The sequence below is a fragment of the Paenibacillus sp. J22P277 genome (genome assembly GCF_059383675.1).
In genome coordinates, this window is sequence record NZ_JBXENS010000005.1 from 288009 (window position 1) to 403351 (window position 115343).

General features: G+C 59.0%; 91 protein-coding genes and 1 pseudogene (1 of these 92 only partly in view). 81 read left to right on the plus strand and 11 right to left on the minus strand.

Features of this window, described 5'->3' with window-relative positions; genetic code table 11:
• Positions 1-179 precede the first annotated feature (179 nt).
• The 16 genes from AC50YL_RS18440 to AC50YL_RS18515 all read left to right on the plus strand — a co-directional run bounded on the left by AC50YL_RS18440 (position 180) and on the right by AC50YL_RS18515 (position 20476).
• Positions 180-908, plus strand: a complete 729-nt coding sequence (locus tag AC50YL_RS18440; protein ID WP_494833736.1) for an amino acid ABC transporter ATP-binding protein — start codon at positions 180-182, stop codon at positions 906-908.
• A gap of 76 nt (positions 909-984) precedes the next feature.
• On the plus strand, positions 985-1866 hold the full coding sequence (locus AC50YL_RS18445; protein WP_494833738.1) for a transporter substrate-binding domain-containing protein: 882 nt from the start codon (positions 985-987) through the stop codon (positions 1864-1866).
• A 72-nt stretch (positions 1867-1938) separates the two neighbouring features.
• A complete protein-coding gene (locus tag AC50YL_RS18450; RefSeq protein ID WP_494833739.1) occupies positions 1939-2592 on the plus strand; it encodes an amino acid ABC transporter permease in 654 nt (217 codons plus the stop codon).
• Positions 2593-2654: 62 nt separating this feature from the next.
• The gene (locus AC50YL_RS18455) at positions 2655-3305 is read left to right on the plus strand and encodes an amino acid ABC transporter permease (protein ID WP_494833740.1); all 651 of its coding nucleotides are present in this window, start codon (positions 2655-2657) and stop codon (positions 3303-3305) included.
• Positions 3306-3386: 81 nt separating this feature from the next.
• On the plus strand, positions 3387-4673 hold the full coding sequence (locus AC50YL_RS18460) for an ATP-binding protein (RefSeq protein ID WP_494833742.1): 1287 nt from the start codon (positions 3387-3389) through the stop codon (positions 4671-4673).
• Positions 4674-4678: 5 nt separating this feature from the next.
• Complete coding sequence (locus AC50YL_RS18465) at positions 4679-5578, plus strand: response regulator (protein WP_494833743.1); 900 nt, start codon at positions 4679-4681, stop codon at positions 5576-5578.
• 391 nt (positions 5579-5969) lie between these two features.
• Positions 5970-8174, plus strand: coding sequence for a golvesin C-terminal-like domain-containing protein (locus tag AC50YL_RS18470; RefSeq protein ID WP_494833745.1), 2205 nt, complete (start codon positions 5970-5972; stop codon positions 8172-8174).
• Between the two features lie 491 nt (positions 8175-8665).
• The gene (locus tag AC50YL_RS18475) at positions 8666-9049 is read left to right on the plus strand and encodes a YciI family protein (protein ID WP_494833746.1); all 384 of its coding nucleotides are present in this window, start codon (positions 8666-8668) and stop codon (positions 9047-9049) included.
• 85 nt (positions 9050-9134) lie between these two features.
• Positions 9135-10520 (plus strand): helix-turn-helix domain-containing protein, encoded by a 1386-nt coding sequence (locus AC50YL_RS18480; protein ID WP_494833747.1) that lies wholly within the window; start codon positions 9135-9137, stop codon positions 10518-10520.
• Between the two features lie 170 nt (positions 10521-10690).
• The gene (locus AC50YL_RS18485) at positions 10691-12265 is read left to right on the plus strand and encodes a helix-turn-helix domain-containing protein (protein ID WP_494833748.1); all 1575 of its coding nucleotides are present in this window, start codon (positions 10691-10693) and stop codon (positions 12263-12265) included.
• A complete protein-coding gene (locus AC50YL_RS18490) occupies positions 12252-14048 on the plus strand; it encodes a cache domain-containing sensor histidine kinase (protein ID WP_494833749.1) in 1797 nt (598 codons plus the stop codon). Before AC50YL_RS18485 ends, AC50YL_RS18490 begins: the two co-directional genes overlap by 14 nt.
• Positions 14030-15625: a response regulator transcription factor gene (locus AC50YL_RS18495; RefSeq protein ID WP_494833750.1), complete on the plus strand. Its 1596-nt coding sequence runs from the start codon at positions 14030-14032 to the stop codon at positions 15623-15625. The genes AC50YL_RS18490 and AC50YL_RS18495 overlap by 19 nt, the downstream gene beginning before the upstream one ends.
• A gap of 101 nt (positions 15626-15726) precedes the next feature.
• On the plus strand, positions 15727-17463 hold the full coding sequence (locus AC50YL_RS18500; protein WP_494833751.1) for an ABC transporter substrate-binding protein: 1737 nt from the start codon (positions 15727-15729) through the stop codon (positions 17461-17463).
• Between the two features lie 106 nt (positions 17464-17569).
• A complete protein-coding gene (locus AC50YL_RS18505) occupies positions 17570-18544 on the plus strand; it encodes an ABC transporter permease (protein ID WP_494833752.1) in 975 nt (324 codons plus the stop codon).
• A gap of 13 nt (positions 18545-18557) precedes the next feature.
• The gene (locus AC50YL_RS18510; RefSeq protein WP_494833753.1) at positions 18558-19460 is read left to right on the plus strand and encodes a carbohydrate ABC transporter permease; all 903 of its coding nucleotides are present in this window, start codon (positions 18558-18560) and stop codon (positions 19458-19460) included.
• A gap of 101 nt (positions 19461-19561) precedes the next feature.
• A complete protein-coding gene (locus AC50YL_RS18515; RefSeq protein ID WP_494833754.1) occupies positions 19562-20476 on the plus strand; it encodes a phytanoyl-CoA dioxygenase family protein in 915 nt (304 codons plus the stop codon).
• 19 nt (positions 20477-20495) lie between these two features.
• Here AC50YL_RS18515 and AC50YL_RS18520 read toward each other — a convergent pair whose 3' ends face one another.
• Both AC50YL_RS18520 and AC50YL_RS18525 read right to left on the minus strand, forming a co-directional pair.
• A complete protein-coding gene (locus tag AC50YL_RS18520) occupies positions 20496-20786 on the minus strand; it encodes a hypothetical protein (protein ID WP_494833755.1) in 291 nt (96 codons plus the stop codon).
• Between the two features lie 226 nt (positions 20787-21012).
• Complete coding sequence (locus AC50YL_RS18525) at positions 21013-21153, minus strand: paeninodin family lasso peptide (RefSeq protein ID WP_494833756.1); 141 nt, start codon at positions 21151-21153, stop codon at positions 21013-21015.
• A gap of 259 nt (positions 21154-21412) precedes the next feature.
• On the opposite strand from AC50YL_RS18525, the gene pcp reads away from it, so the two are divergent.
• On the plus strand, positions 21413-22060 hold the full coding sequence (pcp, locus tag AC50YL_RS18530; protein ID WP_494833758.1) for a pyroglutamyl-peptidase I: 648 nt from the start codon (positions 21413-21415) through the stop codon (positions 22058-22060).
• A gap of 106 nt (positions 22061-22166) precedes the next feature.
• On the opposite strand, the gene AC50YL_RS18535 is transcribed toward pcp, so the two are convergent.
• Positions 22167-23363, minus strand: a complete 1197-nt coding sequence (locus tag AC50YL_RS18535; protein ID WP_494833759.1) for an MFS transporter — start codon at positions 23361-23363, stop codon at positions 22167-22169.
• A 156-nt stretch (positions 23364-23519) separates the two neighbouring features.
• Here AC50YL_RS18535 and AC50YL_RS18540 point away from each other — a divergent pair, with 156 nt between their 5' ends.
• Positions 23520-24092 carry a TetR/AcrR family transcriptional regulator gene (locus AC50YL_RS18540; RefSeq protein ID WP_494833760.1) on the plus strand — a complete coding sequence of 191 codons (573 nt, stop codon included), beginning with the start codon at positions 23520-23522 and terminating at the stop codon, positions 24090-24092.
• A 157-nt stretch (positions 24093-24249) separates the two neighbouring features.
• Here the strand turns inward: AC50YL_RS18540 and AC50YL_RS18545 are convergent, their stop codons facing one another.
• Positions 24250-24846 (minus strand): TetR/AcrR family transcriptional regulator, encoded by a 597-nt coding sequence (locus tag AC50YL_RS18545; protein WP_494833762.1) that lies wholly within the window; start codon positions 24844-24846, stop codon positions 24250-24252.
• A gap of 215 nt (positions 24847-25061) precedes the next feature.
• Here AC50YL_RS18545 and AC50YL_RS18550 point away from each other — a divergent pair, with 215 nt between their 5' ends.
• The gene (locus tag AC50YL_RS18550) at positions 25062-25781 is read left to right on the plus strand and encodes a DsbA family oxidoreductase (RefSeq protein WP_494833763.1); all 720 of its coding nucleotides are present in this window, start codon (positions 25062-25064) and stop codon (positions 25779-25781) included.
• 86 nt (positions 25782-25867) lie between these two features.
• Positions 25868-26989: an NADH-dependent flavin oxidoreductase gene (locus AC50YL_RS18555; RefSeq protein ID WP_494833765.1), complete on the plus strand. Its 1122-nt coding sequence runs from the start codon at positions 25868-25870 to the stop codon at positions 26987-26989.
• A 1050-nt stretch (positions 26990-28039) separates the two neighbouring features.
• Here AC50YL_RS18555 and AC50YL_RS18560 read toward each other — a convergent pair.
• The gene (locus tag AC50YL_RS18560; protein ID WP_494833767.1) at positions 28040-28765 is read right to left on the minus strand and encodes a GntR family transcriptional regulator; all 726 of its coding nucleotides are present in this window, start codon (positions 28763-28765) and stop codon (positions 28040-28042) included.
• 300 nt (positions 28766-29065) lie between these two features.
• Here AC50YL_RS18560 and AC50YL_RS18565 point away from each other — a divergent pair, with 300 nt between their 5' ends.
• From AC50YL_RS18565 to AC50YL_RS18620, 12 genes and pseudogenes are all read left to right on the plus strand, one after another.
• Entirely contained in the window at positions 29066-30382 is a 1317-nt protein-coding gene (locus AC50YL_RS18565; protein WP_494833768.1) for a 6-phospho-beta-glucosidase, read from the plus strand.
• Positions 30383-30819: 437 nt separating this feature from the next.
• Positions 30820-31695 carry a carbohydrate ABC transporter permease gene (locus tag AC50YL_RS18570; protein ID WP_494833769.1) on the plus strand — a complete coding sequence of 292 codons (876 nt, stop codon included), beginning with the start codon at positions 30820-30822 and terminating at the stop codon, positions 31693-31695.
• A 2-nt stretch (positions 31696-31697) separates the two neighbouring features.
• Positions 31698-32561, plus strand: coding sequence for a carbohydrate ABC transporter permease (locus AC50YL_RS18575; RefSeq protein WP_494833770.1), 864 nt, complete (start codon positions 31698-31700; stop codon positions 32559-32561).
• 94 nt (positions 32562-32655) lie between these two features.
• Positions 32656-34074: an ABC transporter substrate-binding protein gene (locus tag AC50YL_RS18580; protein WP_494833772.1), complete on the plus strand. Its 1419-nt coding sequence runs from the start codon at positions 32656-32658 to the stop codon at positions 34072-34074.
• A 121-nt stretch (positions 34075-34195) separates the two neighbouring features.
• Positions 34196-34996, plus strand: a complete 801-nt coding sequence (locus AC50YL_RS18585; RefSeq protein ID WP_494833774.1) for a sugar phosphate isomerase/epimerase family protein — start codon at positions 34196-34198, stop codon at positions 34994-34996.
• 12 nt (positions 34997-35008) lie between these two features.
• On the plus strand, positions 35009-36139 hold the full coding sequence (locus tag AC50YL_RS18590; protein WP_494833775.1) for a Gfo/Idh/MocA family protein: 1131 nt from the start codon (positions 35009-35011) through the stop codon (positions 36137-36139).
• Between the two features lie 3 nt (positions 36140-36142).
• Complete coding sequence (locus AC50YL_RS18595) at positions 36143-37750, plus strand: gamma-glutamyltransferase family protein (protein WP_494833776.1); 1608 nt, start codon at positions 36143-36145, stop codon at positions 37748-37750.
• A gap of 117 nt (positions 37751-37867) precedes the next feature.
• A complete protein-coding gene (locus AC50YL_RS18600) occupies positions 37868-38848 on the plus strand; it encodes an N-acetylglucosamine kinase (protein ID WP_494833777.1) in 981 nt (326 codons plus the stop codon).
• A 273-nt stretch (positions 38849-39121) separates the two neighbouring features.
• Positions 39122-40354, plus strand: a complete 1233-nt coding sequence (locus tag AC50YL_RS18605) for an MFS transporter (RefSeq protein ID WP_494833778.1) — start codon at positions 39122-39124, stop codon at positions 40352-40354.
• Positions 40355-40949: 595 nt separating this feature from the next.
• Positions 40950-41633: a Type 1 glutamine amidotransferase-like domain-containing protein gene (locus AC50YL_RS18610; protein ID WP_494833779.1), complete on the plus strand. Its 684-nt coding sequence runs from the start codon at positions 40950-40952 to the stop codon at positions 41631-41633.
• 129 nt (positions 41634-41762) lie between these two features.
• A pseudogene (locus AC50YL_RS18615) lies at positions 41763-41976 on the plus strand (peptidase M20); the annotation flags it as partial.
• 25 nt (positions 41977-42001) lie between these two features.
• The gene (locus AC50YL_RS18620) at positions 42002-43027 is read left to right on the plus strand and encodes a Gfo/Idh/MocA family protein (protein WP_494833781.1); all 1026 of its coding nucleotides are present in this window, start codon (positions 42002-42004) and stop codon (positions 43025-43027) included.
• Between the two features lie 165 nt (positions 43028-43192).
• Here the strand turns inward: AC50YL_RS18620 and AC50YL_RS18625 are convergent, their stop codons facing one another.
• Positions 43193-43750, minus strand: a complete 558-nt coding sequence (locus AC50YL_RS18625; RefSeq protein ID WP_494833782.1) for a TetR/AcrR family transcriptional regulator — start codon at positions 43748-43750, stop codon at positions 43193-43195.
• Between the two features lie 426 nt (positions 43751-44176).
• Here AC50YL_RS18625 and AC50YL_RS18630 point away from each other — a divergent pair, with 426 nt between their 5' ends.
• Both AC50YL_RS18630 and AC50YL_RS18635 read left to right on the plus strand, forming a co-directional pair.
• On the plus strand, positions 44177-45184 hold the full coding sequence (locus AC50YL_RS18630; RefSeq protein ID WP_494834446.1) for an oxidoreductase: 1008 nt from the start codon (positions 44177-44179) through the stop codon (positions 45182-45184).
• A gap of 64 nt (positions 45185-45248) precedes the next feature.
• A complete protein-coding gene (locus AC50YL_RS18635; RefSeq protein WP_494833783.1) occupies positions 45249-45722 on the plus strand; it encodes a cupin domain-containing protein in 474 nt (157 codons plus the stop codon).
• Between the two features lie 196 nt (positions 45723-45918).
• On the opposite strand, the gene AC50YL_RS18640 is transcribed toward AC50YL_RS18635, so the two are convergent.
• Positions 45919-46479, minus strand: coding sequence for a GbsR/MarR family transcriptional regulator (locus tag AC50YL_RS18640; RefSeq protein ID WP_494833784.1), 561 nt, complete (start codon positions 46477-46479; stop codon positions 45919-45921).
• Between the two features lie 184 nt (positions 46480-46663).
• Between AC50YL_RS18640 and AC50YL_RS18645 the strand changes: the two genes are divergently transcribed.
• From AC50YL_RS18645 to AC50YL_RS18675, 7 genes are all read left to right on the plus strand, one after another.
• On the plus strand, positions 46664-47542 hold the full coding sequence (locus tag AC50YL_RS18645) for a carbohydrate ABC transporter permease (protein ID WP_494833785.1): 879 nt from the start codon (positions 46664-46666) through the stop codon (positions 47540-47542).
• Between the two features lie 33 nt (positions 47543-47575).
• Positions 47576-48418 carry a carbohydrate ABC transporter permease gene (locus AC50YL_RS18650; RefSeq protein ID WP_494833786.1) on the plus strand — a complete coding sequence of 281 codons (843 nt, stop codon included), beginning with the start codon at positions 47576-47578 and terminating at the stop codon, positions 48416-48418.
• Between the two features lie 38 nt (positions 48419-48456).
• Positions 48457-49857 (plus strand): ABC transporter substrate-binding protein, encoded by a 1401-nt coding sequence (locus AC50YL_RS18655; RefSeq protein ID WP_494833787.1) that lies wholly within the window; start codon positions 48457-48459, stop codon positions 49855-49857.
• Positions 49858-49872: 15 nt separating this feature from the next.
• The gene (locus AC50YL_RS18660) at positions 49873-50655 is read left to right on the plus strand and encodes an HAD family hydrolase (protein WP_494833788.1); all 783 of its coding nucleotides are present in this window, start codon (positions 49873-49875) and stop codon (positions 50653-50655) included.
• A gap of 14 nt (positions 50656-50669) precedes the next feature.
• A complete protein-coding gene (locus AC50YL_RS18665; protein WP_201755652.1) occupies positions 50670-50993 on the plus strand; it encodes a DMT family transporter in 324 nt (107 codons plus the stop codon).
• Between the two features lie 19 nt (positions 50994-51012).
• Positions 51013-51909 carry a metallophosphoesterase family protein gene (locus AC50YL_RS18670; RefSeq protein ID WP_494833790.1) on the plus strand — a complete coding sequence of 299 codons (897 nt, stop codon included), beginning with the start codon at positions 51013-51015 and terminating at the stop codon, positions 51907-51909.
• Between the two features lie 335 nt (positions 51910-52244).
• Entirely contained in the window at positions 52245-53762 is a 1518-nt protein-coding gene (locus AC50YL_RS18675) for a malate:quinone oxidoreductase (protein WP_494833791.1), read from the plus strand.
• A gap of 81 nt (positions 53763-53843) precedes the next feature.
• Here AC50YL_RS18675 and AC50YL_RS18680 read toward each other — a convergent pair whose 3' ends face one another.
• Complete coding sequence (locus AC50YL_RS18680) at positions 53844-54749, minus strand: AraC family transcriptional regulator (protein WP_494833793.1); 906 nt, start codon at positions 54747-54749, stop codon at positions 53844-53846.
• Positions 54750-54941: 192 nt separating this feature from the next.
• Here AC50YL_RS18680 and AC50YL_RS18685 point away from each other — a divergent pair, with 192 nt between their 5' ends.
• Entirely contained in the window at positions 54942-55907 is a 966-nt protein-coding gene (locus tag AC50YL_RS18685; protein WP_494833795.1) for a quinone oxidoreductase family protein, read from the plus strand.
• Between the two features lie 299 nt (positions 55908-56206).
• On the opposite strand, the gene AC50YL_RS18690 is transcribed toward AC50YL_RS18685, so the two are convergent.
• Complete coding sequence (locus AC50YL_RS18690; RefSeq protein ID WP_494833796.1) at positions 56207-56857, minus strand: nitroreductase family protein; 651 nt, start codon at positions 56855-56857, stop codon at positions 56207-56209.
• 176 nt (positions 56858-57033) lie between these two features.
• Between AC50YL_RS18690 and AC50YL_RS18695 the strand changes: the two genes are divergently transcribed.
• From AC50YL_RS18695 to AC50YL_RS18705, 3 genes are all read left to right on the plus strand, one after another.
• The gene (locus AC50YL_RS18695) at positions 57034-57399 is read left to right on the plus strand and encodes a winged helix-turn-helix transcriptional regulator (RefSeq protein WP_494833798.1); all 366 of its coding nucleotides are present in this window, start codon (positions 57034-57036) and stop codon (positions 57397-57399) included.
• A gap of 207 nt (positions 57400-57606) precedes the next feature.
• Positions 57607-58146, plus strand: a complete 540-nt coding sequence (locus tag AC50YL_RS18700) for a sigma-70 family RNA polymerase sigma factor (RefSeq protein ID WP_494833799.1) — start codon at positions 57607-57609, stop codon at positions 58144-58146.
• A 4-nt stretch (positions 58147-58150) separates the two neighbouring features.
• The gene (locus AC50YL_RS18705; RefSeq protein WP_494833801.1) at positions 58151-58828 is read left to right on the plus strand and encodes a DUF4367 domain-containing protein; all 678 of its coding nucleotides are present in this window, start codon (positions 58151-58153) and stop codon (positions 58826-58828) included.
• Between the two features lie 66 nt (positions 58829-58894).
• Here the strand turns inward: AC50YL_RS18705 and AC50YL_RS18710 are convergent, their stop codons facing one another.
• Positions 58895-59773 (minus strand): hypothetical protein, encoded by an 879-nt coding sequence (locus tag AC50YL_RS18710; RefSeq protein WP_494833803.1) that lies wholly within the window; start codon positions 59771-59773, stop codon positions 58895-58897.
• A gap of 137 nt (positions 59774-59910) precedes the next feature.
• Here AC50YL_RS18710 and AC50YL_RS18715 point away from each other — a divergent pair, with 137 nt between their 5' ends.
• The 16 genes from AC50YL_RS18715 (at position 59911) to AC50YL_RS18790 (ending at position 86478) form a co-directional block, all read left to right on the plus strand.
• Positions 59911-60849 (plus strand): NADP-dependent oxidoreductase, encoded by a 939-nt coding sequence (locus AC50YL_RS18715; RefSeq protein WP_494833805.1) that lies wholly within the window; start codon positions 59911-59913, stop codon positions 60847-60849.
• Between the two features lie 125 nt (positions 60850-60974).
• The gene (locus tag AC50YL_RS18720) at positions 60975-61928 is read left to right on the plus strand and encodes a D-2-hydroxyacid dehydrogenase family protein (protein ID WP_494833806.1); all 954 of its coding nucleotides are present in this window, start codon (positions 60975-60977) and stop codon (positions 61926-61928) included.
• A gap of 232 nt (positions 61929-62160) precedes the next feature.
• Positions 62161-63159 carry a phosphotransferase enzyme family protein gene (locus tag AC50YL_RS18725; protein ID WP_494833807.1) on the plus strand — a complete coding sequence of 333 codons (999 nt, stop codon included), beginning with the start codon at positions 62161-62163 and terminating at the stop codon, positions 63157-63159.
• A gap of 51 nt (positions 63160-63210) precedes the next feature.
• On the plus strand, positions 63211-64671 hold the full coding sequence (locus tag AC50YL_RS18730) for an amidase family protein (protein WP_494833808.1): 1461 nt from the start codon (positions 63211-63213) through the stop codon (positions 64669-64671).
• Between the two features lie 308 nt (positions 64672-64979).
• On the plus strand, positions 64980-65654 hold the full coding sequence (locus AC50YL_RS18735; protein ID WP_494833809.1) for a succinate dehydrogenase cytochrome b558 subunit: 675 nt from the start codon (positions 64980-64982) through the stop codon (positions 65652-65654).
• Between the two features lie 391 nt (positions 65655-66045).
• Positions 66046-73266 (plus strand): sugar-binding protein, encoded by a 7221-nt coding sequence (locus AC50YL_RS18740; RefSeq protein WP_494833810.1) that lies wholly within the window; start codon positions 66046-66048, stop codon positions 73264-73266.
• 211 nt (positions 73267-73477) lie between these two features.
• Positions 73478-74509: an S-layer homology domain-containing protein gene (locus AC50YL_RS18745; protein ID WP_494833811.1), complete on the plus strand. Its 1032-nt coding sequence runs from the start codon at positions 73478-73480 to the stop codon at positions 74507-74509.
• 300 nt (positions 74510-74809) lie between these two features.
• Positions 74810-75556, plus strand: a complete 747-nt coding sequence (locus AC50YL_RS18750; protein ID WP_494833812.1) for a spermidine synthase — start codon at positions 74810-74812, stop codon at positions 75554-75556.
• A 248-nt stretch (positions 75557-75804) separates the two neighbouring features.
• Positions 75805-77466 (plus strand): type 2 periplasmic-binding domain-containing protein, encoded by a 1662-nt coding sequence (locus AC50YL_RS18755; protein WP_494833814.1) that lies wholly within the window; start codon positions 75805-75807, stop codon positions 77464-77466.
• Between the two features lie 62 nt (positions 77467-77528).
• Complete coding sequence (locus AC50YL_RS18760) at positions 77529-78452, plus strand: ABC transporter permease (protein ID WP_494833815.1); 924 nt, start codon at positions 77529-77531, stop codon at positions 78450-78452.
• A gap of 11 nt (positions 78453-78463) precedes the next feature.
• Entirely contained in the window at positions 78464-79345 is an 882-nt protein-coding gene (locus tag AC50YL_RS18765) for a carbohydrate ABC transporter permease (protein ID WP_494833817.1), read from the plus strand.
• A gap of 51 nt (positions 79346-79396) precedes the next feature.
• Complete coding sequence (locus AC50YL_RS18770; protein ID WP_494833819.1) at positions 79397-80521, plus strand: glycoside hydrolase family 88 protein; 1125 nt, start codon at positions 79397-79399, stop codon at positions 80519-80521.
• Between the two features lie 420 nt (positions 80522-80941).
• The gene (locus tag AC50YL_RS18775) at positions 80942-83284 is read left to right on the plus strand and encodes a helix-turn-helix domain-containing protein (RefSeq protein WP_494833820.1); all 2343 of its coding nucleotides are present in this window, start codon (positions 80942-80944) and stop codon (positions 83282-83284) included.
• Positions 83285-83298: 14 nt separating this feature from the next.
• Positions 83299-84927, plus strand: coding sequence for an extracellular solute-binding protein (locus AC50YL_RS18780; RefSeq protein ID WP_494833821.1), 1629 nt, complete (start codon positions 83299-83301; stop codon positions 84925-84927).
• A gap of 185 nt (positions 84928-85112) precedes the next feature.
• The gene (locus AC50YL_RS18785; protein ID WP_494833823.1) at positions 85113-85529 is read left to right on the plus strand and encodes an Rrf2 family transcriptional regulator; all 417 of its coding nucleotides are present in this window, start codon (positions 85113-85115) and stop codon (positions 85527-85529) included.
• Positions 85530-85620: 91 nt separating this feature from the next.
• Positions 85621-86478 (plus strand): SDR family oxidoreductase, encoded by an 858-nt coding sequence (locus AC50YL_RS18790; protein WP_494833825.1) that lies wholly within the window; start codon positions 85621-85623, stop codon positions 86476-86478.
• A gap of 172 nt (positions 86479-86650) precedes the next feature.
• Here the strand turns inward: AC50YL_RS18790 and AC50YL_RS18795 are convergent, their stop codons facing one another.
• Positions 86651-88669: a S9 family peptidase gene (locus AC50YL_RS18795; RefSeq protein ID WP_494833827.1), complete on the minus strand. Its 2019-nt coding sequence runs from the start codon at positions 88667-88669 to the stop codon at positions 86651-86653.
• Positions 88670-89086: 417 nt separating this feature from the next.
• On the opposite strand from AC50YL_RS18795, the gene AC50YL_RS18800 reads away from it, so the two are divergent.
• The 20 genes from AC50YL_RS18800 to cyoD all read left to right on the plus strand — a co-directional run.
• Complete coding sequence (locus tag AC50YL_RS18800) at positions 89087-90931, plus strand: sensor histidine kinase (RefSeq protein WP_494833829.1); 1845 nt, start codon at positions 89087-89089, stop codon at positions 90929-90931.
• The gene (locus AC50YL_RS18805) at positions 90928-92463 is read left to right on the plus strand and encodes a response regulator transcription factor (RefSeq protein ID WP_494833830.1); all 1536 of its coding nucleotides are present in this window, start codon (positions 90928-90930) and stop codon (positions 92461-92463) included. Before AC50YL_RS18800 ends, AC50YL_RS18805 begins: the two co-directional genes overlap by 4 nt.
• Before the next feature lie 156 nt (positions 92464-92619).
• Positions 92620-93573: an ABC transporter permease gene (locus tag AC50YL_RS18810; RefSeq protein ID WP_494833831.1), complete on the plus strand. Its 954-nt coding sequence runs from the start codon at positions 92620-92622 to the stop codon at positions 93571-93573.
• A gap of 12 nt (positions 93574-93585) precedes the next feature.
• Positions 93586-94461 carry a carbohydrate ABC transporter permease gene (locus AC50YL_RS18815; protein WP_494833833.1) on the plus strand — a complete coding sequence of 292 codons (876 nt, stop codon included), beginning with the start codon at positions 93586-93588 and terminating at the stop codon, positions 94459-94461.
• Between the two features lie 46 nt (positions 94462-94507).
• Positions 94508-96175 carry a type 2 periplasmic-binding domain-containing protein gene (locus tag AC50YL_RS18820; protein ID WP_494833835.1) on the plus strand — a complete coding sequence of 556 codons (1668 nt, stop codon included), beginning with the start codon at positions 94508-94510 and terminating at the stop codon, positions 96173-96175.
• Positions 96176-96312: 137 nt separating this feature from the next.
• A complete protein-coding gene (locus AC50YL_RS18825) occupies positions 96313-99288 on the plus strand; it encodes a sugar-binding protein (protein WP_494833837.1) in 2976 nt (991 codons plus the stop codon).
• A 238-nt stretch (positions 99289-99526) separates the two neighbouring features.
• Complete coding sequence (locus tag AC50YL_RS18830; protein WP_494833839.1) at positions 99527-100126, plus strand: histidine phosphatase family protein; 600 nt, start codon at positions 99527-99529, stop codon at positions 100124-100126.
• A 204-nt stretch (positions 100127-100330) separates the two neighbouring features.
• Positions 100331-101233: a hypothetical protein gene (locus AC50YL_RS18835; RefSeq protein WP_494833841.1), complete on the plus strand. Its 903-nt coding sequence runs from the start codon at positions 100331-100333 to the stop codon at positions 101231-101233.
• 56 nt (positions 101234-101289) lie between these two features.
• A complete protein-coding gene (locus tag AC50YL_RS18840) occupies positions 101290-102057 on the plus strand; it encodes an ABC transporter ATP-binding protein (protein ID WP_494833843.1) in 768 nt (255 codons plus the stop codon).
• The gene (locus AC50YL_RS18845) at positions 102029-102781 is read left to right on the plus strand and encodes a DUF2705 family protein (protein WP_494833845.1); all 753 of its coding nucleotides are present in this window, start codon (positions 102029-102031) and stop codon (positions 102779-102781) included. The genes AC50YL_RS18840 and AC50YL_RS18845 overlap by 29 nt, the downstream gene beginning before the upstream one ends.
• Before the next feature lie 11 nt (positions 102782-102792).
• A complete protein-coding gene (locus AC50YL_RS18850) occupies positions 102793-104292 on the plus strand; it encodes a sensor histidine kinase (protein ID WP_494833847.1) in 1500 nt (499 codons plus the stop codon).
• Positions 104270-104956, plus strand: coding sequence for a response regulator transcription factor (locus tag AC50YL_RS18855; RefSeq protein ID WP_494833848.1), 687 nt, complete (start codon positions 104270-104272; stop codon positions 104954-104956). The genes AC50YL_RS18850 and AC50YL_RS18855 overlap by 23 nt, the downstream gene beginning before the upstream one ends.
• A 280-nt stretch (positions 104957-105236) precedes the next feature.
• Complete coding sequence (locus AC50YL_RS18860) at positions 105237-107309, plus strand: serine hydrolase domain-containing protein (protein ID WP_494833849.1); 2073 nt, start codon at positions 105237-105239, stop codon at positions 107307-107309.
• A gap of 187 nt (positions 107310-107496) precedes the next feature.
• Positions 107497-108312: a DUF2935 domain-containing protein gene (locus AC50YL_RS18865; protein WP_494833850.1), complete on the plus strand. Its 816-nt coding sequence runs from the start codon at positions 107497-107499 to the stop codon at positions 108310-108312.
• Positions 108313-108685: 373 nt separating this feature from the next.
• On the plus strand, positions 108686-109795 hold the full coding sequence (locus AC50YL_RS18870) for a betaine/proline/choline family ABC transporter ATP-binding protein (RefSeq protein WP_494833852.1): 1110 nt from the start codon (positions 108686-108688) through the stop codon (positions 109793-109795).
• Between the two features lie 13 nt (positions 109796-109808).
• On the plus strand, positions 109809-111368 hold the full coding sequence (locus AC50YL_RS18875; RefSeq protein ID WP_494833854.1) for a glycine betaine ABC transporter substrate-binding protein: 1560 nt from the start codon (positions 109809-109811) through the stop codon (positions 111366-111368).
• 343 nt (positions 111369-111711) lie between these two features.
• Positions 111712-112662, plus strand: coding sequence for a ubiquinol oxidase subunit II (gene cyoA / locus AC50YL_RS18880; RefSeq protein WP_494833855.1), 951 nt, complete (start codon positions 111712-111714; stop codon positions 112660-112662).
• A gap of 26 nt (positions 112663-112688) precedes the next feature.
• Positions 112689-114674: a cbb3-type cytochrome c oxidase subunit I gene (locus AC50YL_RS18885; RefSeq protein WP_494833856.1), complete on the plus strand. Its 1986-nt coding sequence runs from the start codon at positions 112689-112691 to the stop codon at positions 114672-114674.
• On the plus strand, positions 114671-115267 hold the full coding sequence (gene cyoC / locus AC50YL_RS18890; RefSeq protein ID WP_494833858.1) for a cytochrome o ubiquinol oxidase subunit III: 597 nt from the start codon (positions 114671-114673) through the stop codon (positions 115265-115267). Before AC50YL_RS18885 ends, cyoC begins: the two co-directional genes overlap by 4 nt.
• A gap of 1 nt (position 115268) precedes the next feature.
• On the plus strand, positions 115269-115343 hold the 5' end (the start) of the coding sequence (cyoD, locus tag AC50YL_RS18895; RefSeq protein WP_494833860.1) for a cytochrome o ubiquinol oxidase subunit IV. The gene runs 252 nt beyond the window's last position; only the first 75 of its 327 coding nucleotides appear in the window; it begins with the start codon at positions 115269-115271; its stop codon lies beyond the right edge, outside the window.

The following is a 115343-nucleotide window of genomic DNA, read 5'->3' on the forward strand; positions in this document are numbered from 1 at the left end:
GATCAAGAAGCCCGCAGCGATGCGGGCTTCTTTGCGTGCTGGACATGAAAAAAATTCCATGCGAACTGTAGGATTCGATAGGATCGCGTAGGTTTTCGTTATGATTATCTACACATCATGTGATTTTACATAACATAACCTGTCCCGATTGTGAGCGAGATGCGGAAAGGAGGATGCCGATGATCGAATTTCGGCAAGTGGAGAAGCATTACGGCGATTTTCATGTGCTCAAGACGATCGATCTGCAAGTCGCGCAGGGAGAAGTCGTCGTCGTGGTCGGTCCGTCGGGCTCGGGGAAAAGTACCCTGCTCCGGTGCATCAATCGGCTCGAGACGATTACGAGCGGCAGCCTGACCGTGGACGACGTGAAGGTCAACGACAAGCAGACCGACATCAACAAGCTGCGGCGGGACATCGGAATGGTATTTCAGCATTTCAATCTCTATCCCCATATGAAGGTCATCGACAACATCACGCTGGCTCCGATGAAGGTGCTCGGCATCCCGAAGCCGGAAGCGGCGGCGACGGCCATGTTTTATCTGGAGAAAGTCGGCATCGGGGACAAGGCGGACCGGTATCCGTCGCAATTGTCGGGCGGCCAGCAGCAGCGCGTGGCGATCGCGAGGGGGCTGGCCATGAAGCCGAAGATCATGCTCTTCGACGAGCCGACGTCCGCCCTCGACCCGGAAATGGTCGGGGAAGTGCTGGACGTCATGCAGACGTTGGCACGGGAAGGCATGACGATGATCGTCGTCACGCACGAGATGGGCTTCGCGCGGGAAGCGGGCGACCGGGTCGTGTTCATGGACGAAGGCCGAATCGTGGAAATCGCCCCGCCGGAGGAATTCTTCGCGCAGCCGCGCGAGGACAGGGCGCGCCTGTTTCTGAAACGGGTGCTTCGCCATTAGCGACCTTTGTTCACGGTTTACCAGCAAGCGCTCGAGAATTGGATCCGACCATATTCACGGAGAGGGGTTTTGCGTCATGAAGAAACGAAATTGGATAACGGCGCTCGTGATGATGACGATGTTCGCCACGGTGGTATTGACGGGATGCGGCAGCAACGAGGGAGGGAACGGCAACAGCGCCGGCGGTGCGAACGGCGGAGTGAACGGCGCCGCGAACGGCGGGGAAACGTCCGAATCGTCGCCGGCGCTGGACGCGATCAAGAGCCGGGGAAAGCTCGTCGTCGGCGTCAAGTACGATACGAAGCTGTTCGGCCTGAAGGATCCCGCGAGCGGAAACGTCGAAGGGTTCGACGTCGACATCGCGAAAGCGCTCGCGAAGGAAATTCTCGGGGACGAGACCAAGCTCGAGCTCAAGGAAGTCACCTCGAAAACCCGCATTCCCATGCTGAACAACAACGATATCGACATGATCGTCGCCACGATGACGATTACGGAAGAGCGCAAGAAAGAGGTCGATTTCTCCGACGTGTACTTCAAGGCCGGCCAATCGCTGCTGGTGAAGAAGGGCAGTCCCATCGCAAGCATCGACGACATCAAGAAGGGAACGAAGGTATTGGCCGTCAAGGGCTCGACCTCGGTGGATAACATCAAAGCCAAAGCCCCGGACGCGACCGTACTGGAATTCGATAATTATCAGGATGCCTTCAGCGCGCTCAAAGCCGGTCAAGGCGATACGCTGACGACCGACAACGCGATCTTGTACGGCATGGAGGCTCAGGACCCGGGCTACGTGGTGGTTGGAGAGCCGTTTACCGACGAGCCGTACGGCATCGCGATCAAGAAGGGCTCGACCGATCTGTTGAACAGCGTCAACGAAGGGTTGAAGAAGCTGCACGACAGCGGCGATTACGACAAAATATACGAGCAATGGATCGGGAAAGCCCCGTCCGGGGAATAAATCGTCCGCATGCAGCGAGATGGGTGGCCAACCGCCACCCATCTTCTGCATTGACGGGGCAGGAGGGATAGCATGCCGGACATATCGATATTCACGGACTATTTCGGAATCTATATGAAAGGGTTCGGCAACACGGTCGCGGCAAGCGTCATCGCGCTGCTCGGCAGCTTCGCGATCGGGACGATCATCGCCGTATTTCGCATCTCGTCCGTCAAGCCGCTGCGGTGGGCTGGAACGGCTTATGTCGAGTTTATCCGGAACATCCCGCTGCTGCTGGTCATTTTCGTGTTCTATTATGGCTTGCCCTCGATCGGCATTACGCTGAGCGGATTCATCTGCGGCACGATCGGGCTGATGGTCTATACCGCCTCGTTCGTCGCCGAAGCGATCAGGGCGGGCATCATGAGCGTGCCGGCCGGCCAATCGGAGGCGGCCAGGGCTTCGGGCTTGTCGTACATGGGGACGATGCGGCATGTCGTGCTGCCGCAGGCGATCAAAATCGTCATCCCGCCGCTCAGCAACCAGTTCATCAATTTGGTCAAAAACTCGTCGATTCTCGGCGTGTTTGCCGGCTTCGACCTGATGTATTACGGCGATCAGGTGGCCGGCAAGACCTACGCGACCTTCGATACCTACATTTTCGTCGGCTTGCTTTATCTCGTTCTGACCTTGCCGTTAAGCTATGCGGCGCTTCGGCTGGAACGAAGACTGGCCGGAAACGGTTGAGCGGACGGATAAGCATTCTGCGGGAAGCATGTCGCGCATATCACTTTTAGGAGGGTCGGGGGATGGACATTGCAGGCGCATTCTCATACCATAATCTTATGTTTATTCTCGAAGGCTTCGGCATCACGCTCTGGGTCGCTTTCGTCGCGATCGTGCTGAGCTTCGTGCTGGGCAGCATCGCCGGGACGCTGCGTTATATGCGAATCCCGGTCGTATCCCGGATCCTCGGCGTGCTCGTCGAGCTCATCCGCAATTTGCCGCTCCTGCTGATCCTGTTCTTCACTTACTTCGCCTTGCCGGATATAGGCGTCAAACTGGGCGTCATGAGCTCGGCCATCGTCGGCTTAGCGGTGTTCGAGGCCGCCATGATCTCCGAAATCGTGCGCAGCGGCTTAAGCTCCATCCCGAAGGGCCAGGTCGAGGCCGCCCGTTCATCGGGTCTGTCCTATCTGCAGGCCGTCTGGCATATCGTGCTGCCGCAGGGGCTGAGGCGCATGGTGCCGCCAATGGTGAGCCAGTTCATCTCCTTGCTCAAGGACACGTCCCTCGCCATCGTCATCTCGCTGCCGGAGCTGATGCATAACGCCAAGATCGTGATCGCGCAGAGCTACGATTATACGATTCCGATTCTCGCCATCGTGGCCGTCTTGTATTTCGCCGTTAATTACGCGCTGTCGCTCGCGGCCAAGCGGCTGGAAAATAAACGGGTCTAAGACGCAGCTTGTTCATGGCCGCGTTCATGACCCTCCGCGTCGTGCCCGGCGGCAGGCAGTCAGGGGGGCTTTGCGATCGCCATGCAGAACTGGTTGAAATCCGAAAGCATGCAAATCACAGTCGTGGCCGTCGTCGTCGCGGTCGCGGGCGAATTCAAGATCAATCCGTTTATCGGCGAGGTCTTTCGCATCGGGCTCGGCAGCAGCGCCTTCCTGTTCCTGTTGCTGTTGATGAGCCATCTGCCTTATTTCAAAACGGGGATCGCCGTCGGCGCGACGGTGCTGTTGTTCCGGATCACTTCCGACGGCGCCGCGTCGGCAGATGCCTTCTCGCTTCTCGACAGCGCCCGGACGCATTTCTCCGCCATGCTGTACTACGTCGTCTTCGGGACGGGCATGGCGTTGATTCATCGCCGGTTGCACCAACTGAACCCGCTGGTTCTCGGCGCCTGCGTCTCGCTGATCGACGTCGTGTCGAACGGCGCCGAGCTGCTGTCGCGGAGCATGGCCTTCGGTTTGCCTTACTTTCAGTCCAGCCAGTGGGTGCTGATCTCGGTCATCGCCGCGGTGCGCAGCTATTTCACCACCGGCATCTACAGCAGCATCGCGGTGAGCCAGATGCGCAGCGTCCATGCCGAGCAGCAGAAACGGATGGAACAAATGATCAACGTCGGGAGCGGGCTCTACGGCGAAGTGTTCTATTTACGCAAATCGATGGACGTCATCGAACGGATTACCGCCAAGAGCCACGACCTGTACGGCCGATTGATCGAAGAAGGGCTGCCCGAGCACGGCCGGTCCGTGCTTGAGATCACCCAACAGATCCACGAGGTGAAGAAGGACTCGCAGCGAATCCTGGCGGGGCTGGTGAAGCTGGTCGACCTGGAAAGCGCGCCGGAAATGACGTTGGCGGAGATCGTGGAGCTGGTGGCGAAGTCGAACGGCGAGTATAGCCGGATGCTGAACAAAGACGTGCGGCTGGAGAAGGACGTCGGCATCGATTACATCACCTCCCACTATATTCCGCTGATCACCGTGCTGAACAACCTGGTGGCCAATTCGGCCGAAGCGATCGAGCATCGGGGGAGTATACGCATTCGGGTGCGCGAACGCGGGGGAGAGACCGAATTCGTCGTCGCCGATACCGGGACGGGCATTGCCGAGCAGGACAAGGATATGGTGTTCGAGCCCGGTTTCACGACCAAATTCAATCAGGAAGGAACCGCGGCCACGGGCATCGGCCTCTCGCATGTCCGCGATATCGTCGGTTCCTTCGAAGGCAGGTTTCTCCTGCTCGAACCGGGCGAGGCGGCGGAAACCACGTTCGTCGCGGCCTTTCCTACCGCGAAGCTGAAGAAGGGGGTGTAGGCGCCATGCTGTCGTTTTGCATCGTGGACGACGATGCGGTAAGCAGGCGGATGCTGCAGACGATCATCGAGAAGGGCGGCGTCGGCGAGGTTGTCGGGATGGCGGCCGGCGGCATCGAAGGCAAGCGGCTCATCCTGGACGAGAACCCGGACGTCGTGCTGATCGATCTGTTGATGCCGGACCAGGACGGGATCGAAACGATCGCGCGGCTGAAGCAGGAAGGCTACGAAGGAAAGTACGTGATGATCTCCCAGATCGAGAATAAGGCCATGATCAGCAAGGCGTACCAAGCGGGCATCGAATTCTATATCCAGAAGCCGATTAACCGGGTGGAGGTCAAAGCGGTGCTCGGCAAAGTAAGCGAACAGTGGAAAATGGCCCGCTACCTGAAAGAAATCAAGCAGTCGATCGCGAAGCTCGACGATCTGAATCCGGAGCCGTCTGGCGCGCGGAAGAAGCAGGACGCCAAGGAGATCATGCGGATGATGCTGATGGACATGGGCATCGTCGGCGAAAGCGGGAGCCACGACATCATCGCCATGATGGAGCATCTGATTCTATTCCATAAGGGAGGCGGCTTCCCGCCGCTGAAAGAATTGTACGAGGCCGGCGCGCGGGCGTCCAAGCCGGACTGCGGCGACGTCGAGAAAGAAGGGAAGGCGGTCGAGCAGCGCATCCGGCGGACCGTCATCGCCGCCTTGTCCAATCTGGCGAGCATCGGGCTCACGGACTACGGCCATCCGAAGTTCGAGTATTACGCCCCGCTTTATTTCGACTTCGAGGACGTGCGCCTCAAGATGCGGGAGATCGACGAGAAACGCCCGCAGGCGAAGCGCAAGGTCAACATCAAGAAGTTCCTCCAGGTGTTCTATTTGGAAACCCTCGACAAAATGAAAAATCAGTAACGCTCCACCCGAGCATTTTCTTCCGAATTCCGTGAACCGTGAACCGCAGTTGCAATCGCCAATTACCGCGATGCAGCAGCGTTCGCGGTTTTTTTGTTGTCGTTTCGCATGAAAATGCATTGAAAGCGTATACATTGAACGGGGCTATAGGCTCCGAGAACTAGAATCCGTCTGAGGGGGTTGAATAAGCATCGGAAAATACGTCGGGGGGAAGTCATTTCGCGCATCGGGCGATGCGCTCGAGAATGGAGGGGTATGCACATGAATAAAGCGTCGAAACAAAGCCTGCGTTTTTTTCGTTATCCTGTTCGCCGTCTGGCTGTTGGCGGGTAACCCGGACCAAGTTCGGGGGGATGCCGCGAATTATATAACGCGAAGCGGCGATAAGCTGATGGACGGCTCGTCCGAATATCGGTTCATCGGCACCAACGCGCCGTTCCTGGGACGCGCGTGGGCGGATCCGGCCGAGATCGAGGACGAGATTCGGGCGGCGAGCCGTTCGGGCATCGATGTGATCCGCTTGTATCCGTTCGAGGTGAAGATGGCCGGCGACCTTCCGGGCACATACCGGCATGTCATGGGGCCAGGCATGTTCAACGAGAACGCCTTCCGGCTTCTCGACAGGATCCTGCAGCTGGCCAACGCGTACAACGTCCGGTTGATCGTGCCTTTCGTGGACAGCTATACGTACGTCGGCGGAACGGCCGATTGGGCGGCATTCCGCGGCAAGAGCGCCGACGCCTTTTGGAGCGATCCGGTCGTCAGGCAGGATTTCAAGGATTTTATCGGGTTCGTCGTGAATCGGGTCAATACGTATACGAACGTGGCGTACAAGGACGATAAAGCGATTTTGGCGTGGCAGCTCGGCAACGAGCTGCGGTCCACGGACGGCTGGTCCAGCGAGATGGCCGCCTATATCAAAGGTCTCGACGCCAACCATCTCGTAGGCGACGGCGGCTATGTGCGCGCGCAGGGAATCCGGGTCAACGCGGTGAACGACCCTAATATCGATTTTATTGATCCGCATATCTATCTATACCACAATTATCCGGATCCGGTTGCCAAGCTTAACGAGTGGCGGGCGGCGACCCGCGGCAAGAAACCGCTCGTTCTCGGCGAATTCGGCGATTTCCCGCCTGCCGTGAACGAACAATTGCTGAACGCTATCCAAAGCAACGGGACGGCCGGCGCGATGATCTGGGGCAGCATGTCCCATCATCGGTTGGGCGGCTGGCATTGGCCGCCGGTCGGCGACTGGTCCTACTTGCGTTATCCCGGCCTTCCGAGCGGCGGCTGGGCGAACGAAGCGCCGATCTTCGAACAGCTGCGCAGTTACGCGTATTCGATCAAAGGGTTGACGGTTCCGTCGTGGCCCGCGCCGCCCGCGCCCGTGCTGTTTCCGTCCGATTCCGTGCGCTCGCTCTCCTGGCTCGGCGTCTCGACCGCGGGCGCTTACGACGTCGAACGCGCGACGTCCGCGTCCGGCCCGTGGAGCGTAATCGCGGCCGGCGTCACGGACGACGTCACCGCGCCGGACTATTACAACTTCCCCGTGCCGGCCGCGGACGATGCGGATGCGGCAGCGGGAACGGGCTACTATTACAGGATTCGGGCGATCGGTCCCGATGGCGCCTATTCGCCGTATTCGAACACGATCGGCCCGATCATGCCGAGTGCGGCGATCGTCGTCGACAACGGGGACGCCGGCTATTCGGAGTCGGGAACTTGGGGCGGCAGCGAGCTGCCGGGCAGCTACGCCGGCGGTTCCCGCTACAGCAGCGCGGCCGGAAGCACGGCGAAATGGATGCTTGGCATCGACGATCCCGGCTACTACCGCGTCTATGTCCGGTATCCGTACCATCAAACCTCGTCAAGGAGCGTCGCCTATACGGTCTATCATAACGGCGCGACCGACGCGATAACGGCCGTCGACCAGACGACGATCGCGGGCGAATGGCGCTTGATCGACACGGCGTATTTCGCGGCGGGCGGGGATCAGTACGTCAGGCTCACCGCGGGTTCCATTGCCGGCTCCGGTAACGCCTCGAGAGCCGACGCGGTGATGCTCGAGCCGGTCGGCTACGGCGATTTCTTCCAAGGCGGCGCCGTCTCCGCCGAATGGACCGCGCTCGGCGGCGCCTGGTCCGTCGCGGACGACATCACGAAGGTGCTGAAGCAATCCGCGCCGGGCATCGCGGAGACGAGAGCCGCGGCGACCTACGCCGACGTCGCCGTGACGGCCGCGGTCAAAGCGTACGGCGCCGGCGCGGCCGAGTCTTCGTCCGGCGTGATCGCGCGGGCAAGCGCCGATTTCTCCAGCTTCTACACGCTGCGTATCAACTACAGCCAGAACAAGGTCCAGCTCTACCGAAAAGTCGGCGGCAACTGGCTGAAGCTCGGCGAGGCCGATCTGCCCGCAAGTCCCGGAACCTGGTACGTGCTGCGGCTGGAGCTGCGCGGCAGCTCGCTTATCGGTTACGTCAACGGCATACGGAAGATCGGCGTCGCCGACGCCAGCCTGACGAACGGGTACGTCGGACTTCGAACGTACGACCAGACGGCGGTGTTCGACAACTTCCTCGCGGCGGCCGATTAACCGAGAGAGAATCGGTTTTCGGGAATCGGTTGTTTTGGAGATTCATATCGAGAAGTCGGACATCTGCAATCAAGTGTCGAGAATACGGCGACCCATTGGAGTACTGCGATCCATTCGAACCGTGCGGCCGTCCGTGCCGCACGGTTTTCTTACTGCCCCGTCGGGACAAGGAGTTGGAACGGCATCGGCTATTCTCCCGTTATGACAACGGCGAGTCGGCAGACGGGTGGATTATAGCAAAAGGTCCATTATAATAGATGAAACAGCTGCCGTAGAGTCCGGCTCGGCGCTTGGAAGAGCTTCAACAATTGGCGCGAGCTGCCGATTTAGTGGGTGATTCCGTATCTTTGTCGAGTCTCGCGCTGCGGCGATGTCGATCTCGCGGGCTGCCGTTCGTCGTCTTCATAGAGGCAGGCGTGCAAGCCGGCGACCGGACCTGCCGCCATGTCTGGCATGCAAACCATAATCCGACCATGTAAAGGAGAATGAAGATGAAATTCTTATGTTTGGGTTACCTTGATCCGGAGAAAATGGATGCACGTCCGAAGGAGGAGATCGAAGCCGTCATGCGCGGCTGCCAGCCTCATCTCGAGGTATTCTACGCGAGCGGCCAAGTGCTCGTCGATGCCGGCCTCGACAAGGCGTCCGCGAGCTTGCGCCGGACGAACGGCAGGGTGAACGTGACCGACGGCCCCTTCATCGAAACGAAGGAGTTGATCGGCAGCGCGTTCCTCATCGAAGCGCGGGACATGGAAGACGCGATCCGGGTCGCTTCGCTGCACCCGGCCGCGCAAATGGCGGCAGCCGAGCAATTCGGCTGGGGCATCGAGATCCGGCCGGTCCATTACTTCGAGGATGGCGTAGGGAAGCGCTGACGCCGGACGCTCGGAGCCCGTCCATCGCCGCCGGCGGACGTGGTATAATCGCCGTAGAAAATTGCGAAAGCGGAGGCGGTCGAGCATGTCATGGATATCGGATGCCGGAGCGGGAAGGGAACACGGCCTGCGGCAATTCGCGCTGCCGGACTACAGGTTTTCGTTCCAGCTGTACGGCGCGCATTGGCGCCAAGTGCGCGAAGGATGGTCGTATCCCGACCACGACCATCCGTTATTCGAACTGAACATCGTGCTGGAGGGCCGACAGGTCATGACGCTCGAAGAGACCGAGCACGAACTGGACGAGGGCGATCTGCTGCTGATCCCGCCGGGCGTCGTTCACCGCGGCAGAATCGGGCAATCGGCGACCATGACGTATTTCTGCCTTCACCTGGATATCGACGACGCCGTTTACCACGGGCTGATCGCCAAGATGGGCAGCGCGGTTTTCCCCGCGAATTCGGAATTGACGCGCAGGCTGCGGCCGTTCTTCGACCGCATGGCCTCGATTTCGGACCTGGAACAAGCGGGCGCGCCGGATGCCGGGTTCGCCATCCGCGCGGCGGCACTGAATCTGCTGCTCGCGCTCGGCGATTACGCCGCGGGCGCCGAAGCTTGCGAAGCAGCATGCGAGGCATCCTCCGCGCGGCGGTCCGGGGAGCAGAGCGATGCCATTCGGCGACTGCGCGAGCGGAACGCGCTCGAGAAGAAAGTGCAGGATCTGTTCGGCGCCGCTTCGCATGCGGGCATGCCCGTCCATGAGACGCTTTTTCCGCCGTTTCGCTGGGCCGGCTTGTTCTCGGTCATGATTCCGGACCGCGGCTTCTGGACGAAACCGGAGCGGTTCTGGGCGAAAGTGCTGCTGGAGGACGCGCTGTCCGAGCACGGCAGCGCGGTCGTTATCGTCGGCGAGCAGTTGATGACCGCGGTGCTGTTCTCCGACCGCTTCACCGTTCCGCCGGTCGAGGAATACGCGACGAGAATCAAGTCGCTGCTGGAGAAGAACCTGAACGTCGCCATCCGGCTCGGCATCGGGGGCATCGCCGCGGCGCTCGGCGAGCTTAGCGGATTGTACAAGCAAAGCCTGAGCAGCTTGGGCATGAACGAGCTCTATCCCGCCCCGAGACGCGACTTCGATTTTATCAGCCGCATCATTCGGATCGCGCTGCTGATGATCGAGTCCGATTACGCCAATACCGAATTGACGCTCGGCATGCTGGCGCGGAAGCTGGAGCTGACGCCGAATTATTTGAGCGCGCTGTTCACGAGCGAAACCGGGCACGCGTTCACCTGGCATTTGTCGCGCTTCCGCGTCGAACGCGCGAAAACGCTGTTGAAGGAAACGAACTTGAAAATCTATCAGATCGGCAAGCAGGTCGGCTACGGCGACCAAGCGTACTTCAGCCGCTTGTTCAAAGCGGTCGCCGGCGTCAGCCCGGGCGAATATCGGACGAGCGCCGCCGCCGAGTAGAGGCAGAAGGGCGGAGGGTCGTTCGCGATCGTCGAATATTTGTCTTAGGTTCCATTAAAAGCGCTTCCATAATGAGTGTAGAATCAAACAAGAAATCGTAGTTCCGTCCATTGTCGCTTATGCGGACAAATGCCATACTAGACGTAAAAAACTGCGTGGCGGTGAAGCCGATGTTTAAGGTGCTTGTCGTGGACGACGAACCGTTTATGATCGAAGGCTGGAAAACGATGGTCGACTGGCACGGCTGCGGATACGAATTATGCGGCACGGCGACGGACGGCGAGGAAGCGATCGCGTCGATCAAGACCAGCCCGCCCGACCTCGTGGTGACCGATATCCGGATGCCCGTGCTTGACGGTCTCGGTCTGATTCGGGCCATGAAGGAAGAATTGGGCGTCAGTGCCAAGACCGTTATCGTGAGCGGCTATTCGGAGTTCGGCTACGCGCAGGAAGCGCTCCGCTATCAAGTAGACCGCTACGTGCTCAAGCCGCTCGTCGCGGAGGAAATCCATCGCGTGCTGCTCGAGCTTGCGGGTCCGCTCGAGGAACGGCGCCTGGCGGAGGCGTCTGCCGGCAGGGAGGAACTCGCCGCCGCCGCTTCCGCGATCGTCGGCGTCTTGAAGCCGGGGGGCGCGGCAGCGGTCGACTCCGCGGCTCGTCTGCTCGGGGCGAACGGGCAGACCCGCTGCCGCTTGCTGCTGGCCGAATCGACTCTTGGCAAGACCGACGGCGCGGCCGTGGATACCCGGCTGCAGGCGCTAGTCGCCGCCGCCTTTCGCCGCGGGCTTCGGGCTTTTCCGTTCGAGGAAGCGCCGGGCCGGGCAGGAATGCTCGTGCTGGACGAAGGGGTGGCCGGCGAGGAATTCGAAGCGCGGCTGGCGGAGGCGGCGACGCGGCTGTCATGGCCGCTTCAAGGGCTGGCCTTGTACTGCAGCGGTACCGCATACGGACTTGACAGCTTGCCCGAACTGCTCGGCCAGGCGCTGGAGCTGCGCCGCCGCGCCTTGCTTGGACGGCGGGCGGGCGTGCACGTGTTCCGCGGCGGGCGGACGCTGCCCGAGGGATGCCGGCCGAAGGATGTCGCGGCGCGGGCCGAGCAGCTGCTGCGCGCGATCGAAGCGGGCGACGAGGCGGCCGTGCGCCGGTCGGTCGCCTCGCTGCTCGGCTTGCTCGCAAGCGGCGACGCGACCGGCGAATGGGCGGCATTCGCGGCCAGTCATATTCGGGGCGAGCTGATTCGCCGCTTCGCGGCGCTCGAGATTGACTCCGCTGCCGGTACCGAATGGATGCGGCTGCTGTTGCTGGAGAGCCGTCCGGACGCGGCCGAATGGTGCCGCGAGACGATCGAAGCGCTGTGCCTTCGCGCGGCGAGCCTGCTGGCCGAACGGAAAGCGGCCCCGGCACGCAGCCGTGCCGTAGCGGACGCGGTCGCGTTCCTGAAAGCGCATGTCCGCGATAAAATCCAGCTGCAGGCGCTCGCGGAACGGTTCGGCCTCAGCCCGGTTTATTTCGGTCAGCAATTCAAGCGGGAAACCGGTTGCACCTTCAACGAGTACGCGCATCGGCTGCGGATCGACGAGGCCAGGAAGCTGCTGCGCCGGACGGACCTGAAGGTGTCCGCGATCGCCAGAACGCTCGGTTATCACGACACGGATTATTTTACCGATAAATTTAAAGCGCTTACAGGAGAATTGCCGTCTGCCTACAAAAACAAGCGTAAGGGTGAAGGATATGCGGACCGGTAGGCCGTTCTTCCATAAAGTCAACGATATCCCCCTGAATTACAAGTTTATCCTCATTTATTTGCTCTGCGTGCTGCTTCCGATCATGACGATCAACCTCTTCTTCTTCAAGCAAAATTCGGCTCATATCCGGGTTCGCGAGCAGGATAACCTGCGCAAATCGATCGAACGCGCATCCGGCGAGCTGCTGGACATGATCGACGAAAGCGTCGCGCTCAGCCATTCGATCGCGAGCGACGATTCGGTCTACGAGGCGCTTGACCGCACCTACGGAAGTCCGCTCGACTATTACGGCGTGTACGACGGCTTTTTGCGGGATAAGCTGAAGCGCTACATGTCATCCTACCCGAATATCGTCGAGATCCGGATCTATACCGATAACCCGACGATCCAAACCGGCGCGAATTACCACGTGATCGGCAATGCCTCCCGCGACCTCCCATGGCTTGACCGGCTGCGGCAGTCGCCTAGCAAATCGACGGTCGTCTCCTATTACGAGAGCGACGGCTTGAATCCGGGCAAGCGGATCAGCGTCGTCAGCAAGCTGGACACGTACGCATCGCTGTCCCGGTACGGCAAATATTTGCGGATCGATCTGAACGTGGACAAAATCAACGGCATTTTGAACCGCGAGATCGACAGCCTGCAGCTTCGGCTTATGGACGACCGGAACCGGATCGTCGCGTCCGGCATCGGCGACGACGAGCGGCAATCGCCGATCGCTCCCGATGCGGCCGTCGCGAAGGCGCGACCCGGCTACGTCATGGAGCGCGAGATCGGAGACTTCAGCTACATAAAGGGCTGGAAGCTCGTCGGAGTCGCGGATACCCGGCGGATCGACAGCCTGATGGACGACGCGCGCCGTTCGATTATTTGGCTGGCAGTCATCAGCACCGTCATACCGTCGCTGCTGATCTATATCATTTTCCGTTCCTATCACTATCGGGTGAAGAAGCTGTCCAGGCATATGGAGAAGGTGCGCAACGAAAGGTTCGATCCCATCGACATGCAGGAGGGGCGCGACGAGATCGGCGGCTTGATCCGCACCTTCAACGTCATGACGGGGAAGATCACGTCCCTCATCAACGACGTCTACAAGCTGGAGATCCGGCAGAAGAGCCTGGAGCTGGAGCGGGTGCGCACGGAGCTCGCCATGCTGCAAAGCCAAATGAACCCGCACTTCCTGTTCAATACGCTCAACGCGCTGCTGGTCGTCTGCACGAAGAACGGGTATTCCGACGTGACCGGGATCATCAAGAATTTGTCCTTGCTCATGCGGCAGCTGCTGAGCCGCGCCGACGGTCTCGTGCCGCTCCAAGAGGAGCTTCAATTCACTTCCATGTATCTGCAAATCGAAAAGTTCCGCTTCGGCGACCTGTTCGATTATTCGTTCGACGTCGATCCGCGGGCGCTCGCGCTGCGCATTCCGCGCATGAGCATTCAGCCGCTCGTCGAGAACGCGTGCAAGCACGGATTGCAGGCGAGAAAAGGCGACCGGACGATTCGGGTAACGGCGAGGCTCACGGAACGCGCGCTGGAAATCGCGATCGCCGACAACGGCGTCGGGATGGAGCCGGGGAAGCTGCGTCAGCTGATGGCCGACGTCCGTTCCGAGCAGGAGATGGACGGCCACGTCGGCATCCGCAACGTATACCGGAGATTGGAGCTGTTCTATGACGGCCGCGTCCGTTTTCTGATGGAGAGCGATCCGGCGACGGGAACGGAGGCGGGCTTCCATATCCCGCTCGCCCGTCTGGAAGCGGACGGATGGAAGAAGGAGGCGTGAACGTGTACAAAGTGCTGCTCGTCGACGACGAACCGTTCGCCATTCAGGGGCTCGAGCTGATGGTCGATTGGGAGAAACGCGGATTCAGCGTCGCCGCGGCCTGCGATAACGGAGAGGAAGCGTTGCGGTACATTCGCAGCGATCCGCCGGATCTGGTCGTGACCGATATTCGGATGCCCGTGCTGGACGGGCTTCAGCTGATCGAGGAGACGCGCCGTTCGGGTAATCGGACGACGCTCTTCGTCATTGCAAGCGGCTACCACGATTTCGATTATGCGCGGCGCGCGATCGGGCATGGCGTGTCGCATTTCTTGACCAAGCCGGTCATGGGCGCGGAGGCGGACGAGGTTCTGGCTCGTCTGGAGGGAGAGCTGCGCGGGCGGGAGCGCGATCGGATGATCCGCGACAGCGCGGACCGTTACGAGATCGGCCAAGCGCTGTCGGCGTTGCTCGCCGGCGGCGATCTAACCGATGGGCAGCCGGCTATGCAGGCGATATCGCGCCTTTCCGGCGGCGCGCGGGAATGGACGTACCTCGGCATCGAGACGGACGCCGAAGCGGCGGGTCCCGCCCGCGAGGCGGCGCAGCGGTTCGCGGGCGAACGGTCCTGCTGCTACGTAGTCGATGGCGGACGGGAATCGTTCGGCCTCGTGTGCGGCTCGGACTGCGGCGGCCGGGACGAAGACGGCATCCGCGGGGTTGCGGACCGATTGCTGGAGTCGATGCGAGCCGGGACGAACGGGCGGATCGGTCTCGCGGTCGGTTGCGGAGCGGGCAGCCTAAGCGGCATTGCCGAGTCGTACTGCAGCGCGGCGGAGGCGGGCCGCTTTCTTTTTTTCGGCAGAGGCGCCATCGTCCATTACGCGGACGTTCGGGATATGCGGCTCTCGTTCGATCCGGAAGCCCTCGGAGCGGCGGATGCGATCGTCGATGAGATCGAGGGCGGCGATCCTAGCTCGCTTGCCGCGGCGGTCCGGGAAGTATTCCGCGCCTTCGAATCGCGGATGGTGCTGCCCGAGCTGGTAGCGCTGTTCTCGACCCGGGTGCTGATGCGCGGTTTGGCGGTCTATCAAGAGCTCGGCGGCGATCCCGACGGGCTGCTGACCGGCGCGGAGCTGAGCGGCAGCGGATGCAGGGGCAGACAGCTGCGGGAAATCGAGCGGGAATTGAGCGGCTTTTGCTTGAAATGCCAAGCCGCCGTCGATTCGCTGCACGGCAAGCGGACGGGCGGCACGCCTTCGAGGGTCGCCGAGTACTTGCGGCTGCACTTCCGGGAAACGCTCACGATCAAGGAAATCGCGGAGCGGTTCTATATCCATCCCGTATATCTGGGGCAAGCGTTCTCGCGCAAATACGGCACGGGCTTGCTGGATTTCGTGCATGATCTCCGCATTGACGAAGCGAAGCGGTTGCTTGGGGAGACGGATGCGGCTGCCGGGGCCATCGCCGAATCGGTCGGTTATCGCGGGTATCAACATTTCCTGAAGCAGTTCGAGAAACGGCTCGGGATGAAGCCCGCGGATTACAAGCTCGCCAGCATTAAGGGAATCCGGCCGAACGGAGAGGCGCGACCTTAAATTAAGGGGGTACGATGCTTTAATCTGATTATTTTGCAAGCGCATACAATCGCGCATAATAAAGGAGCAAAGCAAACCGATCACCGGAAGGGGAGCATGATATGGGGGGTTCACCAAGCAAGAAGCTGTGGGGTTCGGTGTCGCTCGTCCTGGCGTTAAGCCTGGCAATCGTCGGCTGCAGCAATAACGGTAACGGCGGCGGCAACGCCGCCAACAACGGAGCCGCGGCGGATCCGGCGACCGCGAATAAGCCTGCGAACGCCGCCAACGACGAAGGCGCCGAACAAACCTCGGACGACTTGAAGCCGGTTACGATCTCCGCCTTCATCGGAACGCCGAATCAGGCGCCGACGGCGGACAACCGGATTTACAAGAAAATCAAGGACGAACTCGGCGTTACGCTCGACATGGAGTTTCTCGTCGGCGACCTGCAGCAGAAGCTCGGCGTCATGATCGCCGGCGGCGACTATCCGGATCTTATCACGGCGGATCCGAAGCTGGTATCGTCCGGCGCGGTCATTCCGCTCGAGGATTTGATCGAGCAATACGCGCCTAACCTGAAGAAGAACTACGCGGCGTACTGGAACCGGATGAAGGATTCCAGCGACGGCCACATTTATTGGCTGCCGAATTACGGCGCCTATACCGGCGAATATCATGCGACCGGCTATAGCGGACCGGCGTTCTGGATTCAGAAGGACATCCTGAAGGAAGCCGGCTATCCGACGCCGAAGACGCTCGACGATTTCACGAAGCTGATTCGCGACTACGCGGCGAAGCATCCGACGATCGACGGTCAGCCGACGATCGGCTTCACGACGCTCGCCTACGACTGGCGGACGTTCCCGCTGCTGAACGCGCCGGAGCATCTGACCGGCCATCCGAACGACGGCGGCGTCGTCGTGGACGACGGGGTCGCGTCGGTATTCGCGGACAAGGACAGCGCGAAGCAGTATTACCAGACGCTGAACGGCCTATATAACGACGGCTTGATGGACAAAGAAGCCTTCGTGCAGAACTACGACCAGTACCTGGCGAAGATTTCCACCGGCCGCGTGCTCGGCATGTTCGACCAGCACTGGAACTTCCAGCAGGGCGAAGACACGCTCGTCTCCCAGGGCAAGATCGGCCAAACCTACGTCGGCTTCCCGCTCGTCTACGATACGAGCATCAAGGACTATTACCTTGACCGGCCGGTCATTAACTTGAACAACGGATTCGGCATCAGCAAGGACGCCAAGGATCCGGTGCGCATCATCAAGTTCCTCGACGCGCTCATGGACGAGAAATACCAGAAGCTGCTGTCGTGGGGCGAAGAGGGCGTCGATTACATCGTCGGTTCCGACGGCAAATATGCCCGCACGCCGGAGCAGCGCAAGCAGCAGGAGGACCCGACCTGGAAGCTGGCCAACCGGGCCGACGCTTTCTACGGCGCGGCTCCGAAGATGGAAGGCAGCTACAGCGACGGCAATGCGACGTCGGCGGGCACGCAGCCGCAGGAGTTCTTCGATTCGCTCAAGCCGCAGGATAAGGAGCTGCTGACGGCGTACGGGCACAAGACGTGGACGGACTTCTTCACGCCTGCGCCGGAGAACCCGGTGTATTATCCGGCTTGGCAGGTCGATTTGATCGACGGCTCCGATGCGTCGGTCGCAAACAAGCAAATGAGCGACGCCTCGCTGAAATTTTTGCCGAAAGCGATCATGTCCAAAGCGGACCAATTCGACTCGGTATGGAACGATTACGTCAACGCCTACAAGAAAATCAACGTGAAAGCCTACGAGGACCGCATCAACGAGCAGCTTCAATGGCGCATCCAGAACTGGGCGGCGCAATAAACGGGCCTGAAGCGAAGAACGGCGGAAAGCATCGGCGAACCGCCGCATGCTTTCCGCCGCCTGCGTTAAGGGCCGGCGCGATACGAGGATAGGAGGAGAGAGTACGATGGCGAGCATCGAGAAAGCGAAACCCCCGAAAACGGCCGCCGCAGCGACCGCAATCGTTCCGCAAGCATCCGTATTCAAGCGGATGCGCGGGCAGAAGCAGCTGATGCTCATGTCGCTGCCCATACTGGCTTACGTCATGCTGTTTTCCTATTATCCCATCTGGGGATGGACGATGGCGTTCCAGAACTACAAGCCGGCTCGCGATTTCGCCGAGCAGGAATGGGTCGGGCTCAAGCAGTTCCGGTTTCTGTTCAGCGACGATGCGTTCCTGCTCGTGCTGCGCAATACGATCGCCATGAGCTTCATCAACATGGTGCTCGGGTTCGTGACGGCCATCGTGTTCGCGATCCTGCTCAACGAAATCAAGCACAAGCTGTACAAACGCACCATCCAGACGATCTCCTATCTGCCGCACTTCTTGTCTTGGATCATCGTGACGGGCATCGTCGCGAACTCGCTGTCCGTGGACGGCGGCATCGTCAACGTGCTGCTCATGAAGCTTGGCTTCATTCACGAGCCGATCATGTGGCTCAGCGAGCCGCATTATTTCTGGGGCATCGTCGGCGCTTCCCATGTCTGGAAGGAAGTGGGCTGGAACGCGATCATCTATCTGGCGGCCATTACGTCGATCGATCCGTCGCTGTACGAGGCGGCGGAGATCGACGGGGCGAACCGGTACCAGAAGATGCTGTACGTGACGCTTCCGGGCATCAAATCGATCGTCATTATTCTGCTCATCATGAACATCGGCTGGATCCTGGAGGCGGGCTTCGAGGTGCAATACCTGCTCGGCAACGGCGTCGTCGTCGACTGGTCGCAGACGATCGATATCTTCGTGCTGAAGTACGGCCTGCAGATCGGCAACTACTCGCTCGCGACCGCCGCGGGCATATTCAAGACGGTCGTCAGCATCACCCTTATCTTCGCCGCCAACACGATCGCCAAACGCTTCGGCGAAGACAGACTGCTATGAGGAGGACAATGCGATGAGAACAAGAACGCTGCGGCTGGAGCCGGTTGTCTTCCATGCGTTCAATGCCGTTGCCATGCTGGCGCTGGCCGTCATCACGCTGTACCCGTTTCTGAATACGCTGGCCGTCTCGTTCAATGCCGGCAACGACACGATTCGCGGCGGCATCTACCTGTGGCCGCGGGTCTGGACGGAGCAGAACTACAGGGCGATCTTCGCGGGCGGCACGATCTTTCACGCCTTCTGGATATCGGTGGCGCGGACGGTGCTGTCGACCGTGCTCAGCTTGCTGCTGACGTCCATGCTGGCGTATACGATAAGCCGCAAAGAGTATGTATTCCGCAAACCGATTACGATCATCATCGTACTCACGATGTATTTCAACGCCGGGCTCATCCCGTTTTATTTTCTGATCAAGGACCTGCATCTGTTGAACCACTTCCTGGTGTACGTCGTCCCGGGATTGATCAGCGCCTTCAACATGATCGTCATTCGCACGTACATGCAGACGCTCCCGGAGGGGTTGATCGAATCGGCCAAGGTGGACGGGGCGGGCGACTTCCGGACCTATGTCTCGATCATCCTGCCGCTGTGCCAGCCCGTGCTCGCCACCGTGGCGCTGTTCGTCGCGGTCGGGCAGTGGAACTCGTGGTTCGATACGTTTCTGTTCGCCTCGTCCAAGCAGAACCTGAGCACGCTGCAGTACGAGCTGATGAAGCTGCTGTCCTCGTCGATGAACTCGAACAGCAGCGCGGCCGTCGCGAACGGCGCGGACCCCGGGGCCGCGCGCAACCTCGTGACCCCGATGTCGATCCGGGCGTCCGTCACGATCGCGGCGTCGCTGCCGATCCTCGTCGTCTACCCGTTTCTGCAGAAGTACTTCGTGCACGGCTTGCAGCTTGGCAGCGTCAAAGAGTAGCCGGAGCGGCATCTACCAAACGGCTTTCGGCGCGAGCGGCAAACGGCATTCGGCTTTCGGTGCGTACGGCACTTCATTCATTTTAAGGAGATGACCTTAACATGGCTTTGCGGGAATTGACTTCCGAACAGATTGAACAGTTCACGGAGAAGGGGTATGTGCGTATTCGGGGCGCGTTTCCCAGGGAGCTGGCGCTTGAGGCGCAGTCCTTCTTATGGAACAAGCTGGAGGAGAAGGAGGGCATCCTGCGCGGCGATCCTTCGACCTGGCGGGAACCGATGGTCAATTTGCGGGAAAATTACCGCCATGAGTCGTTCGACGGGTGCAATACCGAACGCTTCGCCGATGCCGTCGAGGATTTGACCGGCGAGCGTCGCACCGTCCATCGGTTTGTCGCCGGCGAGACCGATCCCGGGCTGATGCCGGGGTGGGGCTGGTGGCCCGTTAATTTCGCGATGGGGAGCGACGCGCCCTGGACCGTGCCGACGAGCGGCTGGCATTGGGACGGCATTCATTTCCGCCATTACGTCGATGCCCCCGATCAGGGGCTGCTGTGCTTATGCCTCTTCTCGGACGTCGGTCCCCGCGGCGGCGGGACGCTTGTCGTCGAGGGCTCGCACCGCCCGGTGGCGCGTTTCCTCGCCCGCTATCCGGCGGGCGTCGAACTGGGGGACGGCATACGGGAATTTTTCGCCGGACACCGGTACTTCTCCGAGCTGGCGGGACGAACCGGCGGGCCGCTGGACGCGGAAGAGCGGATCGCCGCCTTCATGGATCGCTCCTATGCGGACGAGGACGGAACGAAGCTGCGGGTAGTCGAAGCGACCGGGGAGGCCGGCGACGTGATCTTGTGCCACCCGTTCCTGGTTCATGCCGCCTCGCCGAATCACAGCGGCAAGGTCAGATTCATGTGCAACCGGACGTCGCCTTTGAAGGAGAAGCCGAGGCTGGATCGTAGTTCGCGGGACGGGGAGACCCCGCTCGAGCGAAGCATTCGGACCTCCTTGTACGCCTAGGCAAGCGGGTCGCGTAGGTTTACCTCTGCATGGGCAGGTTTCTCGTCAATTGGTTGACTTGTTCCGACAAACGATCGATTTGTTTTTGCATGGTGGCCATTTTTTCCTCTTGATTCAAGCTCTCCTGTTGATCGAGGATGTCGGCTTCTTTCATTTCTTCCAAGGCAAGCGCATTGGCCAACGTTCCCAGAAAATCGCCGAACGTCTGTACCACGCCGGCGAATACGGCGAGCCGGGCAGCTGTGTATTCCGATTTGGCCAAGCTCTGATCGGCATCCTTATCGCCAGGATTCAGATTGCTTTTATTCACACGCGTAAGCCTCCTTCGTTCCGGCATAATTAAAACCAGCCGTTATAAAATATTCGAAGCGGCGGGTTCGGGTGCCTGGAATCGTAAGCCATGATTTCCGGGCAAAACAAGTCAGGGACCGTTCGCGCGGACGCTGCCGGGAGAGAAGCATCGTTCCCTATAGACGCAAAAAAAGCCGCGATATGCGCGGCTTTTTTTGCGTTGCTTTGTTGAGTTAGCGGGTCGACTAGCTCGGATTGTAGATATCCATGTCGTCCGTGGTGACGAAATCGATGTTCGTCGTGCCTTTGCCGTACATCGTTTGGTTCACGTTCAGAACCTCCAACGCCGGTGCTGCCCAATCTTTCTTTGCTGTTTCGTTTGCCATTGCGATAACCTCTCCTCTATAAATGTTTACCCCAACAAACAGTGGGAAATGGGGCTCTTCCCGCTTCCCCGGAGGAAGTCTAGTGATAGCATTCGAAGCCCGCGCCGAAATTGGGGAGGTCGCTTGGAAGATTGCGCCAAAATTTGTGGGGAATCGTGGAGATCCGAAGAATAATGCCGTCGGATTGCCGAACATGGATGTATTTCGTATGATGGGTTCATAGCTGGCGTTCTATTAAATAGAGAGGCGGAGGGAAAATATGAGCAAAGTGCTGTTAACCGGCTTCGATCCGTTCGGCGGGGAAGCCGTCAATCCCGCGTGGGAAGCGGTCAGCCGAATTCAGCATCGGGCATTCGACGAATTCGAGGCGGAGGTCCGGCAAATTCCGACGGCGTTCAAATCCTCGTTGTCCGTGCTTCGGCAGGCCATTCTGGAGGCGAAGCCGGATGTCGTCATCTGCGTCGGACAAGCGGGCGGCCGAAGCGATATCGCGATCGAACGCGTGGCCATCAATCTGGACGATGCCCGCATCCCGGACAACGCTGGGAATCAACCGATCGACGAACCGATCGTCGCGGACGGCCCGGCCGCGTATTGGTCGACCCTGCCGGTGAAGGCGATCGCCGCACGGCTGCGCGAGGCCGGAATACCGGCCTCCGTCTCGCATACGGCGGGTACGTTCGTCTGCAATCATGTTTTCTATGGACTGCAGCATATGCTTGCGACCGAGTTTCCGGCGGTCAAGGGCGGATTCATTCATATTCCGTTCCTGCCGGCGCAGACCGTGCAGCGGCCGAATACGCCGAGCATGAGCCTTGACATGATGGTGAGAGCCATCGAAATCGCCGCAAGCGCAAGCGTGCAATATGATCGCGATATCAGCGCCGCCGAAGGTCAATTGCATTAGCTTCGTTGAAGCGGAGCGGCAGTCGCAAACGCAGACGAAGAGAGCAGACCACGGTCTGCTCTCTTCGTTGTTTGCTGCGATCGCGCGCATCCATCGTCCGGCGCCGTTAACGCTTGGACCGGAGTTCCGTCAGAAAATACAGCAGCGCCAGGAGGGGGAAGAGCACGCCGATCCATGCGGAGAGAGCCCAGCCGCCATGCGCGTAGGTCAACCCGCCCAGGAATGATCCGGCAGCCCCGCCCATGAAGAAGATGGCCATGAACAGCCCGTTCAGCCGTCCTCTGGTTTCGTTGCCCAAGGCGTAAATCGCCCGTTGACTGACGACAAGGTTCCCGGACACGGCCATGTCGAGCGTGATGGCCGTTACGAACAGCAGCACCAACGAGAAGGTCGAATGGCCGTGAATGAGCGCGATGACCAGAAACGACAAGGTCGCGAGCAGGATAGCGCCCATCGTCAGCGGCTTGCTCCAGTCGCGGTCCGCCAATCTGCCGGCGATCGGCGCGGCAATCGCGCCGGCCACGCCGACGAAGGCGAACAACGCGATGCTTTGCTGGGACATGCCGTATTCTTCCGCCAAGCGCAGCGGCACCGTCGTCCAGAAGAGGCTGAATGCACCGAAGAGGCAGGCTTGGTAAAATGCGCGGCGTCTCAGGATTGGCGTTTGTTTGAACAAGGCCAGCAGGGAAGCCACGAGACCGCCGTAGGACAAGCTTTTATTCGGACGGCGCACCGGAAGGGCGCGCGCGAGCACGAGCGCCAGCGATGCCATCACAATGGCTGAAACCACGAAAATCGTTTTCCAGCCCCAGAGGCCGGCAAGCAAGCTCGCGACCGGCCTGGCCAGCATGATGCCAAGCAGCAGACCGCTCATGACGTTGCCCACCACCCGGCCGCGCTGCTCCTCGGTCGACAGGAAAGCGGCCAGCGGCACCAGAATTTGAGCGACAACGGAGCCCGATCCAACGAGCAGCGAAGCCGTCAGAAACATGGCGGATCCCGCGGAGAATGCGGCGCCCGCCAAGGCGAGGACGACGACGATGAGGGCGGTCACGACCAGGCGGCGGTTTTCCAGCATGTCGCTCAGCGGCACGATAAACAGCAAGCCGAGGACATATCCGACCTGCGTGAGGGTGACGATAAGCCCAGCGGCTCCCGATGGAAGCCCCAGGCCGGCGCTGATCGGACCGACGAGCGTTTGGGAATAATACAGGTTGGCAACGATAAGACCGCAAGCGGCGGCCAAGAGCAGCATCATGCCGGTCGAAATGCTTTTCTTCTCTTTGGCAGCGGGCGTAGTCATGAATAATTCCCTCCTTAATTACTGAACGTTGCGTTCAATAAATCCGATGGAGCTATCATATACTGAACGTAGCGTTTTGTAAATGGGGGAATCCCTTTTTAATATCCATAAAAGCCGATATACTTATTCATATTGCGTTGAAAGGGGAGAAACCCGATGCCAGCAAGAGGACGCCCGCGCAACCCGGCCGCTCAAAAATCCATTCTGGCGGCTGCCTACGCGCTGCTGCTCGAAAGCGGCTTCGACGACGTCACGGTCGAGAAGATCGCCGAACGCGCCGGCGTGGGCAAAGCGACGATTTATAAATGGTGGCCCAATAAGGCTGCCGTCGTCATGGACGGTTTTTTTTCGGCTGCCGCGGATCGGCTCCCCGTGCCGGACACGGGAACCGTTTACGAGGACGTGCTGATTCATGCGACGAACTTAACCGGCTTCATGGTCGGTCCCGAAGGCAAGATCATCGCGGAATTGATCGGACAGGGCCAATTGGACCCGGCCTTGATGAAGGCTTTCCGGATGCACTATATCCTGCCGAGAAGGTCGGAAGCCATGCTGCTGTTGAAACGGGGTTCGCAGCGCGGAGAGTTGAAGGAGGGCTTGAACCCGGCATTGGGCGTCGATCTGCTCTACGGTCCGTTGTTTTATCGCTTGCTCGTCACGGGCGAATCGTTGGATGACGAAGGCGTGAAGGGCATCATCGGGCTTGTCTTCAGCGGTTTGCGCGCGTAAGCTTGAATTCTTAATGGCTGGTTGCCTTCTTGGACAGGCGAGAACCAGGCACGGTCGTAGCCGTTAATCGTTAATTGCCAAAAGAAGCTGCCGATCCTTGGGTCGGCAGCTTCTTTGCGCGCGTCGAGACGGGTATGCCCGCCGGCTAGGCGGACGCTTAGAGTTGCGGCCGTGCAGGCATCGAGCTTGACCGGATGGCGGCATAGTGGAGTTCGAGCATGTCCCAGAGCTTCCCCGCCATGATCTCCGGCGAGAGCGGCATGCGGTGTTTAATCCACCATTCCACGACGCCGACGAACGCGGATGCCATGAATTGAACCGTGACCTCGTCCCGCGCCTCCCGGTTGGACGCCCCGTTCAAGAGCCGTTCGATCAAGCCGTTTTCGACCATATGGATCAGCCGTTCCCGAAAACAGGTAATTCCTTTATCGGTGAGCATGGACGAAAAAAATCCGTCATGCTCTTCGAAGTACCGGAACATCGGCAGCAGGGACCTAGCGATATCGGTCTCTTCCTCGCCGGGTCCCGGTAACGTGCAGAACGTCACCATTGCGTCCAAATGAGCTTGGATGCATTGATCGAGCAGGTCGTATTTGTCCGCAAAATGAAGATAAATCGTCCCTCTGTTGAGGTCGGCCTTCTCCGAGATGTCGTTGATCGTGATATGCTCGAAGCTTTTCTCTGTCATCAACGCGATCAGCGCTTGATGGATGGCTTGCCGGGTCTTATTGATTCTGCGATCCGATTTAGGCATGGCGCCTGGGTCACCGTCCTTTGATAAACACATTGCGATGCGGTGTTGATTAGTTAACGGATCCCGGATGATTAACGATTGAGATTCGGCCGAGACTCTCTATAATATAAATCAATACATGTTAATTAATCAACCGATGTTGATTTAGCTGTCGACAGCATCTAGACATGTAGATCGGCCCAGTTGTACAAAACGGAGAAAAGAGGCGAAAACGCATGAAGATCGAGGTTTGGTCGGATGTCATGTGCCCGCTGTGCTATATCGGAAAAACAAACCTGGAAACCGCCCTGGAACGGTTCGCGCACAAGGATCAAGTCGAGCTCGTCTATCGGCCGTTTCAGCTGTTCCCGGACGCGAAGAGCGATACAGGTCAAAATTATTATGAATGGACGGCCCAAGTCCATGGCGGGGGAATGACCGCCGAATACGTGAGAGAAGCAAACAAATCGGTGGTTAAACTGGCCGAGGACGCGGGCCTTGCCTATAATCTCGACAACTTGATTCCGTCCAATACGACAGATGCGCTTCGCGTGGCCGTATTCGCCCAAGAACGGGGCAAAGCCGGAGCATGGATGACCCGGGTGTCCAAAGCGTACTTCACCGATGCCTTGGATATCGGAGATCACGCCGTGCTTGCCGAGCTTGCGGGCGAGGTCGGCCTTCAAGCGGACGAGGTGCTGGCTATGCTGTCCGGCGATCAATACAAGGACACGGTCAAGCAAGAGCGGCAATACGGCTCGAGGCTGGGGATTACCGGCACGCCGTTCTATATCTTCAATGACCGGTATGCCGTATCCGGAGCTAGGCCAAGCAGCGCATTCTTGGACATGCTCGAACAAGTATGGCGGGAGGAACATCCGCTGCAAATGTTGGACGCCGCTCCGAACGACGAATCGGACGGCGGTTTATGCGGAGACGGCGTTTGCCGCATTTGACGGGAACGACGAATTCACGTCTAATCGTAACCCCGGCAATCGTTCGCAACGAAATTATCCATTTGATCATAAGGAGATAACCAACGATGAATACTAACCATAAATCAATCTTCGAACCGTTCACGCTCCCATCGGGCGTACAGCTCAAAAATCGCGTGTTCATGGCCCCGATGACAAATTCGTCCTCGCATCCGGACGGGAGCGTGTCGGAACAAGAAATTGCCTATTACCGGGCGCGCGCAGGCGGAGTCGGCGCCGTCGTTACGGGAAGCAGCCACGTATTGCCGGATGGCAAAGCGTTCGAGAACGAGATCGGCGCGGATCACGACGCGTTGATTCCCGGACTTCAGCGGCTGTCGGGGGCGATTCGGCAGCAAGGAGCGAAGGCGATCTTGCAGCTGTTCCATGCGGGGCGGATGGCGCCGCCCGCGCTCATCGAGGGCAAGCAGCCGATCAGCGCGAGCGGCGTTGCCGCGGAACGCCCGGATTCCGTAGTGCCAAGGGAGATGACGGAAGACGAAATCGCGGCAATGATCCAAGCGTTCGGCGACGCGACGCGCAGGGCGATCGAGGCGGGTTTCGACGGCGTCGAGATTCACGGCGCGAATACGTTCCTGCTTCAACAATTTTTCTCCCCTCATTCCAACCGCCGCGCAGATCGATGGGGAGGCACGCTCGAGGCCAGAATGGCATTTCCGCTTGCCGTCGTCGAACGCGTGAAAGCAACGGTTGCCGAGCATGCGAAGGCGCCGTTCATCGTCGGGTACCGGGTATCGCCCGAGGAACGCGAGGAGCCGGGGATTACCATGGCGGACACGCTCCGGCTGGTCGACGCGTTGGCCGAACGGAAGCTGGATTACATTCATGTCTCCGTCAGGGGCTTCTGGGAAGGATCCATGCGGGACGAAGCGGATACGAGGTCGCGCGTGCTGCTCATTCAAGAGCAGGCCGGCAATCGCGTGCCCGTGATCGGCGTCGGCGGATTCTCTTCGCCGGAGGACGTAACCAAGGCGCTTGACGCCGGGGTAGCCTTTGTTTCATTGGCGCATGCCATCATTATGGAACCGAAGTGGGTCGAGAAGGTACGGGACGGACAAGCGCACGAGATCCGGACCACGTTGCCGCGAACGGCTCAACGGGAGCTGGTCCTGCCTGATCCGTTGTGGAACATGCTGCTGGGCGTACCCGGCTGGTTCCCGGTCGTATAAGCGTCTTCCGTTACGCGACGCTGACCAAATTGAACGCGCGTGCGTTCGACGGTTGAGATGACTGTCAAGAATAGCCGGCAGCGGATTCCGCTGCCGGCTTTGTTGCGAATAGGAGGATAGGAGGCTGGTGCTATCGCCAATGGTTGTCCGCTCCGATATCAGGCAAGGAACAGTGCTGTCGTTGAAAAGCTTTCCGACAAGCGGAAATCCCGGTTCCGGTTCGGCGATTCGCGCAGCGCGATTAGGCTAGTGTCGCGGTCCGCCGGGCGGGCATACGATATCTCAAATGTAGTTCCTACAAGGAGGAAACGAGATCATGGCGTTCGCGTTCATTCATCCATCGGCTGATTTTTGGCATCGCGCCTTTCCCGGAGGCGGATTCCCCGGGGGAGGCTTCCCTGGAGGCGGATTTCCCGGCGGGGGGTTCCCCGGAGGAGGCTTCCCTGGAGGCGGATTTCCCGGAGGCGGGTTCCCGGGGGGAGGCTTCCCTGGAGGCGGATTTCCCGGAGGAGGCTTCCCGGGAGGAGGCTTTCCTGGAGGTGGCTTCCCTGGCGGTGGCTTCCCTGGAGGTGGCTTTCCAGGTGGAGGGTTCCCGGGAGGCGGCTTCCCCGGAGGCGGATTTCCCGGAGGCGGCTTCCCCGGTGGAGGTTTCCCTGGAGGGGGATTTCCCGGAGGGATCTTCCCCGGAATCAGAGCAGGTTCACCTACGCTCCGCGAACGCGAGATTTTCGCATCCGTCGGTTAAACGCATCGCGCACGGAGTCATAGAACCCAGAGTCCCTCGAACAGCGATGAAATTCTGCTGTCGGCATCAGCCGGCGGCTTTTTGCCGTTCGGTCGCGTGCGCAAACCTGCGGAAGACGGATAGGAGAAATTCGTCGGTCGGTCTCAGGCTTGATCGACGGCTCGAAAGCGGGAATGCTGCCGCCAAGCGCCTTTACGATCGCGGAAGCCTTCGAGCGAAGTGACGAGTCAGGACGATATAGCGAGAGATCCTTGCGCACGGAGCGCCGGGGTTTCTCTTTTTTGTGCCAAGATCGCCGCGAGAATTCAGCCGTGATCGTAACGGCGTTCGATGACGAACTGGGACATATCCGTGCGGAAAATGCTTTCGCTGTATTCGATCGGCGTGTTGTCCTGCAGGTAGGATACGGTTCGGATGTGAATGGAAGGGGAGCCTGGGTCGATATTGAGCAGCTTCGCGATCTCTTCGTCCGCGATAACAGGCTTCAGCGTGTCCACCGACCGGTCGATCTGGTGACCGTATTGGTCCTTCAACAGCTTGAATAACGACCCGATTTCTTTCTCGTTCGACAAGCCCGGAGCCATGGACCATGGCAGATAAATCGTCTCGTGGGCAACCGGCTGATCGTCGGCCAGGCGGAGCCGGACCAGCTTCGTGACGGGCGAGAGCTCGGGGATTTCCAGCAGCGATTGGAACGGCGGCTTGGCCGGTACGACGGAAGTCTCCAGTAGTCGGGACTCCGAACGGCGGCCCAGCGTCTCCATCAGCTCGGAGAAATTGACGATCGGGGCGAGCATGTGGTGAACGATTTCCGATTTGGGTGCGGAAATGAACGTCCCCCGGCCTTGGATTTTATCGATGCGGCCTTCCAATTCCAATTGCTGGAGCGCCTGGCGGATCGTCGTACGGCTTACGTTGTACAATTTGCACAGCTCATCCTCCGTCGGCAGCTGATCTCCGGGCTGATAGTGACCGGACTTGATTGCGTCCAGCAGATGCTGTTTTACGGTGGCGTATTTGCTTGTCGACATGTCGTAACTCCTCAGTGGTCATTAATCGCGATCGAGTCATATCATCGAATAGACGTACGGACGAATTCATAATAACATGTCCATGCGATCTTCGGAAGCCAAGAATGCTTGGAAAACCAATGAAAACCAGAAATATAGCGTAATAATGGCATGTTATAGGTCTAAGGGCGTTAGAGAGGATGTCGGCTGTCTAGGATACAGGTATAAAATAGAAAAAATGGATTGACGAATTGTTATAATGAATTTATAGTAAATGATACATGTAATGACAATTTGCATAGACGATGGAGGCTTCGGTCGATGAGAAGAGATCGGTTGAAAGTGGCGGTTATGGGCGGAGGATCTTCGTACACCCCGGAATTGATCGAGGGCTTTATCAAGCAGCATCCCGAATTTCCCGTCCGGGATATCTATCTGGTCGATATCGAGGAAGGCAGGAGCAAGCTGGAGACGATAGGCGAGCTCGCCAAGCGGATGATCGGGAAAGCCGGCGTTCCGATTCGCGTTCATACGACGTTTAACCGCCGCGAAGCGATCGAGGGCGCGGATTTCGTCACGACTCAGATGCGCATCGGCATGCTGGACGCCCGTTCGCGGGACGAGAAGATCCCCTTGAAATACGGGTTGATCGGCCAGGAAACGACGGGGGCCGGCGGGTTCGCCAAGGCGCTGCGGACGATCCCGGTCATCCTGGATATCGCCAAGGAGATGGAAGAGCTGGCTCCGGACGCCTTCATGATCAACTTTACGAACCCGGCGGGAATCGTGACGGAAGCCGTGTTGAAGTACGCGAACATCCGCACGATGGGACTGTGCAACCTCCCGATCGGCATCAAGATGCAAATCGCGAAGTTATGCGGCGTCGACGTGTCCGAAGTCACTATTGAAATGGCGGGCATCAATCATTTGACCTGGACGACCCGCATCGTCGTAAGCGGCATCGATATTACCGCGGACGTGCTGAACAAGGCGGCCGGCGCAAGCGGATTGACCATGAAAAACATTCCCGATTTCGGTTGGGACGCGGAATTTTTGCGATCGTTGGGCGCGCTGCCTTGCAGCTATCATCGTTACTTTTATATGAAGGATCTCGTATTCGAAGAGATGAACAAGACGTATCGGGAGAAAGGGACGACTCGCGCCGACGACGTGAGAAACGTGGAGACCGAGCTGTTCGAGCTGTACAAGGACCCGAACCTGGCCGTCAAGCCGCCTCAGCTGCAGCAGCGCGGCGGGGCCTACTATTCCGAAGCGGCCATTAACCTCATGACGTCCATTTATAACGACAAGAAGGACATCCAGACGGTCAACGTCCGGAATAACGGGATTCTGCCCTTTTTGCCGGACGAGGTATCGGTGGAGGTGAACTGCGTCATCGACGCCCAAGGAGCGCATCCGATTCAGATCTGCACGCCTATCGCGCCCCAGATCAGAGGACTGATGCAGGTCGTGAAAGCGTATGAAGAGCTGACCGTCAAAGCGGCGGCGGAAGGCGATTATTCGGCGGGCTTGCAAGCCTTGACGCTGCATCCGCTGATCGGCAGCGCGAAGCTGGCCAAACAACTTCTGGATGAAATAATTGACGCCAACAAGCGCTACCTCCCGCAATTTCGTTAAGCGGGACGTCGACCGGCTTCGCGGGGATGAGCCATTACCGACCGCAAGCGGAAGCTGTCGGTAGTTTGTTGCCTGCCGCCGATTCGACTGCGCGGAGAAAAAGGGCAGGAATAAAGTAACAACTATTTATGAAATCGTTTACATAATAATGAATTTTGATATTTACACCAAAGATTATAACCTTTATAATGAAACACACGATGTTAGAAAGTCGAACATGAACGTATCATGAGAGGAGGGTGCTGCCAGAATCAACAGGATGACCGCTGCGCCTGCCGCGATTGGATGAACCGGCCGGCGGTGCCCCGTACGGCAAAGAACGAGGAACGGACGATAGGATTCGCTGAAGCCGCAGAGTTTTGGAGCAAGCTACCATTGACGATGCAAAGGGGATGAGACCCGATATGGCGAGTGTGCGCTTTAGGAAGAAGACGGAATTGCGCGAAACGAAATATTTTTACTTTTTCATTTCTCCTTGGATCCTCGGACTGATACTGTTTACGGGCGGCCCGATTCTGTTATCCGGCTACTACAGCTTTACGCGCTACGACATCGCCCACGACCCCGTATTCATCGGCTTCGCCAACTACATAAACCTGTTTCAGAACGACCTCTTCTGGAAATCTTCGGGCGTCACCTTATATTACACGCTGGTCGGCGTGCCGGTCGGCCTCGCGGCCTCGCTCGTTCTGGCCATGCTGCTCAACGTCCGCGTGCCGGGGCAGCGCATCTTCAGCACCATCTTCTATCTGCCCTCGGTGGTATCGGGCGTCGTGCTTTCCTTGCTGTGGGTCTGGCTGCTGGATCCCGACTTCGGCGTCGTGAACGTGCTGTATTACAAGATCACCGGCTTGACCGGCCCTCAGTGGCTGTCGAACGAGCACTGGGTCATTCCTTCCCTGATCATGATGTCCTTGTGGACGCTGGGCAATAACGTGGTCATCTACCTGGCCGGCTTGAAGAGCGTTCCGTCCAACCTGTACGAAGCGGCCCAGATCGACGGCGCCTCGCGTTTCCGGCAAATGATCAACATTACGATCCCGATGATCTCGCCCGTCACGCTGTTTCTGCTGATCACCGGCATCATCGGCTCGTTCCAAGTGTTCGTCCAGGCGGACGTCATGACCAAAGGCGGCCCTAACTACGCGTCTTACTTCTATGTGTACTACCTCTATCAGCAGGCATTCAGGTCGTTTAACCTCGGCTATGCTTCCGCGATGGCGTGGGTGTTGTTCATCTTCGTGGGCGTTCTGACCTGGCTCATGATGAAAGTATCCAGACGGTGGGTTCATTACGAAGGAGGCGGGGATTAACGATGTCGACGCGCAAGCTTTCCAGGAGCAGCTCCATATCCGCGGGAGAACGGACGGTCAAGATTCTTGCTTTCAGCATGCTTGTCATTTTGTCGGCGCTGATGATCCTGCCGCTCTATATCATGGTGTCCACCGCGCTCAAAACCCAGCAGGACGTCTTTTTGTTCCCCCCTAAGTGGGTCCCCAGCCCGGCCGTCTGGCATAATTTCATCGACGCGATGCAAGCCAGGTCGTTCGGCCGGTATTTCTACAATACGACCTTGTATTCCGTAGTCGGCACGTTCGGCGAAGTGTTTTCTTCGGCATTCGTCGCCTACGGCTTCTCCCGATATCGCGGCATCGGCCGCAACGCGATGTTTCTGATCCTGCTCGCGACCATGATGATCCCCTACCCCGTGACGATGATCCCGCAGTTCGTGCTGTTCAAGAATTTGGGCTGGATCGACACTTATCTCCCGCTGAACGTGCCTTCCTTTCTCGGATCGGCCTACATCATTTTCCTCATGAGACAGTTCTTCAACACCGTGCCGGTCGATTTGTTCGAGGCGTCCAGGCTCGACGGCTGCAGCGAGCTCCGCACCTTCTGGAATATCGCGGTGCCCCTGTGCAGTCCCGCGTTGGCCAGCGCCGCCATCTTCGGATTCATGTACAGATGGAACGATTACCTCGGCCCGTTGATCTACTTGAACACCGACTCCAAATTCACCGTATCGATCGCGTTGTCTTCGTTTACCAGCATGTTCAATATCGTGCCGTGGCATCTGCTGATGGCCGCCGGGATCGTGGCGATCCTGCCGCCGACGATTATCTTCTTCCTGGCGCAGAAATATTTCGTGCAAGGCATCGTCGTGTCCGGATTGAAGTAGCCGGCTGCTTCGAAAGGAGGTGTTGCCGGCCTTGGGCTAATGCTGCATCGCAAGCAATTCGGGTTCGCTATCATAGGTTAGGGGAGGGCTATACATGGCCAAGAAGTGGATAGGCATCGCGATCGTGTTGTGCATCGGGACGGTACTGGCGCTGAGCGGCTGCAGTTCGAACGCGGGCAACGGCGGCAACGGCAATACGGGCAATACGGGGGGCAACGACGGCGCAGCGAACGAACCGGCCGGCGGCAATAGCGCGGAAGACGGCAAGAAAGTCACGATCACCCTGCTCAACGCGCAGGACAACGGGATTCGCGACAAGTTTCTGCCGGACGTCGTGAAGAAGAAATTCGAAGCGGCCAATCCCAATATCAAGCTTGAAATCATCAGCGTGCCGTACGATCAGTTCGACTCCAAGATGAACACGATGGTCGCGGGGGGCACGCCGCCGGATGTGTGGAGCCATTGGGGGCAGAGCGGGTTCGTCGACTACAATGTCCGCGATATGGTGCTGGATCTTACGCCTTACATGGCGACCTTCGAGAATCCGAACATCTCGCAGTCCACGCTCGACATCTATAAGATCGACGGCAAACAAAAGGGCATCCCGCTCAATATTTACTCCAGCATGATCTTCTACAATAAAGAGCTGTTCGACAAGGCCGGCGTAACGGTGCCGAACTATAAGCCGGGAGATCCCGAATGGACATGGGACAAATTCGTCGAGCTCGCGAAATCGGTCAGCAAGGATTACGGCAAGCCGAGCGCCGTCTACGGCTTCACGTACGGCATGGGCGAGCATCTGCTGACGTACAGCTGGGATTGGGGCCTCGATGTCTTCGATCCGGCGTATGCCACCGGTTTCCTGGACAAGGCGGATCTGACGGATCCCAAGCTCGTGGACGCGACGGCGTTTTTCCAGAACCTGATCTTCAAAGACAAGATCATGCCGACCAAAGCCGTCGAGGAATCGATCGGCAAAATCGGCGACCCGCTCCTGACGGGCAAAGTCGCGATGTCGCTCGTCGGCAGCTGGGTCATGGGCGGATTCAAGGATACGAACCTGAAATTCGGAGTGCTGCCGCTGCCGACCGGGCCGGCCGGAACCTCCACGCCGTTCATCTATGCCGATCCGCTCATGATCTCGTCCAAATCCAAAAACCCGGATGCCGCCTGGAAGCTGGTGCAATTCATGACCAGTCCGGAGATGCAGCTGGAGATGACCAAGACGACCGGTTATCCGCCTTCGGACAGCGTCGCTTACGAGGAATGGTTCAAGCAGTACGGCGATTTGACGGATATCGCGTACCTGGAAGAGGTCAATACGGCCGCGATCGAGAAAGGCAAGGAATCGCCCAACCATCTCATCGCCGGCTATGGCGACATTACCTCCTTCATGCTGAACGAACAGCAGGCGATCTTCAACAAAGAGCAGGATCCCGCCGCGGTGCTGAAAGACATGAATCCCAAATTCCAAAAGCTGCTCGACGAGATCAAGCAGAAATCCGGCAAGTAACGCGGTCCGCCATCATAAATTCGGTTAGGGTACCGCATGCGGCAGCCGGGCGGACCGGGCTTTCCGGTCTTCCCGGCGCGCATTCGCGATCATGAAGCATGGAAGAGGAGCGTGAGCGTTGATGAAACTGTCCATCGGAGGATATTCGTTCCACAACTCCAGGCAGGCGGGCATCATGGATATTTTCGGGTATCTCGAGTCGGCGAAGTTCCGTTACCGGCTGGATGCCGTCGACCTGTGGAACGGCTTTTTCGCGAGCGGGAACGAGGACGGCCTCGTAATCCTGCCGGATGAGGATGATATTCGCAAGATCCGGAAAGCCGTCGACGACAGAGGACTGACCGTCGCGAACATCGCGCTCGACGGCGTGCATCTCGTCGATCCGGACCCGGCACGGCGCGAACGGCTGTACCGGAACGCGCTGCTTCATTTGCGCGCCTCCGAGATTCTTGGGGCCAAGACCGTTCGGATCGACATCTGCACGAGCCAAACGGAGGAGATCGACGAGCGCGATTTCGACTATATCGTCAAGCGCTACCGGGAATATTGCGACCGGGGCGCGGAATTCGGCTATGCGGTCGGTCCCGAGAACCACATGGGAGCGGCGCTGAATCCGCATCTGCTCAAGCGGATCGCCGAAGCGGTGGATCGCCCCAACTTCGGCATTTTGCTGCATTTGAAGCGGTGGAAGCCCGAGCATGCCGGAGGCGACGAGATCGTGGCGCCATGGACGGTGCACGCGCACGTCGACGCGAAGACCGTGATCGGCGGGGAAGCCGGCGTCTCGATCCGGGCTTTGGAGCAGGCGGGCTACCGCGGTTATTGGGCAGTCGAATACAATGCCGAGGCGAATCAGTACGAGGAAATCGAATGGATGCTGGCGGCCGTGAGAAGGCTGTTCTATCACGGGGCCGAGTCCTGAGGGGGAGCGAGTATGGAGACGGTCAAAATCGGGATCATCGGCGTCGGCCTGATCGGCAAGCATCATATCGAGCAGTACGCGTCCATCGAAGGCGTCGAGATCGCGGCGGTATGCGATATCAACGAGCAGGAGGCCCGCCGGGTGGCGGAGCAGTACGGCATTCCGGGCGTATACGCCGACTACAGGGAGATGCTGCGCCGCGACGATTTGGCCGCCGTGGACGTGTGCTTGCACAATAACCTGCATGCGGAGGCGACGATCGCCGCGCTGCAGGCGGGAAAGCATGTCTATTGCGAGAAGCCGATCGCCGGTACTTACCGCGACGGCGAAGCCATGGCGAGCATGGCGAAGGCATGCGGCAAAATGCTGCATGTCCAGCTCGGCACGCTGTACCGCGACGAGACCAAGGCAGCCAAAACGCTGATCGACTCGGGAAGGCTCGGCCGTCTCTATCATGCCCGGTCTACCGGCTTCCGGCGGCGCGGCCGGCCGTTCGTCGACGGGTACGGCACGCGCTTCTTTACCCGGAAGGACACGGCGAGCGGCGGGGCACTTCTCGATATGGGCGTGTATCATATCGCGCAAATGCTTTATCTGCTGGGTATGCCGGAGGTGAAACGCATATCCGGAAGCATCTACCAGGAGATGGACATGGACCTCAAACGCAGGGGGGAAAGCGCTTTCGACGTAGAGGAGTCGGCCATGGGCTTCGTCCGGTTCGAAGGCGGCGTCTCCCTGGATATCATCGAAGCGTGGTCGCTGCATATGGGAGGCCTCGAAGGCAGCAGCATCGTCGGATCGCAGGGCGGGATCCGGCTGCCGGCTTATTCGGACGTCCATTCCAAGTCGGGCTTCGGTTTTCACTCGACGATCGACGACATGGATTTCGACAGCACGCTCGACTTGGCCGCCATGAGCGAGCGTCGGCGCCGGCTGAATCCCGATGAGGACGCTTACGAGTCCTCCGCCAAGCACTGGATAGCCGCGCTGCAGGGCAGAGTCGGGCTGCTGCCTACCGCCGAGATCGCGCTCAAGACCATGCTCATCAGCGAAGGGATGTATTTGTCCGCACGGCTTGAACGGGAAGTAACCGCCGAGGAAGTGGCGGAGCAATCGCCGACCGCGGTCCGGAAGGAGAACTGAACCATGCGATTCGAACCGTTATATAACCCGTATCCGTCGCAGCGCATGACGACTTACGGGCGCAAAGGCATGGTCGCCACGTCCCAGCCGCTAGCCGCCCAGGCGGGGCTCGACATGCTCAAGAGGGGCGGGAACGCCATTGACGCCGCGATCGCGACTGCAGCTTGCCTGACCGTCGTCGAACCGAATTCGAACAGCATCGGAGGCGATACGTTCGCCATCGTCTGGACCGAAGGGAAGCTGCACGGGTTGAATGCGAGCGGGCCGTCGCCCGCGGCGATCTCGCTCGAGCAAATCAAAGCGCAGGGACTGGAGCGGATGCCGGCCTACGGCATGGTTCCGGTGACGGTGCCCGGCACGCCCGCTGCCTGGGCCGCGTTATCCGCCCGGTTCGGGCGGCTTCCCCTGACGGACGTGCTGCAGCCGGCAATCGAATATGCGGAGCAGGGCTTTCCGGTATCTCCGACGATCGCGAGATATTGGGCCGACGGCTTCCGGAACATCGGCGAGCTGCAGGACGACTTGTTCGGTCCGTGGTTCGACACGTTCGCGCCCGAAGGCAGAGCGCCCGCCGCGGGGGAAATATGGCGCTCCGCGGCGCATGCCCGAACGCTTCGGTCGATCGCGGAGACGAAGGCGGAGTCCTTTTACCGAGGCGAACTGGCGGATCGGATCGGCCGGCACTTCCGGGAGCGGGGCGGTTATCTCCGGAAGGCGGATCTGGCGGCGTACGAGCCCGAATGGGTCGAACCGATCCATGTCGACTACAAGGGCTACGAGGTGTGGGAAATTCCGCCGAACGGCCAAGGGCTCGTGGCGCTGCTTGCGCTGAACATATTGAAGGGCTTCGATTTCGCCGCGAAGGATACGGTCGAGACGTACCACAAGCAGATCGAAGCGGTGAAGCTGGCCTTCGCCGACGGGCTCAAGTACATCACGGACCCGCGTTCGATGCGCGTTTCCGTAGATGCGCTGCTATCGGAGGCTTACGCCGACGAGCGAAGAGCCTTGATCGGGGAGCGGGCGCTCGTTCCCGAGCCGGGGGAACCGCCGAAGGGCGGGACGGTATACTTGGCCGCGGCGGACGGCGAAGGCAACATGGTGTCGTTCATCCAAAGCCATGCGGGCGATTTCGGAGCCGGCGTCGTCATTCCCGGCACCGGGATCTGCATGCAGAATCGCGGCTCGGGCTTCTCCTTGGACCCGGAGCATCCGAATGTCCTGGCGCCGGGCAAGAAAACGTTCCATACGATCATTCCCGGCTTTCTGACCAAGAACGGCGTTCCCGTCGGTCCCTTCGGCGTCATGTGCGGGTCGATTCAGCCGCAAGCGCATGTGCAGATTCTGCTCAATACGATCGAATTCGGCTTGAACCCGCAGGCGGCCTTGGACGCGCCGAGATGGCGGTGGCTTCGGGAGAAGATCATCGAGGTGGAGCCCCAATTCCCGGATTATTTGGCCCAGGCGCTGGCTAGAAGAGGTCATACCGTGCAGCGGGCGGTCGATTCGGGGATGTTCGGCAGGGGACAGATCATCTGGCGGGATCCTGTCAGCGGCGTGCTGGCGGGGGGGACGGAACCGCGGGCGGACGGCGAAGTCGCTGCCTGGTAGGATCATCGGCAGAGCGAGCCTTCCGGCCGCGATCTCGGATCATTGACCGAAGGAGCAGGCGCTGCGGAAACCAAGCAAGCGGGCAGCACGAAGTCTAGGATGAAGGAGACGGGGCATATGGCTTATATCATGGGCGTGGACGGAGGCAACAGCAAGACGTTCGCGGTGATCGCGGACGAAGAGGGTCGGCTGCTCGGGCGCGGGTTGGCGGGCTGCGGGAATCATCAGGTTCCGGGTATCGATGCGGCGATCGCCAATATTCGGAAGTCCGCCATGATGGCGCTCGAGCAGGCCGGATTGAACGAAGCGGATATCGATTACGTGCAGTACGGGTTAGCGGGCGCCGACCGGGAGAAGGATTTTCGGATTCTTCGTCCGGGCTTGGCGGGGCTGCCTTTCTCGGAATGGGACGTCGTATGCGATACGTACGAGGGATTGCGCGCGGGGACGCCCGATAACGTCGGCGTCGTGCTGATCTGCGGAAGCGGGACGAACGCGGCGGGTCGGAACCGGGATGGGTTGACGGTACAGACCGGCGGCTTCGGTCATCTGTTCGGCGACCGGACAGGAGGCGGCGATATGGCCAAGGAAACCTTCAGCCACGCGGTCCGGTCCTGGGATTTGCGGGAAGCGCCGTCGATTCTGCCGGATAAAGTGGCGAAGCATCTGGGGTTCGCCGACATGGGACAGGCCTTCGACCATTTCCTCGATCAGGATATCCAAGAGGTTCCCGGCGACTTGACGCTCGTCCTCCACGAAGCGGGGGACGAGGGCGACGAGCTGGCCATCCGGCTGCTCCGGCGGGCGGGCGAGGAGCTGGGCCGCGGCGCGAATTCGGTCATTCGCCGTCTGGGCGGCTTCCCGGGCGACGCGATTCGCATCGTGACGGTCGGCAGCGTCGTGCAGGAAGGCCGGAACCCGCATCTGCTGGCTGCCATGCGCGAGAAGATCGCGGAAGAGAACGCGCGCTTCGAATTCATCATCCCGAAAATGGCGCCCGTCTACGGTTCCGTCTTATTGGCCATGGATCGGCTGGGAATCCCGGCGACGGATACGATGCTCCGACGCTTCGAAGCGTACGGCGGCTATCAAGCCTAGCATCGCGTACGGTACGCGCGACCTCAACATGAAGGAACAATGAATCTCCCGGAGCTGCGGATTTCGTCTGCAGCTTCTCTTTTTTTGATCTCGGAGCCGTGAAGGAAACCGGGCCTTCGACAGAGAAAGAGTGAGGAATGACGGGCAGAGGAAAGAGCCGCGCAGCTCCTGTTGATCGGATGCGCGGTTCCGAACCGGCACGAGACCGCCTTGCGGCGGCAGCGAAAGCCGGCCAATACAAGTTCGTCAGCAGGAAAGGATGGAGCAACGTTCATGTCTTCTTCTTCATTGTCCGCCAAACATTCGCTGGGCTTCATTAAAACGTTCAACTTCTTTATCTACGGGGCGATCGCGATTTACAGCACGTTTTTCCCGCTGTATCTGAAGGAAACCGGCATGTCCAGCTTCACGATCGGCCTGCTGCTCGCCGGCGGTCCGTTCATCTCGCTGCTGGCCAACCCCTTCTGGGGCTATTGGAGCGACCGGCTCGAGAATGCCAGGCGGGTGCTGCTGATCCTGCTGATCGGCAATGCGGCGGTCATGCAAATCGTCTTCTCGGTTCAGGCGGGCTATCTGATTTTCACGTTCATGCTGCTCTATTTTTTCTTCCAAACCCCGTTGTTCTCGCAAAGCAACAGCCTCATCTTGGACGTGGCCGAGAAGACGGGGAAGAAATTCGGCGCATTTCGGTTGTGGGGGTCGCTCGGTTGGGCGGTCATGGCGGTAGCCACGGGACCGGTGATCGAGCATCTGGCCATTCGCCGGCTGTGGATCGTGTACGGCTTGATGATGCTCGTCTCCATCGCCTTGGCCTTGCGGCTGCCGAGCGGAGGCGCGGCGAATAACCGGAAGGGCGCTCCGACCGGCTACGGTCAGATCTGGGCCAACAAGCCGTTCATCCTGTTTCTCGTCATCGGCGTTCTTATCTCGATCCCCAACTCGATGAACAATACGTTCGTATCCATCTATATCTCCGATCTGGGGGGCAAGAACGCGCTCATCGGCTGGTCCGCTTTTCTCTCTTCGATCTTCGAGATTCCGGTCTACCTGCTGTTCGACCGGTATCTGCGGAAAAGCCAGCGCACGATGATCCTATGCCTGGCGGTTGTTAGCCTGCTATACGCGCTGCGCTGGTTTCTCATGTCGGTCGCGGTAACCCCGTATCAGATCATCTTCATACAAGCAATGCATTGTCTCACGTTCGCGGGCTATTATTATGTCGGAACGCAATTGACCGTCTTGCTCGTTCCGAAGGAATTCCGGGCTTCGGGTCAGGCGGTGTACGCGCTGAGCTGGGGAGGGGTGTCCGGGATCGCGGCAGGCATTACCGGCGGTTGGATCTTCCAGCATTTCGGCGCGCATGCGATGTACCGGATCAGCGCCGCAACGTCGCTGCTCGGCGTGGCGGGCTTTGCGCTCCTGTTCGTCTCGATTTGGCGAAGCGCGCGCAAGAACCGGAACGAGCTGGACTATGGCGGCCAAAAGCGCGAAGAAGCGCATCTGTGACGAACGCGGGATTTAGGGGTGAAGTAATGAAGAAGCTCCGGGGAGTCAGTTGGTAACCGCAGCAATTATCTGCGCTGCCATACTAATTTATGATTACTTCACAGTTTCAAAGAAGGAAGCAAGACAAATCGCTGAACGATATGCACGTGGCTCATCATCGATAAGCGTTCCGGATCAATCCATAAAATTACGCAGCCATGAAAAAGTAAAATATCCGGTGGAGGGACAGACTTCTTGCACGAAGATATTTGTAAATAAGGTTACGCAACATTAATTCATCCGATGATGAGTACTTACAGACCTACAAGGACTATTTAAATGACAAGGACGTGGTGGATGAAGCCTTATATGAGCATTGGATGGACAAACTTCCGCCACTTGCGAATGGCGACAGGGTCCCCTGCGACAACTTAACGGCCGGTTTGCGTGCTTTCAATACCTAGGACTTTATTCTCGTCTATGGTGGCATGAGAAAATAAAGGAATAGACTGAAATAGCGAGCAGGATAGTTCACTCCTTTTATCGAACACCTTGGCATTGGGGGAAAGTCTAGCGGAATACACGACAGACGCACACAACGATAAGGAGTGAGGTTATGAAATTATTGCTCACATCTGCAGGCGTTAATAACAAAAGCATACACGACGCGCTAGTTGGCATGCTGGACAAGCCGATCGCCGACTGCAACGCCCTGTGCATCCCCACCGCGATGTACGGACACCCCTGGGTCGGCCCCGGCGTCAAAGCCTGGCAGTTCATCAGCGGGATTTCCGAGAATCCCATGGCCAAGAATCCCATGGTCGACCTGGGCTGGAAGTCCGTCGGCGTGCTGGAGCTTACGGCGCTGCCAAGCATCGACAAAGACCGCTGGGTGCCGCTGGTCCGGGAGACGGACGTCCTGCTGGTGTCGGGCGGGGACGCTCTCTACCTATGCCACTGGATGCGGCAGTCCGGACTTGCGGACCTCTTGCCGTCGCTGCAGGCAGTTTATGTGGGAATGAGCGCCGGGAGCATGGTGATGGCACCTAATATCGGGGAATTCTTCGTTGGCTGGACTCCGCCCGCCGGTGGCGATGAAACGCTGAGTTTGGTAGATTTTGCGATATTTCCGCATCTGGATCACGAGATGCTGCCTGGAAACACCATGGCTGCTGCAAAGAGATGGGCCGCCGGGATGCAAGGGCCGACGTATGCGATTGACGATCAGACCGCCATCAAAGTGATCGACGGAGCAGCCGAAGTCGTTTCCGAAGGGAAATGGAAACATTTTTCGCCCTGATGTACCTCGCTTGAGCTAAACGGATACGTTAGCGCAAGAAGACCGTACAGCAGCTGGTTACATCGATCGGCTGCTTTTTTTATTGAAGTAACGGGCAGATTTGCACAACAGCGCTGAATGATAATCCCGTACGAAGACGTTTACGGCACGCGCGCGCTGTTCACGGCAGACGGAGGATCGTTTCCGATCGTCGAAGCCTTCTCCCGCGAACTGGCGGCTCCTGTCGTGATGATGGGCTTATGGTCTTCCGGACGAGAATCGGCATGCGCCGAACGAACATTTTCATCTGTACAATTTCGACAAGGGGCTTCTGACGATCGTATCGTTCCTGAAGCGATTATAGGCATCATCCAATTGGAGGAGAGCTGATGAGGAAGCTGCGTTGGGGTATTATGGGGTGCGCTCAAATTGCCGCGAAGGCGTTTATTCCGTCCGTTCGGTCTTCGGACATCCATGAGATCGCCGCTGTTGCAAGTCGCGATGAAACAAGAGCGCGGACGTTTGCAGACACGTATGGCATACCGGACGCTTACGGCAGCTACATGGAGTTGCTTGCCGATCCAAACATCGATGCGGTGTACATACCTCTGCCGAATCACATGCACCTGGAATGGACGATTCATGCCGCCCGGGCAGGCAAGCATGTGCTGGTCGAGAAGCCGATGGCGGTGTCGGCGCGAGATGCGTTACGGATGGTCGAGGCTTGCGAGCAGTTCGGCGTTCATCTTCAGGAGAACGTCATGTACCGCTATCACCCGCGCTACGACCGGGTCAAGGAAATTGTCCGTTCCGGCGAGATTGGTACGGTTAGGGCCATTCACGGTGTCTTTACGTCGGACCGATCCGCTATGGAGGGCGATATCCGATTCCGTCAGGAGATGGGTGGCGGCAGCATGTACGACATCGGCTGCTATTTGCTTAGCGCCGCCCGTTACGTGCTGGAGCAGGAACCGGCGGCTGCAACGATGCAGGCGTTATTTTCGCCGGAACATGACGGCGTTGATATGATGACCTCCGGTCTCGTCGAATTTCCTGGCGACGTGGCATTTACGTTTCAGTGCGGCTTGTGGGCGGACTTCGCCAATACGCTGGAAATCCGGGGCACGCATGGCACAATCCGGCTGCCGTCGGCATTCTCGCTTCGCGCTGATCTGAGCCCGGACATTCAGGTTGCCGTGCGCGGCGAGATGCGGATAGAACCGTTCGAGCGCAGCAACCAGCAGTTGTTACTGTTAAACAGTTTCGCGAAGGCGGTGCTGCACGGAGAGACGGAAACGGTCAGCCCTTGGGACGGCGTGCGGACGATTCAAGTCATCGAGGCATGCCTTGCTTCCGCGCGTGAAAAGAGACGGGTGGTCATCGAGCCTTTTGAAGACGGCGTCAGGGCGGATTGAACTTTCGCGGTACCGTTTGCTTTTCTTACGAATGCTCGCTTATTCGCTGGATTTCACCCCGAAACAGAATTATTCCATGAAACAAAGGCTTCCAGATCTCTGGAAGCCTTTGTTTCATTTAAATAGGTGCCTTCGGTTTTTCCGATAGCAGAACGAACCATTCCTCTAAGAGGCAAGAACAATTCGGAGCATGTCTTCAAGCATTTGGCGAAGCTCCGTCGAGTTTTTGGCGACGATTTTGAACCCGCGCGATGCGCTTGTTAAAAGATGTGCCAACTTCTCCGGAGGGAGGCTGTTCGGGTTGTCGGCGAATTGCGATCTCGTTTTTAAAATCGAGGTCAGAACGACTTCGAGTTTTTTGTAGCTTGCATCGAGTGCCTCTTGAGCAAACGATAAAGAGCTGTCGGTCATTTCTTTTACTTCCGGCGAACGCAACGATTGATCGAAATGGCGTATTGACCACACTTCGAACGCATATAAAATCTTGTCTTCAGGCGTATTTTTGGAAGAAAGTCCTTCCATTATTTCCGCGATGAGAGTGTCGCCGTGGTGAAGAATCGTTGCGTTAAAAACTTCCTCCTTGTTCTTGAAGTACAAATAGAGACCCGCGCGCGAAATACCGGCGGCTTCCGCTATTTCATTCATTGACACTCGCTTATAGCCATATTTGAAGTACACGTTCAACGCAACGGATAGAATATGAAGCTTTTTTTTGTCGTCCATGGATACATTATTATACACTTTACAAACTTTGTCCAGTCGTATAGTATACACACATAGACAAAATACGTTTATTGTCTAAATTAACATCAAGGGAGACCTGTTATGATGACTACAATTTAAGAACGCCCAATAAAACAGGCCACGCTGCGGGAAGCAAGACGCTGCCGCATCCATTTGGCGCGTAGTGAGTCAGTCGTTAGAGGGGAAGGCGGCGTTCACTGTGAGAATACGACGTCGCAGTTATTGTTCCTGCGGATAAAAAACTTATGCATGCCTGACGTACGTGAATGGGCCATCGATCAAACAGCGGCTGGAACACTTTGCACTGTCAGCATGGAATCAATTTCGGGACGCGCTAAATAAACATTGAATCGGTTATATAAAAATTCATCTCTTTCATTCCAACATCTAAAGGAGATCTTTTTCATGACAACTAAGCAATCATCTATCGGTTCCGGCTTCGGAGCTTCCACAACAGCCGAAGACGTCATCAAGGGTATCGACCTGTCCGGCAAAATTGCCATCGTCACTGGCGGTTATTCCGGACTTGGTCTCGAGACCGTGCGCGTGCTGCGTTCTGCCGGAGCCAAAGTCATCGTTCCGACGCGTGATCTCAACAAAGCGGAGACGGCGCTTGCAGACATCGAAGGCATCGAAATCGAAGCAATGGACTTGCTGGATCCTGCCTCGATCGATGCCTTCGCAGAGAAGTTTCTTGCCTCCGGCAGACCGCTTCACATCCTGGTAAATAGCGCAGGTATAATGGCATCCCCCCTGAGACGCGATTCGCGCGGATATGAATCGCAATTCGCGACGAACCATCTGGGCCATTTCCAGCTTGCGGCGCGCCTTTGGCCCGCGCTGCGCATGGCAAACGGCGCACGGGTCGTCTCCGTTTCGTCCTGGGGGCATCACTTTTCTCCAGTCGTGTTTGACGATCCCAATTTCGAAAAACGCGAATATGATCGTTGGGCGGCATACGGTCAGTCGAAGACGGCCAACGTTCTCTTCGCCGTCGCACTCGACAAACGCGGCCAGGCCGACGGCGTGCGTGCCTTTTCCCTTCATCCGGGCAGCATCGTAGGAACCGGTCTCGAAAAACATCTTTCGAACGAAGAGCTGCTAGCGGCGGGCGTCATCGACGAGAACGGACAGCCGGTCCTCGATCCGACGAAAAATCTCAAGACGATAGGGCAAGGGGCTGCTACAAGCGTATGGTGCGCGACGAGCACGCAGCTTGACAATATGGGCGGCGTGTACTGCGAGAACTGCGATATCGGGCCTCTAGGGCAGGACGCCGAGTCCGGATTTGAATTGGACAACAATAACACATTAACGGACTCTGGCGTCATGCCATACGCGGTCGATCCCGAAGCGGCCGATCGACTTTGGAGCCTTAGCGAACAGCTGCTAGGCTTAACGTTTGCAATCTAAAAGAACGAATGAGGCCGAAATAAAGAATTATAAATAGAATGGATAGAATAAGGAGAATGTAAAGATGGAAGAGACAAATAAATCCCTGACCAGAGCAGCCGTTACTTACGCCAAGGATCTCGAATGGTTCGACACGATGCCGGGCGAACAAATGGCCATTCGTATCCACAGCAATCAAGTCGGAGGGGCGATAACCGTCATCGAAGCGCGCGTACCGGCTTTGATCGGTCCTCCGAAGCATATTCATAAGGAACGGGAGGAGGTATTCGAGATTCTTGAAGGAACGTTCCGGTTCCAATGCGGAGAGGAAGAATTCGAAGCTGCTCCCGGAACGAGTGTCGTGGTTCCTCGCGGCGTACCTCACGCATGGGCTAACGTCGGATCCGAAACGGGACGTATCCTTTTCACTTTCGCGCCAGGCGGCATCGACGATTTCTTTCCGGAAATCGGCCGAAATTCACTCGAGGAAATCGGACGACTGGCCGAGCAGAACGACACGCTGATAATTGGGCCGCCGTTGCTTCAGCAATCCAGGTAACATTTGGAGCCAGAGAGCTTCGCTTCATTAAAACAATAAAAGAAAAACGGGACAGTGCAGCACTGAATCGATGTGCTTCCCGTACGATAGAAACGGCCCCCGTCTTGTTAACAAGACGGGGGCCGTTTGGCGTGCGACGAACCCTCGATCATTCGTTCCTATTTTACCGCAACGTTCAAGACTTGGCTAAAGGCCCTTAGCGGGGCTCTTGGCGCCCGTCGAAGTACGCGCCCGACTCCAGGTCGTTCACGAATTGCTGGAGCCACTCGTAGTAGCTGAGCGCATGCTTCAGCTTGTGCAGATCCTCCAGGCACAGCTTGCGTTCTTCCTCCGACGTATTGAGCGCCAGAATCGTCTCCGACAGAGGGGGGATGACATCCTCGATCGCCTGCCGCATGACGTCGATCTCCCGCTGCAGTTTCGTCGTAAAGAAGGATTGGAACGCTTTGAAGAAGTTGGTCTCCGCGACGTAAAGATCTTTGCGCGCATCCTTTTCCTTCAGCTTGGCTATCATTTTCGATTCGGTCAGCGAACGGACGGCATAGCTCATGTTGCTTTTGCTCATGTTCATGTCCGTCTGCATCTCGTCCAAGGTCATGGGCCGATCCTCGAAAAACATAATGCCGTACAGCTGTCCGAAGCTGTAGTTGACCCCGTACAGGTCCATCGTCTGGGCGATCGCGTCGATTACTTTGGCTCGAAGCTGCTCGCGGTGCGAGGAAGGCTCTTTCATTCTACCGGATGTTTCTTTCTTCATCGTAACGCCTCCAGCTGTGGCTCTCTATCGACAATTTTACACAAATTACAAGTAATTTTCACGTAGACATAACCTTTCTCTCTCTTTCCTATCGTACAATAATTTTTGAATCGAGACAAATAAAGAGATTAATAACCCGTAAAACCAGTATTGTTAAAATTTTATTGAACGTTGGGAGGTTAATATGAGAAAAAATAATTTTGCCGAAGAAGGAAAGGCCCTATTGTTCACGCTGCCGGCCATGATTCCGCTCGCCTTGTTCTGGTTCTTCCCGCTCGGATACGTCATCTACTTAAGCTTTATGGAATGGGATTTCATGAGCCCGGACAAGTTGTTCGTGGGGCTGGACAACTACAGCGCATTGTTCGGAGATCCGGCTTTCTTGCAGTCGCTTCGCGTATCCGTGCTGTTCTGTCTCGGAAGCGTCCTGCCGATTATCGCGATCGGACTTGGGCTAGCCTTGCTGCTGACGAGCAAGATCAAGGGCGGTGCCGTCTATCGGACGTTGATTTTCTCGCCCTGGGTCACGCCGACGGTCGCGGTATCGATCGTATGGTCCTGGATTTACGAACCGGAGGTCGGGTTGGCCAACAGCGTCTTGAAAATGTTCGGGAGCAGCGGCATCCGGTGGCTGGAGGATCCGAATTGGGCGCTCGTCGGCATCCTGCTCGTGACGATCTGGAAATCGGCCGGCTGGGCGATGATCTTCTACCTGGTCGCGATCCGCAACGTGCCGAACGATCTGAAGGAAGCCGCGGAGTTGGACGGCGCGGGCGCCTGGCGCAAGTTTCTGAACGTGACGCTGCCGCTCATCTCGCCCACGACGTTCTTCCTGATCATCGTGCAGATGGTGCAGGCGCTGCAAGCCTACGATCAGATCAACGTCTTGACGCAAGGCGGGCCGGCAGGCTCCACGCGCACGCTGCTTTATCTCTATTATCAGTCGGCGTTCACGTCCTTTCAGATCGGACAAGCTTCTGCCGTCGCGATCACGCTGGTCGTCGGCTGCGTGCTGCTCTCGCTCGCTTCCGGCCTTGTCGGAAGAAGAGCCGTTCACTATTAATAATCCGCGTCTCGCAGGAAAGGAGATACTCGTATGACGGCTTGGAGAAAACTAGGCGGGTCCGCGCATTACGCGATTGTCGTCGCGCTGGCCGTGCTCATGGCGTTTCCGTTCTATTGGATGGTCACGAGCGCATTGAAAACGAACGACGAAATTTGGCAATTTCCGCCGACGTTATGGCCGCATGATCCACTGTGGCATAACTTCGCGGATGCATGGGTCGCCGCGCCGTTCGCGCGTTATATGCTGAACAGCATCTTCGTCGCCGCCGCGATCGTCGTGGTTCAGGTGATCAATTCCGGGATGATGGCCTACGCGCTCACGCATATGAAATTCCGCTTGAAGGGCGTATTCACCTCTTTGATTCTGATCGGGTACATGATTCCGGCGACCGCGGTGTATTTGCCAGGTTACATCATCTTGGGAAAGCTGCATTTGCTCGATACGTACGGCGGTTTGATTCTCTCGAACTGCGTCAGCATCTTCTCGATCTTCCTGATCAGGCAGGCGTTCTTGCAGGTGTCCCACGAGATGATCGAGGCCGGCCAGATCGACGGGGCTTCGCATTTTCGGATTCTGTGGACGATCTTGATTCCGCTGACCCGCGCTTCCTTCGCCGTATTGGCGTTGATCACCTTTATCGAGCAGTACAACAACTACTTCTGGCCGATGCTCATCACCAAGGATCCGAACCTTCAGCTCGTCTCGGCCGGGCTCCGCAGCTTCTTCGTGGAAGGAGGTGCATACGGATTGAAATGGCCGCTGATCATGGCCGCCAGCGCGTTCACGATTGCGCCATTGCTCGTGATCTTCGTCTTGACGCAGAAAACGATCATTCAAAGCGTCAATCTATCTGCAGGAGCCAGCAAAGGGTAAGGGTAGTACAACAGACAAAATAGTGGAGGGAACTAATCATGTCTACGATGAAAATGACTACGGCAGGTCTTTTATTAACGTCTTTCCTGGTATTGACGGCTTGCGGCACGACCAGCAATAACAACTCCGGCGCTTCCGGATCCGATTCCAACGCGCCGGCGAATACGGCTAACGCCAATGCCAACACCAATGCCAATGCCGACGCAGCACCTGCCGAGAGCGAGCCGGAGACGCCGAAGGAGCCCGTGACGATCGAGTTCTGGTACGGACTCGGCGGCAAGCTGGGCGAGAACATGCAGACGTTGATCGATAAATTCAATGCCTCCCAATCGGACGTCGTCGTGAAGCCGGTCGTGCAGGCCGACTACAGCGAGACCGAGAAGAAGCTGCAAGCCGCGATCGCGACGGGCCAGGTGCCGGCCGCCGTATTGTCCTCGAACGTCGACTGGGCGAGAAAAGGCTATTACGCGCCGATGGACGATCTGATCGCCGCGCAGCCGGATTTCAATAAAGACGATGTCGTCCCGACCTTCCTGGAGCAGGGCCAAGTCGACGGCAAGCAGTTCTTCCTGCCGATGTACGGCACGACGCAAGTGATGTACTATAGCAAGGAAGCGTTCGAGAAGAGCGGCATCAAACCCGAAGATATGACCACGTGGGAAGCGCTGGCGGCGGCGGCCGAGAAGATGACGGTCAAGAGCGGCGGCAAAACGACGTTCTACGGCTGGGAGCCGATGTGGAACCAAGATAATCTGATTGACGCCGCATACAGCAAGGGCGGCAAGATCATCAGCGACGACGGCAAAACGGTCATGATCGATTCGCCGGAATGGATCTCCACGTGGGAATTTTTCCGCAAAGCGATCTTTGACGACCAAACGATGCGCATTCACTCCGGCGGCCAAGGCTGGGAGTACTGGTACAAGACGATCGACGATGTGATGAAAGGCATGGCCGCAGGCTACACCGGTTCGAGCGGCGACCAAGGCGATCTGGATTTCACGAAGCTGGCCGCGATGGAACAACCGGGCTGGGAAGGCGCAGGCGCCGGCAAACCGGTCGCGCAAGCGATTCTCGCCGGTATCCCGGCAAAAGCAAGCCCGGAACAGCAGCAAGCGGCGCTGCAATGGTTCGAGTTCTTCATGAAAGCCGAGAACACGGCCTTCTGGTCGATGAACACGGGCTATATCGCGGTTCGCCAATCGGCGCTGGAAGATCCGGCTTTCGTCGAGTACAGCAAAGCGAATCCGCAAAGCACGATTCCGCTCAAACAAGCGGCGCATGCATCCAAGCCGTTCCAGGATCCGACCGGCGGCAAAATTACCGATGCGCTCAAGATCGCCGCGGACAAGCTGGAGATCAGCAACGAACCGGCCGAGAAAGTGTTGAAGGAAGCGAAAGAAGCCGCGCAGCGCGAACTGGATAAATTGAACAAATAAAAGGAGGACGCGCGCATGCCGCAATTACGTGCAGCGGGCGCAGACGTTCCGATTCAAGCGATCTTGTTCGATAAAGACGGCACCTTGCTCGACTTTATCCACACGTGGGGGAACTGGAGCGAGCAGCTGCTCGCCCGGTTCTCCCGTCAGCTTGAGGCGAGGAAGCTGCCGCCGGTAACGGTCGATTTGCAAGCGCTGTGGGGAACCCGCCACGCGGACGACGGCGAGATCGTCGGCTATGACCGCAACGGTCCGCTCGCGATGGGGACGATCGAGGATTTGCTGACGGTGCTGGCTTGGCAGGGCTACCGGTCGGGCTTGTCTTGGGCCGATGCGAAAGTGCTTGCCGGTGAGTGCAGGGCTTATGCGGACGAACAACTGGCCATCTCCCGAACGGTCAAGCCGATCGCCGGGGTCGTATCGTTCTTGGAGCGCTGCCAGGCGAGCGGACTGACGCTGGGCGTCGTCACGGCGGACGAGACGGAGACGGCGCTTCGCCATTTGCATTGGCTTGGCATCGGGCACTATTTTGCCGTGTGCGTCGGAGCCGATCAAGTGGAGCGCAGCAAGCCGTACCCGGATCTGGTCGAGCTGGCCTGCCGGAGGCTGTCGCTGCCGAGCGCGCAAGTCGCGGTCATCGGGGATACGAACGGAGACATGGTCATGGCAAGGTCGGCGGGAACGGCGCTGGCCGTGGGAATCGCGGATCCGGAGCATTCCGGCACGTCTATGCTGCCGGACGCGGACGCGATCATCTCGAACTACTGCGAGCTTGAACTTAGGGAAGGCGAGATATGAAAGGTGAGAACAGCATGGGTTGGCTATTGCTGAGCTGCGCGATCGTGCTGGAGCTGTCCGGCACCGTATCCATGAAGCTCTCGGAAAGCTTTACCCGCGGCGTGCCTTCCGTCCTGATGTTCCTTTTCTACGGAGCCAGCTTCACCTTGCTGAATTACGCGCTCGGGTACTTGGGCGTCAGCACGGTGTATGCGGTATGGTCGGGCGTGGGGATCGTCTTGATTACGATCGCCGGTTATTTCTTTTTCGGAGAAAAGCTGTCGATGTCCTCCTTGCTATGGATCGGCGTCATCATTGTCGGGGTCATCGGCTTGAATATAAGCAATGAAGGACATTAGCGGGGAGGCGAATGCAGAGATGGGCAATTCAGGCAGCGCGGAGCAAGCGGAAGCCGCGTCCATGGCGCTTCCGTTATTGCGGTTTCAGGTCATCGCGGACACGCATGTCAGATCGGAAGCGGAGCATCCCTACAACCGCCGCTTGGCGCGCGCGCTTCAGGATATCGCCGAGACGGCGCCGGACAGCAGCGGCATCATGCATGCCGGGGATATGACCGATCACGGATTCCCGGACGAATACGCCCGGTTCCGGAGCATCTGGGAAGCGCATCGGGATCGTCTCCCGGCGCTGCTGCTGACGATGGGCAACCATGACGTCGGCCTGGGCGAGCGGGAGTCCCGAATCGCGAACTTCTTGGCGGCTTCGGGAATGTCCGCGCCGTATCACGATCATTGGATCGGCGGGGTCCATTTTATCTTCCTCGGCACCGAGGAGAATCTGGAGCTCTATTGCTCGCTGTCCCCCGAGCAGCTGGCTTGGCTGGACGCGAAACTGGAAGAAGGCCGCGATTCCGCGGTTCCCGCGTTCGTGTTTCTGCATCAACCGCTGCTGGATACGGTAGCCGGCTCCTACGCCGAGCAGCGATGGCACGGCGTCGTTCAGGACGAAGAGCTGAAGGCGATACTTGCCAAGCATCGGAACGGCGCGATCTTATTCACCGGGCACACGCATTGGGAGATGGAAGCCGCGCATAACCGTTTCGATGGCGGCCCTGCATGGCCTCCGATGTTCAATGCGGCTTCGGTCGCGTATTTATGGACGGACGAGAACGAGCGCAGAGAAGGGAGCCAGGGCTATTACGTCGAGGTGTATCGGGATCGCGTCGTCGTAAGAGGCAGGGATTTCGAGCGAAACGCTTGGATCGAGGCGGCCCGCTATGAATTGAAGTACCCGTTGGAGTTTCCAATGGCATAAGCGATATATTCAGGGCTCCCGCATGCGGGAGCCTTTTTTATTTCCAGCGGGCGGATCAGCGATGCCGTCTCGGCCGGCAAAGCGGGGCAAAACCCAACCCCGTTGCGTGTTTCCAGCCTATTGTGGATGGAGTTATCACTTTTCACGAGCTTCTAAATAGCATATAATTATTAGAGATTAGTAAATCTTTTCGAGGAACTTTTGTCTTTCATCGCGACGATCGGGTTAGGGTTGAACCAGAAAAGATGCGGCCGGGCCATTGTTCGGCCGGGCAGGGTGCTTTAGCAGGGCGCCGGCATCCTTTCTGCAAATTTCAAGGTATAAGGACGGTAAACATGAGCAACATACATTCTAAAACTGACGTGATCTTAATCGGTGCCGGCATCATGAGCGCGACGCTCGGAACGCTGTTGAAGGAATTGGTGCCGGAATGGAAAATCTCCGTGTTCGAGAAGCTTGAAAATGCCGGGGAAGAAAGCTCCAACGAATGGAACAACGCGGGTACGGGGCATGCGGCATTGTGCGAGCTCAATTACACGACCGAGAAATCGGACGGATCCATAGATATCAGCAAAGCGATCAAAATCAACGAACAGTTCCAGCTGTCCATGCAGTTCTGGTCCTATCTCGTGAACGGCAAGCTGATTCGCGACCCGCAGGATTTCATCATGCCGCTGCCGCATATGAGCATGGTGCTCGGGGACAAGAACGTGGCGTTTCTGAAGAAGCGGTTTGAAGCGATGACGGCGAATCCGTTGTTTCAAGGCATGGAATTTTCCGATGATCCCAAGAAACTGATGGAGTGGATCCCGCTGATTCTCCAGGATCGTCCGGCGAACGAACCGATTGCGGCCACGAAGATCGACACCGGAACGGATGTCAACTTCGGGGCTTTGACGCGCATACTATTCGACCACTTGAAGCGCAAAGGGGTCGAAATCAACTATAAGCACAGCGTCGACAACATGAAACGCGCCGCCGACGGCTCGTGGGAATTGAAGATCCGTAACGACAAGGGCATCGTCGAGCGCCATGCGGCCAAGTTCGTGTTCATCGGCGGCGGGGGCGGCAGCCTGCATTTATTGCAAAAATCCGGCATTCCCGAAGGCAGGCATATCGGCGGATTCCCGGTCAGCGGCATCTTCATGGTGTGCAACAATCCGGAGGTCGTCGCGCAGCATCACGCGAAGGTGTACGGCAAAGCCAAGGTCGGCGCGCCGCCGATGTCCGTGCCGCATCTGGACACGCGCTTCATCGACAATAAAAAATCGCTGCTCTTCGGACCGTTTGCCGGCTTCTCGCCGAAATTTTTGAAAACCGGCTCCGTGTTCGACCTGGTTACCTCCGTCAAACCGAACAACCTCGTCACGATGCTGTCGGCAGGGGCGAAGAACATGGCCTTGACCAAATACCTGATCGAGCAAGTGATGCTGTCGAAAGAAAAACGGATGGAAGAGCTGCGGGAGTTCATCCCGAACGCCAAGACCGCGGATTGGGATCTGGTCGTAGCCGGCCAGCGCGTGCAGGTAATCAAGGATACCGCGGACGGCAAAGGCACGCTTCAATTCGGCACGGAAGTCATCACCGCTGCGGACGGTTCCATCGCGGCGCTGCTGGGCGCTTCGCCGGGCGCATCCACCGCCGTTCACGTCATGCTGGAAGTCATTCAGAAATGCTTCCCGCAGCAGATGAAGGCGTGGGAACCGAAAATCAAAGAAATGATTCCGTCGTACGGCGTCTCCCTGAAGGACAACGAAGCGCTGCTGCATGAAATTCATGCCTCGACGGCAAGCGCGCTCGGCCTGAGCGACAACGAGCCGCAGTCGGCATCGCGCCGATCCGTATCGGTGTAAAGCAACGTCAGCCTTCCTAATCAACATTCGAAAGTTACAGCCATCATGCAAGCAAGGATTCGCAATCGCGAATCCTTTTTTTTATTTCGCGATGCCGGCGCGGACATCCCGCAGCGGCGATAGCCCGAAGAGGCGCTTGTACTCCCGGATGAACTGCGTCGCGCTTTCGTAGCCGACTTGCGAGGCCGTTCGGGTTACATCGGAATTGCCGCCCATGAGCAGCCGTTTCGCCTCTTGGAGCCGGATCCGTTTCTGGTATTGAAGCGGCGTCATCGCCGTGACGGCTTTGAACTTGCGATGCAGGTTGGATACGCTCATGTTGCCCAAGTCGGCTAACTGACGGATCGTAAACGCGCTGTCGTAATGGGCGGTGATCCACTGAATCACGTGCTGGATCCCGGCCGCTTCCTGATGAAGCAGCATCCTACTGTAGAAAACGTCGCCGCCCGCGCCGGTCAATAAACGAAAAAGCAGCTCGCGCTTCAAAGAGGGAGCAAGGAAAGCGATCGCGCGGGAATCGGCCGAGATCCGCAGCAGCCGTTCGATCGCCTCGAGCGCTTCGACGTTCATCTCGCCGACGAATGCGCCCGCGCCCAAGGATTTGCCCGCATGGACGCCGACCTTCGCCTCCAAGGCGACCGACGTGACTTCTTCGGCGGTCAGGCTGATCTGCAGGGCCACGTACGGATGTTCCGCCGACGCCTGCAGCACCGTGCCTTTGAGCGGCATGTGAATGCTCGAGGCCAGGTAGTTCCCCGCGCCGTACTCGATGCTATCCTGCCCAACCTGCAGCAATTTCTTCCCTTGAATGACCGCGCAGAACGAAGGGCCGAGCACGCCTTGCGCGACGGGGATCGGTTTGATTTCCTTCAGCACCGTCAAAAACGGAATTTCCGTCCGGCAGGTACCTTCGATGAACGAATAACGAGTCGCAAGCTCCAACAAGCGGCTCAAATAATACGGCGCATCCGTGGCGCGGTTCCCCACCCTGACACTTCCTTTCGGTTCGGCAAGTCCCACATTCGTAGTCTTAGGCTATATTTAAGCACAATCGGACTATTTTTGCATCCGCGCATCAGCGAAAATAAAGAAGTAAGCAAGACGATAAACGCCAAGCAAGCCAATGAACGAGACTCGTTCCCAGTCTTAACCCCAGACCCGCCACAAGGAGGCAACAACATGAAAGCCATGGTTGTGACACAATACGGAAGCCCTGACGTCTTCGCCGAAACCGAACTGCCGGATCCGCATCCGGGCCCGGGGCAGGTCAGCATCGACGTGACCCATTCCGCCGTCGGATTGATCGACGTCTTCGTGCGCCGCGGCACGATTCCCGTCTTCGCGCCGCCGTTCGTTCCGGGCTTGGAGGTGGCCGGCACGATTCGCGAGATCGGCGAAGGGGTGACCGGCTTTCGGGTCGGCGAGCCCGTCGTGACGTTGTCCTTGATGAGCGTGGGCGGATACGCGTCCATAACGGTTGCCGATGCGGCGCTGACGATCTCGCTGGACGGTTTCGACATCGACCCCGCGCTTGCCGTATCGGCGCTTCCGAATGCCGTGACCGCGTATTTGTCGCTCACCCGGGTAGCGCGCATGCAGCACGGCGAGCGCGTGTTGATCCATGGCGCGATCGGAGGGCTGGCCGCCGCTTATCCGGCCGTCGCGCGCTCGCTCGGCGCGTCCCGCATCGTCGGAACCGTCAGAACGGTTTCCAAGTTGGAGGCGGCACGCCGGTTGGACTATGACGAGGTCGTGCTGGCCGAGGAGCTCGCCGCCTCGATCGGCGACGAACGTTTCTCGCTCGTCGTCGATCCGGTCGGCGGGGACATGTTGGCCGCGAGCTTGGAGCTGATGGAGCCGCTCGGCCGCGCGCTGCTCGTCGGCAACGCAAGCGAGCAAGCCGTGAACATCGCGAGCACTACGCTGTGGTTGAACAATATCGGGGTTCAGGGCTTCAATGTGGGCGGATACCTGAGCGCCAATCCGGCCGCCGGCCGCCCGGCTGCGGAAGCCGTGCTGCGGTTGGTGGAGGCAGGCATGATCGACGTTCCTTTGACCCGGCTTCCGCTGGGGCAAGCAACCGAGGCGCATCGCCTTCTTGAAGCCAAAGACATCGTCGGCCGGATCGTCCTTCAGCAAGCATAAGCCAGCTCCGGCTGCAGCTTCGCATGTTCCGCAAAACGGCGTTAGCTGCAGCGCAGGCCGCTGACCCTACGCCAACGGGCTGTCGTGATCGGCAGCCTGGGAAGCGGGAGGGCGGAGCACAGAAAATCGATTCGTGACAAGAACATACGTATAAAGTCGTCCAATCGCATCTGCCAATAAAGCAGAAGACCGGACCTAGGAACCGAAACAGCGACAGCCAAGGACGCGAAAATTAAGTCCTAGACTATCGCTGTTGCTTTTGTTAATACTGATCCATCCTCGCCGGAGGCTGCGTTCTATTAGAGCTTCCCATTCCAATAGGTCACTTCGTCTACTTCTAACCTCACCGAGGCGTATCCCGGTTTCTTTGCTTTGCCGATCGCAATCATCAGCACGTTCACGAGATTTTCCGGAATATCGAATTCTTTGCGAAACGCTTCGACATCATATCCGATCATAGGTACGGTATCGTAACCTCTTGCTTTTGCGGCCAGCATAAACTGCATGGCTGCCAGACCGCTGTCGATCATGAGCCATTCCCGTTTTGCTTGTTCATTGGCATGTCCCGAAAAATCGTCCATGCTGTCATTGATTTTTTCCTTGGCTTCTTCTGTCATATAACCTGCGTCGACGGCTTTTTGATTGATGCGATCCGAATTTTCCACGGAGTAAGCATTCAGATCGCCTAACAAAGCAACGACGGCAGGTGCCTCAAGTACTTGTCGTTGTCCTGAAGCGATTTTGTGCAGCCTTTCTTTAAGGACGGGATCCGTGAATACCATAAATCGCCAGGTATTTAGATTGTGCGCGTTCGGAGCAAGGATAGCTTCGCCGATAAGTTCTTTGATTTCCTCATCCGGAACCTGAACCGAAGTGTCGTAATTCCGAACGGATCGACGATCATGAATGACATCATAAAAATTAGCGTTTCGATTATTCTTCTTTTCCATTGGTTTCCCCTGCCTCCGTCTTCGTGTTGTTATTAGGCTCCTATAGTTCACTGCCGCTTGGCTAAACTAAATGGCTAACAGGGTTTAGTATGGTATAGTACAACTACATTGAAAAGTACCCACTTTTTCGTGAGATACGCACGAAAAAGTAACATTTGCATGGCAAGGAGATCAAAGTGAAAAAAATATATAACAATCAAGTTGAAGTCGTGTTGGATCTGATCGGGGGGAAGTGGAAGTCGCATATTATTTTTCATCTGGGAAGCGGTCCCGCAAGAACGGGCGAATTAATACGTTTGGTTACGGGAGTAACGCAGAAGATGCTGATCGAGCAATTAAAAGAGCTTGAACAAGATGGTCTAATTTCCAGAAAATCGTACAATCAAGTACCGCCGAAGGTTGAATATTCCCTTACGAATTACGGTTCTTCATTGAAAGATATTTTAAAGGTCGTTTGCGATTGGGGAGATGACTACGTGAAGGACAGATACCCCGACGGCGAAGTGACAATTAGGGCCAAAGAGCAGGAAACTCGCCATTAAAAAAACGGCACCGGTTCTTGATGTGGTTAACGTCCTTCTATACAACGATAAAGCGGCGGCCGATCCTCTGATCGGCTGCCGCTATGCGTATTCAGCCGCATCCGTATAAAGGGAGTAAGCCTTGCATAAGGATTAGGCCGATTTTTCTTCGCGACATGCAGCGGACCGCGCGCGAAGGGCGTCTAATAGGGTGGAGGTGGTGATCCTGTGAAGCCGGCCGGCTCGAAAACAAAAGCGCATTTCCCGCAAGACCCCGCGCAAGCGCTCGAACAGCTGATGGACAGCTTCGGCGCGATCGTCATGCGCACCGCTTATTTCTATACCGGCGATCGGCATCTTGCCGAGGATATCAGCCAGGACGTATTTCTGCGCGTATTTCGAAAATGGACCTCGTTCCGGGGGGAAAGCTCCGTGAAGACCTGGCTGACGACGATCACGGTCAACGTCTGCCGGGATAAGATGGGCGTTCGGATGTTCGCCGAACAGCCGACCGACCCTGGCCGAATGGAGCAGGGCCGAACGATCGGCGTCGAGGAGGAGGCGCTTCGGCGGCTGGAGAAGAGCGAACTGCTGCAGCATGTGCTGCGCCTGCCCTTGCCGTACCAAGAAGCATTGTATCTGTATTATTATCTGGACCTGAGCACGCGGGAGATCGCGGAGGCGGTATCGTCGCCCGAAGGAACCGTGCGCAACAGACTGCACCGGGCGCGCGAAGCGCTGGCCCGGGAGATGAAGAAGGAGGAATAGACGGATGTCGGACATGGATGCCATCTTGCGTCAACAGCTTCGGGAAGAGGCGGATGAGCTGCTGTTCTCCGAAATGGAATTAAGCGATCGGGTCAAGCGGAATATTCGGCTGCAAGCGGCCGCGGAGAAGGCGGGCCGCCGGTTCGCCGTCCCGAGAATGCGGGTCCTGGGAACGGCGGCGCTGGCTGTCGCGGTCATGATCGTCGCCGGATTTTTGCTGCTTCAGCGGCCGGCCGGCCCGGGCTCCGTGAACGGAGGCTTGCCGCCGGCAAACGGAGGCGCCGCCGGTTCGGAGCTGTCGCAGTTGATCTCGACCACGCTGAGCTCCGTGGAGGAAGCGAAAGCAGCCTTCGGAGCGGGCTTGAACGTGCCGACCGTGCTGCCGGAAGGCTACGCGCTGTCGGAGATCGTATCAGCGGGGATGAAAAGCGAACCGGTAAGGGACGTGGTCTTCACGTACGTCTCGGGCGAGCAGACGATGACGTTCCTGGTCAGCCGCATGCCCGCCGCATTCCCGATGGAGATGTTCACGCCGACGAAAGTAGGCGGCGAAGACGGCTATGTATTCGCGCAGCCTACGCTAACGGAGTTATATTGGACGGCGGGCGGCGTCCAATACGGCATCACGGGTCCGATCTCGGCCGACGAAGCGATGAAGGTCGCCGAATCGGTGAAACCGTAGGCACGCTTGCATATACTGTCAAGGACCGATACAGGCAGCCGACGCGATTCGGCTGCCTGTTCCGCGTTACGGGCCGCTGCATCCGGCAGGAGAACCCGCGTATTCGAACGCGCTCCGCGCCGGTTCGCCAACCGGCAAGAATACCGCGACTCTGGGGTACATGCCGCTGCCGGCGGAGAGGAAGATTTGCTTGGTGCGGATCGGTACGAATTCGCCGGCGCTTGCCGTGCGGGCCAATAAGATTTTGGCGGGAGGATCGCCCGTTTCCGGATGCTTCGGCTCCATATTCCAATACTTGGCAGCGTCGACGTAACCGTGGAATTTCCGAACCAGCTCCTGGTACCAGGCGTCATGCCGGGATAGCAGGTGGTTTCGCTTGAACGCCCGTATACCGGCTATGGCATGCGATTCCCATTGCGCGAAGGATGCCGCGTCGAAGGTGGAGCGCGAGCGGACGGGCAGTTCGGCATCGAAGTGAAAGTCGAAGAGAGTAAAGCGGCTGTCTTGAACGTAATCGCGGGAGATACCGAACAATCGGCGGAAAGGCGCATTAACCGCCTGGATATCCAGGGTTTGGGTTATTAGCATGGCCGGATGGGTTACGTTTTCCATCAGCCGATGCGCCTGCTCCAGCGCAAGTTCGAGGCTGCGCCCGGTCGTCAAGGAAAGAATCGGGAGGTATCCGGCGGCGGCGAGCAGATCGTTTCGCTCATCGGAGTTGCATTCGAGGTAGTCGGCGATCCGAAGCATCGTATGGCGGTCCGGCAGTCTTAGCGAACGTCCGACAAGCAAATTTTTATACGTCGGGCAGGCCTCGTCGTTCAATTCCTGCTGCGTGAACCGTTTTAGCGACGGATGGGAGCGGTCGGCATATCGGCGTTGACGTTTCATGCGGAGCGCCTCGATTTCTCCCAATGCGCTTCTCAGCGATTGCACTTTATGCACGGCATTCTCCTCCTCTTGTTGGATTAGGTGTAGTTTTACGCTTGGGCCAAATGTTTTGTTCGAGTATACTCCTCTAGAAAACCGCGGTCAATTTAGATTCGCTTGAAGCCGCGGACAATCAGGCAGGAGGAAGCAACATGAGAGCAGTTGTAATGGACGAGTACGGGATGCCCGAGGTGCTGCGGGAACGGGAGCTGGCCGTACCGGCGTTGAGGGAAACCGAAGCGCTTGTGGAAATTCACGTCGCCTCGGTCAATTCGGGAGACCGCCTTATCCTCTCGGGAGCGTTCCGGGACGTATTGCCCCTGCGGCTTCCGCATGTGCTCGGCATCGAGATCGCGGGCGTCGTGAGCGAGGTAGGAGAGAACGTCACGCGCGTGAAGCGAGGCGACCGCGTCATCGGGCTGGCAGCAGCGGGCGGAGGCTATGCGGATTATGCGGCTTTGGACGAGAATTGTCTTGCCGTCATTCCGCCTGCGCTTTCTTTCCGGGAAACCGCCGCGTTGCCGGCAGTCGGATTGACCGCATGGCAGTCGTTGTTGCGGTATGGCAGGCTAAAGCCCGGCCAGCGCGTGCTCATTCACGCGGGAGCGGGAGCCGTAGGTCATATCGCCGTTCAGCTGGCCAAACTGCACGGCGCATACGTGATTGCCACGGCACGTGCCCGTAATCATGCATTCGTCCGGCAGCTAGGGGCGGATGAGGTGATCGATTATGCCGCAACCGAATTTTGGGATGCGATTCAGCCGGTAGATCTCGTGCTCGATATGGTGAGAGACGGCGGCGCGACGGAAAGGAACAGTTACGCGGCATTGAAGGACGAAGGCAAGCTGCTGTCCCTCGTCTCCCCGGCGATCGCGCGTAATCCGGCGATTCGCGGCATCGAGGCGCGATTTGTCCGCCCGGAGCCGAATGGAAGCGATTGGTCGGCGTTGGTCCGCCTTGTCCAGGAACGCAGATTGAAAATTCATATTGACGGCATCTTTCCGTTCGGCGCCAAGGGCATCGCGGAAGCGTACCGCGCGCATGACGCCGGCGGCAAGAAAGGACAGCTGCTCATTTCTTGGGCGCGTTAGCCCAGGGCGCGGTGCCGCGGTGCGGTGGCGCGTTCGAGCAGGTAAGGCAGAGGAAGGGAGACTTGGCAAACGCCCGACCGTATGCGATCATGAGAGCATATTCGGTCATGGGAGGGCTTTAGGTTATGAAATGCGCCGTATTGGACGATTACCAGCAGGTTGCTTTGTCGATGGCGGATTGGTCGGCCGTCAGGGATCGCGTCGAGGTGAAGGTGTTTCATGATCATTTCGGGGACGAGGACGAGTTGGCCGCCGCGATCGAGGATTGCGAGATCGTCGTCATCATGCGGGAACGGACGCCGTTCCGCGTCACGCTCTTCGAGCGGCTTCCCCGCTTGAAGCTGCTGGTCACGACGGGCATGCGCAACGCTTCCGTCGATCTGGCCGCCGCGGCGGAACGCGGCGTCGTCGTATGCGGAACGCGCGGTGGCGGAGAAGGCACGACCGAGCTGACGTGGACGCTGATCTTGGGCTTGGCGAGAAGGCTCGTGCAGGAGAACGAGGCGCTGCGCGGCGGCGGACGGTGGCAGAGCACGATCGGCGTCGATCTGATCGGCAAGCGGCTCGGCCTGCTCGGACTTGGCCATATCGGAAGCAACGTCGCGCGGATCGGCCAGGCATTCGGCATGGAGGTTGCCGCGTGGAGTCCGAATCTGACCGCGGACAAAGCCGACGCCGCCGGCGTGCGGCTGGCCGAATCGAAGGAGGAACTGCTGGAGAGCAGCGATTTCGTCTCGATTCATCTCGTGCTCGGGGATCGCTCGAGAGGCTTGATCGGCGCCCGCGAGCTCGGGCTTATGAAGCCGACCGCCTACCTGATCAACACCTCGCGCGCGCCGATCGTCGACAGGGATGCGCTCGTCGCGGCGCTGCGCGGCGGCACGATCGCCGGGGCCGGACTGGACGTGTTCGAGACGGAGCCGCTGCCGGCGGACGATCCGCTGCGCTCGCTGCCGAGCGTGCTGGCGACGCCCCACATCGGTTACGTTACCGAAGCGGCGTACCGCGGTTTCTTCCGCGGCGTCGTCGCGGATATCGAGGCGTTCCTGAACGGATCGCCCGTGAACGTACTGGGCTGATCGGTCCGATGCCGCGGCGCCGGATTGACGAAGGCAGGCAAGACAGGAAAGGAGTCGACCGAGCGTCGGCTCTCTTTTTTATCGTTTAAAGAACGGCTTCTCTTCGTAAAGGAAAAGCGCCCGATTGCAGGGAATACTAAAGGGCAAGGAAATGCGGCCTTGCATTTGACATGCATGCCGTATCGGATTGGGACCGCGACGCCATACGACGAAAGGACGGGAAGATCGCCGGATGACCGACAACGCGAGAGAACGCGCCGCACAGGATATCGCCGCCCAGCTCGAGAGCCGTTTCGGGTTGTCCGTGACGGGCGCGATGCCGATCGAGAAGGGCTGGCTCAACGTCAAATGGAAGCTGGAGACGGAACGAGGGCCGTTATTCGTCAAGCACTATCACCCGGACCGTTACAAGCTGCATGCCAGCGCGGACAGACGGAGCGAGTTGGAGCGGAATCTCGGGCTGCAGCACCGGATGAGCGAAGCCGGCATACCTTGTCCGGGCGTCTACGGCTACGCGGGAAAATACATACAGGAAACGCCGTCGGGCCTGTACTATACGGTGCTCGATTGGGTGGAAGGACAAACGGCCGAAGCCGGACACCTGAATCCCGCTCAGATGTTCGCGTTAGGCGAAGCGACGGGGCGGATGCACGAATGGCTGCGGACCAACGCGCCGCCGGGCCAGCTTGCCTGGAAACCGGACAAGGACGCCTATTGGCGCGAATGGGAACGAAATCGGAAGAATGCCGAAGACGCGGATGACCGGACGGTAATGGCGTGGCTGGAACGTTCGAAGGCCGTCGTGGCAACCTTGGATTTCGGCATCTTCGATTCATGCAAGGCCGGCTGGCTGCACTGGGACCTGTGGGTCGATAACCTGGTGCTGTGCGAGCATGGCGTGGCCGGGATCGTGGATTTCGACCGGATGGCCGTGGCCTATCCCGAGATCGACATCGCCCGCGTCGTGCTGTCGGGGACATTGCGCGACGGGCAGATCCGATCGAACGAGGCGCTGGCTTATTTCGAAGGGCTTCGCGGGCGGACGGAAGCGCCGAAGGGCATCCTCGGCAGATCGCTTCGTTTGCTGTATCTGTTCGAATCCCTCTGGTGGCTCCGCACGGAGGTGCGGCGCGATAGCGAGCTGCGGGGGATGCTTGCCCGATTCGTCGAAGAAATGCATTGGATCGAAGCGCATTGGGACACGCTCTCCGAACAAATGGACGGCTATTAAGCGATGCGCGTCACGTAAGGCTAAAACGATGGAATGGGAAGGGTGATACGCGTGGCATTCGAAATCGAAGAAACGACGATCGCGGACATTCAGGCGGCATTCGCTTCCGGCGAGCTGACGTCCAAGCAATTGGTGCTCCAATACATGAAGCGAATCGCGGATCACGACAAAAGCGGCCTGCTGCTCAATTCCGTGCTCGCCGTCAATCCCGATGCGCTGTTCATCGCGGAGGCGATGGACCGGGAACGGGAAACGACGGGCGCGCGGGGTCCGCTGCACGGCATCCCCGTCCTGTTGAAGGACAACGTCGACACCGGCGACAAAATGCCGACGAGCGCCGGCTCCCTCGCGCTGGCTGACAGCTACGCGCCGGAGGATGCGTTCATCGCGAAGAAGCTGCGGGAAGCCGGCGCCGTCATCCTCGGCAAAGCGAACATGACCGAGTTCGCCAACATGATGACGGAAGGCATGCCGAGCGGCTACAGTTCCCGCGGCGGGCAAGTGATGAACCCGTACAACATCTCGACGCCGACCGGCGGATCGAGCGCGGGGTCGGGCGTCGCGGTCGCGGCCAACTTTTGCGCTGCGGCGGTCGGCACGGAGACGTCGGGGTCGATTCTGAACCCGAGCAACCTCTGCTCGGTCGTCGGCATCAAGCCGACGGTCGGCCTCCTGAGCCGCACGGGCATTCTCCCCTTGTCCAACTCGCAGGATACCGCCGGGCCGATGGCGAGAACGGTCACGGACGCGGTGCTGCTGCTGCAAGCGATGACGGGTTACGACGAGCGAGACGCGGCGATGGGCGGCGGCATCGGCAAAGTACCGGAGGATTACGGCTCGTTCCTCGATCCGGCGGGGCTGCAGGGCGCGAGAATCGGCATTCCGCGGGATTATTATTTCGAAGAACTGACCGAGGAGCAGCTGGCGATATTCGATCGCGCGGTCGGGATCATGCGTGAAATGGGCGCGACCATCATTGAGTCCGCGAACATCGCCACGGCCCGCAGCATCGTCTACTCCACCGTCCTGTTGAACGAGTTCAAGGCTTCCCTGAATGCCTATCTCTCGCAGCTCGGTCCCCGCGCCCCGATGCGCACGCTGAAGGAAATCATCGCCTTCAACCACGAGCACCCCGTCGAAACGTTGAAATACGGGCAAAAAACGCTGATCAACGCGGAATTTCATTCATCGGGCACGTTGACCGACGTGCGTTACTTGAACGACCGCGCGACGGATATCCGCCTGTGCAAGGAAGAAGGCATCGACGCGACGATGAAGGAGCACCGGCTGGACGCGCTGTTGTTCCCCGCGGATTTCGGCTCGCGGCTCGCGGCGCGGGCGGGTTACCCTTCGATCGCCGTGCCGGCGGGTTACACGGAAGCCGGACCTCCGTTCGGCGTCGCGTTCACGGCGAGAGCCTACGAGGAGCCGACCCTGATCCGTCTCGCCTATGCGTTCGAGCAGGGCACGAAATTCCGGCGTCCGCCGTCCTTGAAGAGCTTCATCGATTAACGCGAATAACGCGAATCCCCGCCTGCGGCGCCGTGCCGCAAGCGGGGATTTTTTCGGCGAAAAGGCATAATAAGCAAGCAGGGCGATACGGCAGCCGATTCGGCTAGGACTGTCACATCCCGTTCAGCGGAGTAGTTACATCCCTCTCTGCAAGGACAGTCACATCTCGCTCCGAGAGTACGCCGCAGGTACTGTTACAACCCGCTCCGCTCGTACTGTCACATCCCGCTCCGCTGTCTCGTTTTATAGATGCGGACATCGTTATGTCGGTTCCGCCAAACTCGATGTGCATAAAGGAGCTCTTCAGCATGAATGGAAACTCATACTACTGGCGCAAGCTGCACTCCCTGCTCGGGGTAATCCCCCTCGGGGGCTTCATTGTCGTTCACGCGTTGGCCAACTATCAGGCGTTCGAGCGCGGACCGGAGGGGTTCACGGGGGCCGTGCATTTCATCAACGGCCTGCCGCTCGTGCCCGTGCTCGAAATTTTCGGCATTTATCTTCCGATTTTGTTCCACGGCGTTTATGGGTTGTACATGGCCTACCAGTCGAATGCGAACCCGAAGCAGTACTCGTACGGCCGCAATTGGGCTTTCATGCTGCAGCGTCTAACCGGGGTGCTGACGTTCATCTTCGTATTCTGGCATGTCTACAATACCCGCGTTCAGGTTTATCTCGGCAACGTCACGCATGAGGAGCTTGGCGCCACGATGCATGGCATCGCCACGCATCCCGCGTACTTCGTGCTCTACGTCATCGGGGTCTTGTCGGCGGTCTTTCATTTCAGCAACGGCCTGTGGGCGTTCATGATCAGTTGGGGCATCACGGTCTCCCCGCGCGCGCAAAGAATATCTTCCTACTTCTGCATGATCCTCTTCGCGGCGATCTCCGCGCTGTTGATTCTGTCCCTGGCCGCGTTCACCGGCGAGGAATTCACGGCTTCGACCGGTGCCGCGACGACGCAATTGCAGCTCCTGCAATAAAAACGCGAATCCCCGTTTACGGCACTGCGCCGCGGACGGGGATTTTTTTGCCGTTTGTCGGATTTTCTCGCAAAGATCGCGTTTTCCAATGCCGGAACCTTGCTCCCCGGAGAGGCGATTTCCGCGACGGTTGTCGACGCGGCGACCGGCCACGGAACGGACTTCGTACGTTTACCATAGAAATTGGATTATTACCTTATGTAAGTGTTTTCATCATTTCTTTATAATGATGATGGACAAAGCATGGCTGTCATTTCCAGTCGCGAAAGAGGGGGGTAACCGGTTCGAAGGCAGTAAGTTCAAGGACGGGCAAATGGGCGATCGCTGCAGAAAAGGAATGAAAAGTGTCTGTCGCAAGTCAAGACTACGATTTATTCAAGGAGGTAGCCAAATGGGAATCAAGCGCGAATGGGGACGGCTTCATCGTTCCATGGCGTTATTGCTGACGTTTTCCATGCTTATTTCGACCTTTATCGGCTTCGGCTTTCCAAGAACGGTCCAGGCTGCGGGCGATGACGACCGGTTTACTACGGTCACGTCTCCGGCCTATCGCTCGGATATCACGAGCAACGCCGTTACGATTACGTTCCATAACGCGCTCGGCACGACCGCGAAGGTGTATTCGCAGAAGCAGCCGGGCGATTTGAACAATACCACCAACGGCACGAAGGATCTCGTCGGCGAAGTTACGCTGTCGAACGGGGACGGAAGCGTGCAATTCCCGGCTTCCGAATATCCGAAAGGCCCGATCTCCGTGCGCATCCAGGTGTTCCAGGGCAGCGCCGAAATCGATAATGCCTACCTGCAGCTGAACAACAAGGTCGGCGTGGAGTGGCGGGCAGGGCTCGATAACGCTCCGGTCAATCCGGTCACGGCCGGCATGCCTACCGTGTTCTCGGACGATTTCAACACGATGCCGACGATCAACAAGACCGGCATCGGCGCGACGTACGCGTCGGCCAAGGTCGACGAGGCGCGCGGCGGCATGTTCGGCTGGGCGGCGTTCGAGGATGCCGACGGTCCGAACAATCCGTTCTCGATTAGCGACAATGAATACATGAAGCTGTCGACGATTTATCATCCGACAGGCTATGTCCGCAACGATTATTGGAAGCAGAAGGTCAGCACCGGCTACCTGTCCTCCATGGACCAGGCGGGCGGCGGCTTCCATACGGAGGGCGGACGCAATCAATACTTCGAAGCGCGGATGTTCTTCGGACCGAATCCGGGCATGTGGCCGGCGTTCTGGACGTTGACGGCGAACGGTTACGTTCAGAATCCGAATCTCGCGAATCAGCCGAGCGACGAGCTGGATATTATCGAAGGTTACTTGGGCACGCCTTCCGGCTATCAGATCGCCTGGCATCCGTGGGGGTACGACAAGCCGGCGGCCGCGGGCTACGATGCCGGCAAGCTGGGCGGCGGCTACAGCGCCAACCTCGACACGGCCGCGTTCAACAATATCAATCTGGCGATGGGCTTCCATACGCTGGCGGTCTACATCACGAAGGACTGGACGTACTACTACTGCGACAACGTGGAAGTGACGCGTCACAAAACATTGCCTTTCAGCTGGCAATACGGCAATTATTTCATTATTAACGCTGCCGTGTCCGATCATTACGGCATTAACGGCAACGCCGCGGATCCGTTCGAGAACTTCGACGTGCCGGGCGGATTCACGCGTTACGGCAACGAGGCCGACACGTACGTCGACTGGGTACGCGTCTATCAAGACGCGCCGGGCACGGTTCGCTTCGAAAGCGATTCTTCCGTCAAGGCGCTCTCCGGCGACGTCGTACGCGTCAACGTAAGCCGCAACGATGCAGCGAAGGCGCTGTCGGGCAATTACCATGTCGATGCGCCTGCAGGCTGGAAGATCATGAGCGGCGAGCAGTTCGTCGACATGAGCGGAACGTATAATGCACCGTTCGCGGCAGGCGCGGGCAGCGACACGCTGACGTTCCTTGTCCCGAACGACTATGATGAGACGGCGGATATCACCATTACGCCGGAATCGAGCGGCGGTACGTCTTACGAGCCGATCGTGATCGCCGCGACGGCAACCGGTGCGACGGGCGAACTGATTCGCATCGACTCCACCACCTATCCATATCGCAATACGGGCGGGGGAGATCAAGGATCGTGGGCAACGTACGACCCGAGCACGAACCTCGGCACGTATTTCAATTTTATCAACGGCGGCTGGTGGCGCGACGGCTGGAGCTGGATGTACGTGCGCGAAGACGCTTCGACCGCGATGGAGTTCAAGTTCAACGGGACATCCATTGCGCTCGATATGACGAAGTGCACCGAGTGCGGCGAGGCCGATATTTATTTGGACGGCGAGCTTCAGCAGCATATCGATACGAACGCTACCCAGGATCAGCCATTCCGGGCATTCGAGAAGAGCGGACTCGCCGATGGCGACCATACGCTCAAGATTATGGGCGCGAATAACGCAGCTGCGCGTTATCTGCGTATCACAGGCTTCGAGTTCCGTCATTTCGAAGATCCGAACCTGCCGAAATTCTGGACGGAAAATACGTTCTTCAAGGCAGCTCCGGGGGACGAAATCTCGGTAAACATTAACCGCAACGGCGCGGCAGGGACTCGCTTCGGCACGTACAACCTGACGTTCCCGACGAGCGGATGGCAAGTGAAGGTAGGCGATAATTGGCAGGCGGCGACGAGCCAGTCGTTCTCGACCAACCATTACGAGGATACGATTCAATTGAAGGTTCCTTCGAACTACACGAGCAAGAACGGTCAGGTCGTCATCGCGCCGACGAGCAGCGACGGTACCTATGATCCGATGAAGGTAACCGTGCAGGCACCGGACGCACCGGAAGCCCCGGCGATCACGGGAACCGGCGAGAAGCGCATGGTCGACTCGACTACCTATCCGTACGTGAACGCGACCGGAGGGACGGACGGCGCATGGACCGCTTTCAACCATAGCTCGCAGCCGAACGATTACTTCGCGTTCCACGGCAACTGGTGGAAAGACAGCTATGCATGGATGTATATCACGGCGGGCGCGGATCAAGATTTGACGTTTAACTTCGAAGGCGACGCCGTAGCGCTGTATGCCCGCTATATCGATGGCGGCAGCGCATTCGACGTTTACATCGACGGCGTCAAGCAAGGATCGGTCGACACGAACGGCACCAGCGGCAAGAAGCGCGTATTCAGCAAGAGCGGACTGCCTGTCGCGAACCACGAGCTCAAGCTGGTCGTAACGAGACCTAGCGGTTCGATCGTGCTGGAAGGCTTCGAGTACGATTACGTGAAGTCGAACGAGATTCAAACGATCCGCGTCGATTCCACGACGTATCCGTACAAGAGCACTTCGGGCGGAGACGGCGGCAACTGGGCGCAGTTCGACCAATCTACCCAGGGCAAAACTTACTTCAACACAACCGGCGGCTGGTGGCATGACAGCTATGGATACATGTACGACAAAGCCAACAACAACGGCGACGTGAACGCCTTCACGTTCGACGGCACGGCGGTATCCGTGTTCATGCGTACTTTCAATGCCGGCGGATTGCTGGACGTTTATTTGGACGGCGTGTTCCAGACGACGATCGATTCCAAAACGACCGATACCGTATCGAACGCCAAAGTATTCGAGAAGACCGGCTTGCGCGGCGGCCAGCATAAGCTGGAGCTGAAGGTCAAGACCGAGGCGAACAGCGGCCGTGAAGACGTGATCGTCGACGGCTTCGAGTACGTGTACGACCCGAACGCGGTCGTTCCGGGCTTCGCGGCACCTGCGTCATTGAATGTCGTGCAGGGCGAGAACGCCAGCATCACGATCGCGCGCGACGAGAACGCGCAGGAGATGGCGGGCACGTACGAGGTGACGTTCCCGGACACGAACTGGTCCGTCGTATCGGGCGGCAGCTTCGCGGCAGGAAGCGCGAGCGACACGATCGTCGTCAGCGTTCCGGCGGCTTATGCGCTTCCGAACGGCACGATCAAGATCGCGCCGATCGTAAATGGCGTGAAATACGCGGCGCAGACGGTATCCATCGTGGCGCCGAAGATTCCGCTGCCGGATTTGGTCACGCTGCAATCGCCGGCCTACCGGGCCGAGCTTGACGGCGAGACGACGCTGAATTTCACGGCGAAGGGCGGCTATACCGCTGCAGCAGGCTATATGCTGCATCAGCCGGACGCCGGGCATTCGGATCCGTCCGGTTACATCGTCAAGCTGGCCGACGTCACGCTGGACAGCGACGGCAAAGGCTCGATCACGTTCGACGCCGATCAATACCAGCACGGTCCTGTTGCCGTGAAGGTGACGGCGACGAAAACGGACGGCTCGAAGACGATCGAGGATTACTTCCAGTTCTACAATACGGGCGGCGCGGATTGGAACATGGGCTTGGAGAACGCGCCGATGCCGTCGCAATTGGACGGTCTCGACATGCAGGTGACCTTCGAGGACGACTACAAGACGATGCCGACGATCTCGAAGACGGGCATCGACGGCCAAGGCCAACGTACGACGTACGCGTCGCACAAGCCGGATTACAAGGATTACGGCAACGCCTTGTTCGCCGACCGCGGCAGCGCGTACGATCCGTTCGAGCAAGTCGAGGATTATTTGAAGATCAAGACGAAGTACTACGAAGAGAAGCTGCCGGCCAACGTCGACGGCTACCAGCGCAATTATACGACGGGCTTCCTCAGCTCCGTCGGGGATGACGGCGCGGGCTTCCGCACGAAAGGCTATACGGAACAATATCTGGAAGCCCGCTTCTTCGTCGGCGCCAACCCGGGCCAATGGCCGGCGTTCTGGACGCTGACCGGCGTGAACGACGAGGCGACCGACGAGCTCGATATTATCGAGGCGTACCCGCCGAACGTGTCCGGTTACTCCATCGCCACCCATCCATGGGGCTACGATAATCTGGACGGCGGCGGCAAGGCCGTCAACACGGTCGACCTGATCGGCAGCGACGCCGGCAACATCTCGATGGGCTTCCACACGTACGGCGTGCTGGTCGCGGAAGATTTCACGACGTACTACTTCGACAACAAGGAAGTCTACAAGCAGAAGACGCTGCCGTTGTCGTGGCGCAAGGGAAGCTACTTCCTGATCAACAACGCCATGACGCAAAGCGACGCGTTCCCGCCGGGCTACGGATTCGACCGTTACGGCGATCAATCCGATATGTATATCGACTGGGTGCGCGTATACGAACAGCCGGTGAATCCGGATGACGTTATTTTCGACACGGCCGTATTCAGTCCGGTCAACGTTACGCCTGGACAGGACATCAGCCTGGAAATCAACCGCGTGAACGACGGCGCGAAAGCGCTGAGCGGCACGTACCAGGTCGAGATGCCGCAAGGCTGGTCGATCGTCTCCGGCGCGGCGTTCGGCGCGGGCGCATCGAAGGATACGCTGGTGCTGCACGTACCGGATAATTACGCCAAGTACACGTACGAGCTGAAGATTACGCCCGTAACGAACGGCAAGAATTACAAGACGCTGACCGTGCAGACGAAGAACACGGACGATTCGATCGGCGTCGAGATTTATCCGGTTCAGAACGCGGCGAAGGACGGCTATGACGTCAAAGTCGCGCTGACGAACAAGCACGACTCGGGCAGCGTTGCCGGCGGCACCGTGCAAGTCGCGGCGCCGACAGCGGCTGCAGGCAGCTACAGCTTCGGCGACATCGCAGGCGGCACGACGCAGCACGTCACGATTCCGGCCGCGATGCTGTCCGCGGACAGCCGCACGCATTTCACGTTCCATATTACGAACGCGGACGGTTACGACCGTACCTTCGAGAAGGACATCAGCGATTTGACGGCAACGCGCGTCAATCCGGAACATCCGATTCTCGTTGGCGGCAACCTTGACGGAACGGTCGACGCGGATGCGTGGACCGGCTCGCAAGTCATCCACTTGGACGGAGCCCAGTCGGGCGATCGCTCCGGCGATCAATACGTCAAGTGGGACGACGACTACCTTTACCTGGCCGTGCAAGTGACGGACGACGTGCACAGCATGTCCGCGGCCAACGTATACGATTCATGGGGCGCCGACAGCCTGCAGGTGTCGTTCGACCCTGAACGTCCGGGCAGAACGGCAACGACCGACAACCATCCGCGATTCATCGCGTCGCTGAACGCGACGACGGGCGAATCCGCGCTCGGCAACGAAACGTGGGGACCGGTCACGACCGGCAACCTCAACGACATCAAGTACAAGTTCACCCGTGACGAAGCAAACCATTTGACGAACTACGTGGTCGCCTTCCCATGGAACAGCATCCTGACGGACGCGCGCAAGCCGGCGAAGGCGGATCTGACCGATCTCGGCATCTCCGTCATCGTCAACGACAACGACGGCGGAGGCCGCGAAGGCTGGATTTCCTATATGGACGGCATCTCGACCGGCAAGGATCCGCTGAAGTTCGGCGATTTGATTCTGTCTTCGAGCTCTTCGCTGCAGCCGGAGGAACCCGCGGATTCGCTGCACGCGACGATTGCCGCCCCGGCATCGGCGCATGTCGGCCAGCCGGTCGATCTGAACGTCGGCGTGGCAGGCGTGACGGATCGCTTCTCGATTGCCGATCTGACCGTGCATTACGATCCGAACAAGCTTGAATTCGCAACGGAGACGGATGAGAACGGCAGACTTAGCTTGGCCGAAAGCGCCATCGCTTCGCTGAAAGAACATTTCGCGGTGCTTGGTACGGCAGTTAAACCAACGCTTGGTCAGATCCGTATTTTACTCGCCAGCGAAGGCGCAAGCAACGGCGTATCCGCCGACGGTGACCTGTTGGTGCTGCATGGCAATGTCAAGGCGAACTCGGCGGTAGGAACGACTTCGCTTTCGCTGTCGGACTTTACGATCGGCGACGACGGCGTTACCGCGGCGGTCGATACCGCGGCAGCTTCCGCCGACATTGCAATCAGCAATATCGACAAGGCAGCCCTGAGCTCGGCGATTACCAGCGCGCAAACCAAGCATGATGCGGCAGTCGAAGGCACGCAGGCAGGCCAGTATCAAGCAGGCGCCAAAGCTGCGCTGCAATCGGCAATCAACGCTGCTGCAGCCGTCAGAGACGATGCTTCGGCCACGCAACAGCAAGTTAACGATGCTGCAATAGCTCTTGCTGACGCAGTGACTGCATTCGAAGGCAAAGTAGTTGTCGTGAACGCGGATAAGGCTGCATTGACTGCGGCAATTACGAGCGCGCAAAGCAAGTACAATGTCGCCGCGGAAGGCACGAAGCTCGGCAATTATGCAGCCGGCTCCAAGGCTGCGCTGCAAACGGCAATCGACAGCGCGACGTCAGTGAAGAACAACTCTGCAGCGACGCAAGGTCAAGTCGACCAAGCAGTAACCGATTTGAACGCTGCGGTTCACACCTTCATGACCAAGCTGATTACGCTCGTACCCGGACAAACAAGCATTACGATCAAGGATCTGTCGCTCATCGTGAAATACTTCGGCAAGAAATCGACGGACGAGGGCTGGGATGCCATCGCCGCGGCCGACATCTTCGACAGCGGCGAAATTACGATTCAATCGCTTGCAGCCGTTGCCCGTATGATTCTCGATGACTGGCTTGCGGAATAAGGGGTTTTCAATCTAGCGGAGGAGGGCTTCCGAGCCTTCCTCTACTTCGATAACTCTACATGCTCAAGGTTCACTAGTCGTTTCATGCATGACTTCGCTTCATTGCCAAGCTTAGCGTTTTCCGCAATGAAACGAGCAATGCCGTTTATTCCTGACGGCGAGAGCCGTTTCATTTTGGGTTAACGGATACGGAAAGGAAGTGCCGCCGCATATGCCGCGCAAACTATTTTTCGGTTTTCTCATCTGCCTGCTGCTCTGTGCCCAGAGCCTTGTGCCTGCTCGGGCAGCGACCGTTCCCGTCTTCGCGCTGACCACGGCTCCGGCTGCGCCGGCAGTCGGCCAGGAAGTGAAGCTCACGCTGCAAGGGAAGCAGCTCGCCGACGTCTATGCCTTTGACGTTACGCTCGGCTACGATGCCGGCAAGCTTCGTTTTAAAGAGGCTTCAAGCGCGATCGCGGGGATGTCGACCGACCCGATTCCGACCGATGGCCAGATTCGTTTCGCGCATACGAAGATCGGCAAGACGGCAGGCGTCAGCGGAAGCGTAACCTTGGCTACGCTCACGTTCGTAGCGATTGGGAAAGGCGAGGCCCAAGCCTCCGTCAAGGAGCTGAAGACCGTCGATTCGGAGTTGAAGATGACAACCTTGCATCCGGTTGCGAAGACGACAGTTCGTATCGGCGCGGCGGGCGCGTTCAGCGATCTCGGAGCCAAGTGGTCTTGGGCTGCGGAAGCCATCGGTTATTTGTCTTCGAAGGGTATCGTAGGCGGTACGGGCAACGGCAAATACGAACCCGCGCTGCCGGTGAAGCGCGGCGATCTGATGCTGATGCTCGTACGGGCATTCGGCCTGAAGGCGGAATCTGACAAGGGCGGCTTTGCCGATGTCCCGCAGGGCAAATACTACGCGGAAGCGATTGCCACGGCCAAAGCGCTCGGCATCGCCACGGGAGACGGCACGGGCTTCAAGCCCGAAGCGGCGGTGTCGCGGCAGGATCTGATGGTGCTGATCGATCGCGCGCTGCAAGCGATCGGCCAAGCGCTGCCGAAGCCCGCGGGGACGGAGCTGGACGGATTCGCCGATAAAGCCAAAGTCGCGGATTATGCCAAGCTGTCCGTGGCCGCGCTGGTGAAGGCGGGTATCGTGAAGGGCGGCACCGGCGGCATCGAGCCGTCCAAAAGCACGAATCGCGCGGAAACGGCGGTTATCCTGTACCGGATCCTGATGCAGCAGCAAGCTTAGCTTCGCCCTTCGACAAGGCCGCTTCTGTCCAACCGGGACAGGGGCGGCCTTGTTCGCGCTGCGTCGGAGCTCCGACTCGTTGCCGGATGCGGACCGACGGAGCACCGGCTCGCATCCGGTTGCCGTTCTCCTGATCCGGGCGCATGCACCGTTCAGGATATGGGTACGTTCACGGAGTCCGTTATGAGCCGGGCTGCGGTCGCACCGTCTTGTAATCGAGACCGGATGACAAGTACAATCGGGGGGAGGATATGCGGTTGCCCGGTCATGCGGCAATCGGACAAAGGAGAGGGCGGAGTTTTGATACAGCTTGCCAGCGTCATCAGCGGCCATCAGGCGATCACGGTGTACGAGGCCAACCAGCTTTACGGGGAGACCGGAAGGTTCCGGTTCCTGCAGTTCGCGGACGATGCGGTCCAAGGAGCCCTCGATCTGAAGAATCCGCGGCGGATCGTGCTCGAGTACCCGCGGGCGCTTATTCATCTGATGGAGCATAACGAGCCGTTCTTCCGGCGGCTCTTCATGATCGGCCACGGCATCGGCACGATCGCGGCGCATTATCCGGACAGGCAGGTCACCGTCGCGGAGATCGACGAGCAGGTCGTGTCGTTATCCCGGACCTACTTTGATTACGGGCTGGATAATGTCTTGATCGGCGACGGCCGGCAGCTGCTCGCGGAACAAGCGGACGGACGGCTCGATTATATCCTCCTGGATGCCTTTACGAGGGAGGGCACGCCGCGGCACCTGAGCACCCTGGAGTTTTTCCGGCTGGCCAAGGAGAAGCTGAGCGATCGGGGCATGATGCTGCTGAACGTGACGGGGAAGGAAAACGGCGACAAGGGCGTGGCATCGGTCTTTGCGACGCTGCAGCGGGTTTTCGCCCATGCGAAGGCATTCGTGTTGCCGGGCGAGGGGCAGTCGGGGCAGCGGAATATGGTTCTGGCCGCATGCGGCCGGCCGATCCGGTACGAACGGCAGGCGATGGCCGGGTTTGCGGCGTTCGTGCCGGAGAACGGCTATGTCATCACGGACCGACGCCGGTGAGAGGTACGCGGAGCGCAAGATGCTGACCGGATAATCGAGCAGGCGACAGGGGAGGGACCAATCGGTCTCTCCTTTTTTTGTGGCGGATTCGCGTTTCGTCGATCGGTTTGGCGATATGGTCAATGCCTGGCGAAGAATTCGGCACGCGATTGGCGATTTTGCGCATATCGGCCTTGGGACGCCGTCCGGTAGTCTGTGAGAGAGAGGCATGCCTCTCGGCACACATTCGATCATCGGAGGTTGAAGAAATGAGAAGAGGGTTGACTTCCGGCCTAATCGTCGTACTGTTAGGCACGCTGCTGGCCGCTTGCACGTCCGGAGAGGATAAAGCGGGCACGGGAAACGGGAACGCGAACGAAAATGGGAATGGAGCGGCGGCGGAACCCGCGAACGCGGCGGAAGGGACGGCCGATACGGGAGCCTATCCGATCAAGACCGACAAGACGCTGTCGTATTGGGGCGAGCTCACCGGCAATCTGGTCGGCGTCAAACCGTCGCATAACGAGATTCCGTTCTTCCAGGATTGGCAGAAGAAGACCGGGGTGAAGCTGGAGTTCACGGCGCCGCCGTCCGGACAGACGAAGGAAGCGCTCAACGTGATGCTCGCTTCCGGCGACCTGCCCGACATGCTGGAATACAACTTCCTGGCGTTCCCGGGCGGGCCGGAGAAGGCGATCGGCGACGGCTACATCTTGAAGCTCAACGACCTGATCGACAAGTACGCGCCGAATCTGAAGAAATTTCTGCAGGACAATCCCGACATCGACAAAATGGTCAAGACCGACAGCGGCAGCTATTACGCGTTCCCGTTCATCCGCGGAGACGAGTATCTGCGCGTCTTCCAAGGACCGATCATCCGAAAGGACTGGCTGGACGAGCTGGGCCTGCCGATGCCCGAAACGATCGACGACTGGACGACGACGCTGCGCGCGTTCAAGGAGAAGAAGGGCGCGGCCGCACCGCTGTCGTTCGTCAGCAAACCGAGGTTCTTCAACGAATCCGGCAACGGCGCGTTCATCGGCGCGTTCGGCGCGAGCCGCGGCTTCTACCAGGAGGACGGCACGATCAAGTTCGGTCCGGCCGAGCCGGGCTTCAAGGATTATCTCCGTCAGTTCCACGACTGGTACGCGGAGGGCCTGATCGACAAGAACGCCGCGACGGCGGATTCGAAGGCGCTCGACGGGAACATCGCGTCGGACGCGACCGGCGCCACGGTCGCCAACGCGGGCGGCGGCATCGGCAAATGGCAGCCGCTCGTCGAAGCGAAGGACCCGAAGGCCGTTCTGGCGGCCGCGCCGTATCCGGTGCTGAAGAAGGGCGACACGCCGAAGTTCGGCCAACGCCAGCAGGCGTATTCGTCCGAGGGCACGGTGGCGGTCACGACGTCGGCGAAGGATCCGGAGCTGGCGGTCCGCATGCTGGACTACGGCTACAGCGACGAAGGACGGCTGTTCTTTAACTTCGGGACGGAGGGCGTCAGCTATACCATGGTGAACGGGTATCCGACGTATACCGACCTGCTGATGAAGAATCCGGATAAGCTCGCGCCGGCTCAGGCGATCTCGATGTACGCCCGCGGCAGCTACAACGGCCCGTTCATCCAGGACAAACGCTACGCGGAACAGTTCTTCGCGCTCCAGACCCAGCGCGACGCGATCGGCACCTGGGCGAAGACCGACGCGGCCAAGTACAGCCTGCCGCCGCTTACGCCGACGCCGGAGGAAAGCTCGGAATACGCCGCGATCATGACCGATATCGACACGCTCGTGGACGAGATGACGCTCAAGATCATTCTCGGCACCGAGCCGGTCGATCAGTACGACAAGTACCTGGAGAAAATGAAGTCGCTGAATTTGGACCGCGCGATCGAGATTCAGACCGCCGCCTTGGAGCGGTATAACAGCCGCTGACGATATAGGGGAGAGGGCGTTGCCGCCCTCTCCGAACGAAACGAGGTGAACGCTTCCTAGCCATGGCCAATCCGCAGACGCGCAAGAACCGCTTCGCCCGGGATTTCATGCTGAACAAATACTTGTATCTGATGATGCTGCCGGTTATCGCGTATTACGCCGTGTTTCACTACGCTCCCATGTACGGGGCGCTGATCGCCTTCAAGGACTATTCTCCGATGAAAGGCATATTGGGCAGCGACTGGGTCGGCCTGAAGCATTTCGAGGATTTCTTCCGCAGCTATTATTTCCTGCGCATCCTGAAGAACACGCTGCTGATCAGCCTGTACTCGCTGCTCTTCGAGTTCCCGGCGCCCATCGTCCTGGCGCTGCTCATCAACGAAGTGCGGCACCGCGCGTTCAAGCGCACCGTGCAGACGATTACGTACATGCCGTATTTCATCTCGCTGGTCGTCATCTGCGGCATCATCACGGACTTTACCAATGCCGACGGCTTGATCAACCGCGTCTTCACCTGGCTCGGCTACGACGGCCAGGCGATGCTGCAGAAGCCCGACCTGTTCCGGCCGATCTATATCCTGTCGGAAATCTGGCAGCGAATCGGCTGGGAGTCGATCATCTATATCGCGGCCCTGATGAGCATCGACCAGGAGCAGTACGAGGCGGCGCGGATGGACGGCGCCAGCCGGTTCAAGCAGATCTTCTACATTACGCTGCCGGGCATCATGCCTACCATCGCGATCATGCTCATCCTGCGGATGGGCAACCTGCTCAACGTCGGCTTCGAGAAGATCATTCTGCTTTACAATCCGGTCACGTACGAGAAGGCCGACGTCATCTCGTCCTTCGTGTACCGCAAAGGCCTGCTCGAGTTCGGATGGAGCTACAGCTCCGCCGTCGGCCTGTTCAACTCGGCGATCAATCTTGTCCTGCTCGTGCTCGCGAATTACATTAGCCGCAGAGTGAGCAAGAACAGCTTATGGTGAGGTGAGATAGGATGAAAACGCAAGCGGGCGTGCTTGACAGGACCTTCGATATCGCGGTCTACGCCGTCCTGATTCTGCTCGTCGTCGTCACGCTGTACCCGCTGCTCTACGTGCTGTTCGCCTCGCTCAGCGACGCCGGACAGCTTATCGCCTACAAGGGCATCCTCTGGAAACCGCTCGGTTTCAGCCTGGAGGCGTACAAGAGCGTCATGGCGAACCCGGGCATCGCGATCGGCTACCGCAACACGCTCTTCATCGTCGTGGCCGGCGTCATCGTCAACCTGTTCGTGACGGCGCTGGGCGCCTACGTGCTGTCCCGGAAGAACGTCCTGTGGAACAACGCGTTCATGTTCATCATCGTGTTCACGATGTTTTTCGGCGGCGGCCTGATCCCGCTCTATCTGGTCGTGAAGGGCGTCGGCCTGCTTGACTCGCTCTGGTCGACGATCATTCCGTTCTCGGTCAGCACCTTCAACCTGATCATCATGCGGACGGCGTTCATGGGCATCCCCGACAGCCTCGAGGAGTCGGCCAAGATCGACGGCGCGAACCATTTCACGATCCTGTTCCGCATCATTATCCCGCTGTCGATGCCGGTCATCGCCGTCATGATCCTGTATTACGCGGTCGACAAATGGAACGGATGGTTCTACGCCTCGGTGTTCATCAAGAGCAGGGAGCTCTTCCCGCTGCAGCTCGTGCTCCGGGAGATCCTGATCGCCAATTCCACCGACAGCATGTCGGCCGGCGCTTCGGCCGGCGACCGGTTCCAGCTCGGCGAGACGATCAAATACGCGACGATCATGGTCGCGACCGTTCCGATTTTATGCGTTTATCCGTTCGTGCAGCGGTTTTTCGTGAAGGGGGTCATGGTCGGTTCGTTGAAAGGATAACATAGCCGCGCGGGACGAACGGCGCGGAGGCATACGAAGGGAGAAGCGCGCATGAACGCGAATTGGAACGATGCCGGGGCTCGGGCCGCATGGGAGCGGATCCGCGGCAAGGCCGACATGATGCTGGCGGCCATGGGAGACCGGTCGCCGCATGTCGCCGGGGAAGACGGGAAATACGACGATACGAGGATCGATTGGTGGACGTCCGGCTTCTGGCCGGGCATGCTGTGGCTCGTCTACGACATGACCGGCGACGCGCAGTACAAGGATGCCGCATGGAGCTGGGACGAGCGGCTCGAGCGGCTGTTCCTGCAGCCGAACCGGTTCTCCCACGACGTGGGCTTTCAGTTCCTGCCGACGGCGGTGTTCAAGCATCTGCTGACGGGCGACGAGGACGCGAGGCGAAGAGGGCTGTTCGCGGCGAACTTCCTGGCGGGCCGCTACAATCCGAAAGGCCGCTTCATTCGCGCCTGGAACGGGAACAGGATCGGCTGGGCGATCGCGGATACGGCGATGAACCTGTCGCTGCTGTACTGGGCGGCGAAGGAAAGCGGCGATCCCCGCTTCGCGCATATCGCGACGGCGCATGCCGACACGGTCGTCAGGGAATTTATCCGCGCGGACGGATCGGTGCATCATATCGTCCGCTTCGATCCGGACACCGGCGCGCGCGCGGAGGCGATCGGCGGTCAAGGCGCGGCGCCGGAATCCGCCTGGAGCCGAGGCGCAGCGTGGGTGATCTACGGCATGGCGAACGCGTTCCGGCATACGGGCGATGCGGCGTATCTCCGCGCGTCGCGGCGGGCGGCGAATTTCTTCCTCGCGCATCTGCCGGACGACGGCGTCCCGCATTGGGACTTCCGCTCGGGCGAGGACCCGGACGGCGAGCCGCGCGACAGCTCGGCGGGCGCGATCGCGGCGTCGGGCCTGCTCGAGCTCGCGGACTTGCTTCCGGCCAAGGAAGGAACGGGCTGCCGCGCGGCGGCGGAGCGGATGCTGTCTTCGCTGTGCGAACGATACGCGACGTGGCATCTCGCGGATCATGAAGCGATTTTGCTGCACGGTACCGGTCACAAGCCGGCCGGGCAGAACGTGAACGTCTCGCTCATCTACGGCGATTATTTCTTCGTCGAGGCAGTCGCGAAGCTAAACGGCTGGAACCGCCGCATCTTCTGACCGGTTGGCGGGTCCCGGCGGCCGGGACGGCTAGAGCGACATGCCGGTCAGGTGCTCGGCGAACCGTCGGCGCCAGGCATCCGTAGACGGTCGGACGAACAACATCACGAACCTGCGCTCGGGAGAACCGTCGACGCCAGGCGGCCGGAGAAGCCCGGAGCGACATGCCGGCCCGGTGCTCGGCAGAACCGTCGGAGCCCGGCGCACGCATTTTGCTGTACGCTAAACGCACCCGAAAGGACGCCGGTCGTCCCTTCGGGCCGTTTGCGTGTCCCGATATTCGCGTGCCGAGCGGCGCTCTTGAAGCTTTTGTAAATCGCTTTGTCATTTTTACCCATTCCGGAAAGCCGGATCGAATCGTTATAATAGAGCTCTGAACATGCCCGGTTAGTTCGAACTGACGGTGAAGGGAGCTTGTCGATGATTCGTGGCATCTGGCAGAAACGGAAAAGCATCGTCTTCGCGTGGTTGTTGTCCTACAGCGCGGTCCTCTTCGTCCCGATCGTGATCAGCCTGGTCATCTATTCGCAGGCCAGCCATGCGCTGAAGAGCGAGATCCACCGCGCCAACGATTCCCTGCTCAAGCAGATGCGCTATACGATCGACAACCAGGTCGACCTGATGAAACGGCTCGACACGGAGATCACCTGGAACGACAAGCTGCAAAATCTCATGTATTCCAATAAACCGGCCAAAGAGGCGCCGTTTACCGCGTACCAGCTGGTGAAGGAATTCCGGCTGTATAAAACGTCCTATGCCTCGATCGACGAATTTTACGTCGTATGGGATCAAGGCGGGTCCGTCCTGCGGCCGGGCAACATCCGGGACATGCGCACGGCGTTCCGCACGCTGCACGATACCGGGACCATGACCTACGACGCGTGGACGGAGACGATTCGTGCGGCGGGGGCGAACCGCTTCGCGGTGCTCCCGCATCTGGACGCGGCGCCTTCGAAGTCGTCCATCGCCTACATTACTCAGCTGCCGAACGATCTGAACGGGAGGAAGACGGGGACGGTCGTCGTGATGGCGGACGCGGCCAGGTTCCAGCAGGCAATCGAAAGCGTGTCGGGCTTCAGCGGGGGGCTGCTGCTCATCCTGAACAAGGACAACGAGATCCTGCTGTCGAACCGCCAGGACGCGCCCGAGCTGCAGCCCTTCATGGACGGAGGGCATGTCCGCCTCTCCTCTTCGCGGATCGGCGATTCGGAGCTGTTCTACATTCCGTCCGCCGTCTCGGATCTGAAATACGCGCTGATCTTCCCGAGCGCCCTCTATTGGGAGAAGGCCGAATACGTCCGCAGCTTCACGTTCGTCAGCATCCTGATCAGCTTGATCGGCGCGGGCATCCTGACCTGGTTCTTCACGCGGCGCAATTACACACCGATTCAAGCACTTGTGCAATCGCTTACAGACCGGAACGAGCCGGCTCAGCGGGAGGATGCCAACGAGCTGCGCTTCATCCAGCGCGCGATCCTGAACGCGCGAAGCGAGAAGGACAAGATCGCGCTGCAGCTGCAGAAGCACCAGCAGACGCTTCGCTCCAACATGATCCACCGGCTGCTGAAAGGCAAGCTCGATGCGCCCGTCCCATACGAGGAAGCGTTCCGCTCGTTCCATATGCCGCTGCCGTCGCATGAGTTCGCGGTCATCCTGTTCGTGGTGGAGAACGAAGAGAGCCTGTACGCGAAGCTGCCGGGCATCGACCTGAACGAAAGAAGCCGGCTCATTCCGTTCATCATCGGCAACGTCGTCGAGGAGCTGGCCATGCAGCGGCAGCATGCGGGGTACGTGGCCGAGGCGGACGACATGATGGTCTGCCTCGTCAACTTGGCGCCGGACGTGCCGCATGTCCGGGAGGAACTGCAGGCGATCGCCTCGGAGGCGCAGCAATTCCTGCGGCGGTACGAGATGGAGCTGACGATCGCCATCAGCGGCAGCCATTCCTCGTGGGCGGGCATCGCGGTAGCCTACCAGGAGGCGGTCGACGCGATGGAATACAAGATGGTGCTCGGGAAGAAGGGGATCATCGCCTACGAGGATATTCGCCGCGACCCCGCGGAGTCGGTCAGCTCCGGCTATTACTACCCGCTTCAGGTCGAGCAGCAGCTGATCAATTTCATCAAGGCCGGCGATCTGGAGCAGGCTTCCGCGTACATGAACGAGATCACGGAGCGCAATTTCGGCAAGCCGGTCATGCCGCTCACTCTGGCGCGCTGCCTGATCTTCAACATGGTCGGCACGATGGTCAAGGCGATCAACGAGCTGGGCGACGGGGACGGCAGCGGCATCTGGGAGGACAATCCGCTCTGGATGGACAAGATCATCGCCTGCGACACGATCCACGAGATGCGGGAGGAGCTGCGGTCGCTGCTCGCGGACGTGTGCGCCTTCGCCGCCGCGAAGCGCGCGAGCGGCGTGTCGATGGAGCGGGAGGGCTCGCTTCGCGAGTTGATCGCCGGGGTGATGCGGTTCATCGAGGACCAATACACGGACGCGAACCTGAACGTAAACGCCATCGGCGAACGGTTCGACCTGAAGGGAAGCTACCTGTCGCGGCTGTTCAAAAATCAGACGGGCGAGGGGCTGCTCGACTGCATTCATAAAACGCGCATCCGGCAGGCAAAGGAAATGATCCGGTCGAAACAAGAATCCATCAACGAAATATCGAAGCTCGTCGGTTACAACGACGCGGCGACGTTCATCCGGGTGTTCAAGAAATACGAGGGCATCACGCCGGGCAAGTATAAGGAAGTCTGTTAGAGGGGGCGATCGGCATGAAGAGGACATTCGCTTGGCTTGCGGCTGCCGCGGCGGTAACCGCGGCGCTGCTGCCGCTTGCCGGCTGCATGAACGCAGCGGCCGTACCGCCGGCAGCGAAGAACGATGTGGCTGACAGCGAGACGGTCGCCGGCGGGGACGGGACGGCGCTGACTTACTGGGCCGAGCTGAACGGCAACGCGGCCAGCGCCAGGCCGAGCTTCCGGGACGTGCCCTTCTTCCAGGAATGGCAGCGCAAGACGGGCGTGAAATTAGACTTCATCCAGCCCCCGGCGAATCAGTCGAAGGAGGCGATCAACGTGCTTCTCGCGTCGGGCGAGCTGCCGGACATGATCGAGTACGATTGGATCAACTTTCCCGGCGGTCCGGAGAAAGCGATCAAGGACGGCTATATCCTGCGGCTGAACGACGCGATCGACCGCTACGCGCCGAATTTGAAAGCCTTCTTAAGCGCGCATCCCGACATCGACAAGCAGATCCGGACGGCGGACGGCAGCTATTACGCGTTCCCGTTCGTGCAGGACGACGACCGTCTGCGAACCTATCAGGGCCTGATCCTGCGAAAGGATTGGCTGGACGAGCTCGGGCTGGGCGTGCCGGAGACCATCGATGACTGGCATGCCGTGCTGCGGGCATTCAAGGAGCGCAAAGGCATCGAAGCGCCGCTTACTTTCCTCGGCGTGCCGAACCCGCTGTTCGGCATCGAGGGAGGCGCCTTCATCGGCGCTTACGGCATCAAGAAAGGCTTCTACCTGGAGAACGGCCAGGTGAAGTTCGGTCCGCAGGAGCCCGGGTACAAAGCGTTTCTGGCCTTGTTCCGCGATTGGTACGCCGAAGGCCTCATCGATCCGAATTTCGCCGCGGTCGATTCGGAGACGCAGGACGTCAGCATGCTGACGGGACGAAGCGGCGCTAGCATCTGGAACGCCGGCGCGGGAATCGGCACCTGGCTGCCGGTGCTGCGGCAGCGCGATCCGGCGGCAGAGCTGACCGCCGCGCCGTATCCCGTGCTGCATCAGGGAGAACGGCCGAAGTTCGGGCAGAAAGCTCCGTCCATCGGCTCGAGCGGCGGGGTGGCGATTGCCAAGACGAGCGCGAACGTCGAGGAAGCGGTCCGGCTGCTCGATTACGGCTACGGTCCCGAGGGCCACATGCTGTTCAATTTCGGCATCGAAGGGCTCAGCTACGAGATGAAGGACGGTTATCCGAAGTATACGGATCTCATATTGAACAATCCGGACAAGCTGGCGCCTTCGCAGGCGTTGGCGATGTATACCCGGGCCAGCTACAACGGGCCGTTCGTTCAGGATGTCCGCTACATGGAGCAGTATTACGCGATGCCCGAGCAGAAGGAGGCGATTCGCCTCTGGAGCAATACGGACACGGACGCCCATATGCTGCCCGCTACGCCGAAGACCGAGAAAGAGAGCGCGGAGCTGTCCGTCATCATGCAGGACGCGTCGGCGCTGGTGGACGAAATGTCGCTGAAATTCATTCTCGGCATCGAGCCGCTGGAGGACTTCGACGCCTATGCGGGCGCGCTGAAGTCGCTCGGCATCGACCGGGCGGTCGCGATTCAGCAGACGGCGCTCGACCGGTTCAAGCGACCGATCCCGGATGAATAGCGGGCGGGACGCCGGTCCGCGGAACGGCTCTTCTCCTGGGACGGTCGATCCCGGCGGAAAGGTTCTCGTTCCTCGGGTCGATTGGCCGATCTCGGAATAACGGTTGGTCATTTCTCCATAAATGGAAGTTTTTATTGACGCAGGCTGCCGTTGTAACTATACTGGTTATATCGGTGGTGACAATCATGAAGCAAATAAGCACCCGCTTTTCCATGGCCGTCCATATCCTATCCCTGATCGCGGTGAACGCGAACGAGATTACAGGGGATTACATCGCGGGCAGCGTAAATACCAATCCGGTGGTCATCCGGCGAATCATGGGCCTATTGAAAAAGGCGGGGCTGGTGGACGTGCGTCCGGGGGTAGGCGGCGCTTTCTTGCTCCGTACGCCCGACCAAATCACGCTGCTCGATATTTATCGCGCGGTGAACCTGCTCGACGATAACCGGCTGTTCGGCATTCACGAGGATTCGAATATTTTATGCCAGGTCGGACGCGGCATCGAGTCCGTGCTTCAGTCCGAATTGAGCGAAGCTCAGACCGCCATGGAACGGCGGCTCGCGCAGACGACGTTGAGCCAGCTGACCGCAAAGTTCAGCTAAATGAGAGCTCGTAAAGAGCTTTTATTTATACAATCGTTGTAACCATAATGGTTATGTCGAAAAAACACGACGAGTTCGGGAGGGAATAATCATGAAGATGTTAGTTACGGGCGCGACGGGCAATTTGGGGACGTTGGTCGTCGAAGCGTTGTTGAAAACCGTGCCGGCGGATCAAGTGGCCGTGAGCGTACGCAATCCGGAAAAGGCGGAAGCATGGAAGGTTCGGGGCGTGGAGGTCCGTCACGGCGATTTCGAGAACCCGGAAACTTTGGATGCCGCATTCGAGGGCATCGACCGGCTGCTGATCATCTCGACGGTCGGGGACAACGAGACCAGAATGCGCCAGCATATCCGAGCGGTCGAAGCGGCCGAGCGAAACAACGTCGGGTTTATCGCCTACACCAGCGCTCCGAATGCCGGCAACAGCTCGTTATTCCTTGCCGTCGTTCACCGTGCCACGGAAGAAGCCATTATCAAAACCGGCATACCGTATTCGTTCCTGCGCAACAATTGGTACTTGGAGAATGAAACCGATACTATTCAAGGCGCGCTTGCGGGACATCCGTGGGTAACCTCCGCCGGATCCGGCAAAACCGGCTGGGCGCTGCGGCAGGAATACGCGGAAGCGGCCGCGGCGGTACTGTCGGGAACGGGTCACGAGAATACGGTCTACGAGCTCTCGGGCGAGCTTCTGACCCAAGACGAGCTCGCCGCGGCCGTCGGCGCGGCGATCGGCAAGGAAGTGCCCGTCCTGCGGGTCGACGATGCCCAATACGCCGAGATCATGACGAACGCAGGCGTCCCGGACTTCGTCGTTCCGATTCTGGTCGGAATCCAGCAGGGCATTCGGGAAGGCACGCTGGAGATCGAAAGCAATGATCTGGAGAAGCTGCTGGGCCGTCCGGCGACGCCGGTCGGCGAGGCCCTGGCTCGTCTTATAAACGCTTGACCACGTCGTAACAGAAGCCGGATGAGTCGCGGAAGTAACGCCGAGTCCTCGGATTCTGCTGAGCGCGCGGCAGACCGGCTATCGGGACCGTGGTAAGTCGATAACGAACGACAGGCAGCCGAGCGGACTCGGCTGCCTGTTGGGCGATTTGAACGGAAAACGATAGCTTAGCTTAATCGAATCGGATTGCCTGCCGATCGATATGCTCCTCGAACCAACGGACGATGTGATGCAGGCGCCTCGTCCGCAGATGCGGATGGCCGCTTCTCGACAGATTATGGTCCGCGCCGGGGAAACGGATCAGCTGCGTTTTTTTGCCGAGCCGCTTCAGGGCGGCGAACAGCTGCTCGCCCTGCTCGATCGGGCAGCGGAGATCCTGCTCGCCATGCAGGATGAGCAGCGGCGTGTCGATATGCTTGACATAGGCGAGCGGCGAATGGCGCCAGAGCTTTTCCGGATCGTCCCACGGATTGCCCCAGATTTGATCCTCGGTGAACATATGGCCGATATCGCTGACGCCGTAGAAGGAAATCCAATTCGATATGGAGCGCTGGGTGACCGCCGCCCGGAACCGGTTGGAGTGGCCGACGATCCAGTTGGTCATGAAGCCGCCGTAGCTGCCGCCGGTGACCCCGAGCCGGGAAGCGTCGATGAACGGGTAAGCATCGAGCACGTAATCCGTGGCTTCCATCAGATCCTGGTAATCGCGTCCGCCGTAATCGCCTCGGACCGTATTGACGTGAGCCTGGCCGTAGCCGTGGCCTCCGCGGGGATTCGTATAGAATACCGCAAAGCCGGCCGCCGTCAGCAGCTGGAATTCCAGCATGAAGGTATGCGCGTACATCGCTTGCGGACCGCCGTGAATCTCGAGCACGGCCGGAACCTTGGCGCCTTCCTTGAAATCGTTCGGCTTCATGAGCCAGCCTTGGATCGGCCAGCCGTCCGAGGCTTGGAAGGCGAAGCTTTCGGGCGTACTGAGCGCAAGCTCCGACCACAGCTCCCCGTTGCAGCGGGTAAGGCGACGTTCCTCCGAAACAGACGGATCGAAGCGGAATAGGTCTCCGGGCTGCAGCGGATCGGCGGCGGCGAAGATGATATTTTCCTCCGCGGTCAGGTCGAATTGATAGATCTCGCGTTCGCCGGTGACGACGAACTCGCAGGAAGAGCCGTCAAGCGCGAAGCGGCCGATATGGACGCTGCCGTCGCGGCTCAATTGGAGATAAACCGATTGCCCGTTCTTGCTGAACAGGGGCGGGGATCCGGCGCCGGCTCTCATATCGCTGATCGCGACATGGCCGAGCTGGACGTCCAGGTCCTTGAACAAGACGACGGCTTCTCCGCCGGAGACCGGCACTAGGCGGATTCTGTCCAGCGTGGCGAAGCCGAATCCCAGGTCGCCGGCGATCAAGAGAATCCGCTCGCCGTCCGGCGTGAAGGCGATCGAGTGGATGTCCAGCGTCCCGTCGGTGATCGCGGCGGCGGATCCGCCCGAACGGTCCATGACGAATACCTCGCTCGTGAGCCTGAGATCAGGATCGGGATACCGCTCGGAGGCAACGCCGGCGCTGTAGGCGATCCGCTCGCCGTCCGGCGACCAAGCGAAGGCGCTCACGTCGAAATTCCCTTCCGTCAGTTGCGTGCAGGCTTCCGTTGCCCGATCGACGAGATGCAGATGGGTACGGCGTCCGTTCCAGAGCCCTCGTCCGTCGGCCTTGAAGTTCAACCGGTCGAAGATCTGCTCTTCGGGGGGCTTGGCAGTTCCTTCGCCTGCACTTTCCCGGTCATCGGCGGCGCCGGAAGCGGCGGCTTCGCTCTTGATGAGCAGGAACTTGCCGTCGGGCGACCACTTGAAGGCGCCGACGCCGTGCTTCAACGCGGTGACGGGGCGCGCTTCCCCGCCGCGGGCAGGCATGGCCCACACCTGCGGCTTATCGTCCTTCTTGCGCAGGAACGCAAGCTCCGAGCCGTCCGGCGACCAAGCCGGCGCGGCGTCCGCCTCGCCGGACGTGAACGGGACCGACTCGCGGCCTTCGGCATCGAGCAAGCGGATATGAGAGCGGTAACCGTCATGCTTCTCGTTGACGGATCTCAGCACGTAAGCAATCGCGCCGCTTGCGGGAGATACCGCCGGATCGTTGATCCAGTTGATCTTGTATAAATCCTCTGCAGTCAAGTAACGTTCGTTGCCCATGAATCTTCCTCCTCGTCGTCAGATCCTCCCCATTATCCCAAATTCGCATGAAAAAGGCACTAGTTTATCCCAATTCATCCCAGATTATATGTTATTTTATCTGACATCGCTATCGACGTCGCTAACATTACGCTTATCCATTATGCCGCGAGCCGGATAGGGCAGCGGATGGCTTGCACCGTCGCGAGCCGGAATAAACGGGTCGGGCCCGAATATACATGAGGTGCGGAGATCGCGGCGAGCTCCTGCGCGCCAGGCTGGGCATGCCGGAATCGGTAAGCGCTTGCGCGCCTTGCCGGGAGCCGGCAATCGAATACGCGATCGGTATCCATACGCCCATACGAACCGTGCGGCAGTTCATGCCGCACGGTTTTTGAATCGTGAAGGCCAACCCATAAAGCGAGGCGGTGCGTCGCGATGCACAAACCATGGAAAAACAGCTTTAAAGTCAAGCTGCTGCTCGGCATATCGGCGATTATCCTGTGCACGTTCACGATGGCCGGCGTCGTCTCGTACCGGACGCATCTGCGCCTGTTCGAGGACGAAGTAAGCGGCCGGTACGTGAAAGCGAGCGAACAGGCCATGGCCCAGCTCGACTTGCGCATCCGGGAGCTGACGCGCATCTCCAGCTACGTCGTCTTCAACCCGACGATCGAGCGGAACGTGACGAAGCTGTCGCGGGACCGGAACGTCGCACCCGCGGACCGCTACGCGATGCAGAGCCAGATCAGCACGGAGCTCGGCCAAGTGAAGTTCGACGCGCCGCAGGTGCTGTCGCTGTATTTGTTCGACTTGTCCGGCCGCAATTATTATTACGGCTTGATGCGCGAGTCCGTCGAGACGATCGAAGGCGACGCGTTCCGGGACATCCTCGGCAAGGTGCAGGCGTCCGGCGGCGAGATGGTGTGGATGAACAAGCGGCTGCCGAGCCATATCGAGAAGAGCGGGTATCGCGACGTGATTATCGCCGCGCAGTGGATGCGCAGCAAGTTCATCATCGAGAGCGATTCGGAGCAGCTGGACGCCGGCTACGCCGAGGACGGCGACGGGGGCATGTACGGCATGATGGTGATGGTGATCGATCAATACTTTCTCGCGCGCTCGTTCCGCGAGATCATCGGCACCGACGGCTCGGGCAGCGTGTATTTGTTCGACCGTCACGACGGCCTGCTGTATGCGAACGACGAGCGGACGGCAGCGGCCGCAGCGGCGGAGTTAAAGGAGAGCCATGCCGACGGCATCGAGAAAGCGGACGGATCCTCCTATTACGTGACGACGCATGAATCGCCGGATTCGGGATTCACGCTCGTCAGCCGCATCTCGATGGCCGATTTTCTCAAGAAAAGCCAGCTGATCCTGAAAATCAGCCTGCTGTCCGGCGGCATCAGCGTCCTGCTCAGCGCCATGCTGATCTTCCTGCTCAGCCACCGGCTGCTGCGGCCGCTCCGGGAGCTGGTGCCCGCGATGAAGACGATGCGGGAGGGCAAGTTCGACATTCGCGTCGAGCCGCGTTCGAACGACGAGCTCGGGCTGATCGCCGACAGCTTCAACGCGATGGCGGCGAACGTCAGCTCGCTCATCAAGGAGGTCTACCTGCGCCAGATCGGCGAACGGGAAGCGGAGCTGAAAGCGCTGCAGGCGCAGCTGAATCCCCATTTTCTGTACAATACGCTGAACGGCCTTTACTGGAAGCTGTACCTGCAGGACGACCGCGACACCGCGGGGCTCGTGTCCTCGCTGTCCGGCCTTCTGAAATATTCGCTGGAGCGGGTGCGGAAGCGGACGACGCTCCGGCAGGAGATGGAGCAGATCCGCCACTACATTCACATTCAGGAGGCGTTCGTGAGCAGCGGATTCATCGCCCGCATCGAGATGGACGAGGACGTCGCGGATTGCTTGACGCTGCGGCTCTTCCTGCAGCCGATCGTCGAGAACGTGTTCGTGCACGCGTTCCGCGATTCCCGCAACGAGCCGAAGACGCTGCACATACGGGCTTACCGGCTCGATGCGCGGTTGAAATTGGAAATCGCCGACAACGGCTGCGGCATGAGCGCGGACGAGATCGGCCGCATCCTGTCGGACGAGCCGGCGGATGGGCGGGTGCCGCTTGGCGTGCGCAGCGTCATGCGCCGCATCGATCTGACGTACGGCCCTCCTTGCCGGCTGGACATCGCCAGCGTGCCCGGAGAAGGCACGACCGTGCATCTGCTGCTGCCTTTCGAGACGGCGCGAGCGGACGAAGAAGGGGAGGCGGAGGCATGAACGGGACGCTGCTGATCGTCGAGGACCAGGCGTTTTTTCGCAAAGGCCTGCGCAAGCTGATCGAGGAGCATGCCATCGGCTGGACCGTGATCGGCGAGGCGGAGAACGGGCGGGAGGCGCTCACGCTGATCGCGCGTACGCCGCCCGACTTGATCCTGACCGATATCCGGATGCCCGGCATGGACGGGATCGCGTTGGCCGAGCATGTGCACCGGAACCGGCTCGACATCGCCCTGATCATGCTGACCGGGCATGAGGATTTCAAATACGCCCAGGCGGCGCTGCGGTACGGGGCGATCGATTTCCTGCTGAAGCCGTGCAACGAGGAGATGCTGATCGGCGTGCTTCGCAAAGCCTACGAGCATGTCCAAGGAAAACGGCAGCAGCAGCTGCGCCTGCTGGCGGGCGAGCGCTCCAATCAGGAGAGCCTGCTGCGCGCGCATCTGCTGCGGCTCCCGCACGATAAGGCCGCGGCCGCCCAAGCGGTGGAGCGCTGCCTGAGCAGGGAGCTGCTGTTCGTTCGCGTGGCGAGCTACCGTCCGGCGGATAAGCAATACCGGCAGCAGGATATGGAGCTGCTTCAATTCGCGCTGTTCAACATTATCGCGGAGCTGCTCGAAGCCGGCGGTTCGCGGTGGTCGTCGATTCCGCTCGCGTTCGACCGCTTCGCGTTGTTCGTGGACGGTCCGTACCCGGCGGGATTCGAATCGTCCGCCGAGCGCAGCGTGAGCCGGTTCCTGGGTCTTCGCTTGGAAGTGATTCCGGCCGGCCGGCTGGAGAAGCCCGGGGATCTGCTCGCGGCGTACGAACGGTTCCTGCCTGGTCCGGAGCCGCATGGCAGAGCGGCGGAACAGCCCGCGGGCCCAGCGCTGGAAGCGCCGGACCGCCAATCCAAGGCGAAGGAGCTGCAGGTGCAGCTTTCCTCGGAGATCGCGCTCGGCCGGGCGGACCGGTTGAAGCGCATGCTCGAGCTTGCGATTCGCCGACTGGCTTCGCTTGCCCCCGAGGATGCCAAGCTGGAGGCGCTGACGCTTGCGCTCGCCATGAAGGCGGCGGCCCGGCAATCGTTCGACGCCGGCGCGGAGGACCCCGCGTTCGGCGGCAGGCTGGAGGCGCTGCGCCAGACTTCCGGGACGGCCCAAACCGCGGCGTGGGCGGAACGGGAGGCCGAAGCCTTTCTCGCGGCGTACGGGGATTGGAGATCGGGCAAGAACCGGAACGCCGTGACGCGGGCGCTCGATTACCTGGAAGGGCATTATATGGAATCCTGCACGCTGAACGAGATGGCCGAACGGTTCTACATCAGCTCCGCGTACTTCAGCAAGCTCTTCAAGAAAGAGACGGGCGACAATTTCAGCACCTATTTGACACGGCTCCGCATGCGCAAGGCCGCAATGCTGCTGCTGAATACCGACATGAAGGTGTTCGAGATCGCTTCCGCCGTCGGCTATGACGATCCGAACTATTTCACGAACGTGTTTCGCATGCTTTACCGTCTCTCGCCCAGCGATTACCGCAAGCGGAAGCCGTGATTCGATCCTGCGCGGCCGCGTCGTTCCCGCCTGCGCCGATGCGCAAAAATTTATAGATTTTCGGCAATTATTTCAAGGCTGCCCCGCCTGCGCTCCCTTAGAATGAAGCCATGCACGAAAAGGTGCATCCATGCTCCGAGGGGGTGAGTGCCAACCATGGGCGTACACGCGACCGGAACGGAACCGGCTGCGCCGAAGGCGCGGCGGCGCGGCGGCGGGATCGGCGCGATCAGGCGCAGCGTGCCGCTGTATATCATGTTCGTCCCGGGGGTCGTTTTCTATCTGTTGTTCAAGTATTATCCGCTCGGGGGCCTCGTGATCGCCTTCAAAGACTACAACATGTACGACGGCATCCTGAAGAGTCCGTGGGTCGGGCTCGATAATTTCCGGATGCTGTTCAACCAGGCGCAGACCGTGCAGATCATCGGCAATACGCTCCTCCTCAGCGTGCTCGGCATCGCGATCGGGTTCCCGGTGCCGATCCTGCTGGCCGTCATGCTGAACGAGGTCCGGCGGATGTGGTTCAAGCGATTCGTTCAGACGCTCGTCTATCTGCCGCATTTCTTCTCTTGGGTGATCGTCTCCGGCATCGTGCTCGAGATGTTCTCGCAGGAGTCGGGGATCATCAACCACTGGGTCGCGGGCGTCTTCGGAGAACCGTATCCGTTCCTCTACAAGCCGTTTTCCTGGCTGGCGGTCTTCATCGGCTCGGGCGTATGGAAGGAAATGGGGTTCTCCGCGATCATCTATCTCGCGGCGCTGACCGCGATCGATCCTCATCTGTACGAATCGGCAAGCATCGACGGCGCGAGCAAATGGCAGCAAATTCGCCACGTATCCATCCCGGGCATCATGCCGACGATCGCGCTGCTGCTTATCCTGCAGGTCGGCAAGGTGATGGACGTCGGCTTCGATCCGGTCTATATGCTGTCGAACGAGAGCGTATCGAGCGTCGCGAACGTCATCAGCACCTACAACTACAGTGTCGGGATTCAACGCGCGCAGTTCAGCCTGACGACCGCGATGGGCCTGTTCGAGAACGCGGTCGGGTTCATCCTCGTCACCTTCGCGAACCGGATCGGGCGCCGGTTCAATCAACAATTATGGTAGGAGGCGAGGCCCGTGAAAAGCACATTCGGCGATAAGCTGTTTTACGCGTTCAATTATGCCGTGCTGACGCTGATCGGCCTCAGCTGCTTGTTCCCGCTGCTCCACATCATCGCCTTGTCGCTGAGCGAAGCCCATGCGGTCGAGTCGGGGCGCGTATCCGTCGCGCCGGTAGGCTGGGCGATATCGTCGTACAAGGCGCTGTTCGACAACACGCGGATCCTGCCCGCTTTCTGGAACAGCTTGGAGATTACGGTAGTCGGCACGGCGCTGTCGATGGCGGCGACGGTCTTGACCGCGTACCCGCTGTCGCGCGCGTTCTTCTACGGGAGGCGGCCGCTGACGCTCGCCATGGTGTTCACGATGCTGTTCGGCAGCGGACTCATACCGAACTACCTGGTCATGAGTCAATACGGGCTGATTAATTCGTACTGGGTACTCTGGCTGCCGGCGCTCATCAACACGTTCAACGTGCTCGTCATGCGCACCTTTTTCGAGGGCATTCCGGGGGAGATCGAAGAGGCGGCGAGGATCGACGGCTGCGGCGAATGGACGCATCTGCTGCGGGTCGTGCTCCCGCTGTCGCTGCCGGTGCTCGCGACGATCACGCTGTTCAACGCCGTGGGCTTCTGGAACGCGTTCATGAACGTGTTGATCTACATCAACGAGACGCGGAAATACAACCTGACGGTGCTCGTGCAGCAGATGATCCGGCGGGATTCCATCCTGGCCGGGGTAATGTCGGCCGATCCGGGCGATATCGCGAACGTGACGAACGAAGGCATCAAGGCGGCGGGCATCATGGTCATGATCGTGCCGATGCTGCTCATCTATCCGTTTCTGCAAAAATATTTCGTCAAAGGCGTCATGCTCGGCGCGGTCAAAGGCTGACGCTCAGCGCGGACCGGCTGTCCGGACGTCCCGAAAGGAGTACCCGATGATAAGGAAGCGTAGAAAATGGCTGTACGCCGCCACGGTTCTGGTGCTGGCGATCGCCGCAGGATGCTCGAACAACGAGCCTGCCCCGCAGCAGCCGCAGAATCAGCAGCAAAATCAACCGGACGACGGTCCGGACGCGCCGACGGCCGAGCGCAAGACGATTTCCTCCACGATCTACGACCGTTCCAACGTGCCGTCCACCGAAGGAACGACCGAAGAGAACCGCTGGACGAAATGGGTCAACGCGAACGGGCCGGTGGACGTCAAGTACGTCGCCGTTCCCCGCTACGAGTCGCGCCAGAAGCTGAACGTGCTGTTCGCGTCGGCAAGCGCGCCGGACCTGATCTTCGAATACGATCAATATATCAAAAATCCGCTGTACGACCAGAAGCAGCTGATGCCGATCGACGACATGATCGACAAGTACAGCACGGAATACAAGGCAATGCTGGCGGAGTACCCGATCCTGAAGAAGGTCGGCATGAAATCCGACGGCAAGCTGTACGAATTCGCGCGCTTGAACGAGGTCGTCCCGATACACGCCATCCTGATTCGCGAGGACTGGCTGAAGAAGCTGAATCTGGAGGTGCCGACGACGACCGAGGAGATGTACCGGGTCGCGAAGGCGTTCACGGAACAGGATCCGGACGGCAACGGGAAGAAGGACACCTACGGCATGGCGCTCAGCCTCCAGTCGGGCATCGTCATCGATCAGGTGTTCCAAGCGACGAACTGGATCGTCAAGGACGGCGGCGTGACGCGGAACTGGGATCATTTCAAGGCGGTCGCCGAGTTCAAGAAACGGCTGTTCGACGAAGGCATCGTCGACAAGGATTACTTGAACGACAAGAACGGCGTGAAAGCGAAGCAGGACTTCATCAACGGCAAGATCGGGATCTATCCGATCCAGCTGGATTGGTACAGCTTCACGATCAACGAGCTGGCCTCGCTCAAGAAGAACGTGCCGGACGCGGTCGTGACGCCGATCCCTTATCCGGCAAGCCCGGCGGGGCAGTTCAATCCGGCGTATACCAATCCCGTGCAAGCGACGGCGGTCGTCAACGCGCATGCGAAGGACCCGGAAGCCGTCATGCATTACGTCGATTTCCTCGTCAAGCCGGATACGGTCAAAATGCTGAAGTACGGCGTCGAGAACGAGCACTGGAAGCTGGGACCGAACGGATGCCCGCAGGTGATCGACACGGACAAAACCAAAACGGAGGTCAGCTACGACGTCGACCTGCAGATGCTGAGCTCCAGCATCCTGGACGCCAAATGCGGCAAGATCGGGAATAAGTTCAATCCGGACAATCCGATCGAGAAGGAAGGCCTCGCCATGTTCACGAAGGCGATGGACATCTACATGGATCCGAATAAGCCGTACGTCGAGATTACCCATCCGGAGCATATGCCGCAGATTCCGAAGGACATCGACGCCATCTCGGCCAACCTGACGAAGCCGATCGCCGACATTTGGGTCAAGGCGATTCTGAGCGGCAAGGACTATACGCCGGAGCAAGCGATGGCGGATGCCAAGGCGACATGGGAGAAAGGCGATGGCAAGAAGGTCGAAGCCTGGTTCGCGAATTGGTGGACCAACGACAGCCAGAACGCGTTCTTGGCTAAAGATATCATCGATATGATGAAGCAGCAAACCGGCAAATAGCGCCGGCAACGCGAGGATCGGTATGCGGGAAGCCTGCGGGAGGCAGCGACTTGTCTCCCGCTCGTTTCCGGCTATTATGCAAACGCTTACAAACAAGCTGTTCGACATCTGAGAGACTGATAATGGGGGAGTTCGACATGATTCGAAAATTAGGATGGATGATTACGTCTGCCGTCATGGCAGCGATGCTGCTGCTGCCTTCGGCGGCGTATCTCGCGGATGAACCGGCAGCGGATGAGCCGACCGCCGAGAGTGCGGCCGCGCCAGGCGCCGCCGAGGCGCCGAATGGTTTCGTCGACGAATTAAACGGCTTCGGCATGGCATACCAGCGCGGTAACCTGTACACGGAAAGCGGGACTCCCGCTTACTACGGCAACGACGCGACCCGCGCGGTCCGCAGCACGACGAGTACCGGTTACGTCGTCTATAAGACGGATTACGATATAACCTCGTTTGCGGTATACAGTTATTTTTTCACCGGCGTTACGGTCGCGCCGCACCGCATCTACGCCTCCGCCGACGGAACGACGTTCGCGGAAGCGGCGGCGAACGTCTATACGTCGGGGGAACCCGTCAGCAATTGGCAGCTTTACGCGTACGAGGGGCAGTCGCTGCCGGCCGGGACGCGGTACTTGAAGATCGAATTCGCCGGCGACGAGAAGTCGTGGACGCCGCAGCTGGCCAAGGTCGTGATCAACCGCAACACGGCGTCGGTCACGGCAAGCCCCGAAACGGGCGTTATCGGCTCCGAGCCGGTCTCGGTAGCGTTGTCAACGCCTTCGGCCGGCGCCGCCGTGTATTATCGAACGAACGCCGACCCCGTTTTCAAGCCGTACGCCGAGCCGCTCTCGCTGACGGCCTTCACGAAGCTCGACGCGTATGCCCAGCTGGACGGCATGGAGCCGAGTCCGATACGCGGCTATACGTTTTTCTCGCAAGCCGATATGCAGATCGACCGGTACGGTCAAGTCATCGGCGCGAGTTTCGCGGCGAAGGTGACGAGCGACGAGCAGCTTCGGAACGACGTCGCGGGCGACAGGGCGTATTACGGCAATCTGCGGAAGCCGGGCGATTTCGACGGTTTGGGCGGACTCGCCGGAAGCCGGAAGCCGCTCAAGCTGAAGGCCACCGGGTTTTTCAGCGTTCAGCAGGTCAAGGGCAAGCCGCAGCTGGTGACGCCGCAGGGGAACGTCTATTTCAGCATGGGCGTGAACGGCATCACGAACAACGAAACGTATACCAAAGTGACCGGCACGACCGACCGTCAAAAAATCTTCGAGTGGGTGCCGGACTTCAACGGCCCGTTCAACGGCGCTTTCATCGGCTCGAAAGACAATTTCTCGTACTTCATGGCCAATAAATACCGCAAGGCAGGCGCGATGCCGACGTTCAACCAGTTCTTCGCGGAGGCGACGGACCGGATCAAGAAATGGGGCTTCAACGGCATCGGCGCCTGGACGCCGTCTCCGCAGGCGCAGGCGAGCGGCATGCCCTACACGCTCGTGCTGCCCTTGAACGGAATGGCCAAACCGGCGGAGCTTAAAGTGTTCGATATCTTCGCGGACGGCGCGGTGCAGGCGATCGACGATGCATTCGCGAATTCGCTGCCGGCGCTGAAGGACGATCCGAACTTGATCGGGTACTTCGTCGACAATGAATACGCCTACGAGAAATTCATCAGTACCGTGCCGCGGCTGAAGGCCAGCACGACGGGGCTGAAGAAGCGCCTCGTGCAAATGCTGCAGGAGAAGTACGGCAATATCGCCGCGTTTAACACCAGCTGGAATACGACGTTCGCCGGCTTTACCGACCTGAACGAAACGCCGCTGTACATCGATACGCAGCAGGCGTCCGACGACGTCGATCAATTCTTCCGGCTTTATCTCGATACGTACTACGGCACGGTGAAGCAGCTGTTCGAGAAATACGATCCGAACCATCTGCTGCTCGGCGACCGATGGCTGACACTGCCGATGCAAAGCACGAAAATTCGCGGTATCCTTGCCGAAGAGGCCGGCAAGCACATGGACGTCATCAGCATCAACCATTATTCGCCGAACCTCGATAAGGCCATGCTGAAGGACGTGTACGAGAAATCCGGACACCGGCCGATCCTGCTGTCCGAGTGGAGCTACGGCACGGCCGAGCAGGGCCTTGCTCCGATCGTGCCGGGGTCGGCCGCTACCGAGCAGGACCGCGGCTGGCGGTACCGCAACTACGTGGAGGGCGCGGCGGCGCTCGGCTTCATCGTCGGCACGCACTGGTTCGATTATGTCGATCAGGCGGCGGGGGGACGCTACTTTCAGGGCATCGGCGGCGAGCATTACAACACGGGGCTCGTCAACGTGGCCGACCGGCCGTACAAGACGTTTCTCGACGCCGTGATGAAGACGAATAAAGGCGTCTACGACGTGCTGCTCGGCAAGAAGAAGCCGTTCTACCACGATTTCGGCGACAGCCCGGCAGGCGGCGAAGGGCGGAACCTGCAGATCGTGATTCCGTACACCTCCGCGCCGATTCCGATCGACGGCGTCCTGAACGGCTATGCCGGCGACGCGGGCGCGATGACGCTGACGGCGGAGAATCTCGCTTCGGGTACCGGCGGCGACGGCATCACCGGCGACTATCATTTGGCTTGGGACGAGAACAACCTTTACCTGACGGTGCTCGTGAAGGAACCGACGCCGATGATGAACAGTTATCAGAACAGCAATCTGTGGAAAGGCGACGGCATCGAGCTGTTCACGGGCCCGAGCGACTTGGCGCTCGGCGGCAGCCTGCAGTTCAGCGATCGGCAGCTGATCATCAGCGCAGGCGTCCTGAATAGCGCGAATTATTGGCTGTGGTTCAATACGGGCCACCAGCCGGCGATCGCGACGAACGTCCAGCCGACCGCCGACGGCCAAGGCTACGTGCTCGATGCGGCCATTCCGTGGACTTCGTTGAACATCGATCCGGCGAGCGGCCGGGAGTTTCTGTTCGACGCGGGATTCGACGACAGCGAGGACGGCATCAATCGGGCGCGCCAATGGGTCTGGAACGGCACGAGCAAAGACAATCTCGATCGCGGCTTGTGGGGGCTGGCGAAGCTTGCCGGCCCGCCGGCGCCGTAACCGGAAGCGGGCAATCGCTGCGACGGACCGCCGGTGCAGCAGGCTGTTTCTTGTAATGGATAGGCCGAGTAGAGTCCGCGCGAATAACGCGGGCTCTATTTGTTTTCGGCGATGCTGGGCCGGATCGTCATTCCTTACTTGGCAGAATGAGGGAAATGAATTAAAGTTAAAACTATATCTAATTAGATAAGTATTAAATTACTTTCCGGTCAGAACGATAAACGAAGGAGTTGAACCAATGAACGCGGATTTCTATCTCGTTAGGCATGGCAAAAAGGAACAGGGAACGGGCGATGTCCCGATATCGTCCGAAGGTATCTCGCAGGCCGAGGCGACCGCACGCCATTTTCGTGCCATGCGGATCAATCGAATCGCATACAGTCCATTAAAAAGGTCTGCGCAAACCGCCATACTCATCGCCAACGAAACCGCGGTGCCGGTTTCCGAGGATATTCGCCTGCGGGAGCGTGCCAATTGGGGAGACGTGCCCGGACAATCATTCGAAGCATTCGTCGAGTCGTGGGATCGCTGCACGCGTGAACGCGATTTTTTCCCGCCGGCAGGCGATTCGTCGAGGAAGGCAGGCGAACGCTTAGCTTCGTGCTTGTCGGACTTGGCCGTAGAACATCCAGGGGAAAAGATCCTGATCGTGACGCACGGCGGGCTGATTACCGATTTCTTGGTAAATGTCGTTCCCGAGGACGCGTTGCGAGCGATACATCCGAATTTTATCGCGGAACAAAGCAAATTGGTGGCCGAATGCTCGATTACGATCGTAAGCTGCCGTAATGGGATGTATACGCTGCGCGACTTCGCTTCCGTCGTTCATTTGCCGTAAGTGCGATCTGCCCAGGACACTCCCCGCGAGTGTCCTTTTTCGTGTTTGCGTGCACCGCGGACGTGCGCCTCGCGGCAGTTTAGAATTTTTTAAGAATTTGATTAGCTCGCCTTAATCCCGCTTTCTCGGCAGTTTAGAATCGGCGGCTATCATAAGTCGTGGGGAGCAAAGAGCGCTCCATAAAAACTTGGGAGGTAATACGATATGAGGAAGAAAGTCATGTTCATCGGAGCCGGCCTGACGATCGGCAGCGCGCTTCTGGTCACGTCCGCGTTCGCGAATATGGGAGGGGCGGACGGCTACGAAGCTTACAAATCCGCCATTAAACAGACGGCCGCGATCACGAGCGCAACCCATGGGATCACGGTGTCCGTTCAGGATAACGGGAACGAGCTGATCTCCGCGACGACGACGGTCAAGGAAAGCGAAACGGAGGGCGCCGTCAGCGGCCAAGCGGTCATTCGGGCCGGCGCGGCTCCGCAAACCTTCGACTTCTACAACCAAGCGGGCGAGCAAGTGTTCAAGGCCGGCGACAGCGACACGTACTACGTCGGTTCGAACGCCGACTGGTCGGCTCGCGGGGACCATGCGCCCAAGGATGCCGCGTTCGGCAAGGAGATGGAAAACGTCGTCGACGCCCTCGTCGGGAATTTGAAAAACCAAGTCGGCCTGAGCCGGTCCTCGGACGGCGGGCAAACGGTCGATCTGAAGCTGACCGGCTCGCAAATTCCGGCGGCCGCCAATATCATCGGCTCCATCCTCGTGAAGCAAGCGCTGAACGCGCATCCGGAGCAGGCCGAGTCAGGGACGCCGGGGTCCAATCCGTTCGGACTGGACATCGCGCAGATCGCAGCGGCATTGCCGAAGCTGACGGACGACATCAAGATCGCCGAGGTTGCGCTGCATGCCGCCATCGACGGAAGCAACTATCTCAGCAGCCAGAAAGTCGACTTCACGATTACCGGCAAGGACGCATCCGGCTTGGCGCATAAAGTCGTCATCGGCACGGACATGGCGCTGTCGAACATCGACGCGACGACGCCGGATCGCATCGACCTGACGGGAAAGAAAACGGAAGCCATGGAAGCAGGGCACCGCGGCCGTTGATCGCGAGACGGGAGAGCGGCCTCAAGGCCGTTCTCCCTATATAAGGAGGGAACACGATGAACGCAGAGATCGCGTTGGACATTCAAGGGCTTTCCAAGACCTACCGCAACAAGCGCGGCATCGACGATATTACGCTGCAGGTCGCTCGAGGCGACGTGTACGGCTTCTTCGGGCCGAACGGCGCCGGCAAGTCCACGGTCATGAAAATCATCGCCGGCCTGATCAAACCGGACCGCGGGCATGTCCGCCTGTTCGGGCACGACGTGCGCGAGCAATACGAGCTCGCCATGAGCGAGGCGGGCGTGCTGATCGAGAAGGCCGAAGCGTTCGAATATATGAGCGGCCGCCGCAATCTGGAGCTCGCGGCAAGGCTGTACCCGGGGCTGCCCAAGACGAGGATCGACGAGGTGCTCGATCTGGTCGGCCTCTCGGCAAGCGGCAGGGAGAAGGTCGGCCATTATTCGCTCGGGATGAAGCAGCGGCTCGGCATCGCCTGCGCGCTCGTGTCCAAGCCGAAGCTGCTTATCCTGGATGAGCCGACGAACGGCCTCGACATCGAGAGCATGGTCGAAGTCCGGGAGCTGATCAAGCGGCTGGCGGCGCAGGAGCGGACGACGTTCTTCGTCTCGAGCCATCTGATCTCGGAGATGGAGATGATCTGCAACCGGATCGGCATCCTGCACGAAGGCAAATTGATCCGCGAAGGCGGCATGGCGGAGCTGCTGCGGGAATCGGGACAGTCGCTCGAGACGTACTTCGTCGCGCAGCTTCGCATCGAAAGGGAGGAGGCGCGCCATGAATCTGCTGCTGGCCAGTACCATTAACGAATGGACGAAGCTGCGGTCGCGGAAGAAAACGATCTTCTTCCTGGCGTTGATCGCGCTGCTGCCGTTCCTCGGCCTGCCCGCCGTCATGAAGCTGCAGGGCGGCTTCGGCATCGCGGCCATCGCCGGATCGGATTATCCGATCACCGTCTTGAACCTGCTCGACTTGTTCGTGCTCCCGCTGCTGATCTTCATGTCGGCCGCGGACATGTTCTCTGGCGAGTTCGGCGACAAGACGATCCGGTCCGTGCTCGCCCGGCCCGTGAGCCGGTTCAAGATCTTCTTCGCCAAGCTGCTCGCCGCGTTCTCGCTCGTCGGCGCCGGGCTGGTGCTCGGCTGGTTATCCTCGGCGATCGCGTCATTCTTCCTGCCGCATGCGGACGGCCTGCCGCGCGCGCTCGCCGAATCGGCGCTGGCGTATGCGGTCACCGCCTTGCCCCTGTTCGCGATCTGCGCGGCCGCCGTCGTCGTCGCGCTGTTCTTCAAGCACGCAAGCGGCGCGCTGGCGATCTGCATCCTGGTCTACATGGCCGCCAAGCTGCTCGCCTTCGTGTTTCCGCAATATGCAGTTTGGCTCCCGACTGCTTACATGGATTGGCACGAGCTTTGGACCGGCAGCGCGGCGTCCGCCGGGAGGATCGCGACCGTCTTCAGCTATTTGCTGGGCTGTGGTATAGTTTTGAGTACATCGGGCTATTACGCGTTCGATAAAAAAGAAGTGTAGGGGACTCGTCTATGTCGATCCGGATTCGGCTGTTGTTATCTTATCTGGCTATGCTGATCGTGCCGTTGGCGCTGCTCGGCATATCCGTCGTCATCATCGGCTTCGCCGTGTTCGGCGACCTGCGCTCCGTCTTCCCCTTGGATACCAATAACAAGAACATCGTCGCGGCGATTCTGACCGAAGAGGCGGATATCGCCGCCGACATCCGTTTGCGGATTAGCGGGAATCCGGATTCCCTGCGGGACGAGACACTGATGCAAGCCTATAGCGACAGGCTGGGCAAGCTCAATATGGGACTGGTCGCCCGGATCGGCGATCGGGAGGTTTTCGCGTCTCCCAAATTTCAGGGAACGGACATCGCGGCGGAGCTGCCTGCTTACGGCACCGCGCAAGAACACGGGAGAGACATGGCGGCCGGACACAAACGGGACTGGATCCTGACCCGGCAATACGACATTGCCTTCGCGGACGGCTCCAAAGGGACCTACTACGTTCTGATGAACCTCGATTTCGTGGGCTTCCTCTTCGCCAAGTTTTTCAAGCTGTTCTTTATCGTGCTGCTCGCCGTGCTGGTCGTGATCAACGGCATTCTGACGTATTTCGTTTCCCGCAGCATCATTCGGCCGCTCCGGGCGCTCAAACGCGCCGCCGGCGAGATCAAGGAGGGCAACCTGAGCCATCCGGTGACGCCGGAATCCCGGGACGAGATCGGACAACTGGCCGCTGCGTTCGAAGAGATGCGCCTTCGGCTGCAGGATTCGGTCGGCGTGCAGCTGCAGTACGAGGATAACCGGAAGAACCTGATCTCGAATATCTCGCATGATTTGAAGACGCCCGTGACCGCCATCAAGGGCTACGTGGAAGGCATCATGGACGGGGTGACGGACACGCCGGAGAAGCTGGACCGCTATCTGCAAACCATTCATGCCAAGACTGTCCAGCTGGACCGGATGATCGACGAGCTGTTCATGTTCTCGAAGCTGGATCTGAAGCGGCTTCCGTTTCATTTCGAAGCGGTGGAGCTTCGTTCGTTCCTCCAGGATTGCACCGACGAGCTGCAGATGGACGTCGAGAAGCGCGGCATGAAGCTGATCTACGAAGCCTCCGGACTGCTGGAGCGAGCGCCGGTCACGGCGGACCGCGACAAGCTGAAGCGGGTGCTCGTGAACGTCATCGAGAACGCGGTCAAGTACATGGACAAGGAAGACGGCCGGATCTGGCTTGCGCTGAACGACGAAGACGACGTGTACCGGATCGTGATCAAGGATAACGGACCCGGCATTCCGGCGGACGCGTTGCCGCATATCTTCGATCGGTTCTACCGGGCGGACCCGGCGCGGAACGCCAATACCGGCGGCAGCGGACTGGGGCTTGCGATCGCGGCGCATATCGTGGAAGAGCACGGCGGCACGATCAAGGCGGCCAGCGAGCCCGGCATCGGCACGGTCATCATGATTTCCATGAAGAAACTCGAAGGAGGCGACGGGCGTGAAGCGCATCTTGATCATTGAAGACGATACCAGCATCGCGGAGCTGGAACGGGATTACCTCACGATCCATCAGTACGAGGTGCATATCGAATCGAGCGGGGACAAAGGGCTGCGGCAGGCGCTCGAAGGCCGGTACGATCTGATCATCCTCGATCTGATGCTGCCGATGGTCGACGGGTTCGAGATCTGCCGCACGCTGCGCGGCACGCTGGATATCCCGATCCTGATGGTATCCGCGAAGAAGGAAGACATCGATAAGATCCGCGGGCTGGGTCTCGGCGCGGACGATTATATCATCAAGCCGTTCAGTCCGAGCGAGCTGGTCGCCCGCGTGAAAGCCCATCTGGCGCGCTTCGAGCGGCTGTCGGGCGGCGGCCAGAAGCGCGAGGAGATCCGCATCCGCGGTCTGCTGATCGACAAGGCGGCCCGACGGGTATTCGTCAACGACAAGGAAGTCGCCTTCACGACGAAGGAATTCGATCTCCTCGCCCACCTCGCCGCGAATCCGAACCGGGTGTTCAGCAAGGAGCAATTGTTCGAGCAGCTGTGGGGCATGGATTCGATGGGCGACATCGCCACCGTCACGGTCCATATCCGCAAGATCCGGGAGAAAATCGAGGTCGATCCTTCGAATTCCCAATATATCGATACGATCTGGGGCGCCGGCTATCGATTCAAAGTGTAGGCGCAAGCAAAATTAAATAGGGATCGCGAAGGACGTAACCCGGGCTTAGGCGCGGGAATGTCCTTTTTTTGTTGGACAGAATGAAGCCTATCTGCAAAGGATGACAGATTACGGATCGAAATAAAGATTTACGGCCTGTTTATGCCTATTTACAGCCTATAGAAATAAAGGAATCTTTTAGGCGGCAATCTCGTATTACTAGAGACTCTGTCCAAGCGAATGCTTTCAAAGGAGGATGGTAGATTCGGGGAGCATCGCAAAACTATTCTAGGAGGTTCGCATGCGAAAAAGAAGATTCTGGATGCCCATGGCCGCGCTTGCGGTAACGATGCTTGTTCCGACGGGAGCGATGGCCGCCGGCCAAACCGATACGGCGACGGCCTACGAGGCCACGCGGAAAGCCGCGACGGAGAAAGCCGCGCTGCTCACGGGAACCTACAATACGACCAGCGTTCAGTATGCGCTGATCGATCAAGGACGCATCGTCGTCTCCGGCGAATCCGGCCGCAACGACGAACAGGGGCTCAAGCCGCTTACGGAGAAGACGATGTACGGCATCGGGTCGACGAGCAAGATGTTCATCGCGGCAGCCGTGATGAAGCTGGCGGACGAAGGCAAGATCGACCTGGACACGCCGGTCGTCCAGTACATGCCGAATTTCACGATGAAGGACGAGCGGTATAAGCTGATCACGCCGCGCATGCTGCTGAATCATTCTTCGGGATTGTACGGGTCGACGTTCGTCAACGCTTTTCTATTCGAAGACAACGATACGTACGCCCACGATACGCTGCTGACGCAGCTGGCGAATCAGAAGCTGAAGGCAGATCCGGGCGCCTACTCGGTATACAGCAACGACGGGTTCACGTTAGCCGAGCTGTTGGTGGAGAAGGTCAGCGGCTTGGACTTCACGACCTATATGCACCGCAATTTTACGGAGCCGCTCGGCATGGACGATACGATGACGCCGCTGGATCCGATCGATACCTCGCGGATGGCGGGACTTTATTATCCTGCTTATAAGGGGCAATTGCCGAACGAGTCGGTCAATGTCATCGGAACCGGCGGCATCTATTCGACGGCGGAGGACTTGGCCCGCTTCTCGCAAATCTTCACCGGTCAAGCCGAAGGCATCCTCTCCGACAACGCGCTGACCGCCATGGAGCAAGAAGAATACAAGCGCGGGATGTGGCCCGACGAAGCGGATACGTCCGTCAATTACGGGCTGGGTTGGGACAGCGTCAACCTGTTCCCGTTCGGCGATTACGGCACGCAAGCGTTGACGAAGGGCGGAGACACGATTCTCTACCACGCCTCGCTCGTCGTGCTTCGCGAGTATAACATGGCGGCTGCCGTGCTCTCTTCGGGCGGCTCCAGCACGACGGACCAACTGCTGGCCAACGAGATCCTGCTGAGCGCGCTCAAGGAGAAGGGCGCCATTGCCGAGATCAAGCCCGAGAAATCGTTCGGCGCGCCGGTCAAAGCGGGGATGCCCGCGGAATTGATGAACGCATCGGGCATCTACGGCGCAACGAACCAATTGATCAAGGTAGACATCGGCAGCGAAGGCGGCTTGACGCTTTCCTCGGTGCAAGCGCCCGAAGCTCCGCCCGAGACATACGCATACACGGCGGACGGTTCGTTCATGAGCGCGGACGGGAACGCCAAGCTGGACTTCGTGAAAGAAGATAACGGCCGTACTTACTTGCGGCTCCGGGCTTACGCCTCGCTGCCGGGACTTGGCCAAACGGCCTTGTCGCAATACTCGGCGGAGAAACTGGAGGCGAACGATCTGCCGGCCGAGACGGCTGCAGCCTGGAAGGAACGAGACGGCAAGAAGTACTTCTTGGTCAACGAGAAGTACTCGTCGCTCGCGTACTTGCTGCTGCCGACGCTCAAGATCAACTTGTTCGCGGATGCGCCCGGCTATGTGCTGGATCAGAAAATAACCGGTCCGGACGCCTCGGCCGGCGATCTGCAAATTCCGACGATGGCGGGCCGGGATACGCAGGCGTATAGCTTCTTTAAGGAAGACGGCATCGAGTACCTGACCTCTTCCGGCAGCATTTACGAAAGCGAAGAGGCCGTGAAGCCGATCTACCCGGGCAAAAAATCGACGGCGACGATCCCGGCGAGCGGTCTGGCCAAATGGTACACGGTATCCGAGAAATCCGTAGGCAAGACCATGCAGGTGAAGCTGCCGGCCAACAGCTCGTTCGCGGTGTACGACGCACAGGGGAACTGCGTGAATTTCAGCATCATCAGCGGCAATCATACATTCGTACTGCCCGAGAACGGCGCTGTCGCGTTCGCCGGCGACGCCGGATCGAAGATGGCGATCGCCATTCAATAGGCAGGAAATAACGGAAGGGAGATCGTCTCGCACAGACGATCTCCCTTTTTTGCGCGTTGACCAGCTGTACGTACCGCTTGATCCGTTCGTCCGCTCATGGCGTTCGCTCGACAGCAGGCGGGGAATATTGACCAAACATGATGACATAGGATGGAAGGAGAGCGATACGAGGGAGGCTTGCGGCCTAATGTCGAACGAGTTCGTCGCGCGTTCTTTGGAAGAGGTGCGATTTTGGTCACGCATCATGAAAGAGCATTCGTTGTTCCTGCGCTTAGGGTTTCGCTGCGAAGATACGCAGCTGATTAACGAGGCCAACGGCTTTTATGCGGTTTTCGAAAAGATCGAAAACCAAGCAAACGCCTACACGATGGACGCGGATCCCGGCGCGATCAGACGATTCAATGAAGAAGTGCACAATGCCGTTTCGCATATTTGGGTGTTCAAACGAAAAGTGCTCGGCTTAATCCTGACATGCCAGCTTCCAGGGGCCAATAACTTTCCCTTATTGGTCGATCACGTCAGCAGGGAAGCCAATTATTTCCGAAACCGGTTGGCCGAGTTGAATGCGGGGAGGCTGGAGCCGCTGCCCGACGCCATCATCGACGAGAACGTGTTTTTCTTGCGGATCATGGCCGATCACGCCAAATTCATCAGCCATCTGCTCGATCCGTCCGAGCGCAAGCTGGTCGAACAAGCCAATAACTTCGGTCAGGAATTCGATCAGCTGTTATTCCAGGCGAAGGATCTGGAGTCCATGCGCCCGCAATCGCAGACCCGGCCCTTGCTTGGCCAGTTTCTCGATCAGAACCGCGTATCGGTGAAGTCGCTCCGCGATTTCAAGAAAACGGCGCGCGACCTGATCGAAGCCTGCCGCATCAAGAGCATCATACATCCGTTGTTGGCGGATCACGTCTTCCGCGAAGCCGAGCATTTCTTGTTCATTATCGATATGTTCGAACAGAGCCTGACAGGGAAATCCAAGCCGCACGGCCAACATGCTTGAGCAACGAGGCGAGCGGGGAGCAGCCGTTCCGACGCGTGCCTGAATTGTTCCGATGGGCTGCCGGCAATCAAAGGAATCATTTCTTGCGAATAGACGCGAAAGCAAGCCAAACGGTACCAAGCTAGCGGTCGGCGGTGAACGAGGAGCGGTTGCCCGGTGCAACGGTTCCTTTTTGCGTTTTCCAGTCGAATGACGATAGAACCTGAATCAAGCGCGAAGGTCAGGGCGGTGAGGCGGTAAGGGCGGTGAAAGCGGCCCTGCTGCTCGTAATCCGTGACGCATTCCGCATCGCCTACATTAGAATCGGCATGTTGGGCATGATAAGCGTAAAGTTTGCCAATGCGCGAAAAAAGCGGAAACGGAGGTGTCTGCCTTGATACAGTTCAACGATGTCGTGAAAAAATACAAGGATGGCCCGGCGGCGCTGAAAGGCATCAATCTGGAAATCAAAAACGGCGAGCTGGTCACGCTGATCGGCCCGAGCGGCTGCGGCAAGACGACGACCATGAAGATGATCAACCGGCTCGTCGAGCCCTCCTCCGGCACGATTTTGGTCGACGGGCAGGACATTTCGAAGATCAATCCGATCGAGCTCCGGCGAAATATCGGCTACGTGATCCAGCATATCGGCCTCTTCCCGCATATGAAGATCAAGGATAACGTGGAGATCGTGCCGAAGCTGAAGAAAATGGACAAGCGCGCCTATGAACGTCGAACCGACGAGTTGATGGATATGGTCGGACTCGATCCGAGCAGCTACAAGAACCGTTATCCGGCGGAGCTCAGCGGCGGCCAGCAGCAGCGCATCGGCGTCATCCGCGCGATGGCGGCGGAGCCGTCCATCATCCTGATGGACGAGCCGTTCAGCGCGCTTGATCCGATCAGCCGGGAGCAGCTGCAGGACGAGCTGATCCGCCTGCAGGAGGAAGTGCGGAAGACGATCGTGTTCGTCTCCCACGACATGGACGAGGCGTTGAAGATCGCCGACCGGATCGTCCTCATGCAGAACGGGGAGATCGTCCAGGCGGATACGCCCGAGCGCATCATTCGGCGCCCGCGGAACGATTTCGTCCGTACCTTTATCGGCGAAGAACGCTTGAACCAGTCGGAGAAGCTGGCGGTCGAAGACGTGATGCTGCCTAATCCGGTGACCGTTCATCTGGGGAGAGGCATGGCTTACGGCGCGAAGCTGATGCGCAAGCACCGCGTCAACGGGCTGCTGGTCATCGATAAGAACCGGGTGCTGAAGGGCATCGTCACGAAGGAGATACTGGAAGAGCAGTTCAGGCAGGAGGATCTGATCCTGCAGGATATCATGATCGCCGATGTTCACGCCGTTCCCGTCGGGACCGGCGTCGCCGAAGCCGTGGACATCATGAAGCAGCACGGCATAAACAACCTGCCGGTCGTGACCCGCGAGGGACAAGTGGCGGGGTTGGTCACGAATTCAAGCTTGATCGATGCTTTGTTGAAACAGCTCTGATGCGGAGGCAGCCATGAATCTTTGGGACGTATTGATCAATCGGAAGGACGATATCCTTCGCGCAACGTTGGAACATATCCAGATCTCGCTCATCGCGCTCATCATCGCGATCGTCATCTCGATCCCCGTCGGCCTGCTGCTGACTCGGATGCCGAGACTGGCTGCGCCGGTCATCGGCATCGCCTCTTTATTCCAGACGATCCCGAGCCTGGCCTTGCTCGGTTTCATGATTCCGTTGCTCGGGATCGGCTTCACCCCGGCCATCGTGGCCTTGACGGTGTACGCCCTGCTCCCGATTCTCCGCAACACGTATACGGGGATCATGAACGTCGAGAAGCCGATCAAGGAAGCCGGCATCGGCATGGGCATGACGAGCTTCCAGGTGATGTGGAAGGTGGAGCTGCCGCTGGCGCTGAACGTCATCATGGCCGGCATCCGCACGGCGACGGTCATGATCATCGGCGTCGCCACGCTCGCTTCGCTGATCGGCGCGGGCGGACTCGGCGACCTGATTTTTCGCGGCATTTCCACCGTCAACACGGAGCTGATCCTGGCCGGCACGATTCCGGCCGCGCTCATGGCGCTGCTGTTCGATTACTTGCTTGGGCGGATGGAGAAGGCGCTGACGCCCCGCGGAGTCCGGCCGAGATCGCGGAAGCCGAAGTTCGTCAGAGGCCTGGAAATCGGACTTGGCGCGCTGCTGGTCTTGGCGGTGGCAGCCGGCTTGGTGTCCCGGCTCGGGCAGGGCGGCGGCGCCGACTCCGTCGTCGTGGGCGGCAAAAACTTCACGGAGCAGGATATTCTGGTCCATATCATGTCGTCCCTGATCGAGGCGAAGACCGACTTGAAGGTCGTTCGCAAAACGTATCTGGGCGGCTCGGAGGTTACCCACAGCGCGCTCCTCGGCGGGGATATCGACCTGTATCCGGAATACACGGGCACCGGTTGGACGGCGGTGCTGAAGGAAAAGCCGGTCGGCGGGGATCCGCAGCTAACGTATGACAAGGTGAAAAAGGCCTATGAGCAGCAATTCAACGTGACGTGGCTGAAGCCGCTCGGTTTCAATAATACCTACACGCTGGCGATGCGGAGCGACCAGGCGCAGAAGCTCGGCGTCTCGACCTTCTCCGAGCTGGCGGGACGGGCGTCAGGGCTGGTGCTTGGCGCGACGCATGAATTTCTCGAGCGGCCCGACGGGTATCAAGGGCTGCAAGCCGCGTACGGCATCAGGTTCAAGGAGACGAAGGGACTTGACCCGGGGATCACGTATGCCGCCGTAAGAGACGGCAAAGTCGACGTCAACGACGCCTTCTCGACGGACGGCCGCATCCCGGCCTTTCATCTGAAGGTGCTGGCGGACGACAAGCGGTATTTTCCTCCCTACTACGCCGCGCCGATCATCCGCATGGATACCTTGCAGGCGCATCCGGAGCTGGAGCAGACGCTCGATCTGCTCGCGGGCAAGCTGGACGAGAAGGCGATGTCCGAACTCAATGCCAAGGTGGACCTGGAAGGACAACAGGCGCGCGACGTGGCGGAGAAGTGGCTGAAAGCGGAAGGACTGCTGCCATGAAGCCCTGCGGCGGACGGGAAGGAAGCGACGGGCGTGCAGGAGCCGCGTAGGCGGACGGGCTATGATCGGAATAACATAAAGCATCGGATTTTATCGGTCTCGCGATAAAAATCCGATGCTTTTTTCGTTATCGACGAAGTTCGTCCCGGCACGATCGGCCGCAGCCGAATTTGTCGAATTCGTGTTCAAATCGTTGCGAATTCTTGAACATGGTCCGTAGATTTGGACGGCAATTGGCTGGTGACACCCTGGCGTCGCTGATTTAGAGTGGGACCTGGGGATAAGCAGACCGCGATATAGCGGCGGATAAAGGCAAGCAGGATGAAACAAGGAGTTGAAAAAAATGAAAGTCGTATTCAAATCGCTGCGATGGTTGTCGTCGCTGTCCATGCTGGCGGCACTGCTGCTCGTCTCCACCGCATGCTCCAACATCGACGTCCTCGATCCGAAAGGGCCGATCGCGGAACGGCAGCGGGATCTCATGGTCCTCTCGACCGTGCTTTGCGCCGTTGTCATTGTCCCGGTCCTCGTTCTGACGGCCGTTATTATTTGGCGTTATCGGGACAAAGCCGGCAGAAAAGCTTCCTATGCGCCGAATTGGGCGCACAGCGCCAAGCTGGAAGCCATCTGGTGGGGCGTTCCGATTCTCGTTATTCTGGCGATTGCGGTCATTACCGTCCGGGCCACCTACGCGCTCGAGCCGTCCAAGCCGCTCGAATCCGGGGTCAAACCGCTGACCGTCCAGGTGACCTCGCTAAACTGGAAATGGCTGTTCCAATACCCGGAGCAGGGAATCGCCGCCGTGAACGAATTGAAGATTCCGCGTGGCGTTCCGGTCCGCTTCGAGATCACGGCCGACTCTCCGATGAACTCTTTCTGGATACCCCAGCTTGGCGGTCAAATCTACGCCATGTCCGGGATGGCCATGACGCTTTATTTGCAAGCGGACGAACTGGGGAACTTTTCGGGCTCGGGCGCCAATTATACCGGCACCGACTTCGCGAAAATGGATTTCGACGTGGAGGCCGTGACGCGGACGCAATTCGATCGCTGGGTGGATGAAGTCAAGACGGATTCGGCGCCGCTTACGATGGCGGGCTACGAGCAGCTCGCCAAACCCGCCGCGTCGCGGGCGATGACGTTCTCCTCCTTTCCCGAAGGGCTGTTCGAAATGACCGTGAACAAGTACGGAACATCCCACTCGCATGCCGACAACATGGGCAACCAGGATGGCATGGACATGCAGGACGGCAAAGGCGAGCATGACATGCAGGGCATGCACATGGGCAACTAGAAATTGAGGCAAGGAGAAATGCAATTATGATGGAGTCTGTCAAAAGCTTCGCTTCCGGTTTTTTCGTAACGGGAGACCCTATGATCTACGGCGCGGACGTTTCCATCGGAGCGACGCTGCTGGCCGTGGTATTCGTCCTGACTTATTATAAACGATGGCGCTGGCTATGGCGGGAATGGCTGACGACGGTCGATCATAAAAAGGTCGGCATCCTGTACATCATTTCGGCCTTTCTGATGCTGTTCCGGGGCGGGGTGGACGCCATCCTGATGCGGGCGCAGCTGGCGGTGCCGGAGCTCCAATTCTTGCAGCCCGATCATTACAACGAGATATTCACCACGCATGGCGTCATCATGATTCTGTTCATGGCCATGCCGTTCATGTTCGGGCTGTTTAACGTGGCGGTTCCGCTTCAGCTCGGGGCGCGGGACGTCGCGTACCCGTTCTTGAACGCGCTAAGCTTCTGGCTGTTCTTCGCCGGCGCCATGCTGTTCAACCTGAGTTTTGTAATCGGCGGTTCGCCTGACGCGGGATGGCTCGCCTATCCGCCCTACTCGGAGACGATGTACACTCCGGGCGTCGGACAGGATTTCTATATCTGGGGGATCCAGATTTCCGGGATCGGCAGCCTGATGACCGGCATCAACTTTATCGTCACCATTCTGAAAATGCGCGCGCCCGGCATGAAGCTGATGAAGATGCCGATGTTCTCGTGGTCGGTGCTCTCCAGCTGCATCGCGATTATTTTCTCGTTCCCGATATTGACGGCGACGCTGGCGCTGCTCTTCCTGGACCGGTACGCCGGCGCGCATTTCTTCACGCTGGACGGCGGGGGCAATCCGATGATGTACATCAACTTGATCTGGATGTGGGGGCACCCCGAGGTGTATATTATCGTGCTGCCGGCCTTCGGGATCTTCTCCGAAGTGGTGGCGACCTTCTCCCGCAAGAAGCTGTTCGGGTATAAATCGATGGTGTACGCCATGATGATCATCAGTCTCTTATCGTTTCTGGTGTGGGCGCATCATTTCTTTACGATGGGTTCCGGCGCGGACGTGAACGCCTTCTTCGCATTAACCACCATGGTGATCGCCATTCCGACCGGGGTCAAGATATTCAATTGGCTGTTCACCATGTTCCGGGGCAAGATCACGTTCGAAACGCCGATGCTGTGGACCGTCGGGTTTATTCCCTGCTTCGTGGTCGGCGGCATGACCGGGGTGCTGCTGTCGGTGGCTCCCGCGGACTTTCAGTACCATAACAGCTACTTCCTGATCGCGCATTTCCATCAGGTGATCATCGGCGGCGTCGTGTTCGGCTACTTTGCCGGCTTGTACTATTGGTGGCCGAAGCTGTTCGGCTTCAAGCTGAACGAACGCATCGGCAAATGGGCTTTCTGGTTTTGGAACATCGGTTTCTACGTCTGCTTCATGCCGCAATACGTGCTCGGGCTGATGGGCATGACGCGGCGGCTCGCCACGTACGGGTGGGACAAAGGCTGGTGGGAGCTGAATCTGGTCTCGACGATCGGCGCCGGACTCATGGGCATCGCGTTCTTGTTCCAGGTGTGGCAGATCGTCCATGGCGTCAAACATCACAGGCGCAACCTCGACACGACGGGAGACCCGTGGAACGGACGCACGCTGGAGTGGTCGATTCCGTCGCCGGCGCCGCTTTACAACTTTGCCGTGCTTCCGCAAGTATCGGAACAGGACGAATGGTGGGAGGAGAAGCAGCGCAGGGAGCAAGGCCGTTCCGACGCTGCCGCCGCCCCGAAGCTGGCGCCGATTCATATGCCGAGAAATTCCGGCATTCCGATCTTGATCGCGGGCTTCTGGTTTCTGGCCGGATTCGGTTTCGTGTTTCATTGGTTATGGCTCATCATACCGGGGTTAGCGGGCGTTGCCGCGTGCATGCTCGTCCATTCGTTTAACTACGATACCGACTACGACATCCCTGTCGAAGAAATCATGCAGACCGAAGCGTCCATAAAGGAGGTGACCGGCCCATGAATGCGACCAACCTGACGGAATCCCACGATCACCCGGATACGGAAGAGATGCGCGTGTTCGGCTTTTGGATTTACCTCATGACGGATATTATGATTTTCGGCACGTTTTTCGCCGCGTATCTCGTGCTGAGAAACAGCACCGGCAACGGTCCGGGTCCAGCCGATTTATTCGAATTGGGCGGCGTGATCGCCAGTACGTTTATTTTGCTCGTCAGCAGCTATACGTGCGGATTGGCGGTGCTGGCGATGCAGCAAGGAAAGCGGCGGGCGCTGATCGGATGGCTCGGCATCACGGCTTTGCTGGGAGCCGCGTTCATCGGCTTGGAAATCAAGGAGTTTGCCCAATTTGCGAGCGAAGGCGCAACGATCGGCACCAGCGCGTTTCTATCCGCCTTCTATACCTTGGTAGGAACGCACGGCATCCACGTGACGATCGGATTGGTCTGGATGGTCGCCTTGATGATGCAGCTGGCGAAGAAGGGGATTACCCCCGTCACGAAGCGAAAAGTCCAGATCGTCAGCCTGTTCTGGCACTTTCTGGACGTCGTTTGGATTTTCGTATTTACCGTTGTCTATTTAATGGGGGTGAACTAGGATGGCGCATCGGGAAGCGGCGCATCTCCAGGAAGAAGCGCATGGATCCTTTCGTTCGTATACGCTCGGCTTCCTG

Excerpts from the sequence above, each read along its gene's own strand:
- cyoA (WP_494833855.1), top strand. The coding sequence starts at position 111,712 with ATGAAAGTCGTATTCAAATCGCTGCGATGGTTGTCGTCGCTGTCCATG.
- AC50YL_RS18780 (WP_494833821.1), top strand. The coding sequence starts at position 83,299 with ATGAAGAGGACATTCGCTTGGCTTGCGGCTGCCGCGGCGGTAACCGCG.
- AC50YL_RS18545 (WP_494833762.1), bottom strand. The coding sequence starts at position 24,846 with ATGCCTAAATCGGATCGCAGAATCAATAAGACCCGGCAAGCCATCCAT.
- AC50YL_RS18585 (WP_494833774.1), top strand. The coding sequence starts at position 34,196 with ATGAAACTGTCCATCGGAGGATATTCGTTCCACAACTCCAGGCAGGCG.
- AC50YL_RS18445 (WP_494833738.1), top strand. The coding sequence starts at position 985 with ATGAAGAAACGAAATTGGATAACGGCGCTCGTGATGATGACGATGTTC.
- AC50YL_RS18775 (WP_494833820.1), top strand. The coding sequence starts at position 80,942 with ATGATTCGTGGCATCTGGCAGAAACGGAAAAGCATCGTCTTCGCGTGG.
- AC50YL_RS18540 (WP_494833760.1), top strand. The coding sequence starts at position 23,520 with ATGCCAGCAAGAGGACGCCCGCGCAACCCGGCCGCTCAAAAATCCATT.
- AC50YL_RS18485 (WP_494833748.1), top strand. The coding sequence starts at position 10,691 with ATGTTTAAGGTGCTTGTCGTGGACGACGAACCGTTTATGATCGAAGGC.
- AC50YL_RS18755 (WP_494833814.1), top strand. The coding sequence starts at position 75,805 with ATGAGAAGAGGGTTGACTTCCGGCCTAATCGTCGTACTGTTAGGCACG.
- AC50YL_RS18745 (WP_494833811.1), top strand. The coding sequence starts at position 73,478 with ATGCCGCGCAAACTATTTTTCGGTTTTCTCATCTGCCTGCTGCTCTGT.
- AC50YL_RS18490 (WP_494833749.1), top strand. The coding sequence starts at position 12,252 with ATGCGGACCGGTAGGCCGTTCTTCCATAAAGTCAACGATATCCCCCTG.
- AC50YL_RS18505 (WP_494833752.1), top strand. The coding sequence starts at position 17,570 with ATGGCGAGCATCGAGAAAGCGAAACCCCCGAAAACGGCCGCCGCAGCG.
- AC50YL_RS18510 (WP_494833753.1), top strand. The coding sequence starts at position 18,558 with ATGAGAACAAGAACGCTGCGGCTGGAGCCGGTTGTCTTCCATGCGTTC.
- AC50YL_RS18610 (WP_494833779.1), top strand. The coding sequence starts at position 40,950 with ATGAAATTATTGCTCACATCTGCAGGCGTTAATAACAAAAGCATACAC.
- AC50YL_RS18790 (WP_494833825.1), top strand. The coding sequence starts at position 85,621 with ATGAAGATGTTAGTTACGGGCGCGACGGGCAATTTGGGGACGTTGGTC.
- AC50YL_RS18525 (WP_494833756.1), bottom strand. The coding sequence starts at position 21,153 with ATGGCAAACGAAACAGCAAAGAAAGATTGGGCAGCACCGGCGTTGGAG.
- AC50YL_RS18635 (WP_494833783.1), top strand. The coding sequence starts at position 45,249 with ATGGAAGAGACAAATAAATCCCTGACCAGAGCAGCCGTTACTTACGCC.
- AC50YL_RS18600 (WP_494833777.1), top strand. The coding sequence starts at position 37,868 with ATGGCTTATATCATGGGCGTGGACGGAGGCAACAGCAAGACGTTCGCG.
- AC50YL_RS18480 (WP_494833747.1), top strand. The coding sequence starts at position 9,135 with ATGTCATGGATATCGGATGCCGGAGCGGGAAGGGAACACGGCCTGCGG.
- AC50YL_RS18690 (WP_494833796.1), bottom strand. The coding sequence starts at position 56,857 with ATGGAAAAGAAGAATAATCGAAACGCTAATTTTTATGATGTCATTCAT.
- AC50YL_RS18515 (WP_494833754.1), top strand. The coding sequence starts at position 19,562 with ATGGCTTTGCGGGAATTGACTTCCGAACAGATTGAACAGTTCACGGAG.
- AC50YL_RS18765 (WP_494833817.1), top strand. The coding sequence starts at position 78,464 with ATGAAAACGCAAGCGGGCGTGCTTGACAGGACCTTCGATATCGCGGTC.
- AC50YL_RS18605 (WP_494833778.1), top strand. The coding sequence starts at position 39,122 with ATGTCTTCTTCTTCATTGTCCGCCAAACATTCGCTGGGCTTCATTAAA.
- AC50YL_RS18655 (WP_494833787.1), top strand. The coding sequence starts at position 48,457 with ATGTCTACGATGAAAATGACTACGGCAGGTCTTTTATTAACGTCTTTC.
- AC50YL_RS18885 (WP_494833856.1), top strand. The coding sequence starts at position 112,689 with ATGATGGAGTCTGTCAAAAGCTTCGCTTCCGGTTTTTTCGTAACGGGA.
- AC50YL_RS18805 (WP_494833830.1), top strand. The coding sequence starts at position 90,928 with ATGAACGGGACGCTGCTGATCGTCGAGGACCAGGCGTTTTTTCGCAAA.
- AC50YL_RS18465 (WP_494833743.1), top strand. The coding sequence starts at position 4,679 with ATGCTGTCGTTTTGCATCGTGGACGACGATGCGGTAAGCAGGCGGATG.
- AC50YL_RS18455 (WP_494833740.1), top strand. The coding sequence starts at position 2,655 with ATGGACATTGCAGGCGCATTCTCATACCATAATCTTATGTTTATTCTC.
- AC50YL_RS18715 (WP_494833805.1), top strand. The coding sequence starts at position 59,911 with ATGAGAGCAGTTGTAATGGACGAGTACGGGATGCCCGAGGTGCTGCGG.
- pcp (WP_494833758.1), top strand. The coding sequence starts at position 21,413 with ATGAGCAAAGTGCTGTTAACCGGCTTCGATCCGTTCGGCGGGGAAGCC.
- AC50YL_RS18630 (WP_494834446.1), top strand. The coding sequence starts at position 44,177 with ATGACAACTAAGCAATCATCTATCGGTTCCGGCTTCGGAGCTTCCACA.
- AC50YL_RS18535 (WP_494833759.1), bottom strand. The coding sequence starts at position 23,363 with ATGACTACGCCCGCTGCCAAAGAGAAGAAAAGCATTTCGACCGGCATG.
- AC50YL_RS18725 (WP_494833807.1), top strand. The coding sequence starts at position 62,161 with ATGACCGACAACGCGAGAGAACGCGCCGCACAGGATATCGCCGCCCAG.
- AC50YL_RS18620 (WP_494833781.1), top strand. The coding sequence starts at position 42,002 with ATGAGGAAGCTGCGTTGGGGTATTATGGGGTGCGCTCAAATTGCCGCG.
- AC50YL_RS18735 (WP_494833809.1), top strand. The coding sequence starts at position 64,980 with ATGAATGGAAACTCATACTACTGGCGCAAGCTGCACTCCCTGCTCGGG.
- AC50YL_RS18845 (WP_494833845.1), top strand. The coding sequence starts at position 102,029 with ATGAATCTGCTGCTGGCCAGTACCATTAACGAATGGACGAAGCTGCGG.
- AC50YL_RS18450 (WP_494833739.1), top strand. The coding sequence starts at position 1,939 with ATGCCGGACATATCGATATTCACGGACTATTTCGGAATCTATATGAAA.
- AC50YL_RS18460 (WP_494833742.1), top strand. The coding sequence starts at position 3,387 with ATGCAGAACTGGTTGAAATCCGAAAGCATGCAAATCACAGTCGTGGCC.
- AC50YL_RS18670 (WP_494833790.1), top strand. The coding sequence starts at position 51,013 with ATGGGCAATTCAGGCAGCGCGGAGCAAGCGGAAGCCGCGTCCATGGCG.
- AC50YL_RS18550 (WP_494833763.1), top strand. The coding sequence starts at position 25,062 with ATGAAGATCGAGGTTTGGTCGGATGTCATGTGCCCGCTGTGCTATATC.
- AC50YL_RS18660 (WP_494833788.1), top strand. The coding sequence starts at position 49,873 with ATGCCGCAATTACGTGCAGCGGGCGCAGACGTTCCGATTCAAGCGATC.
- AC50YL_RS18865 (WP_494833850.1), top strand. The coding sequence starts at position 107,497 with ATGTCGAACGAGTTCGTCGCGCGTTCTTTGGAAGAGGTGCGATTTTGG.
- AC50YL_RS18645 (WP_494833785.1), top strand. The coding sequence starts at position 46,664 with ATGAGAAAAAATAATTTTGCCGAAGAAGGAAAGGCCCTATTGTTCACG.
- AC50YL_RS18760 (WP_494833815.1), top strand. The coding sequence starts at position 77,529 with ATGGCCAATCCGCAGACGCGCAAGAACCGCTTCGCCCGGGATTTCATG.
- AC50YL_RS18495 (WP_494833750.1), top strand. The coding sequence starts at position 14,030 with ATGGAAGAAGGAGGCGTGAACGTGTACAAAGTGCTGCTCGTCGACGAC.
- AC50YL_RS18590 (WP_494833775.1), top strand. The coding sequence starts at position 35,009 with ATGGAGACGGTCAAAATCGGGATCATCGGCGTCGGCCTGATCGGCAAG.
- cyoC (WP_494833858.1), top strand. The coding sequence starts at position 114,671 with ATGAATGCGACCAACCTGACGGAATCCCACGATCACCCGGATACGGAA.
- AC50YL_RS18665 (WP_201755652.1), top strand. The coding sequence starts at position 50,670 with ATGGGTTGGCTATTGCTGAGCTGCGCGATCGTGCTGGAGCTGTCCGGC.
- AC50YL_RS18820 (WP_494833835.1), top strand. The coding sequence starts at position 94,508 with ATGATAAGGAAGCGTAGAAAATGGCTGTACGCCGCCACGGTTCTGGTG.
- AC50YL_RS18565 (WP_494833768.1), top strand. The coding sequence starts at position 29,066 with ATGAGAAGAGATCGGTTGAAAGTGGCGGTTATGGGCGGAGGATCTTCG.
- AC50YL_RS18720 (WP_494833806.1), top strand. The coding sequence starts at position 60,975 with ATGAAATGCGCCGTATTGGACGATTACCAGCAGGTTGCTTTGTCGATG.
- AC50YL_RS18470 (WP_494833745.1), top strand. The coding sequence starts at position 5,970 with ATGGACGGCTCGTCCGAATATCGGTTCATCGGCACCAACGCGCCGTTC.
- AC50YL_RS18500 (WP_494833751.1), top strand. The coding sequence starts at position 15,727 with ATGGGGGGTTCACCAAGCAAGAAGCTGTGGGGTTCGGTGTCGCTCGTC.
- AC50YL_RS18810 (WP_494833831.1), top strand. The coding sequence starts at position 92,620 with ATGGGCGTACACGCGACCGGAACGGAACCGGCTGCGCCGAAGGCGCGG.
- AC50YL_RS18555 (WP_494833765.1), top strand. The coding sequence starts at position 25,868 with ATGAATACTAACCATAAATCAATCTTCGAACCGTTCACGCTCCCATCG.
- AC50YL_RS18795 (WP_494833827.1), bottom strand. The coding sequence starts at position 88,669 with ATGGGCAACGAACGTTACTTGACTGCAGAGGATTTATACAAGATCAAC.
- AC50YL_RS18685 (WP_494833795.1), top strand. The coding sequence starts at position 54,942 with ATGAAAGCCATGGTTGTGACACAATACGGAAGCCCTGACGTCTTCGCC.
- AC50YL_RS18850 (WP_494833847.1), top strand. The coding sequence starts at position 102,793 with ATGTCGATCCGGATTCGGCTGTTGTTATCTTATCTGGCTATGCTGATC.
- AC50YL_RS18705 (WP_494833801.1), top strand. The coding sequence starts at position 58,151 with ATGTCGGACATGGATGCCATCTTGCGTCAACAGCTTCGGGAAGAGGCG.
- AC50YL_RS18580 (WP_494833772.1), top strand. The coding sequence starts at position 32,656 with ATGGCCAAGAAGTGGATAGGCATCGCGATCGTGTTGTGCATCGGGACG.
- AC50YL_RS18740 (WP_494833810.1), top strand. The coding sequence starts at position 66,046 with ATGGGAATCAAGCGCGAATGGGGACGGCTTCATCGTTCCATGGCGTTA.
- AC50YL_RS18560 (WP_494833767.1), bottom strand. The coding sequence starts at position 28,765 with ATGTCGACAAGCAAATACGCCACCGTAAAACAGCATCTGCTGGACGCA.
- AC50YL_RS18675 (WP_494833791.1), top strand. The coding sequence starts at position 52,245 with ATGAGCAACATACATTCTAAAACTGACGTGATCTTAATCGGTGCCGGC.
- AC50YL_RS18440 (WP_494833736.1), top strand. The coding sequence starts at position 180 with ATGATCGAATTTCGGCAAGTGGAGAAGCATTACGGCGATTTTCATGTG.
- AC50YL_RS18640 (WP_494833784.1), bottom strand. The coding sequence starts at position 46,479 with ATGAAGAAAGAAACATCCGGTAGAATGAAAGAGCCTTCCTCGCACCGC.
- AC50YL_RS18830 (WP_494833839.1), top strand. The coding sequence starts at position 99,527 with ATGAACGCGGATTTCTATCTCGTTAGGCATGGCAAAAAGGAACAGGGA.
- AC50YL_RS18835 (WP_494833841.1), top strand. The coding sequence starts at position 100,331 with ATGAGGAAGAAAGTCATGTTCATCGGAGCCGGCCTGACGATCGGCAGC.
- AC50YL_RS18840 (WP_494833843.1), top strand. The coding sequence starts at position 101,290 with ATGAACGCAGAGATCGCGTTGGACATTCAAGGGCTTTCCAAGACCTAC.
- AC50YL_RS18800 (WP_494833829.1), top strand. The coding sequence starts at position 89,087 with ATGCACAAACCATGGAAAAACAGCTTTAAAGTCAAGCTGCTGCTCGGC.
- AC50YL_RS18475 (WP_494833746.1), top strand. The coding sequence starts at position 8,666 with ATGAAATTCTTATGTTTGGGTTACCTTGATCCGGAGAAAATGGATGCA.
- AC50YL_RS18625 (WP_494833782.1), bottom strand. The coding sequence starts at position 43,750 with ATGGACGACAAAAAAAAGCTTCATATTCTATCCGTTGCGTTGAACGTG.
- AC50YL_RS18650 (WP_494833786.1), top strand. The coding sequence starts at position 47,576 with ATGACGGCTTGGAGAAAACTAGGCGGGTCCGCGCATTACGCGATTGTC.
- AC50YL_RS18825 (WP_494833837.1), top strand. The coding sequence starts at position 96,313 with ATGATTCGAAAATTAGGATGGATGATTACGTCTGCCGTCATGGCAGCG.
- AC50YL_RS18860 (WP_494833849.1), top strand. The coding sequence starts at position 105,237 with ATGCGAAAAAGAAGATTCTGGATGCCCATGGCCGCGCTTGCGGTAACG.
- AC50YL_RS18875 (WP_494833854.1), top strand. The coding sequence starts at position 109,809 with ATGAATCTTTGGGACGTATTGATCAATCGGAAGGACGATATCCTTCGC.
- AC50YL_RS18575 (WP_494833770.1), top strand. The coding sequence starts at position 31,698 with ATGTCGACGCGCAAGCTTTCCAGGAGCAGCTCCATATCCGCGGGAGAA.
- AC50YL_RS18785 (WP_494833823.1), top strand. The coding sequence starts at position 85,113 with ATGAAGCAAATAAGCACCCGCTTTTCCATGGCCGTCCATATCCTATCC.
- AC50YL_RS18770 (WP_494833819.1), top strand. The coding sequence starts at position 79,397 with ATGAACGCGAATTGGAACGATGCCGGGGCTCGGGCCGCATGGGAGCGG.
- AC50YL_RS18595 (WP_494833776.1), top strand. The coding sequence starts at position 36,143 with ATGCGATTCGAACCGTTATATAACCCGTATCCGTCGCAGCGCATGACG.